Raw genomic sequence first — 94,945 nt, forward strand, 5'->3', positions numbered from 1 at the left:
GAACCGGAAGCCGTCTTCGGACAGATGAAATACAACATGCAGTACAAGCGCTTCCGTCACTTCGGCAAGGGCAAGGTCACCATGGACTTTGCCTTCTTCGCCATTGCCTTTGACATCAAGAAAATGGCTGCCGTGATGAGAAAACAGGCACAGAACGGTCTCTCAAAGGCTGTTTTTATACCAATATACCGACTATATAACGCAAAATGCGGCTTCGTGGGTGCTTGTGACAGATTTTACATCAAAAAAGCGGCATAGAAAGAATCTTTCCACGCCGTGCCTGTAAAAAAACAAATAAGAGGATGTGCCTATTTTGACACACCCTCTTATTTATGCCTAATGGCACGTTTACTAAACGTCTCTTGCTGCTCTGATTTTTTCAATCTCTGCTATTATCTCATCCTCTGTCATTTCAGATGGCGGTCTAAGAGTGTTTTCACCATCACTACACCACGCTTCAATGGTTTTACTTTCTGCATATCCTTGCTTCAACCATTTCAGCAACTCAATTTTCTTTTCACGGTCTAACTTAATTTTCATCGGCTTCTATTCCTTTTGTTAAGTTCTCAATAATCACATTCAACTGCTCATCTGTAAGCGTTGAAAAATCAATCTCTGCACTTACCGCCTGTTGCTTTGGTACAACATACTGCATCAGTTTTTCCAACATCAACAAGCGTTCTTTGGGTTCAAGTGATTTCAAATCACGTTCCATCTGGTGGCGGTTCTTATCCAATACAGATGAAAGCCACATCCTCATATCTTGTGTAATCTTATTGGGTGTGCCTTTTGGTCTGCCATTTGGGTTGTTTGTATAACCTTTCATTTTTGTTTTTTCTTGTTGTTTACAAAAAACTACATTTTTTATGTGTAAAATTTGTAAAAATGCTGTTTACAAAACACCAATTAAACATAAGCACCACAATTTTTAATCTCATCATCCAGCTCTCTCATCAACTCATCTGTTACGGTGATATTTGCTTTTGTAGCAATTTCCTGTATTTTCTTCTTTAAACGGCTGTAGTTTTTTCTGTCCTCAAACACACCAGCCTCTTTTAATTCATCAAGGAAACCGCTTATTTGGGTTTGGTCTGATTGACTTATCAATCTTGCCACAAACACATTAAAAGCGTCTGAAACAGTCTTTATTTCACTCATAATGTTTGTTTTGATATTGTTCTGTTTGGATATTGAAAAGTAACTATCTTGATAGCGTTTAACCATCATCTTGTAAAAGGGGGCTTGTGTTAATGTTGAGGCGGTAACCTCTGCCACTCTCAATTGTTGTGGCAGTCTGCCGTTTAGCCTCATCTCATATCTTAACATATTTGCCCCCTTCAAGTCCTCTGGAAAAGCCATGCCTTTAGTTGTCGCTTCAACCTTCTTATCATAGAAAGCATATACTTTGGGCTGTTGCTTGCCTGTTCCCTTATAATACAAGGTTGATGGCTCAAAGTGGTATCTGCTCAACCTTGGCATATTTCCCAACTTAACAAGATAATTTGGTACTTGGTGCTTCATTAGAAAGTTTGTACCAAACTCCACACCTGTAACAGATGCTTTCCCGATGGTAACGTGCAAAGCATCTTCCAACTTTTCAAATGCTTTAGCTGTTGTATGTCTATCCAAAGAATAAACATTGCTACCATACAGATATTTGGGCAAACTCCCCACCACATACAAGCCACCAGCAAAGACAGAAACTTTCAAGCCATTCAAGCTGCCAAATGTCTTAACCTCTCCTGTCTGATGGTTTATCTGGGTATTTGCATCATCCAGATAGTTTACAATAGTGGGGAAATGCTCCCCAACTATTGTCCTATCAATCCATAGTTTCACCTTATCATACATATGTATAATGTGTTACCAAATTTTGCCCACAAACTACATATTATTATAAGGCATTTACTTTCTTTGCTTGTTCTCTCAAAGCCTTCAAAGGCTCATCAAAGCCACCCAAAACAAGCTGCTTGCAATATGCACTTGAAAGAACCTTTGCACCGTCCAACACAATCAATTCAATAGAAATTGGTATTAGGTTTGTAGGGTCTTTTTCATCCCATTCTATCAAGAACAAAAAACAATCTTCTCTGTACTCATAGAAAGGGTTTGGCTTATTGTCCTTGCTGTATGTCTGTTTGTCAGAAGGATTGCCATAGGCAAAGCCGCTCAATTTTCCATCTTGGAAATATTCTTTTAGCCCTGTAAAGTTAAGGCTGTTTTTGCCCTGTAACTTCATTGATGGTGCATTGTCCTTGGTGCTGCCGCTGTCTTTGCTTGCCAAAAGGTAAAATGATATTGTCCCATTTTTCCCTCTTAAAGCATCCATTGGGGGATAAAATCCAGCTTGTGCAACAATAGTGTACTTGGGTGTTTTCTTGCCCTTCTGGGTAGTGTTTACCATCTTTGCATAATAGCTTATGTTCGGTGTATTCATAGTCTACCCCCTTTCTTCATGCAATAGGCTTGTGCCTGTTGTTCTATCTCATTGGCTGTTGCACATCTGTTGCTCTGCAACCAACTTTCAACCTCTTTACGGTTAAAATAGCACATTTTCCCCATTGGCTTGTAATGTGGTATCTGCTGTCTCATTGTAAGCTTATACAGATAACTCTTTGAGATACCCAAATACTTTGCAGTTTCATCACTTGTAAGCACTTCCTTAGTGCAAAATAGTGTGTTGGCTGTTATAAGGTCAGCCACCTTTTTTATTTCTTCTGCCATCTTTATTAGTTTTTAAGATGGTTTGGGCTACCGCTATAAGGTGCAAGGCTTATGCTTCTTTGCCCCAATTGCAATCATCTACCGCTTGCACTCTGGCATTTGATTACAATGGCAAAGTAACAAAAGAAAAACAGCACTATGAAAAAAAGAAAATTGTACTTAATTGTGGATTTTCTCCAAACAATTAAATACAATTTTATACAACCGTTTCACCTTATTAAGGCATCAACTTTTTTTAAAGATATTTTCCATCGATTCTTTTTCAGCATCAGTAAATGACATATCATTAAGATATCCTGTAAATCCCTGTTGTGTCCCAATATTCCCAAATTCATCAGCCACAGCTTTAAAAGTTGGTGTTGGTACTATCCAGCCGATTTTCATACAAGTCCATATTACCAAAGCTGCCTTCTTTCCTTTTCTACCATTCATTACAGAACGTATCTTTTCTAACTTTCTGCCATCTTCATCATTTACCATATAATCTTTAAACGTATACTTTGGTCTGCCTTTCCTTCTCGTTGTTTTACTTTGTTGAGGCTCTGGGTTGATGCTTTGAACATCCGTTGTTTGCACATCGCCTAATAACGGTTTAAAAACCTCTTTGGTTTTTCTATTTTTCACTTCGCCTGTATTACAATCCACATAATATTTCTTAATATCCTCATAAGGTATTTTACAAGCCTCTTCCAGATACCAATCACAAATGTCATTCAACACTCTTTCAACCTTTGGGAACTGAGAGAATACCGCCCTCTTTCTATCATCTGCCTTCCAATCATATTTTACATATATTAGTCCCCAAACACCTCTATTTATTTTTGAAAGTGTTGCAGCCATCTTAAAATCATAGTGATTTGTAATGTAATCACTTAACTTAACAGCCTTATTTGCAATATCATCAAAACAACTATACATATATGGAAAATGTGGTCTGTAAAATGATGATTCACAATTTTCCAAATTATCTAATCCCCGTATAGTTGAATGACTATTAGCCAATTCACAATCTTTCAAGTATCTTTCAATAATGTCTGTTCCGACCGACAAATCCTTTCTAAATTGTCTTACATCATTTTTAGTCAAATTCGTTCTATATTCCATGCCATTTTTCACATTTTCCTCTTCACTCTCTGTCAAAACAGACGGACATATGATTTTTTGTAGGTTTTCCAAACTCTCAGAAGCATTAAATTGAAATTCTACATTACCATATTCTTTAAGATAATTCAACCATATTTTTATACGTTCTGTTTTTTCAAACAAAAAAGCGGCTAAAAATAAAGCCTCAGCCTTATTTACATTACCACGCTTTCCCTTCATCTTTGCATAAAGATATTCAGCCCAATTTGGTACGTTCCAAATTAGCATATCTCTCGTTTTCTGATATTCAGATGATTTTCTGTACTCTTCCAATAAGGAAAAAGTCATTTCCCCAAAATCTCCTTTGTCCATTTTTTCTTTATGATACCATATATTAATCTTAATCAAGGGTAAGCACAGGCAAACTGTTTATTGCATCCTCTTTCAGCTTGTCAATTGCTCTTGTGTATTTCTCTGTATTCTTCAAATCGCTATGTCCCAACAGGCTTGCAACGGTCTTAATGTTTGCACCGTTGTTTAGAATGTTTACTGCAAAGCTGTGTCTTGCACAATGCCATGTAATATGCTTATTGATTTCTGCATGTTTCACCCAATGCTTTACAGCCTTTGAACAACTTGCATAAGTTGGCAATTTGAATATAAGTTCATCCCTGTTGTCAGTTTCTGGTGTGCCAATCAATTTTAAGATACCATCATTTAATGGAATAACAACACCGCTTGCTGCACTATGTCCCTTTGTCTTGTTCTGCTCAAACTTCAACAACTTGTTTGAGAAATCCACGTTTGCAAATGTGAGGTCTTTAACATCACAGTATCTTAGCCCACAATATAAGCAGAATATAAACGCTCTTCTTATTATTGGATTCTCGCCTGTATAGTGTGTTTCAATAAGCCTCTTCATTTCCTCTGGCGATAGCACATCTTTTCTTAGCAACTGCTCATCAATCTTTATTACAATGCCATTGCAAGGATTCTTCAACATCACATCATGCTCTACAGCATATTTTACAACCTTCTTGAAACGCTTATACACACTTTTTGCCCCTTCTCCAACACTCCTTGTCTGCAAATATTCTGTGAAAGCCTCAACCATATCTTTTGTAATATGCTCTGGCTTTAACACCTTTGCATACATTTGGTACTCACTTGTTGCATTTAGAAAATCAACAAACCTGTTGTATGCCATTTGCACAACCTTAATGTCTTTCTTTGTGTAATTGGCAATATAGCTTTGGAAAAAGTCCAGAAAATTTGCATTGTGATTTGTCTTTAGCCTATATCCTTCCATATTTTCAAGGATTTCTTGGCTTTTCTCAAACCTAATTTTCTTTGCAAGCTCCAATGTTTCCTTATTCTGTTGTCTTTCAAGCGGTGTTCTTGGTGCTTGCCACAAATAGAGTTTAAGGTATTCCCTCTTTCTGTATTTCTTTGAAACTTCCCTATCCAATGTTTCAGAATAAACCATTTGATAGCCTAAGTAATAGTCAAGAAACAGACTTTCTCTTCCATTACTCAAAATCTTAGCACCAATTTTAGGGTTATCGGTGCTGTCTTGACTTATTATATAAGTGTCATCGCTTCTTATATCTTTCTTTAAAGACATGTCATTTGTTGCTTTTAAATTCTTATGATTGCAAATATAAAAACTTTTTTATTTTGGGTAGCCAAAGGGTAGCCAAAAAAGCAAACACTTAGTCTTTTTTATGAAAACAAAAACAAGTATAAAATTTAGAACTTATTGATAATCTATCACTTAATTTCTTTTATTTTATACTTGTTTTCCTCAAATGTACCCCCGAGGGGAATCGAACCCCTATCTAAAGTTTAGGAAACTTCTATTCTATCCGTTGAACTACAAGGGCTTTTATAAGCCTCTTCTGCCGTTCGGGGGCAAAAGAGGCTTTATAGTGTTTATTATTCAGCTGCTGTCAAATCAGCCTCCTTAATGCGCTTACCCATTACGAGGTATGCAGTAGGAGCAGCGACGAACAATGATGAGCAAGTACCGATAACTACACCAAGAATCATTGCGAATGCAAAGCTTCTGATGCTCTCACCACCAAGGATGAAGATACAGAGCAATACAATCAATGTAGAAACAGATGTATTGATAGTACGTGCAAGAGTTGTGTTCAACGCGCTGTTAAACAGAATCTGACGGTCTTCTTTTGGATGCAAGCCGAAGCTCTCGCGGATACGGTCGAAGATAACCACCTTATCGTTGATTGAGTAACCGATCGCAGTAAGGATTGCGCCAATGAATGTCTGGTCAATCTCGAGAGAGAAAGGCATCCAGCCCCAGCACAATGAGTATGCACCGATGATAAGCAATGTATCAACAACAAGCGCGATTGTACAACCAATAGAGTATGACACGTTGCGGAAACGAAGCAGGATGTAAAGGAAGATTGCAAACAACGCATAGCCTACAGAAAGGATTGCACCGAAAGTGATATCCTCAGCGATAGAAGGACCAACCTTCTGTGAACTGATGATAGAACCACCCTTCTGATTATCGCGGTCGATGAATCTTGCCAAGTCAACATCGCTTGCCAAAAGGTTACCGCCCTTGAGTGCCTCGAATACCAATGCCTCGATTTCTGAATCGACAGTTGTAGAGTTGCTCTCAATCTTGTAGTTTGTAGAGATACGGATTGTCTTGTGGTCTGTACCAAGTGCGATACATGACACGTTAGCCTCACCGCTCTTTGCTGCTACAAGGCTGCGTACTGTTTCTGGCTCAACCTGCTTCTCGAAACGAACAACATAGTTGCGACCACCAGTAAAGTCGATAGACTTGCTAAGACCGCGAACAAAGAATGATGCTACACAAGCAACAAGAAGGATTCCGAATACAGTGAACGACTTCTTGTATGCTCCCATGAAATGGAAGTGTGTATTTGTCATCAGGTTCTTTGATAAACCAGTTGTAAATGTAAGGTTAGTCCACTTCTCCTTCTTCAAGAAGTGCTCGAATACCATACGAGTCAAGAACACTGCTGTGAAGAATGAGCAGACGATACCAATAATCAATGTAGTTGCGAAACCACGGATAGGACCTGTTCCGAAGTAGAACAAGATTACACCTGTGATGATTGATGTAAGGTTAGAGTCGAAGATTGCAGAGAATGCATTGCTGTAACCAGCAGAGATTGCATCAGCAACATGCTTGCCAGCCTTCATCTCTTCCTTAGTACGCTCGTAGATAAGCACGTTGGCATCAACCGCCATACCAAGCGAAAGAACCATACCAGCAATACCGCTCATTGTAAGTGCAGCCTGGAATGATGTCAATACACCGAGTGTGAAGAAGAAGTTGAGCACAAGAGCGCCGTTTGCAACCATACCCGGAGTGAAGCCGTACATTGCGCACATGTAAATCATAAGGATGATGAACGCAATTACGAACGATGTGATTCCCTGATTGATTGACTCCTGACCAAGTGACGGACCTACGATGTCTTCCTGCACGATGTGTGTAGGAGCAGGCATCTTACCTGACTTCAACACGTTAGCCAAGTCCTTTGTATCTTCTGGAGTAAAGTTACCTGTAATCTGTGAGTTACCACCGTTAATCTCGTTGTTTACGTTTGGAGCACTATATACCAAACCGTCAAGAACGATAGCAATAGCTCTACCTACGTTAGCCTTTGTAAGAGCAGCCCAACGACGTGCGCCGTCTGAGTTCATCTGCATGCTTACGCATGGGCGACCAGTTGTGTGGTCGAACTCGTCCTTAGCATCTGTAACGACATCACCCTCGAGTGGTGCTCTGCCATCGCGCTGAGTAACCTTGATTGCATACAACTCGAAGTATTCAGTCTTGTTCTTCTCGCCGAATGTAACGCCCTTAACACCCCACTTCAAAGAAAGGTCTGAAGGAAGAGTGTTCTTAGCCATAGCCAAGTACTTGTTGATATCGGCAGTATCGCGTGCAACTGCGTAACCTACAACACAACCATAGTTTGCAGGGTTAAGCTTTGACAAAAGAGGGTGCTCCTTGTCAACAACAGCAGAACTCTTCTTTGCAACATCGCTCTTGTTAGTCAACGCGCTAAGGGTCTCTGTAACGCTCTTAGCAGAAGACTGGGCAACGGCAGCTGTGTCGGCTGTTGCAGCCTTTGCTGTTGTGTCGGTGCCTGCAATAATATCGCGAACGTGCTCGTCTGCGCTTACAAGGAACGGATATACCTCGTTAGCATCGTAAGTCTCCCAAAACTCAAGGTTTGCAGAACCCTGCAACAACTTACGCACACGCTCCGGCTCCTTGATACCCGGCATCTCGACCATGATTCGGCCAGTCTGACCTTCGAGAGTCTGGATGTTTGGCTGAGCCACACCGAAACGGTCGATACGAGTACGAAGTACATTGTAAGAGTTATCTACAGCCGCCTTAACCTCCTCGCGCAATACGCTTTCAACTTCTGAGTCTGAACTTGATGTGCTTACTTTGCCCTTAAGCTGCTGAGTTGCGAAAATCTCAGCAAGACGAGAGTTTGGTGCTAATTTGTGATACTCTGAAACGAATAATGTGATGAAATCCTTCTGGCTCTGCTCTGCCTGTGCAGCAGCATTGGCAACAGCATCGTTGAAAGCCTTGTCAGTCTTGTGGTCAGCCAATGTCTTTACAACATCTGGCACAGAAACCTCAAGGATAACGTTCATACCGCCCTTCAAGTCAAGGCCAAGGCCGATTTCCATCTCGCGACATTCTTTTAGTGTATAGATATTCAGATACACCTTTTCCTTCATGACAGAGTCAAGGAAAGCCGCGCCTTCTTCCTTGCCCATTGCAGCCGCCTTACTTTCGTAGTGGCGAGTTACAAATGAGAAAGACAGGTAAAAGATGCAAATGAGTGTCAGCAACACCGCAAAAATCTTTACGAATCCTTTGTTTTGCATTTTTTTAGATTATAATTTATTTTTATTATTTCCTATCGCAAATGCAGTTGAACATTGCAAAAAACGTCCAATAAGCGCGCAAATATAATTATTTTTTATCTTTTTCGCGGCACTTCGCGCACTTTTTTATAAATATTTATGATAAAAAGTGTCTATTTCCGTCTCTGCAAGTACGCAAATATCGGATTATGGTCTGATTTCGAGATAGAATTATCCACTTTGCAGTACTTAACGTCCCACTTATCGTTTATCATTATATTGTCTATTCTGAAGAAGAATCCGCGTTGGTTGTAGGATATTCCGGGGCCTTTTCCGGCAGCCGTGTGACAATCTGTAAGATTCTCGCTTATACGATTATGCGTGTACGAGATTGGTGGGTCGTTGAAGTCGCCGCACACGATGAGCGGATATTTTGTTCTCAGCGTGTCTATCACCTCTGCTACGGCATCAACCTGCACGGCTCTTCGTGCCGAGGCATTCGACAGTTTGCCAATAATCATCTTCGAGTCGCCCGGCATAGTGTTCACATCATGTTCTTTTATGATATTCTTGTACGTTGTCTTCTCCTCGGGGGTTAGTCTATTGCTCTCGAAATGATTGTTCACAATAGCTACCGTATCGCCATCAATAAGAAGTTTATACACAAGAGTTCCGTTGCCCTCTGCCGGATATACCACCTTATTTATATATACAATTGGATATCTTGAAAAGCATGCAAGACCGTTTTTTATGTGAATCGTGTCGCCAACGAGCATCTCTGTCTGATACGGATATACGCCGAACTTCTTCTTAAGTTTTCCGAATTTGTTATCATCCTCGAGATTTGACTCTTGCAGACAGACGATGTCGGCATCGCTCGCAACGATATAGTCAATCACGGCATTTGTGCTGTCGTTGCCTTCGGGGTCGTTAAAGCCGCAGGTGTTGTAACTCAGAATTTTTATGTAATCCTTACGCTCTTCGGCAGTAGGCTCGCTCGACAAGTTGAGCGGCAAAACAGATTTTATCTGCTGAAAGCACACAACGAAGCAGAAGAGTTGCATTGTTGCATACATCGGCTTGAACAGAAGCGTTACGATGCCTGCAACGACCGTAAGCACAAGAAATATAGGAAACATCATGGGAACGCACGACACATATTTGAAATCTGCCGGTGAGATGTGTCCGCTATAAGCCGACAAGATACACAGCAACACTATGCCGGTGTTGGCCGTGAACAGACATTTAACAAGTAATCGTTTTATCCCGAAATTCATTTAATATCCATTAAACAGTTTTCTTTTTTCCTCGGTGGTGAGCGAATCGTAGCCCGACTCACGCACTTTTTTCAGAATTGCATCAATCTCAGGGTCGCGCTTAGGCCTTGCATGAGGCTGTTCTTTTCGTTCTGAATATGTTTTGTTTGTATGCACCTTGAAGTCTTTCTTTTCTCTGCCCGAGAAGATATTCTTTAGTTTGTAGAATATGTTACGCTCCTTCGGGCAATTCTCGTTTATCAGCGGTTCAAGTCCGAGAGGCAGTCTGTAATCGCCGTACTTTTTCCAGTAGAGTATTATCAGCAAACCGAACAACATTCCGCCGAGATGCGCAAAATGGGCTACATTGTCGCCTACCGCAGCCTTCATTCCTGTTACGAGTTCGAAGGCGGCATATCCGGCAACCATCCATTTTGCCTTCAAAGGGAACGGAATTGGAAAAACAAACATCTGCTCGTTTGGATAGAACATTCCGAAGGCAAGCAGGATTCCGAACACACAGCCAGATGCACCAACAGTCTGCATGAAATTAAGATAAGAATTTACAGGAATAGCCACGTTATCTATCATAACGGCATTGTATCTGTCAAGATGTTCAATCTGGAAATAATAAATATACTGAACAAGTTCTTGAGTTAGGGCGGCACCTATTCCACAAAAAACATAGAAGAAAAGAAACTTACGCGCTCCCCAAGTACGTTCCATTACCGGACCGAACCAGAACACGGCGAGCATGTTAAAAAATACATGCATAAAACTTCCGTGCATAAACTGATAAGTGATAAGTTGATACCAATGAAAATCGCTCGCAGCAAACATGTGCAACGCAAACATGCTATCAAAACTCATCCCCATTCTGTGCATCACCTCGAATGCAAGCCAGATAAGCACATTGATGATTATCAGGTTCTTCGATACAGGAGCTTTATTAAAATCCATATAGTATATTTTTCCTAATTGGGTGCAAAATTACTAATTTATTCAGTTATTCAAAATATTTTATGTAAGTTTGCACCTTAAAAGACAAAAACACTCCAAAATAAATGAAGATTGAAGACATATTGAGCCAGTCGGTTATCGATGGCGTTAAGGCACTCTACGGACAGGAAGTTCCTGCCAGCATGGTGCAGATTTCAAAGACAAAGAAAGAGTTTGAAGGGCATCTGACCCTTGTTGTGTTCCCATTCTTGAAAATGAGCAAGAAGAAACCAGAGGACACAGCACAGGAGATTGGCGAATACCTAAAGCAGAACTCAAGCCTCGTGGCATCGTTCAACGTGGTTAAGGGCTTCCTCAACATCGTCATCTCTTCAGAGTCATGGATTGAACTCCTCGACGAAATTCATCAGAACCCAAAATACGGATTTGTTCCGGTAACAGAACAGAGTCCGCTGGTGATGATTGAATACTCATCACCAAATACAAACAAGCCTCTTCACCTCGGTCATGTGCGCAACAACCTGCTGGGTTGGGCAATAGCACAGATTATGGAGGCTAACGGCAACAAGGTTGTAAAGACAAACATCGTTAACGACCGAGGCATACACATCTGCAAGAGCATGCTTGCATGGCTTAAATACGGCAACGGCGAGACTCCTGAATCATCGGGCAAGAAGGGCGACCATCTTATTGGCGACTACTACGTTGCATTCGACAAGCATTACAAGGAAGAATGTAAGGAATTGCAGGCTAAGTTCGTTGCCGAGGGCATGAACGAAGAAGAGGCTAAGGCTAAGGCAGAACAGGAAGCTCCGCTTATCAAGGAGGCTCACGACATGCTTGTTAAGTGGGAGAACAACGACCCTGAGGTTCGCGCCCTGTGGGAGAAGATGAACAACTGGGTTTATGCCGGATTCGACGAGACTTACAAGGCTCTTGGCGTTTCGTTTGACAAGATTTACTACGAATCAAATACATATCTTGAGGGTAAGGACAAGGTTATGGAAGGACTGGAGAAAGGATTCTTCTATCGCCGCGACGACAACTCTGTATGGGCTGACCTTACAAAAGAAGGTCTCGACGAGAAACTTCTTCTGCGTTCAGACGGCACATCTGTGTACATGACTCAGGATATCGGTACTGCAAAACTTCGTTTTCAGGACTTCCCTATCAACAAGATGATTTACGTTGTTGGAAACGAGCAGAACTATCACTTCCAAGTTCTTTCAATCCTTCTCGACAAACTTGGATTTGAGTGGGGAAAAGACCTCGTTCACTTCTCTTACGGAATGGTTGAACTTCCAAACGGAAAGATGAAGAGCCGCGAAGGAACGGTTGTCGATGCCGACGACTTGATTTCTGAGATGATTCGCAATGCCAAGGAGACATCAGAAGACAAGATAAACAAGATTCAGGACATCACTCCTGAAGAGGCTAACGAGATTGCACGCGTTGTAGGCTTGGGCGCACTCAAATACTTCATTCTGAAGGTAGATGCACGCAAGAACATGCTGTTCAACCCAGCCGAGAGCATCGACTTTAACGGAAACACAGGTCCGTTTATTCAGTACACCTACGCTCGTATCCGCAGCGTATTGCGCAAGGCAGCCGCCGAGGGCCTGAACATTCCGGAGCATCTCGACAAGTCGGTTGAGATTAACGAGAAGGAAATGAACCTTATCCAGAATATCTCAGACTTTGCCGCAACCGTTAAGCAGGCTGGCACAGACTACAACCCAAGTTGTATAGCAAACTACTGCTACGACTTGGTTAAGGAGTACAACCAGTTCTATCACGACTATAGCATTCTTCGCGAAGAGGACGAGAAGAAGAAGATTTTCCGTCTTGCACTCTCTGCCGAGGTAAGCAAGATTATCAAACTTGGAATGAGCCTTCTTGGCATCGAAGTTCCTGAAAGAATGTAATGGCTAAAGAAAAGTTTTATGTGGTTTGGCACGGAGTCGAACCCGGAATTTATACAAACTGGAAAGATTGCGAAAAACAAGTAAAGGGCTTTGACAAAGCCCTTTACAAGTCTTTCGGCACTAAGCAGGAAGCCGAAGAGGCTTTCTACTCGTCGCCCTACGACTATGTTGGAAGCAACGCTATGAAAGCCGCGCCAAAGAAGGCGGCTCTTTCCGACGTTCCGACATATCGCAGCGATACGGTTCTGCCGCTGCCTCTCGAGGTTACATCGAACGCCATTGCCGTAGATGCCGCCTGTAGCGGAAATCCTGGGGCGATGGAATATCGCGGCGTAGACCTGAAGACTGGTGCCCAGATTTTCCATTACGGTCCGGTTTTCGGCACAAACAACATAGGCGAGTTTCTTGCCATCGTTCACGGTCTTGCGCTACTTAAGCAGAAAGGCATCACAAACCTTTCAATCTACAGCGACAGCCGGAACGCCATGAGTTGGGTGGCGCAGAAGAAATGCAAGACGAAACTCGAACTCAACCCGAAGACTGAAGAGTTGTTCGACCTAATCCATAGGGCGGAAACTTGGCTCAAAAACAACCAGTACACCACGCCCATAATTAAGTGGGAAACCGAAAAGTGGGGCGAGATTCCGGCGGACTTCGGACGAAAATAACGCTCCGCATCTGATAGCAGAAGTCAATATTATTTACTTAATCAAAATAACATAGTGAAAGAGTTTTTCAACCTAATGAAGGAGTATCTTGCGCCTTACAAGAAATATCTTGTTTGGGCAGTGGTATTCAACCTTCTTTCAGCTGTGCTTAATATATTCTCGTTTGCATCGCTGATACCAATGCTGAACATGCTGTTCAACATCGACAACACATCGTATCAGTTTATGGAATGGGACAGCGACCACAGCATAAAGGATTTGTGCATAAATAACTTCTACTACTATACAAGCACGCTCATCAACACCTACGGTTCGTCGCTCACGCTTCTGTTTCTCGGTCTGTTCCTTGCCTTCACTACCTTGCTGAAGACGGGCGCATACTTCGGCTCGGCAGCCATAATGATTCCGCTGCGCACGGGCGTTGTAAGAGATATCCGCGTAAAAGTGTACAAAAAGGTGGTTAATCTTCCGCTGGCTTTCTTTTCTGAAGAGAAGAAGGGCGACATCATTGCCCGAATGAGCGGCGATGTTACGGAGATTGAAACATCAATCACGAGTTCTATCGAGATACTGATAAAGAACCCGATACTCATCATCATCTACTTCGCTACGCTTGTGTTCATAAGCTGGCAGCTTACGCTGTTTACCATAACCGTTCTTCCGCTTATGGGCTGGCTGATGGGCGCGATAGGCAAGAAACTGAAGCAGCAGTCGCTTACCGCACAAAACAAGTGGAGCGAGACGATGACTCAGATGGAAGAGACTCTGGGCGGTCTGCGCATCATCAAGGCGTTCATTGCCGAGCGCAAGATGATAAACCGATTTGAGCAATGCAGCAACGAGTTTCGCGATGCCTCTAACTTGGTGGCCATCCGTCAGTCGAGCGCGCATCCTGTAAGCGAGTTTTTGGGCACATGCCTCATCGTGCTGGTTCTGTGGTTTGGCGGAACGCTCATTTTCTCGAATCATTCGAGCATAGATGCCCCAACATTCATATTCTACATGGTTATACTATATAGTATAATCAACCCGTTAAAAGACTTATCAAAAGCAAGTTACAATATTCCAAAAGGTCTTGCTTCGATGGAGCGCATCAACAAGATTCTGAATGCCGAAAACAGCATCAGGGAGAAGAAAGATGCCATCGAATTCAAAGATTTGAAGGACAGCATCGAGCTGAAAAACGTATCGTTCAGCTACAATTCTGAACGCACAATTCTGAAAGACATCAACCTCACGATAAAGAAAGGTCAGACGATTGCGCTGGTCGGTCAGTCGGGCTCTGGAAAATCTACGCTCGTCGACCTCATTCCGCGCTATCACGACACCAACATAGGCGAAATTCTGATTGACGGCGTAAACATCAAGGATGCAACCCTGCACTCGTTGCGCTCTCTCATCGGCAACGTTAACCAGGAGGCTATACTGTTCAACGCGTCGTTCTTCGACAACATCGCCTTTGGAGTTGACAACGCAACGCTCGACGATGTTATCGCCGCCGCAAAAATTGCCAACGCGCACGACTTCATAATGGAGTCTGAAAACGGATACGACACCAACGTGGGCGACCGCGGATGCCGTCTGAGCGGCGGACAGCGACAGCGAGTAAGCATTGCCAGAGCAATCCTGAAGAATCCGCCGATTCTGATTCTCGACGAGGCTACATCGGCCCTCGACACCGAAAGCGAACGTCTGGTTCAGGATGCACTCGAGCACCTGATGAAGACGCGCACGACGATTGCCATCGCCCACCGTCTGAGCACGATACGCAACGCCGACAAGATTTACGTTCTTCACGAAGGAAAGATTGTTGAGCGCGGCACGCACGAGAGCCTCATCGCACTTGGCGGATACTACAAGAAACTGAACGACATGCAAAATCTGGGATAACGAGCGATGAAAGAGAGATTTCTGTATCTTTGTAAGTATTACATTTTGCTTCTGTGCATCTTCTGCATAGAGAAGCCGTTGTTTATGGCTATCGACAAGCCCGACGATGCCAGCCTGTCAGCAGGCGACTATCTGCAAGTTATGCTGAACGGTCTGAAACTCGACAGCACGGTGGCTGGATATCTCATCGTCATTCCGCTGATAGTTATCATAGTCTCAGCTTGGACAAGCCTCAGACTGCGCAGGATTCTGAAGTGGTACTACATTTTTACGGCGATAATAATGGCATCGGCATTCGCAGCCGACCTCGCGCTCTACCCTTTCTGGAACTTCAAACTCGATGCCACGATTTTCTTCTACATCGATTCTCCGAAGAATGCGGCGGCAAGCGTTTCTGTTCTGTTCATCATTGGCTACATAGCCGTTGCCGCTGCCTTGATTTGGGTATTCTGGCGTTTGCAATGCCTCGTTACACCCGAAGAGATAAAGCCTATCGGCACAACGAATAAGAAAATCGCATGTTTCTCGGCCGGAATACTTCTTATAGTTCCGCTGTTCATAACAATTCGCGGCGGAATAAGCGAATCGACATCAAATGTTGGGCGCGTTTATTTTTCGGAATACGAATATCTTAACCATTCAGCCGTTAACCCGATATTCAGTTTCCTTGCATCGCTGGGCAAGAACGAGGATTTTGCTTCGCAGTTCGATTTTCTGCCTGAAGATGAGAGAAAGCAGACATTCGACAGCCTCTTCGCCACCCTGCCAAGCGAGCAGGACACGGTTCTGACAACAAACCGACCAGATGTGATGATAATCATAATGGAGGGATTCGGCTCGTACATGGTCGACAAACTCGGCGGATTCGAGGGCGTTGCACCAAATCTGTGCCGTCTTGCCGACGAGGGCATCTGGTTCAGCAACTGCTATGCCAGCAGTTTCCGTACCGACCGCGGCGTCGTTGCCACGCTGAGCGGATATCTGGCTCAGCCCACAACATCGATAATGAAGATGCCCGAGAAATGCGGACATCTGCCGTCGATAGCCAAGTCGCTGAAGGCCGAGGGTTACTCTACACACTTCCTCTACGGCGGAGACATCAACTTTACAAACATGCAGGGCTATCTTCATTCTACGGGATACCAGAATATAACATCGGACAAGGATTTCAGTCTATCCGAACAGCACAGCAACGCTTGGGGAGTCCAAGACGAGTTTACATGCAATCGCGCTTTCGACGAGATTAACAAGCTGAAATCGCCTTGGCTATACACCTACCTCACGCTAAGCAGCCACGAGCCTTTCGAAGTGCCCTTCAAAGCCTTCGACAACAACGTTCTTAACTCGTTTGCATACACCGACCATTACCTTGGCAAGCTGATTGAAAGACTGAAACATACAAAGGCGTGGGACAACATGCTCGTCGTTCTGATTCCAGACCATAACATACGCTATTGGGGCGACAAGGGCAGCACGGACATGGGCGTTCCGGAATTCCATCACATTCCGATGATTTGGACCGGCGGAGCGGTTAAAAAGCACATTGCGATGGACAAGATAGTGGCACAGACCGACCTTGCCGCAACTATCCTTGCCCAGATGCACATCCGACACGACGATTTTGTATTCAGCCGTAACGTCTTCAGCAAAGGTTACAACAACGATTTTGCATTCGGTTCGTACAACAACGCCTTTGTGTTCAGAGACAGCACCGGCTGCACCATCTTCGACAACAATGCCAACAAAAGCATTTACGGAGCAGATGCCGACCGAGAGAAGAAAGGAAAAGCTATTCTACAAACGCTTTACGACGATTTGGCAGATAGATAACACAAAAGAATCCCCAAAGACTTCGGCTTGTCTTTGGGGATTCTTTCTATTTCGGTGTCATTGCTTTCAACTAAGATTTTTCAACTCACAATCAACCTTGAATCTATCTCGACTTTAAATCTACCTTGGCATGATTTTTCTACTCTCAATTTTCTCTTTCTAAAAAGCATTTTCAACTTTCAACTCTCAACTTAGAATCGCCCGTAGCTACCCCGTTCCTACCTCGTAACTTGAACGTAACTTGAACGTACCCTGAACGAACCCTCCGGCTTACCTGCCCGTACCTTACCCGTATCTCGAAGCTATGTTGAAGCAACCTTGACACTATTTTTCTGGTTTCTACAAGAAACACAGTCAACTGTCTCTGTTTCAACTCCCCCCATCTTCATTTTTGTCAAAAAAAGAAAATTCGCGGGCAAACGACTGCTTTTTCTGTTTTTTTTCAATTTTGTATAGTCATATTTTTTTATTTCTACGAAAAACATAACCATAAATACAATTCTTCAAAAAAAATTAGCGAAAATATTTGCTATTTCGGAATATATATATAAATTAGTCTCGATAGTTTTTCATAAACATCAGTTTTACAGACTTTTAAATCACATATTAAGAAAAAAAGTCCAGAGATGAAGGAGGGCATGACATAAGATTTTGAAGATTGCATTTTCAGCAGCTTAAAAACCTGAGTCAGAACCTAGATATAATAAGATGAAACCCACTTTTTATTAACATTTAAACATAAAGTATTATGGAAAAAAAGTTTAACGAGAAGAAATCTTCTGAGAAGACTGTTAAGTCGTACAAGAAACCGACTATGAGAGTTGTCAGACTGAAGCATGAAGCCCACTTGCTGGCAGCAAGCGGAGGCGTTGGCATTAACAATATGGATGCCCCAATTAGTTTGTAGTACAACACTTAATTTAACAGAAAAAGAACTATGAAGATCAAGAACTTGTTTTGGGCTGCACTGTCGGTAACAGCAGCCTTTACATTCGCCTCATGTAGCAGCGACAACGAAGTTACAGAGACAGAAGTACCAGTTGTTCAACAGACAAAACTGGAGATTCCTTATGCCATATCGGTTGGCACCAGTTCTACAACACGCGCCACAGTAGATGACGATAAGAGAACTTTGCGCTTTGCTGCCGGCGACAAACTTTACATCACCGGAAAGAACATCGAGGGCGTGCTCAGCTTCGACCCCGAAAGTAAGTACATTGGCGAGACTTTTGTTGAAAGCGACAACGTGTTCTCTGGCACACTTGAATACTCAGGTATGGGCTTCCCTGACGAAAACCTTGAGCTGACAGCTACACTTGTAAGCGCACAGCAGAACAAAGGAACAGAGATTAGCGTTGCTGCAGGAGCAGTAACCGTTAACTATCCTACAACACTCTGCACAAGCCTTAACGAGGCAGTACAGAAGTACAGCAAACTTACAGCAGCATTCCCACTCGGTGCTTATCCTGTAAACAGTAATCACACAATAATGCTGACACAGCAGACAGCCTTCCTCGACTTTGTAATTACTTTCGAGGACGGAACTACTTCAGGCACTACCCTTTCTGCAAAAGTTAAGAATGGCTCAAACAACTATACTGCCGACGTAACAACCACTACCGAAAACACTAAAGTGGTGGCAAAGTTTGTATTGCCTGTTGCTGATGGTACAGTATTGAGCGGTGCAACTGTTCAGATGGGCAGCAAGGATGCTTTTGACATAACCAATGCCACACTTGCAGGCAACAGAGTATATAACATTAAGAGAACTCAGCCTTCCCCTTACATTGCCATGCCGCTTACTGTAGAGGCAACTTCGGCTGGAATTATTAAGATTACAAGTCCAAAAGTGGGCATGAAGTACTCTAAGAACGGCGGTGAAAAAGTGTCTGCTACCACAAACGCTGATATCTCGATTTCAGTTGTTGCAGGCGACAAAATACAGTTCTACGGCGACGGAACAAATATCACATCATATAATGGTTCAAAATTCACGGGTGGCACTGCTACTTACAAGGTTTACGGCAATATTATGAGTTTGGTAGATGAAACTGGTTTTGCGACTAACGCCACATTACCATCTACATATACTTTCGCTCATTTATTCCAAAATAATACAAAGTTGACAGACGCGGGGAACTTAATTTTACCAGCTACAACATTGACACAGTATTGCTATTTGTACATGTTCAATGGCTGTACAAACTTGGAAACTGCACCAGTACTGCCAGCACCAACACTTGCTGTAGGTTGCTATAATAGAATGTTCTATAATTGTGTTAACTTAAACTCTGTAACTTGTCTGGCAACAACTATATCTTCAAATAACACTACTGACTGGCTCAGCGGCGTAGCAGCAACAGGTAAATTTACCAAAGCTGCCAGCATGACAAGTTGGAGTTCTGGTGCCAGCGGTATTCCTTCAGGCTGGACTGTTGCTGATTATGTAGCGCCTTAACCCTCTCGCAATTGCGAGAAACGAGTTACATACTCAAAAGTTATAGCAACAGAATATTACTGGTGTTATAATATAAAAATAACTCTCTGAAGTCCTTACAGGCAAAGGATTTCAGAGAGTTTTATTTTGTATCAGTCCCCCAAAAAAGTTTCTACTGCTTCAGCACCTTTTCATAAACCTGCATCAAGTCGGCAGCAAGTTTTTCGGCGGCAAAGTTGTACGCATATCTGTAGCCAGCCTCAACCATCTGCTGCTGCAACGATCTGTCGTCCCATATCCTTATCAGATTCTTTGCAAGGGCGCGGTCGTCATTGGGCGCAACATATACACACTTGCAGTTTTTTACGCCCACACAAAATAAAAACGTAAAGTGGCAGAAAACAAAATAACATTTCAGAATTCCATCACATACCGATGAGTAGTTGCTATAGATATTAGCATACTACCCCATTCTCTTTAATTGTCCTCTTCAGTCCTCTTTGGTTAAGGCTATCAATGAAATCCTTACGTGTTCTTTTCCATCTTCTGTGGCTCCATAACCAACTTGATGGATGTTCGTTTATAAAGGCTTCAAGATTCTTCATATACCTTCGAGTAATCTCAAATTTATCTATCTTCTTGCAATCATCTGTCAAAAGCGAAAGAACAAAGCGATAGCGACCTCGTTCTTCCTTTATAATATCGCCATAGCAGACCACGGCATCAAACTTATAAGCTATACGTTCTGTACCTGTAAAGACAGGTGTGTCTTGATGCATAAAATCGACAAATCCGCCGACAGATTGCCAGACTGGCACTTGGTCAGCAATAAAGCCAACAAAGAAAGGAGTTTTGTCTTTTTTGCACTTTACCAGTTCGCGCAATGTTTCCTTCATCGCAATGTTCTTTTGGCCAAAAACACTACGAATTTCAATAAACAGTTGGTCGAAAAAATCATTCTCCAACGGATGGTAAATCTGTCCCACCACAACATTCTTGTCTACATTCGACAATGCCAATTTCATTGACACAAGCCATTCCCAATTGAATGTATGCGAAAGATACAATACAACATTACGTCCGCTGTTCAAGGCATTCTCAACAATGTCTATATTTTCATACTGGATATGCTCAAGCATTTGCTTTCTGCTCATGTCCATAAGTTTTATGGTCTCGAAGAAATAGTCGCACAAATTGTGATAAAACTGCCGTTCTATTTCCTTCAATTCATAATCATTCTTTTCTGGAAATGAGTTTCTCAAATTTTTCTGAACGACCTTACGTCTGTAACCGACGCAATAATATGCTATGAAATATACAATATCTGCCAATATAAACAACAGTCTGAAAGGCAGAAAAGACAGCAGACGAGCAGTATAATACAAAAGCCTGTACAAAAACTTATTCATATTAATTTTTCTTTGGCTGCAAAATTAAACAAAACAATGATTTACCGAACTATGCTTGCATAAATATCTGCAAGTTGTCTTGCTAATTTTCCCAATTATATATAAAACTCAACAAACAAACTCCCCTCCTTTAAACATAATCCAAATAAAAAGTAGTTGAAATAAGTAAGACGGAATGGAAGATGCGAAATCAACTCAACAAAGCTATTAGATATGCCTCCGCGTGTCTGCACAAAAAAAGACTGATATTCGTACAATACTTTCATTTTTATTGCTAATTTTGCAGCAAAAGTACAAAAATATAATTCTCCACAGAAATGTTAAAGGTTAAACTGACACCATATCGTTCCAATCTGGGTAAGATATATCACAGACAGAGCAAAAACCATGAATGTTGCTCGCTCGACAGAAAATACAAATTCTATATAGGAGAAGATATTGAATCCCCCGATTTTTGGGTAATCCACGGCAAAGGTATCAGAAAGCCAGAAACATGCAATGTAGCTCCGGGAAACATAATTTTCCTGAATACAGAGCCACGTTCTGTAATCGAATATCCAGAAAGTTACCTTAAACAGTTTGCTGTCGTATCAACCAGCCAGTATCCTACAAAACACAAGGGTGTGATGTATGCACCGCCTGTTTTGCCATGGTTTGTAGGATACAAGACCAATGATAACGGCATATCAACCTACTCGATAGATTACGACGACTTTAAAAAGAATCCCTTTCCAAAGAAAGAGAAGCTCATATCGGTAATCACTAGTAATCTTGCCGTTTCGCGCGGACATTTGAACAGACTGAAATTCGTAAAAAAACTGAAAGAATATTACGGCAACGAGATTGACATATTCGGAAGAGGCTTTAACGGCTTTGACGACAAATGGGACATTCTGTCGAAATACAAATATCACATCTGCATAGAAAACTGTTCGGAAGACTATTACTGGACCGAAAAAATTTCTGACTGTTTTCTGGCTGGATGTTTCCCATTTTATTATGGTTGCAAGAATTTCAAGGATTATTTTCCTGAGAAATCTTTTATGCCAATAGACATTTGCGACTTCAACAAATCTGTTGAGATTATCGACAACACTATTAAAAACGACATGTTCGAGAAGTCGCAAGAATATCTTCAGATTTGCAAGAATCTTGTTCTAGACAAATACAATATGTTTGAATATGTCGCTTCCATCTGTGACAAACTGAATCCGAATGCTCCGAAAGTGCAAGTGACAATTCAGCCGTGTAACTCGTCAAAAAGCGTCCACAATCTTGTAAATTACTTAATACTGCGCAGTTATTACAAGACAGAAATGAAAATTTACGATATATTCCACTAAGGTAAAATAAAGGAAGAAGGATAAAAAACTAACTTTTTATCCTTCCAAATGTCTTGATACTGGTATATTTACGCCAAAGATTCAGTTTTCGTTTCTCTGGTACACCATGACGACGAATATAGTCTTCGGCCTCTTCCAGCATTCTTGCACAGCACTTACCGTCGAAATGCGGATCGTAGTTTTCTACAATCCAGCGACGCTTCATTATACTTTCACTGTTGTTCAGTGCGTTGTCGAAAGCCTGCAAGAGCATATTCTCATCAGTAATATTTTCCCAATAAATATCCTTTGCTATTGTACGAAGCGTAATAACAGGACGGTCTAACAGCAGAAACTCGTACACGGCCGATGATGTGTCACTTATCATCAGGTCACTCATCATCTGATATTCCGTAACGTTTTCCGAAGCCTCGACATAAATCGCATCATTACGATTCTTTGCCCATTCACGATACTCATCGGTCCATTGCGAAGCCGTAAGTGGATGGAACTTCATTATAAGCAGAACATCGTCTTCCTTTTCAAGCAACTTTTCCAGCGGCTGCTTCATATATGGCAACGAGGTAAGCTTTGGCGAGAATGTCGGCGCATAAATGACAATCCGCTTCTTGCCGTGTTTTGCAAGGAGTTCGGCCTTACGCAAATCAAAGTCGTGCAGATGTTCCTTTATCCAGTCTTGCTTAGTCCAACCAGTTTCACGCACTTCAAAATCGCCGTACTCCTTTGCCAGTATCTCGAAATGCGATGTAAAATACGGTCCTTGAGTGAAATATGTGTCGAAGTAGCGACGTATTATCCAATGGTCTTTCTTCTCGGCTGCATATCCGTGGAAGACCTGAATTTTTACACCCGACAGATAATACGGCACGATGTTTCCCGGTACGAATATTGCATCGGGCTTAAAATCATAGACTTTTTGAATGGAATCGGTCCATTTCACCTTGTCGTCCAGCGCAAAATCCTTGATTTTCTGGGTATGGACATACCACAGCGCAGTATGTTTGCCCTGACGGTCAATCTCGGTTTGTAAAGGCTGTAAGATGTCTATAGCATACCTATTTTCGCAAAAAAGAACAATCTTCATGTCTATCGGATAAGAGTGTTGATATCAAACTCCGCATAAGGCTTGGTTAAATCACAATAGTCGTGAAAATGCGATCTGCGCTGTTCCTCTGGTGGCAGTTCCATGTAGTTTTTACCATACAATACCGAAAGGAATCCATCGGGAACAGTAGGGGCATCGGCCTCAACGCCTTCAAATTCCACTCGAGTTGGCTCGCCGAAGACTTCCTTCTTGTAAGCTCTGAAACCGTCATCATGTGTCATAAGCAGATTACAGTTCTCATGGCCTTCATATTCCTTCAGAATATTCTGACACCATCTGTGGAGTTTTTGTTTTGTGAAGCACTTCTGTATCAGCAGAGGCCACCATGAGCGTGGTCCCTTGCCATGCTTGTAAGGGTCGCGGTACGCAAAATACAGCAACTTTCGCACAAAGTTGAACTTATAGAAATGTATTGCCCTGAGTATTTTATTGTCGGGAACGCTGTCGAGCGGAAAAATATCCATATAGATGCCGCCAGCATAGCCGAGATATACTCTTTCTACTATCGTCGTACTGGTATCCTCCAACTTTGCGAAATACTTAGGATAGTGTGCACAGTTCTCGTTGTTCACTATGGCGAATGGCTTTGGCACCCATTCCGAAGCATGCTGCATCAGCAGGTCATAGTCTTTGCGCAGGAGTGCAATGTCCTGATCGTCGTCCCACGGAATAAAGCCTTTGTGCCTTACAGCCCCAAGCAGCGTGCCAGCAATGATGTAATATTGTATTCCGTACTTCTTACAAACCTTGTCAATTGCCTCCAACAGACATACGCTTCGCAACTGAAACTCACGAATGTCGTATTGATACACTTTTTGTTTACGCAGAATCTTGTTTTCTCTGTAACTGTTATTTGGCATTGTCATTTTGTCTTACGTCAATATCGTTTGAAAAATGGTTGTCTGCCTTACGCTTCATCTGTTCGTAGTTCTCGTAGATTCTCTGCTTCAGATTAGTTGAGCTGACTCCTTTTCCGTATGGGAAATAAACAACAGTTACACCCTGTTCCTTCAGATAATCGTACTTTCCGGCCCAATCGTCACCCACAACAAAGATGTCGAAGTTGAGTTTCTTCACCTTGTCGGTATGGTCAAGCGAATGCTGAGGAATCACGATATCGGGATATTTCAGAGCCTTCATCAAAGCGATTCTTTCGTCAAACGGTATTATTGGCTGACTTTTGTAACTTTCAACAAGTTCGTCGGTATTTACTCCGACAATGAGAATATCTCCCAAGGCGCGAGCATATTCAAGCATTTTTATGTGGTTAGCATGCAGCATGTCAAATGTGCCGCTTGTATAGACCACGGTTTTTTTACCTATCATTATTATTTATAGTAATTTACGTTTTACCAAATCGTCGAACACTTCGACAAGACGATCAATTTCATCGTTTGTAATATTTCCGATATGTCCTACTCTGAACACCTTTTCGGCCATATCTCCCCCATTAGGACAAACCCAAATCTCATATTCGTCTTTAATTATCTCAAAGATTCTGTGCGCATTTACTCCGGCAGTCGTAGGCATAAGAGCAGTCACGCAGTTTGACGTACAGCCTTCGGCCGTAAACCTCTTGAACGGCAGATGCTTTATCTTGCCTCGGAAGTAGTCGGCACGTTCCTTTGCCATCTTATTCATTGCAGATATTCCGCCAACCCTCTCTATACGTTTAAGCTTTTCATTGAGCATTATCAGGGTTGCCACGGCAGGTGTGAAAGGAGTCTGACCGCGCTCTCCGTTTCTGAGGTAGTCGGAATAGTTAAAGTACATGCTCTTGACACGATTTTTCAAACAACGCTGTTGTGCCACAGAGTCAAGAACGGTAAAACTCATTGACGGAGGCAGCGACAATGCCTTCTGCGAACCTGTGATTGCTGCGTTAACGTTCATCTTTTTCATCGAGAACTCGTCGGCAAGGAAACCACTCACTGCATCAACAAACAGGAAGATATTATTTCGTTTACAGAATTCGCCCACAAGATTCATATCATACAAAACACCTGTTGATGTCTCGCACAACTGAAGCATCATGCCCGTATATTGTTTGCCGTCAAATTGTTGCAGTATTTCAGCAGTAAGCGGAGTTCCATATTCAAGTTTTATTTCGGTAAACGGAATCTCATGGATTTCACAAAGTTCAACAAAACGATGTCCGAAACTACCCCCGTTCACCACCAAAACTCTGTCATCATTAGTGAAGCAATTCATTACTCCGCCTTCCATGCTTGCCGTTCCTGAGCCTGTCATGAAGACGACCTTAGAATCACAAGGTGCATCAAAAAGGCGACACAGCATCTGTTCGTTTTCCTTCATCAACGCAGAAAACTCAGCTGTACGGAAATATGGAATCTGATGCTGCCCAATCTCAAGAGTCTCGGCATCCATCTGGACAGGACCAATCGTAAAATTTATCATTTTTGTGGTTTCTTATTTTATTTCCAAAATATCACTTTATATCAATCTGCAAAATTAGTTTTTTTTTAACAACAAGACAAGAATATCCAAGGATTTGTATCAAAAAATCCAAAATGTCAACATCTACACAGTTACGCACCAACAAACCAGCCAAAAACAAATGGTGCATATTTATTTGCATGACACTATTTTTTTATAACTTTGCAGAAACAAATTAAAACGTACAATGATTTCTGAAGACAAGACAACTGGATTTCTGAAAATCCAACTCATTTCAATCGTCTGGAATATACTTTTGATCTTTGCGGCATATTTTATCTGCGGACTTCTGTTCTATTTCGAGAACAGCGGCTCGTACACCAACGCTCTTAATCTCAGCCTTATGTTTCAGGGTTGGTGGAGGTTTACCCTATCGGCTACCCTATACACAAACATTCTGCTGGCGGTTATTTATCTCATTCCGCTGCACTACAAATATTGCAAGTTTGCCGATGTTCTTGGCAGAATCCTGTTCGTCACCGTCAATTCCATCGCCATAATCGTCAACCTGATGGATGCCGTCTATTTCAAATATACCGGTCGGAGAACAGACGCATCGGTATTCAAGGAATTCGGAAACGAAGACAACATCGGCGGAATCATCGGTCACGAACTTCTGATGCATTGGTACTTCGTCATTGCCGGAATCCTGATCTTTTACGCGCTCTACAAACTGTATCTTAGTCCGCTGAAAAGCAAGTACAAGCCATCGTCTCTCCCTATTTACTATGCGTTGCAGACAATCGTCCTCGGCGCGCTCGGCTTCGGCATAGTGTGCGGAATGCGCGGCGGAATTGGCAGACAAGTCCGTCCTATCGCCGTGGGCAACGCCAATCAGTATGTAAACAAGCCGATAGAAACGGCATTGGTTCTGAACACGCCTTTCTGCCTGATAAGAACCGTAGGAAAGAACGCATACAAGAATCCACAATATTTCAGCGACAGCGAGGCCGAACAGATTTTCTGTCCCATCCGCCAGAAGAACGATGCAGACACAACTGCGCTAAAAAAGATGAACGTGGTGGTGCTAATTGTTGAGAGTTTTGCAAAAGAACACATCGGCGCACTAAATAAGGAACTCGAAGACGGCAGATACGAGGGCTACACGCCGTTCGTAGACAGTCTTGTGAACGAGAGTCTTACGTTCAAATATTCATACGCCAACGGCAGAAAGAGCATCGACGGAATGCCGTCAATTCTTTCGAGCATCCCGATGTTTGTCGAGCCGTTCTTCGTCACTCCAGCCGCCCTCAATACCGTTTCGGGACTTGCCGGAGAACTGAAATCCATCGGCTACAAAACGGCCTTCTTCCACGGAGCATCGAACGGCTCTATGGGCTTCGAGGCTTTTGCCAAGGCTACCGGATTTAGCGAATATTACGGCAGAACAGAATTCGACAACGACCCAAATTACAAGGGCGAGAAGGAATTCGACGGCAACTGGGGCATCTGGGACGAACCTTTCATGCAGTTCTACTGCGACGAGATGAGCCGTTTCAAGCAGCCTTTCATGACCGCCATCTTCACCGTTTCGTCGCACCATCCGTTCAACATTCCCGAGAAGTACAAGAAAACTTTTCCTGAAGGAAAACTCGAGATTCACAAGTGCATAAGATACACCGACTATGCTCTGAGAAGATTCTTCGAGAGCGCGAGCAAGCAGAAATGGTTCAACAACACGATTTTCGTGCTTACCGCCGACCATACAAACCAGAAATACCATCCGGTTTACGAAACCGACCTCAATCTTTATTCCGTTCCTATTATCTTCTATGCTCCGGGACTGAAGTTGAAAGGCTACAACACCGAGAAGATTGCACAGCAGATTGACATCATGCCAACCGTGCTCCAGCTTCTTGGCTACGACAAACCATATCTCGCCTTCGGAAAGGACCTTATCAATACTCCTGCCGAAGAAACATCTGCCGTAAACTACAACAACGGCATCTATCAGTACATCAAAAACAATTACATGATGCAGTTCGACGGCACGCGAGTTACTGGAATGTACAAATTCAAGACAGACCTCTTTCTGAAACAGAATCTCGTCGGCAAAGTGCCAGAGCAGGCGCAGATGGAGAAAGAGCTAAAGGCTATCATTCAGCAATATATGATAACCATCAGCGAAGACCGTCTGACGTACAAAACGTACTCAAAAGCACGCAAATAACGCTTTTTATACAATAATAGTTTGGTATTAGTGAAAGAATAAGTATATTTGCCAACTAAAAAATAAAAAATCAATAGGAATGACTTTTACAGAGAAAAGTTGGTCTATCTTCAATCAGGCCATAAACGATTATCACAAAACGGATAACGTTGACACCCCTATCAGCAATCCCTATCAAGCAGGAACGATAGAAGCAGACCTGTATCTTAAAAATTGGATAGACACAGTGCAGTGGCACTTCGAAGACATTATACGCGATCCACAGATTGATCCGCAGGCGGCTCTGATTCTTAAGCGAAGAATAGACAAGAGCAATCAAGACCGTACCGACTTGGTTGAACGCATTGACAGTTACTTCTACACTAAATATCACAACGTAGCCACCCTCGACGGTGCTACTATCAACACCGAGAGTCCTGCATGGGCTATCGACCGTCTTAGCATTCTTGCACTAAAGATTTACCACATGAAAGAGCAGGTTGAGCGTACCGACGCATCAGCCCAGCACATTGCAACATGCCAGAGCAAACTCGATGTCCTGAACGAGCAGCACAACGACCTCGCATCAGCCATCGACCAACTTCTCGACGACATCGCTGCCGGCAAGAAATACATGAAGGTGTACAAGCAGATGAAAATGTACAACGACCCAGACACCAACCCTGTTCTTTACGGAGCATCTAAATAATAATAATGTGTAACAGAATCAAAAATCTTTTGATTATACGCTTCTCGGCTTTGGGCGACGTTGCCATGACAGTTCCGGTCATCGACTCACTGGCAAGGCAATACCCCGACATGCACATAACCGTGCTGAGCCGCCAGATGACAAAGCCTCTGTTCTCGTACATGCCGCCAAACGTAACATTCTGGGGCATCGACCTGAAGAACAGTTATAAAGGCATTGGCGGACTCAACACTTTATTCAGAGAGATAAAGGAAAAGAGATTTGACGCCGTGGCAGATTTCCACAACGTTCTCCGAACCATCTATCTCAGAACACGTTGCGTGCTCTCGGGCATCAGAGTTGCTCACATCAACAAAGGCAAGGCTGAGAAGAAAGAACTTGTGAAGAACGGACCTGCCAACAAAATCCTCGACAGTTCGTTCGTCCGCTATCAAAAGGTTTTGCAAGAACTCGGAATCGATGTTGACATCGATTTCAAGGCATGCTTCACCGGCGAGAAAGGCAAGAAATGGATTGGCATCGCCCCATTTGCCGCACACGAAGGCAAAATCTACCCTCTCGACAAGATGAAGCAGACCGCACAGATGCTCGCAGCCAAAGGCTACAAAGTCTACCTCTTCGGAGCCGGCGAAAAAGAAATCAGAATTCTCGAAAGTTGGGAAGGAGAAAACATAATTAACACCGCCGGAAAACTTGGCGGAATGGCTAAGGAGATGGAACTTATGAGCCAACTCGATGCCATGATTTCGATGGACTCTGCCAACATGCACATAGCATCGCTCGTAGGCACAAGAGTCGTCTCGGTGTGGGGAGCAACCCACCCTAATGCAGGCTTCCTCGGCTGGAAACAATCGATGGACGACGTAGTACAGGTTGATATGCCATGCCGTCCATGTTCAATTTATGGGGGAAAGCCATGCCGCTTGGAGGGTAGCAAGTACAACTGTATGAGGATGATAGAGCCCGAACGCATTATTGACAAAATTGTAAATTCGGAGTACATCAACAAAGACTAATGCACAAAAACAAAAAAAATGTGCACATTTTAGTTGTTTTTTTAACTAAATATTTGTTCAAGTAGAAAATTATAGTTTACTTTGCACCGCAAATAATTAAAATAATAATTAGATTTATTCACTAAAATTAAAAAATTATGTCTGAAATTGAATCAAGAGTAAAGGCTATCATCGTTGATAAGCTGGGCGTAGAGGAGTCTGAGGTTAAGGCTGAAGCAAGTTTCACTAACGATCTTGGCGCTGACTCTTTGGATACAGTAGAGTTGATCATGGAGTTCGAGAAGGAGTTCGGCATCTCTATTCCAGACGATCAGGCTGAGAAGATCAGTACTGTAGGCGACGCTATCGCTTATATCGAGGCTAACGCTAAATAATTTATTCCTATATCTTTTATATGGAATTAAAAAGAGTTGTAGTAACAGGTCTTGGTGCAATAACACCGCTGGGCAACAGTGTCAAGGAAACTTGGGACAATCTTGTCAATGGTGTTAGTGGAGCAGGACCTATTACTCATTTCGATTCAACAAACTTCAAGACTCACTTTGCTTGCGAAGTAAAGAACTTCAATGCTGCCGAATTCGGAATTGACCGCAAGGAGGCTCGCAAGATGGATCCGTTCACACAGTACGCCATCGCTGCCGCAAAACAGAGCATTGAAGATTCTGGCTTGGATACCGAGAAGGAGAATCTCGACCGCATCGGCGTCGTTATGGGCGTTGGTATAGGCGGTATGACTACATTCCAGGAAGAGGCCGGCAACTATGCTATAAACGGAGCCACTCAGGGTCCTAAGTACAATCCGTTCTTCATTCCTAAGATGATTGGTGATATCTCTGCTGGTCAAATTTCAATCATGTACGGTTTCCACGGTCCAAACTATGTTTGTACTTCAGCTTGTGCATCTTCATCAAACGCTATTGCCGATGCATTCAACCTTATTCGCTTGAACAAGGCTGATGTAATGGTAACAGGTGGTGCAGAGGCGGCAATCGTTGAATGCGGTGTAGGTGGCTTCAATGCCATGAAAGCACTTTCAACACGCAATGACGAACCTCAGAAAGCATCACGTCCATTCAGCGGCAGTCGCGACGGCTTTGTAATGGGTGAAGGTTCAGTTGTTCTTGTTCTTGAGGAACTTGAGCATGCTAAAGCCCGCGGAGCCAAGATTTATGCTGAGGTTGTCGGTGCAGGAATGTCGGCTGATGCCTACCATCTCACTGCCTCACACCCAGAAGGCGCAGGTGCAAAGCTTGTAATGCGAAATGCTCTTGAAGATGCTGGTCTGAAACCAGAAGATATTGACTATATCAATGTTCATGGCACATCTACTCATGTTGGTGACATCTCTGAGGCTAAGGCTATCAAAGAGGTGTTTGGTGAACATGCCTACAAGTTGAACATCAGTTCAACAAAATCTATGACCGGTCACCTTCTCGGTGCTGCCGGCGCAATAGAGGCTATGGTATGTACCCTCTCTGTTGTGAACGACATCGTTCCTCCAACCATCAATCATGAAGACGATGACAAGGATGAGGAGTTGGACTACAATCTTAACTTCACATTCAACAAAGCCCAGAAGCGCGAGGTGCGTGCTGCACTCAGCAACACATTCGGCTTCGGCGGTCATAACGCATGTCTTATCGTAAAAAAATACGCTGAATAATCGTGTTTTTAAATGTCATAGACAGAATAAGGCTCTTGTTCCATAAGGATAAAGAGTCTTATTCTAATTTTTACAGTATCCTCGGATTCTACCCTCATAACATTGAATTCTACGAGCATGCCCTGCTACACAAATCATCATCGAAGAAGGTAGGAAAAGGCAAGCCCATAAACAATGAAAGGCTGGAATTCCTTGGTGACGCAATTCTCGACGCAGTTGTCGGAGACATTGTGTTCAAGCACTTTCCGGGAAAGAAGGAAGGCTTTCTAACTAACACACGCAGCAAGCTTGTCCAACGCGATACACTGAACAAAATAGCAGTGAAGATTGGGTTAGACAAACTTGTAAAGTCGTCGACACACTCAATCTCACACAATAGTTATATGAACGGCAACGCCTTCGAGGCATTGATTGGAGCAATCTATCTTGACCGCGGATATGACTATTGCATGTGGTTCATGCAAAACAAGATTCTTAACGTTTACCTTAACATCGACAAGGTTGCGTACAAAGAGGTAAACTTTAAAAGCAAATTGCTTGAATGGAGTCAGAAGAATCGCGTCAACGTATCATTTGAATTGGTAAGCCAGAGCACAGATAGTGCCAACAGCCCTAAGTTCACATCAAGAATACTGATAGAAGGCCTTGAAAGCGGCGAAGGCGAAGGCTACTCAAAGAAAGAGAGCCAGCAGATTGCAGCCAAGGTTGCGCTTACTCGCCTAAAACAAGAGCCTCAGTTTATAGATGCTGTCTTTGCCGAGAAATCAAAGCGCACAGCCATGGAGGAAGAGCCTACAGAACTTGTTCCTGATACAGGAACCGATGCCGATGATTTCGCAGCCGACGAGCCTAAGGATACAAAGCCTGCCTCTAAGCAAAAGGCAAAGCAGACAAACAGCGTCGATGACGAAATGTCGCTCGACAATATTCATGTAAGTACAAAGGAGATGAGCAGAGAGGACATCATCGCGGCAGCAGAAGCCGCCGCCTTTGCCGACAATAAATAACGCTTTTATCCAAAGCAAAGCCCCATCTGCCGTCCTCTGATGAGCAGTTCATTATCTGGCATAACGAGTTTAAGCCGACCTGCAACTTCGCTAAGAGGTTGCGAGTCGGTTTTTCCGTCTTTAATGCACACCATACGACCGAATTCACCCTTCGAGATGAGTTCGGCTGCCTTTGCCCCGATGCGCGTGCTAAGGTTTCTGTCGTATGCCGTAGGACTTCCGCCGCGCTGAGTGTAGCCGAGTACCGTCAGACGGCTTTCAACGCCTGTATTCTGTTCTATCATACGCGTGATATACGTTCCGGCCGTCGCTCCATCGGGAACAGGAACGCCCTCGCCCACCACGATAATACTGTACTTTTTTCCTCGTTCAGCCCTCGCGGCTATTGCCTTGTAGACATTGTTCAGGTCGTAAGGAATCTCAGGCAGAAGAATCACGTCGCCACCGCTTGCCATGCCGCTATGCAAAGCGAGCCAGCCAGCCTTGTGCCCCATCACCTCGATAACCATGGCACGATTGTGCGAACTAGCAGTTGAATGAAGACGGTCAATCGCATCGGTAGCAATGCTAACAGCTGTGTCGAAGCCGAAAGTCTCTTCCGTGCCCCAGATATCATTGTCGATAGTCTTCGGCACGCCGATAACGTTCAAGCCATGCTTTGCCATCTTGTAAGCCGTCTTCTGCGTTCCGTTTCCGCCAATACAGACAACGGCATCAAGCCCCAGTTCGTGTATGCTTCGAGCCAGTTCGTCGGCACTGTTCGCACCCGTAACAGGATTCTTCTTGTACGGTTTGAATCGCGATGTTCCGAGAATCGTTCCGCCCATGCTCAAGAGTCCTGACATGGAATCGTCGGTAAGGATGTCTATGTCTCTGTTTATCAGTCCTTCAAAACCTCCCTTTATACCAACAACTTCCATTCCGTAACAATTAATAGCTGTTTTGCACGCACCTCTTATTGCCGCATTTATCCCGGGACAATCACCCCCCGCAGAAAGTATTCCAATACGCATAATTCGGTATTTTATTGTTCAACCTACTTTTTTCGTGGTAAAGATAGGAATTTTCAAATAAATCAACTAACTTTGCAAGGATTTTTGTAGAAACAATTCTTCACTTATAGATGAACAAAACAGATTTAATCAGGAAATTTTTCATACCAAGACAGAGAGCTTTGGAGAAACTTGATAAACATTCTATTGAATTGCAAAATCATGTAATTCAGTATCTTATCAAAAGAGGAGCCGACACTGAATGGGGAAAGAGATATAATTTCGATAAAATCAACAATTACGAAGATTTTTCTCGTCAGGTACCTGTGACGAATTATGAAGATTTGAAGGGGTACATTGACCGTATGCGTCATGGAGAAAAAAATATCTTGTGGCCGGGACAAGTGAAATGGTACGCAAAATCATCGGGCACAACAAACGATAAGAGCAAATTCATCCCTGTAAGCAAAGACGGCTTGCAGAGCATACACTATCTTGGTGGCAAAGACTGCATTTGCTACCATCTTAACCTGCACAAGAAGAGCAGAATTTTCGACGGCAAAAACCTTATCTTGGGCGGAAGCCATCAGCCAAACTACAACGTGGCAAACAGTCTTGTAGGCGATTTGAGCGCGATTCTTCTGGAGAATCTCAGTCCGATGATAAACGCTGTAAGAACGCCGAGCAAGAAGACTGCCCTTCTGGCTGATTTCGAGAAGAAGAGAGACCGCATTGCACACGAGAGCATAAAGCACAACGTTGTTACGCTTAGCGGCGTGCCTTCGTGGATGATGTCTGTTTTGAAGAGAGTTCTCGAAGTATCTGGAAAGAACGACATTCACGAGGTGTGGCCTGAACTCGAAGTGTTCTGGCACGGCGGAGTTGCCTTCACTCCATATCGCGAGCAGTATAAGCAACTCATTCCGAGCGATATAATGAACTACATGGAGACGTACAACGCCAGCGAGGGCTTCTTCGGAATTCAGAACGACCCTAACGACCCTTCGCTCATGCTGATGACAGACTACGGAATGTTCTACGAGTTCATTCCTGTCAGCGAGGTTGACAGCGAGAATCCTACTGTTGTACCGCTCGAGGGCGTTGAGGTTGGAAAGAACTACGCTATGGTTATCTCGAACGTATGCGGATTGTGGCGTTATCTTATTGGCGACACCGTGCGTTTCACGTCGAAAGAGCCATACAAGTTCGTCATCACCGGAAGAACAAAGCACTTTATCAACGCATTTGGCGAAGAGTTGATTGTTGACAATGCAGAGAAGGGTCTTGCCAAGGCTTGCGCCGAGACAAACGCTCTGGTTAAGGACTACACCGCTGCCCCAATCTTCATGGATCAGAACGCTCACTGCCGCCATCAGTGGCTCATAGAGTTCGAGCAGGAGCCTTCATCTCTCGAAGAATTCATCAACATTCTCGATTCTGAACTTCAGCATATCAATTCGGACTACGAGGCTAAGCGATACAAGGACATCACACTTCAGAAACTTGAGGTGATTGTTGCACGAAAAGGCTTGTTCGACGAGTGGCTGAAGGAGAAGGGAAAGCTTGGCGGTCAGCACAAGATTCCTCGTCTGAGCAACAACCGAGACTATATCGACGAAATGATTTCAATGAATAAGTAATAGGCGTGAAGAGGCTTTATTACAAATATCTGTCTGCTGTCTTCTGCATTGTGGCAATATTGCTGATACACAGTTGCGCAAGCATCAGCAGTCCCGACGGCGGTCCTTATGATGAAGAGCCGCCTAAGGTTGTTCGCTGCACTCCGAACGACAAGGCAACGAACACCTCGACAAAGAAAGTTACGATTGAGTTTGACGAGTTCATCAAGCTCGACGGGGCTTCTGAGAAGGTTGTAATATCGCCTCCGCAAGCCGAGCCTGCCGACATCAAGGCAAACGGCAAGAAAATCATCGTCACACTTTTCGATACTTTAAAGACCGATTACACCTATACCATCGATTTTGGCGACTGTATTCAGGACAATAACGAAGGCAACCCGATGGGAAACTATTCTTATTCGTTCTCTACAGGCGCAAGCATCGACACGATGGAGGTTTCAGGAACCGTGCTCGACGCAATGAATCTTGAACCGGTGAAAGGTGCATTGGTCGGATTATATTCAAACCTAAGCGATACGGTATTCACCACTGCACCGCTCGAACGTATTGCGCGCACAAACGCCAAAGGTCAGTTCGTGATAAAGGGCATTGCAAGCAATAAGCAATACAAAATCTATGCCCTGAACGATGCCGACCAAAACTATTTCTTCAATCAGAAAAGCGAAGGAATAGCGTTCAACGACAGCATCATCACTCCAAAATCAGAGCCGAGCACAAGAACTGACTCTATCTGGCACAAGAACGACCACAGCCGTCTCGACTCGGTTGTAACCGTTCCGTGCACAAGATTCATGCCCGATGATATCGTACTTACGCTTTTCACCGAAAAGCAGACGAACCAATATCTAACTAAGACAGAAAGACTTACACCGAATAAGTTTTCACTCTTCTTTACTGCCCCAGCAAACGAACCAGCAGCAATCGAAGGTCTGAACTTCAACACCGAAGATGCTTTCATAAAGGAATTTTCGGCAACCAACGATACGCTGCATTTCTGGATTAAGGATTCTCTCATCTACCAGAAAGACACGCTCGACATGGTAGTAAAATTCATGGGTACCGACACACTCGGCAATCTCGTTCCGACAACCGATACTCTCCATCTGGCTTCTAAAAAGACGATGGAGAAGATTCGTAAGGAGCAAAACAAGAAGTACGAAGACTGGCTCAAGGCACAGAAGAAGCAGCACAAAGGCAAGGATGAGCCTATCGACAGCATCATGCATGCCGACCCTCTCGAAATGAAGATGAGCGGCGGCTCGAAGATGGGCGCGAACGAGAATATCCACTTTTCATTTGGCGAGCCTATCGTGAACATCAACAATTCGGCATTCCATCTGAAGATTCAAAAGGACACACTTTGGGTTGACGAGCCGTTCGAAATTGAACAGGATTCTGCCAACATCAGAAGATATACGCTCATGGCCGAATGGCTGCCAGAGCGCAACTACGAACTGACGGTCGATTCAGCAGCCTTTACTGGATTGTACGGAAACGTGACGAAAGAGGCAAAGCAGAAGATTTCAATCTCGTCGCTCGACGAATTCAGTTCGCTTTACGTCAAGGTCAGCGGCGTTGACACATGCGCCATCGTGCAACTTTTGGACAAGGGCGACAAGGTTGTTACTCAGGCAAAACTCAACAAACAGTCTGAAGCCGATTTCTACTATATAAAGCCGGGCGTTTACTATATGCGTCTGTTCATCGACAAGAACAATAACGGCGTTTGGGATACAGGCGAATACGCTTCGCGCACACAGGCCGAAACGGTCTTCTACTATCCGAAGTCGCTCGAACTGAAAGCGCGCTGGGAGATTGAACAATCGTGGAATCCGCTCGACACGCCTCTGACGGAACAGAAGCCTCTGGAGATAACCAAGCAGAAGCCCGACCGCGAAAAGAGCATCAAAAACAGAAATGCCGAGCGAAAATTCAACAAGAAATAACTAAAAAGAACCATATTATGAGATGGACATTACTTATTGCCATGCTCATGCTTTCATTGAGTAGCACTGCGCAATGCGAACGAGAAAACGAAGCCTTTAAGCACGGCGAAGTCTTAAACTACGACCTATACTACAACTGGAAGTTTGTATGGGTAAAAGCAGGTTCTGCCCAGATGGATATCACACAGACGAGATACCACGGGAAATCGGCATTCAAAGCTAATCTTATAACACGCGGAAGCAAGCAGGCGGACAAGATTTTCATCTTCCGCGATACACTCGTTTCTTATTGCACCGACAAACTTGTGCCGCTCTATTACAAAAAGGCAGCACGCGAGGGCAAGCGATACTACATCGACGAGGTCTGGTACACATATCCCGAAGGGAAAAATGTAATTAACAATCGCCATGTCAGTTCAAAAGGCGTAGTCAGCAAGGAGCAACTAAACAGCAATTCTTGCATCTACGATATGGTTAGCATGCTTTTGCAAGCACGCTCGTTCGACGCAAGCAAATACAAGGTTGGCTACAAAATTAAGTTCCCGATGACCGAGGGCAGCAAAATCGTAAACGAAACGGTTATCTACCGAGGCAAAAAAGTTATCGAAGTTAACGACAAGAAGAAATACAACACACTTGTCTTCTCGTTCGTTGAATACGACAAAAAAAACAAGGAGAAAGAAGTCATCACATTCTACATAACCAACGACAAGAACCATATTCCAATCAGACTCGACATGTTTCTGAGTTTCGGTTCTGCAAAGGTTATCCTTAACCAAATTAAAGGCAACCGCCATCCTCTTACATCTATTGTCAAAGAAAAGAAGAAAAACTGATGACGAACAAGGATTTTGTAGAACTCACCAACGACCTTAGAGAGAACTACAAGCAATATCTTCTGCTCGAACGCTCGTACACGCAAAACACAGCAAATGCCTATCTTTCGGATATAGAAAAGCTTTTTGCATACCAGCAAATCGAAGGAATCAATCCACTCGAAACATCGTTAGACGAGTTAGAGAACTTCGCCGCCGGTCTTGCCGACGTCGGAATCCATCCGCGCTCACAAGCCAGAATCCTGTCGGGCGTGCGTTCCTTCTATCATTTTCTGCTTCTCGAAGGGAAAATAAGGCAAGACCCTACCGAACTGTTAGAATCGCCTAAAATCGGCCTTCATTTGCCCGACATACTGAGTTTAGAAGAGATTGATGCGCTGATAAATGCCATCGACATGAGCAAGGGCGAAGGACAGCGCAACAGAGCCATCATCGAAACTCTTTACAGCTGCGGATTGCGCGTAAGCGAACTGTGCAACCTACTTATTTCCGACCTTTATCTGGAACAAGGATTCATAAAGGTAACGGGCAAAGGCCGAAAGCAAAGGCTTGTCCCGATTTCCGAAAGAGCCGTAAGCGAATTGCAGGCTTGGTTTGCCGACCGAAACCAAATTGACATAAAGAAAGGCGAAGAAGACTACGTTTTCGTAAGCCTTACGCGCGGCAAGCACCTTACCAGAGTGATGATTTTTTACGTCATAAAACAGCTTATCGCCGTCACCGGAATAAAGAAACAAGTAAGTCCGCACACGTTCCGCCATTCATTCGCCACGCATCTGCTCGAAGGAGGTGCCAATCTGAGGGCAATACAGGCCATGCTAGGGCACGAAAGCATTGCGACGACTGAAATATACACTCACCTCGACAAAAGCCGTCTACGTGAGGAAATTCTGCTTCATCATCCGCGAAACAAAGTTTACAACAGCAAATAAATATATTTATGAACGAAAAAATAAAGTCACTGAAGGAGAATCAAAAACTCTTCGAATTCGTAAAATTCTGCATCGTAGGCGGAATATCAACAGGAATCGATGCCTGCATATTCTTCACGGTCAAACAGTTTACAATATACCAGATTGCACTCGTAAGCGGCTACGCAATATCATTCATAGCAAATTATTTCATGACAGTGCTGTGGACGTTCAAAAGCAAGCCGAACAAAAAGAACGCGATAGGCGTTCTGGCAGCACATCTAATAAACCTTTTCGTAGTCAGATTCGGACTTATGCACTTGTTCGTAGAGATCTGCAAAATAGACTCCAATATCGCCTACATACCTACACTGCTGATAAGCATCGTTGCAAGTTTCATTCTTGTAAGGCTGGCAGTTAAGAAACTATAAAAAAACAAAAAAGGGCGGCTGCAAAATGCAGTCGCCTTTTTTATTTCAGTTAAGATTGATTACTGACGCAATGTTGCTGAGTAATTGATCTTCAAAGCATAAGCCTTACGCAAAGCCTGCTTGATATCTGTTACAACACCCATCTTAGTATCTTGGTCAATCTTCAAAGATACAGTCATAAACGGCTGATCCTCTTCCTTCATATCCATACGAGCCTGAGTAGCATAGTCCTGCACATCAGCAGGCTCTGCATACTTGTCGTTCAACTGTACACGAGTCTCAGCACCGAACTTCTTCTGTAGTTCCTTGGTAGGAGCACCTACATAGATGAAAGTTACCAAAGACTTCTTTTCCAGTTTCTCCAACTCAGTACCCTGAGGAGCACGGAACTGAACCTTAAGAGTAACCTCACGCATAGTGGTTACCATCATGAAGAAGAACAACATTGAGAAAATCAAGTCAGGCAGTGATGAAGTGTTCATCGCTGGCATTGAGCGATTCGATTTTTTAAATCTACCCATAATTAATGTCCTCCGTAACTTTTTGGTTCAGCCTCAGAGATCTTCTGAGGGTAATATTCACGAATTGCTTTCTGCTCCTCCTTTGTACACTCAGCGTATGACTTTTTGTGGAACTGTGACTTAGCCAATTCATCACGCAACTCATTGTAAGCGCGTACTACTTCATTCTGTACTTCGAAGTAAGCTCTGTAACTTGAACCACGGTCATTCTGTACAGAAATTACGTGCTTTGAAGTTACCATAACCTCTCCGATGAGTGGAATGTTTGCAGGATGCTTCTCAGGCCAGTTAGGCTTATCGTCAACATTCTTGATAAATTCCTTAACCTTGTCCTTCAACTGAAGAACACTGATAAACTCATCACCACACATAAGGTAGTCCTGTGAGTTCATACGAATCTTAAGAACGTTACGCTCCTTAACCTTATTCTGATCGTCATCCGGCTTCTGGTTTGGATCTGGTGGAGGTGGCAACTGACGTGCCAAACCACGATCCGTAGCCATGGAAGTAGTGATCAAGAAGAAGATAAGCAACATAAAGGAAATATCGGCCGTTGAACTGGTGTTCAGTTCGGGCATTCCTTTTTTCGCCATATTTTCTTAGTTTTTTAATAATTCTACAATAAATGTTATTTTCTCTTCATGATGCCTGTCATGTTGAAAAACATAGCAACGAGAGCCACAATAGACAGAACATAGATTGAGCAGATGAAGTGATCAGCCAATGCAATAGCAGTAGTATCAGTAACTACATCACCATTTGCAACGATTGTCTCGCTTGGAGCAAAGAAGCCAACAAGCAAAGAAACAACCAAGATTGCAACAGATACTGCTGAAATTGTTCCACCAGGAACACCTGAAAGGTTCTCACCCTTAGGACCGCCCATGTTCTGAACGAAGCTCTTAACCAAACTCCAAACAATCAACAATGCAGTGATAGCAACCATAGCATACATAAGTATCATTACGCCATCAAGCATCAAAGGATCGTTGAACTTTGGATTTGCAACGTACTGGTTGTCATATCCATAAGTAAAGAATACACCAAAAAGAAGTATGATTACTGCGAATACAACATACAGTACAAGAGATGAAATTTTCTCTGTTTTCATGTTATTCGTCAGTTAATAATTACTTATTCTTAATGTTGTACTTTGTAATAAGGTCAAGAAGAGTAACTGAAGAGTTCTCCATCTCGCTTGTGATACCCTCGATCTTCATAAGGATGAAGTTGTAGAACAACTGAAGGATCAAAGCAACAACGATACCGAAGATAGTTGTAATCAAGGCAACCTTCATACCTCCTGCAACGACTGTTGGAGAGATATCACCTGCAGCCTGGATATCATCGAATGCCTGAACCATACCGATCACAGTACCAAGGAATCCGAGTGATGGAGCCATTGCGATGAACAATGTAATCCAAGAACAACCCTTCTCAAGGTAACCAGCCTGAACACCACCGTAAGCAGTAACTGTACGCTCTACTACATCAAGACCATCGTTAAGTCTCATAAGACCCTGATAGCAGATAGAAGCAACAGGACCACGAGTACCACGAGCAACTGCCTTAGCACCCTCTACGTCGTTAGCCTCAAGTTTCTCCTCGATTGAAGCAAGAAGCTTCTTAGTGTTAACCTCAGAAAGGCTTAGGTAAATGATACGCTCGATGCAGAATGCAAGACCGAATACCAAAGCTACGGCTACCAATGACATGAAGCCTGCATCACCTTCGATATACTTTGTCTTCAAGCTCTTGTGGAAAGACTCCTCGCCAGCTGCTACTGGAGCTGCTGCAGGAGCTGCTTCCTCTACCTTTTCAGATGCTGTAGAATCTGTAGCTGTTGCTGTAGAATCCTGAGCCATCATAGACTGAGAGAGACCAAAAGTCATCACTCCCATCACTGCAAGAATTGCAATAAACTTTTTCATTGTGTGTCTAAATTTTTTAAGATTAAATAAATTAATTATTACGATTTTATTTGTTTCTAAACCTTAAATCGGGTGCAAATTACAAAAAAAATGCGAAATACAAGGACTTTGCTTAGTAAAAATTACATTTTTATTAAAAAATATTTTTACATTTTTTCACATTTCAAAGAACTGAACACCAAATAAATCTCTGATACTGTTATTGATAATGCAAGAAACATGCTCGCAAGGCTTATCGTACACTTGCGACACCTTTTCGAGCACATGCTTTAAAAACGCGCTTTCGTTGCGTTTTCCGCGATGCGGAACTGGAGCCAGATACGGGCAGTCTGTTTCGAGCACAATTCGATCTATCGGCACATGCTGCAATGCCTCGGGCAAGGTGGATTTCTTGAACGTTACCACACCGCCAATACCTAATTTGAAGTTTGGATATTCGAGCAGTCTTTTTGCCTCTTCTGGCGTTCCGGTGAAACAGTGAAAAACGCCTTTGAACGTACTTTTGTCGTAATCGGCAAAGACCGTCAGCAACTCGTCCCAAGCATCACGACAATGAATCATCAGGGGTTTGTCGAACTTCAAAGCCCACTCCATCTGTGTGCGAAGGACTTCTTCCTGCTCTTTCTGGCGGCTTTTGTCCCAGTACAAGTCGAGTCCCACTTCGCCAACGGCTATGTACTTGTCGGGATTGGCTGATAGAAGTTGGTACATATTATATAATGTAGCCTTCCAATCGTCTCCCAACTCGGTTGGATGCAAACCAATCATCTGCGAGCAATAACCGGGATACTTAGCGCAAAGTTCGTCCATTCGCGGCAACGAAGATTCGTCGATACACGGCAGGAACAGATGCCCCACCCCGTTTTCCTTGGCACGTTTTATCGCCTCGTCCCTATCGTCATCAAACTCCTCTACATAAATGTGAGAATGAGTGTCAATAATCATCGACTTACGATTTTCTGTTCATCAACGAGTTTACGAACTGCTTCAACTCTTTCTTTTTGTCGGCAGAAACAGCAAGTGCATCGAACTTGGCGGTTGCCGACTCAAAATATGAATTTATCTTATTGTCGCACAACTCGCGAATGCCAATTTCGTTATACAACTTTGTTACGGCAGAAATCTTTGCCTGCGCATCGTACTCCTTTGCATCAACCCACTTTTGCAGTTCTTTCTTCTGCTCATCATTCGCTCTGTTGAAGGCATTGATAAGCATGTAGGTCTTTTTGTTGCAAAGAATATCGCCGCCAATCTTCTTTCCGAACACAGCAGGGTCGCCATAGACATCGAGATAATCATCCTGAAGTTGAAATGCAAGACCTATCTCCTGACCGTAATCGTACAATGTGTCGGCTTCCTCGTCTGATGCACCGCCGAGAATCGCGCCAATCTTCAGCGCACAAGCCAAAAGAACAGATGTCTTGAGGCGAATCATCTCGATATATTCGGCTTCGGTAACATCGTTGCGAGTCTCAAACTCCATGTCGTACTGCTGACCTTCGCCAATTTCGAGAGCCGTTACAGTGAACAAATCGAGCACCTTCTTCAGATTCTCGGAATCGAGCCCTGACAACATTCTCTGATAAGCGAGCACGAGCATCGAATCGCCCGAAAGAATCGCAGTATTATCGTTCCATTTCTTATGAACAGTAGGCTTGCCTCTTCTCACATCAGCCTTATCCATCAAATCGTCGTGAAGAAGGGTGTAATTATGATATGTTTCGAGTGCAATGGCCTGCATCATTATTTCATCAACATTTTCCTTGTACAGATTGTAAGCCATCAGCATCAAGACAGGGCGAATGCGCTTTCCACCAAGCGACAGGACATATTTCACAGGGTCGTAAAGTCCTGACGGCTTGCGTTCATAAGGCAACTGCTCAATAAACTGATTAACTTTTTCTATCAGTTGCGAAGATGTGTACATAATAAATTTTAGCGTGAGTAAAAAAGAAAAGGCTGCACAACGGCAGCCTTTATAACATATATAATAGGTATTACTGCAATCTGAATGTTACAGGGACAGTGTACTTTACACGTACTGGTTTACCTCTCTGCATACCTGGAGACCATTTAGGCATCATAGAGATCACACGAAGCGCCTCCTTATCCAAATATGGGTCTACTGAACGTACAACGACTGGGTCTACGATAGAACCGTCCTTGTTAACTACGAACTGTACGATAACCTTACCCTGAACACCGTTCTCCTGAGAGATTGTTGGGTACTTGATATTGTTTGACAAGAACTTCAAACAAGCAGCCATACCACCAGGGAACTCAGGCATCTTTTCTACAACCTGGAACACAGTCTGATCCTCAACCTCCTCTTCCTGTACTTTTGGAGCCTCAACTGGCTTCTGAACTACAGGGATGACAGCCTCACCAAGATCCTCGTTTGTCTGAATATCAGACTCCTCTACAGATGAGTTATCAACGATGTTCAACACATCAGATACAGTTGGTGCAGATGGTGGCGGTGGAGCCATTTCCTGCTTCTGCTCTGTTACTGGGATAACTTCCTCCTCGATTACGATATCGGCAAGACCAGTATCAATTACCTCAGCCTTTTCATAAGTTGTGAATTCGAAGGCTGCGAAAAGCAACGCAAAGACAAGAACAAAACCAATCAGATAACTGGTCGACTTCTTGTTCTCCAAGTCTGCGGCTTCTGTTTTCTTTATTTCCATAATTATTTTTTTATTTATTTGTTTTCATTTGTATTCCATTGTTGGCAAATGTAGCACTTTTTTTTATATTAAGCACGATTTTGATTTAACTTTTTTTTTACCAACAATTTTTTTTGCAGTTTTCCGCCATAAAACGGTTGTTTTCCCGTTCTGTTTACAGGGCTGAACCTCAAAAAATATATTTTGATACAAAAATACTTCAGTTTTTTTAAATTTGATGTATCTTTGGCAAGAATTTAAAAGATTGGATGAAAAAAATTCTCTACACCTTATTATACAGTTTGATTTGTGTCGGGGCAATGGCACAGAGATCGGACGCCGTATTCCAATTTCTGAAACTGCCGGTTTCAGCACACTCGGCGGCACTTGGTGGAGAAAACATTTCTATAATAGAAGACGACATATCGCTTGTATCAAGCAATCCTGCCCTTCTGAGTTCGGTGAGCGACCGCTCGGTTGGCGTTAGTTACATGACATATCTTGCCGGCTCTAAATGCGCAGGAGCATCATTCTGTAAGGAGCACGGCGAAAGGGGCTCGTGGGCTGTGAGCGCACGATATCTGGATTACGGCGACTTTAGGGAGACAAACGAGTATGACGAAACGCTCGGCACTTTCAGGTGCAAGGACATGGCTTTCGGGTTTACATACAGTTACTTCTTCTTTGACGAGCTGGTGGGCGGCGCAACCGGAAATATCATCTATTCGAACTACGACAAGAATTCGGCGATGGCTGTGGGTGTAGACTTGGGAATAAACTATTACAACGAGGACGACGGTCTGTCGGCTTCGTTCGCAATAAAGAACATTGGCGGACAGATTGTGGCATTTGAGGACACGCGCGAGAAACTTCCAGTTAATGTGCAGCTCGGCATCTCGCGAACCATGCCGCACGCGCCTTTCAGACTTTCGGCAACGCTGACAAATCTTAACCACTGGAGCAGCAGCTACTTCTGCCCTCTCGGAAACAAGGAACTGAACTTCGGGCAGAAATTCATCAGACATCTTGTCTTAGGAGCCGACATTCTGCTTTCAGACCAATTCTACGTTGCCGCCGGATATAACTTTGCAAGAGGCAAGGAACTGAAGGAAGAAGGCGGCAGCAACTGGACGGGAGCAACTGTTGGAGCAGGCTTGCAACTGACAAAAGTAAAAGTCGGCGTTTCGTATGCCAACTATCACGTTGGAGCATCGTCGGTTACGTTTAATTTTGGATTACAACTTTAATAATAGGATAATGAAGAAAATAGTAATAGCCATTGACGGATTCTCGTCATGCGGCAAGAGCACCATGGCAAAAAGCATTGCAAAATCAATTGGTTACATCTATATCGACAGCGGCGCAATGTACCGCGCAGTAACGCTTTATGCAATGGAACATGGTTTCTTCGGAGACAACGGCATTGACAAAGAAGGATTGCAGAAGGACATCAACAACATTCAGATAAGATTCAAACTGAACGAGCAGGGCGTTCCGGAGACATACCTGAACGGCGTGAACGTGGAGAAGAAAATACGCACGATGGAAGTTTCGTCGAGAGTAAGCCCTGTGGCTGCCCTTCCGTTTGTGAGAGAGGCTCTCGTTGCCCTTCAGCAGGAGATGGGAAAGGAAAAAGGCATCGTGATGGATGGCCGCGACATCGGCACAACCGTTTTTCCTGATGCCGAACTGAAACTTTTTGTAACTGCATCAGCCGAAGTACGCGCCCAGAGACGCTACGACGAACTGAAAGCCAAGGGCGAGAACAACAGTTACGAGGAGATTCTGAAGAATGTTGTTGAGCGCGACCGCATAGACACAACCCGCGAGGTTAGTCCGCTGAAGCAGGCCGAGGATGCCATCGTCTTCGACAACAGCAACATGACAATCGACGAGCAGAACGCTTATCTTCAGGAAATAATATCAAAAGCACTGGCATAAGAAATGATTGAAGTAGAAATAGACAACGGTTCTGGCTTTTGCTTTGGAGTAACAACCGCAATAAGCAAGGCTGAAGAGGAACTGCATGGCAGCAGTTCGCTCTACTGCCTTGGCGACATTGTTCACAACGGCACGGAATGCGAAAGGCTGAAAAAACTCGGTCTGATAACCATTGAGCACGACGATTTCGCAAAACTCAACAACGCAAAAGTGTTGCTGAGGGCGCACGGCGAGCCTCCGCAGACTTACCTTACGGCAAAGGAGAACAACATTCAACTCATAGATGCCACCTGCCCCGTTGTTCTGCGTCTACAGAAACGCATCAAGAAAGAATACGACACTCGGTCGGACAGACCGAAACAGATTGTAATATACGGCAAACGTGGTCATGCCGAAGTGCTCGGACTAATAGGACAGACCGAAGGCACAGCCATAGTTATCGAGAGTCTGGAAGAGGCAAAGCAACTGGACTATGCCAAAGACACCATTCTCTACTCGCAGACAACAAAGTCGCTTCAGGGCTTTCGCGAGATTGTGGCATACATCGAGAGCCACAAAACGCCCGAGACTGAGTTCAGATATTACGATACCATCTGCCGACAGGTGGCAAACCGCATCCCGAACATCAGGACATTCGCCGCAAAGCACGACTTGATTTTCTTTGTGTGCGGCAAGAAAAGTTCGAACGGAAAAATACTGTTCAACGAATGTAAATCGGTAAACACCAACAGTTATCTGATTGAAGATGCAAAAGAAATTGATTTCAAATTACTTGACGGCGTGAAGAGCGTTGGCATCTGTGGAGCAACATCTACACCAAAATGGTTGATGGAATCGTGCAAAGAGTGCATTTTGAATACAATTTTAGCATAATATGGACATATTGTAACATTTATCTCAATTTTGCATTTCAAAAAACGCATTCAAAATTTTTTTTCGATTATATTTGCAACTGGTATTATAATGTAGGTTAAAAGGTTTGATTTATGGGAACTATCAAATGTATTGGCATTCTGACATCGGGAGGCGACGCTCCGGGAATGAACTGTGCAATACGCGCGGTTACGAGAACTGCTATTTTCAATGGTTTTAAGGTAAAAGGAATCTACCATGGTTGGAAAGGACTAATCACTGGCGAGATTAAGGAATTTAAGACTGAAAACGTAAGCAACATCATACAGATGGGAGGAACAATCCTTCGCACCGCAAGATGCAAAGAGTTCAGAACTCCGGAAGGCAGAGCCAAAGCATACGAAACCATGCAGAAAGAGAATATCGATGCCCTCGTGGTTATTGGCGGAGACGGCTCGCTAACCGGCGCACGACTGTTTGCCCAAGAATATGATGTGCCTATAATCGGACTGCCGGGTACGATTGACAACGATCTCTACGGCACCGACACAACCATCGGCTACGACACGGCTCTTAACACTATCATGTCGGCAGTCGACAAGATTCGCGACACCGCAACATCTCACGAGCGTCTGTTCTTCATCGAGGTGATGGGACGCGACTGCGGCTTCCTTGCACTTAACGGCGCAATAGCAAGCGCGTGCGAGGCTGCCATCATTCCAGAGTTCAAGACAAAGGACGAACTTCTTTCAGACTACATTAAAGGCGGTTTCAACAAGAGCAAGAACAGCAGTATCGTGCTTGTGGCCGAAAGTCCTGAGACTGGCGGCGCAATGTACTATGCCGAGAAGACAAAGAACGAGAACCCTGAGTTCGATACGAGAGTGTCTATATTGGGACACCTTCAGAGAGGCGGAAAGCCTACGGCACACGACCGCATCATTGCCAGCCGAATGGGAGCAGCAGCAATACATGCTTTGCTCGAAGGTCAGCGCAATGTTATGATTGGCATCATAAACGACGAGATTGTATATGTTCCGATAAGCAAGGCGGTGAAACTCGACAAGCCTATCGACCATCAACTTATCAGAGTGCTTCAGCAATGTGCAATTTAACACACATTCAATATAACAGGAGAAGAGGCTGTTCTTTCGCGGAACAGCCTCTTCTTTTTAATGTTTCACCTTGATAGGAATTATCACCTTTGGTCTTTTTGGATCATTTGTAATCATAAGAACACTCGGACGTGTCTTTGCTTTTTTCAGATATTTCGCAACGATGCCGATTTTCATCTTCGCCGTCTCACTTGGCGCGAGAGTTCGGGTGCTCAGTTCAACGGTAACAGACGAGTTGAAGACCTGCAATGTTCTGATATCGAGCGTAGAACTTCCGTTATTTGTTATCGTGATAACCTCGCTCACCTGTTTTCTGTTGCCAAGAGAGCCGAAGTCGAGTTCGTTCTTTGACAGTTGAATTCGGGGTTGCTGTGCAATCTTCGACGACTTTGAGAAATCGGGAAGTAGAACGGCACTCAACACCACCTCGTTATCCTCGCCCACCTTGTCGCCCGGGAATCGAGCCAAGTATACCGAACTTTGTGTAAGTCCCATATTCATAAGGCTGGCAGAATTGAGAGTGAGTTTTATCACGCCCTCCTGCCCTGCTCCGAGCGATTCGGGAATTGCCTCGGCTGTGACATATTTTGGCAAGTGCATAAGGGTTGGCACGTATGCCTTCTTCGATGTGTTTACAACCTTCAGATAAGCCACCTTCTTCTCGCCCTTGTTGGCATCTTCGAACTCGACCGAATATCTGTCGAGCCTAACAGAGCCGATGCCGTAAGGATAATCCTTAGAATAGTCTACTACGCGCTTTACCACGTCGCCCTCAATCTTCAGAATCAGCGGACGGGTGTCGGCGTTGCAGTAAACGCTTATCCCTTTTGAGAAATGTCCCATCATCTTGGCATCGTATGTAACCACGACAGAGCCTTTCTTGCCTGCCGGAATTGGTTTCTCGGTCCACTCAACGGCAGTACAGCCGCACGTTGTGCTCACCTTTGCTATTACCAAAGGCTTGTTTCCTTTGTTTGTAACCGTAAATGTTGCGCTTGCCGGACGCTTCCACTGCACATTTCCCATATCTTCGACCTTCTTGTCGAAAATAGCCTTTGGTTGTGCCAAAGCAGCCACGGTGCAAGCAATCATCAAACCACAAGTTAAAAACAGTCTTTTCATCTTCTATTGTTTTTACGATATGCAAATATAATAAAATTTATCGTACTTGCAAAACAGCAGATGCTGTATGTGCGCCATAGGCTGAATCGTATGCGCATCGGACGGTTGCTACGCCGGTTGAATACGTACCCTTGCGGTCGATGAACATTGATGTGTTGATTGTATGGCGACCTTTTGGCAGATGAGCGATGAATATCTGGCTCTTAGTATCTTTTACAGACTCGTAGAAACCGATGCTTCCGCTCCATCTGTAGCCCGAATGTTTGTCGGACGGCTCGGCACAGGCGGCGCGAGGGACTTCTATCTGAATGTAGTCGAGGTCGGTCATTGCAACGAGATAGATATGCTGAACTATTCTGTCGCCAACCGCGAGCGTTGTGTTACGCAACGGAATGTTCTGAACCTTGCCGTTTACGTTGCGCTCAACAAAATATTCGCGTTCTATTCTGAGTTCCTCGCCTTTCCGCTTCACGTCTGAATCCTTGACTTTGTACTGGGCATAGACCGCTCCCCACGAAACTCCGTCGGTAGTCTTGTCGAGAGTGAGTTTTGCGTTTTCGGTACTCTCGGCAATCCATTTGTCGTTGCAGAAGCCTATGGCTGCGATTTCCGACTTCATATCAACCTCATGACCGCAGACGGTTAGTTTATTTCCGGTTGTTTCGGCCGAGAGGTCGGCATTTTCATTGCACATAAGGGCATAGACGGCATTCGCGCTCTCCATCGGATTGTCCCAGTCGTTCGTGCGCTTCTGGTTTAGAAGCCACACGCGCATCTGTGCCAGAGCCTCAACATAAGTTGTTCCGTCGGGAAGTGTTCGGGATGCTACCGAGGAATCGTTCTTAATCCACTCGCTCAGAGCCTCGATGACGTGTGCGTGGCAGTCCATCTTCATGTTGCTGCCCCAGAAGTTCATTCTGCCTTCGAAATATCGTCCGCTCTGCTTTCGGCTTACGGTATTTTCGAGGATTGAGACGCAGAGGTCCTCAGCGTCCTTCTTGCGGTTGTTTCGGATTAAGGCCGATGAAAGGGCGGCGCGTCCGTACATGGAGAGCAGTCTTGGGCCTTTGAGATAATCACCGAATCTGCCTTCGATTTTCTTGATTAAAGCCGAAGCCTCGCGGTCGCAGCCAACATGTTTTGAAAGCATTGTGCGAGCGTGATAATACTGGAGCATCATCTCGACAGAGCAATCTTTCTGCTTCAGTTCATCGGCGATTTCCTTGTCCATGTAGGCAAGGGCTTTCGAGATGATTTCTTTCTCGACTGGCGTTATCTTTTCTGAAGTCCTAAGCTGAAGCAGATGGGCAAACGACTCCATAATCTGCGATGTTACGAAATATGAACTGAGTCTGATGCCGTTGCACCACGCAAATCCGCCGTCGGGATTCTGGAATGTCTTGAGCTTGTCGATGGCGCGTTCGAGCGACAAGCCTGTCTTGTTCTCGTCGAACAATTCAGATATTTGCTGCTTGCGGACTGTCTCGCTGTTGGCGGCATCTTCCCAGAGGGATTCTTCGAGAGGGATTTCTTTTAAATCGGCATTCATCTTGAGCGCGCTGACGAGCGACTGCCCGGTCTTGTCCTGCTTCCACACATCTACAACCGACTTTATCTTTGGATTGCTGTTGGCGATGTGCCTTGCAAGCGACGATGAATAATATCCGAGCATCGCACCGAATGATGTGTGACTGTCGGCATTGGTCAAAGATGGCAGAGCCTGAACCGCATACCAGACTGGATTTGCCGAGTAGTGAACCGTCATGGCGTACTTGCCGTTTACCGACTTCTGACCGCAGAAAAGGCTGTCGAGCGACTCTTCGTGCGTGCCTTTGTCCTTCCACATGAATGGCAGGCTCTCGGTAAGCAGAGTCTCGTCGGAAAGTACTGGCAGATATTGCTGTTCGCCGTCGCTGCCGAGGCTTGTCTCGACAATCATCTTGCAGGCATAGATTTTATCCTCGACTGGTGCATCGAAGGCAAATGTTACGGCAGACGAGCCGTTTGCCTTCAGACTTACGGCTTGCTTTTTGCTTACTACGACAGCCTCGGTTAGAGGGTCGAAGATGGTGATGAATGCCGTTCCGCCGACTGACTTGCCGTTCTTGTTGTATAGCATGGCAGTAATCTGAGCCTTGTCGCCCTTGCGGAGGAAACGCGGCATCTGCGGCTTAATCATAATCATCTTCTGCGCCACCACGTCGCTGCTTATCGTTCCGTTTTCGAGTTGGCGGGTATGAGCCACCGCCTTGAACTTCCATGTGGTGAGTCCTTCGGGCAGAGTGAACGAGATTGTGGCTATGCCATCCTTGTCGGTCTGCAATGCCGGATAGAAGAATGCCGTTTCGGAAAGGTTGGTGCGAGGAGCGATTGTGCTTGAAGCGTTATTTGTCACATTTTCTGTCACACCTTCAGCAGAATACGCCATTCTTGTTTTCATTTTTATAGCCGAATTAGCCTTTACAGGAATCGATTCATATTCAACTTCATCCGAAGAATTGTCTACAATGCACAAGACATCAGACACTACTGGATTAGAAAAAGGACATCGCCACATCGGTATGTCATACCCATATTCTTTTACATAACAGCTTCCCTTTATCTTGAAATCACGTATTATCCACATGGTGTAATCACCTTTATAATAATGCCATAAGCCATAAGGAAGATTCCAATCGTTAGAATATTCAAAATACAATGAATGAGGGCGCAACAAATCTAATGCACCATCATACATGGTTGCAACAACCTGTGCTTCAGCAGGAGTTCCGTCAGGCTTACTTACACTAAGTTTCCAAGTTTCCTTTTGTCCCGGTACAAGTCTGTCTCTGAAAGTATGCCATTTCAGATTCAATTTTCTATCAGGTTTAGGCACGCGAATTCTAACCTCACTATCATAAGATTTGCCATTCTTTACAACAACAAAGTTTACGACAATTCCGTCACCATATTCAGGAAGATATTTGAATGTTATGTTTTCGTTTGAATTATCGCATTTTACAATTCTGCTTTCTACAAGTTTGCTTGCGGAATGAACATCAGCAAAAATCCAAGCATCCTTAAAACTTGTGCCTACTTGTATGTCTACAGAATTGTCGGCATCAAAATACAGGGGAGCATAAGCCCATAGTTCGGAATCTTCTACAGGTCGTTCATCATCAAGGGAGAACAGTATAAACTGCTTCTCAACCTTTATTGTGTCATAACATATAGCCTCGATTGTATATCTGCCTGATTCCAAATTATAAATATCCATAGGCTGAAAGCCGATATTACTCTGGAAAGTTCCGCTTAACAGAGCTTCACCGTACTTGACTTGTACCCTGTCTTTCTTTTTAGCCTTATAAACGTTATATTTTACTTGAATATCTTGATTTATGCCCATACTGTTACAGGCACAAAACTTCAACTCTTCCGAAGCATCATTTAGAACCACATCGGGGAATGAAACGCTAATATTTACAGGCAGATTGCTTATACGAATTCTCATCTTTCCTGATTCGGTTTCCCCTGATTCGGATGTAACAACCGCGCTGAAAGTATAATCGTTCTGGATATATCTGTAATAAATCCGTTCTTTCTGTTCTGGCAACTTAAACTTTAAGGAAAAACAGCCAGCTTCATCAGTCCACAAAGTATCAGTTTGATTGTAGTCGTCGAAAGTAGCACGAACCTTGGCATTCACAACAGGCATTCCTGAGAATGTAACAGCTTTTCCCGAAAATACAATACTGTCGCCCCATGTATAATGTTCCTTCACCGAATCAATCTCGACTCTGAATTCTGGCAATTTATATTCTTCTACGGTCACTTTTTTTACAACCAAACGCTTAGTTTTTTCGCCTACATTATCGACAATCAATACAACATTATTCCCTGTCAAAGATACCGGCAATGTGAAATCTGCACTATAGCCACCAAACGAATCTGTCTTTACACTTATTTTCTGCAAGACTTTTGAGCCGTCTTTCATTATTACATTCAGATTCTCGTTTTCGGCAACATTGACAGTATCTCCTTGTTCGCGATAAACGAAACCTCCTACATGTACAGTCTGAGAAGGGCGATATATAGACCTGTCTGTAAACAAAGACGCACTCAACTTGTTTTTTGCAAATCTTTCTGTTGAATAAAAGGGTGTGGAAATACAAGAAAAAGGCATATACTTATCGTCATCCTTTACAGCGCGGAAGGGTTCACCCTTGCCGTTCAAAGCAACAAAAGCTCCATCTTCTTCGTGCACCGCACGCAAAGAATCACTTTTAAATACAATTTTTGCATCTTCTGCAATATGCCCTGTCTTTGAATCAAGAACATAAAATCTACACTTCTTGGGGGCTATTTCATCAGCCAAAACCGACAAGGAAGAAACAAACGCAATATTTGTGTTCTGATCTTCTGAAATATAATCATCTGTATTTTCAAAAGGCACACTTTCAACAAAATATATTCCACATTCTGGAACTTTACAATATATTACAGAATCACTTGTCTTCAGCTCGCTTTTTTTCTTGAATTTAAATGTTTCTGTTTTACATAATTTTGCCCTCTTTTTTGCAGCAGCAATTTTTTTCTCATATTCATTTGATTTATCCCCATACCTATCACTCTCGCTTGCCAACAATGCCATCAAATCATCATTGGAGATATTTTCTGTATCAACCTTATACCAGTTTAGTTTAAAGCCGTCAAGGTTCTTCCATTCCACACGAATTTTTCCTTCATTATCGTTTGGATACAAAACATTACCGTTTAATGCCATTCTTAATTCAGGGAACAGAATATCTCGTTTTTTGCCAAGGAATTCCTTATATCGGCTGTAGTTGGCAAATCTGCCGATAGCCTCATCGCACAATGCCAAAGCACGCTTTGGGTTATCATTCATCAGATTTGATATCAGCTCAAGGTAAATCTCGGGATAGAGTTTGGCACGCTTGTACTTTTCATTTAGCATGGCATTCTCAAGAATGGATATGTTTTCGGCAGAACCCTTTGTTGCTGCATATTTTAACAGCGACCATATTTCGGCATCGACGAACTTGTTGTTTTTGCCGTATTCATCAAGCATAAACTTATAAACACGCGATTCGCATCTTTCGGCAAAAGAAAGGCATATAGTGCTCAGAATATCATGATTAAAAGGCACATCTTCTTTTTGGACATATATCAAATCCTTATAATTTTTGTTACTTACACCTGCGTATTTACCAACATTGTCAAGAATCTCGTCCAAGACCTTATTTCGTTCAATAAAGAACATATAATTTGTCCATTTATCATACTGCCACGAAAAATCTATTACTTCGTTAGGATCTCTATATACTGTCTCATCAGCAAAATCGTCACACATATCGAAATAACAAGTAAGAGCAAACAGTCTCAATGTATCGTTTCTGGTATTGTCAACCAGAGACTTCATCTGAGTTATGTACGAATATGCAGAATCAGGATTTATATATCCGTTATTTTTTTCAACAATAGCTTTAAACATCTGCACCTCATTACCTTTTTTGTGGGCAATGCTGTAAATTTTGTTTATATTGGCAATGGCTGATGCCGTGCGGTCTTTCTTCTGTAGGTTATAGACCTTTTTCCACATAGACTCATAATTCTGCGCCACGGTAGGCACAAAGGCAAGCACTAAAAGGATGCTTAAGATAGCTGATTTTATTTTTTTCATAATTAAAGTTTTATAGCAGTACAAAACTATCAAAATAATTGATAAACAACAAGGATTATCTTTTTACTTTTGTTTTACTAAACAAAAAAAAGCGGCATCTCCCGAAGGAGACACCGCCATTGCTTATCTAATTCAAGTGATTGAATCGTGATTTGATTACAACTTTGGACCAGCAGCAACAAGAGCCTTACCAGCCTCATTGGTGGTGTACTTCTCAAAGTTCTTGATGAAGCGACCAGCGAGATCCTTAGCCTTCTCCTCCCACTTAGAACGATCCTGGTAGGTATCGCGTGGATCAAGAATACCCCAAGCAACGCCGTTAAGCTGAGTTGGAACCTCGAAGTCGAAGTAAGGGATCTTCTTTGTAGGAGCCTTCAAGATAGAACCATCGAGGATAGCGTCGATGATACCACGAGTATCAGGAATAGAGATACGCTTGCCTGTACCGTTCCAACCAGTGTTAACCAAGTATGCCTTAGCACCGCTCTTCTGCATCTTCTTAACCAACTCAGCAGCATACTTTGTTGGGTGAAGCTCCAAGAATGCCTGACCGAAGCAAGCAGAGAATGTTGGAGTAGGCTCTGTGATACCACGCTCTGTACCAGCCAACTTAGCAGTGAAACCGCTCAAGAAGTAGTACTGAGTCTGCTCTGGAGTAAGGATAGATACTGGAGGAAGAACACCGAATGCATCAGCAGAAAGGAAGATAACGTTCTTAGCAGCTGGTGCAGATGAACCTGGCTGGATGTTCTTGATGTGGTTGATTGGGTAAGAAACACGAGTGTTCTCAGTTACGCTCTTATCAGCGAAGTCGATCTTACCGTTAGCATCAACTGTAACATTCTCAAGAAGTGCGTTACGCTTGATAGCGCCGTAGATATCTGGCTCGTTCTCCTTAGAAAGGTTGATAACCTTAGCATAGCAACCACCCTCGAGGTTGAATACGCCCTCATCGTCCCATCCGTGCTCATCGTCACCGATAAGCTTACGCTTAGGGTCTGTAGAAAGAGTTGTCTTACCTGTACCAGAAAGACCGAAGAAGATAGCTGTGTTCTCGCCGTTCATATCGCAGTTAGCAGAGCAGTGCATTGAAGCGATGCCCTGAAGTGGCAAGTAGTAGTTCTGCATAGAGAACATACCCTTCTTCATCTCACCACCGTACCAAGTGTTGATGATAACCTGCTCGCGTGAAGTTGTGTTGAATGCAACACAAGTCTCAGAGTTCAAGCCAAGCTCCTTGTAGTTCTCAACCTTAGCCTTAGAAGCGTTGTAGATAACAAAGTTAGGCTCGAAGTTAGCAAGCTCCTCAGCTGTTGGCTGGATGAACATGTTAGTTACGAAGTGAGCCTGCCAAGCAACCTCAACGATGAAACGTACTGCAAGACGAGTAGCCTTGTTTGCGCCGCAGAATGCATCAACTACATAAAGGTTCTTGTTAGAAAGCTCCTTCTTTGCGATGTCCTTAACCTTAGCCCAAACCTCCTCAGACATTGGGTGGTTATCGTTCTTGTAAGCGTCTGAAGTCCACCATACGTTATCGTGAGAGTTAGCATCATCAACGATGTACTTATCCTTAGGTGAACGACCAGTGAAGATACCAGTCATTACGTTAACTGCGCCAAGTTCAGTAACCTGACCAACCTCGTAACCTTCAAGACCTGCCTTAGTCTCCTCCTCGAACAACTTCTCGTAAGAAGGATTGTGGGCAATAACAGTAGCACCAGTGATGCCGTACTTAGTCAAATCCAAATTTGCCATCTTTTTATACTAATTTTATATTAAAAAAAATTTGTTTCGCACTTTAAGGCATTAAGGAAAAATAAGATACCTTAATCGCACGCAAATTTAGCAAAAAGTTTATTTTACAACCTATTTTTTTGCATTTATTTTTTTTAATTGTCTTAGAAATAGTGTCCAAAAGCATGTTTTGCAAAACGTAGGTTACAAACTGACGCACCTTTTGCAAACTGCACCTTACTTTTATTGTACTTGATACATTATCGTTTAATGTGTTCAAAAAATATCGAATACGATATATTCTCTTTGTCCTGTCGCATATTTTTATTATGTTTGCCACGGGAATATTAAAAACAACGATAAAATGGACAAGATTACAAACAAGGTATTCGGCGGAGAGCGTCCGCTGTTCGAGTCGCACAACCTTGAGCTCGACCACGTTAGGATAACTTTCGGAGAGTCAGGCATAAAAGAATGCAGCAACATTGTATGCCGCAACTGCTATTTCGAGGGGAAATATCCGCTGTGGCACGTAAAGGGCTCGGAGATTACTAACTGCTACTTTGCACCGGGCTCGCGCTCGGCTATATGGTATTCTGACGACATGAAGATGACCGACTGCGTGATAAACGGCCCTAAATTCTTCCGCGAGATGAAGAATCTGGAACTGAACAACGTAACCATAAACGATGCCGACGAAACGTTCTGGGGCATCGACGGACTGACACTTAACAACGTCGTTCTGCACGAGGGTACTTATCCGATAATGCACAGCCGCAACATAAAAGTAAACGGTCTGGAATGCGACAGCAAGTATGTTTTTCAGTATTGCAAGAACATTGAGATTCACAACGCCAAGATTGACACCAAAGACTCGTTTTGGGAGGTTGAGGACGTTACGATTTACGATTCTGAGATTAACGGCGAATATCTTGGCTGGCACTCTAAGAACCTGCGTTTGGTTAACTGCCACATCGGCGGCGAACAGCCTTTGTGCTATGCCCAAAATCTGGTTCTGGAGAATTGTACGTTCGACAAGGAGTGCGACCGCGCCTTTGAGTATTCAACCGTTCAGACCGACATTCGCGGATATATAAAAAGCATCAAAAATCCGACATCGGGCACAATCGTTGCCGATGAGATTGGCGAAATTATCCTCGACGGAAACGCCAAGGCTCCAGCCGACTGCAAGATTCAGACTCGCAAGTAGTTTTTTACGAACATAGCGAAGGCTTTCTTTTTCGGGAGAAAGCCTTTGTTCTTTTATCGTCTTTCTGATTTTCCAACCTTATGCCAGCTCGGTATTAAAATTGAAAGGTTTTATGAGAAAAGAGAATAGCAGAAAGTTCCTCATCATATCCTTGCTATCCCCTTGCTATCTCCTTACTACCCCCTTGCTATCCCCTTGCTATCCCCTCACTTGGACAATTACAAATTCAGCCTTATACCTAACCCTAGTTTGCCTTAAATCATTTAACACGTTTCCTTTTACGGTAAAATCTTACAACAAGATACAACACGATGCAAAACAACAAGATGTATACGAAATTACCAAATACAAAACGAAGAAAACAAAGCAATAATAAATACGGAAGTTCCAGGAATGGAGTATTTTTCAACACACCACAAAAACTATTATCTGACATTACATAACATACATTACCATCGTAATAACTGAGTGATTCAAGGGATTCGTCAACCCTTACAGAATCAGAACAACGAATTACTTCTTTATACTCGTCATTATCTGACGCCACCTTTTTCCAAGAAATAACAACATACGGTTTCTTGTAGTGATAATGTCCGTACACATTATCGCTGAAACGTCCTACAAAATCAGCAGAACAAATATTCGCAACAACTTCAGTATTCGATTAGAAACTCAGATTCATATATTGGCATGAGTTGTAATAGCCACGAAATTCCCTTCCGCACAATTCATTTTTGTTGTAATACTTGCAAAAATAAACGCATGCAGCAATCAATACCAAGGCGGAAACGAATACTATTTTCTTCATATCAGATACTCTATTTATAAATCCATGGCAAAAGTAAGGATTTTTAAGAAAGACCATGCTATATCAAACATAAAAAAACGCCTTGAATGTCTACCGACAGCCAAGGCGCATAGAGAACTGTTCAACAGTTAAAACTGAGATTTGTCTCACTTTTGTTTTTATCGATTTTTCAACATTATGTTTGACGGTGGTCGCTGTGCATCGAGTTCCGCCTTCATGAAATCCATGTCGGCTGCAACATGCTCGAAGAACTTGCGGTAGCCGGCACAGAGATAGTTGTGCCCCAGCTCGCCGTAGACATCACGTACAAAACGATTCTTTGGGCACTCGCCGTGGCAGGCAAACAAGAATCGGCACTCACGGCATTGGCGCGTAAGAGTTCCGGTTTTCAGTTTTCCGAAGTTGCGCTGACGGTCGCTGTACATCAAGCCCGTGAGCGTTTGCTGGCGTATGTTGCCCAAACGATATTCGGGATAGACAAAGTGGTCGCACGAATAGACATCGCCGTTAAACTCCATCACGGCGGCATGGCCACATTCGCCTGACATTGAGCAAACGCCAGGAGGCACACCTGCCCAGTTTGCCAAAGTTGCATCGAACAACTGTATGAAAATCTCGCCAACATCCTGCTTAACCCATTCGTCATAGAGCGTACACAGGAAATTGCCCCACTGCTCAGGCGTAACGGAGAAATCGGTCACCTCGCCGCCCTCCTGCATTCCGGGAGCAAGCGTAAGTCCGTCGGCACGTTTTACAATACGTTCGACCACTGGTGTAAACTGAATGTAGCGGCATCCCAAATCCTTGAAGAAATGATAGAACTCCTTCGGATAATCGGCATTGAAATCGTTTATCACCGCCAGAGCGTTCCACTCCACTCCGTGTTTCTGCAAAAGGCGGATGCCCTTCATCACCTCGTGCCACGAAGGCTTTCCGGAGCGCGTGCGGCGATATTCGTCGTGAAACTCTTGCGGACCGTCAATAGATACACCGACCAAGAAATTATTCTCCTTGAAGAACTCGCACCATTCATCGGTCAGCATCGTACCGTTAGTTTGGATACAGTTGTCAATCTGCCGTCCGTAGGCATAGCGTTTCTGCAATTCGAGCGCATGCTTGTAGAATGAGATGGGGCGCATGAGCGTTTCGCCGCCGTGCCATGTAAAGAGAACCTGCGGCATGGTCTGAGCCTCGATATACTGTTTGATGAACTCCTCAAGAAGTGCATCGCTGATAACCTTCGACTTGTCGAGCGGATAAAGCTTCTGCTTTTCGAGATAGTAACAATATTTGCAGGCGAGGTTGCAGAGGCTGCCCGCAGGTTTCAACATTACATAGAGCGGTTTACTAAATGGGGCTATCGTACTCATTATTCTATTTTTTGTGTTTCTTGCCAGACCTGGCAGGTTTGTCAAATTCTCCCGGCAGCGGATAGTTGGCTGAAGGCTTGTGCATTTTACGCATCACCTCGTCAAACTGTTTCACCAACTTTGGATTCTCGCTTGCGAGATTGTGCTGCTCATAAGGATCTTCCGTAATATTATAAAGTTCGAGCGGCGCATCACTCTTCACCGTCACACATTTCCACTTGCCATATCGTAGAGCGCGCTGCTTGCCGGGGAACTCCCAGTACAGATATCTGCTGTCTGTATCGATATTTTCTCCGAAGAACAAAGGCGAAATGTCGATGCCGTCGGTATCGTGAATCACGGCATCGCTACTTCCCGTCAAGGCCGCCAGCGTAGGCATGAAGTCTGGGAAATAAACCAGATTGTTAATCTGTCTGGCAGGAACTCGTCCCGGCTGATTAACAATGAGAGGCACCCTGATGCCACCCTCGTATAGTTGTCCCTTGCGTCCCTTCAGTCCAGCACCGCAGTTCAGGTCCTTCAGCGGAGCCATCACAGCCGCACCATTGTCGGAGGCAAAGATAATCAGAGTATTCTCACGCAGTCCAAGATTATCGAGCGTACCAAGAAGGCGGCCTATATTATAGTCCATGTGCGTAACCAAGGCTGCATAGCGTTTGGTGTTCACCGACCACTCGCCATGCTCATCGTACCACGACGTGTCGTCTATGTTATACGGTTCGTGAGGTGCATCGTAGCCAAGGAAAAGGAAGAACGGATTGTCTTTGTTGCGGTGAATGAAGGCTATGGCATCATCGGTAGAAATTTCACTATTGTGCCGCACATGCGCATCGTGTTCATTCTCGCGGATATTTATCAGACTGTCGCCATGAAAACGGTAATACGGATAATAATAAGGAGAATTGCTATGCACCGTGGCAATGGTCCAACCGTAGAATTCGTCGAAGCCGCGATGATTTGGAGACGAGCCCGGGTCGTAGCCGTCGAGATGCCACTTGTTTACCAGACACGTTCTGTAGCCTGCCGTGCCGATTACCGTGGCGATGGTAGTATCTTCGGGCAGAAGATTTGCACGATGCACAATAATTGTATCGCCACGCGGATTTATCTTCAGTCCCTCGATGCCGCCGGCATAGCAGAAGTTGTCTCTGATGCGAGTGCTTCCGCTGTTCTTGCCTGTCATCAGCGAACAGCGCGACGGCGAACTGATGCCACTACCGGCATAGGCCTGCGTGAAACTGGTGCCCGTGCGTGCCAGCCTGTCGATATTTGGAGTCTGAATATATTCGTTGCCATAGCATGCAAGATCGCCGTAGCCCATGTCATCGGCCAAGATGAAGATGATGTTCGGGCGCTCTGGCGTAGCATTCTGCTTTTGTTTGTCTGCGGTCTTTGCATCGACCGACTGCGACATCAACGCACTCGCAGTCAGCAACAGATTTCTAAACCGATTTGAAAGTATCATATCTGTTTTTAAGTCAATATACTATTTGAGCGGCAAAGGTATGAAAAACTTTGCCGCTCATCAATACCACATCTATGGTATTACTTGTTTTTTAATACAAATCGTTCTGCTGCCAGTTTGGATTCAACTGAATCTGGCTGTAAGGAATCGGGAAGAGTACGGCAGTCTGCTGACCGCTCCACTTCCATTTGACGGGAGTGCCGCTGACACTCTGCTCGTTCTCCACGGTCAGACCGTTGTCAGAGACCTGCAGCGTAGCCGACAAACCCTGTGTACGGTGGGCAAAGTGCGCCTCCATTACCGATGTTATGCGGCCTGTGCGAACCAAGTCGAACCATCGGTGTCCTTCGAAATTAAGTTCAAGCAATCGCTCGTTCTCTATTGCCAGAGCCAACTGTTCTGTGCCGGCAACATCTGCCACACCTGCTCTGCGGCGCACCTGATTAAGATATGCGAGAGCCTCATCGGCACGACCTGTCGAATTCAAGACTTCGGCATACTCAAGCAAGACATCAGCATAGCGGAAGATGATGTTGTCATTGCTGCTTCGGTCTGTCGTCAGCCCCTGATTGGCAAAATCGTAATACTTCAGCGTGATGGGCATATAGGCATAGCCTTCGGGAGTGGTATCGACCTCGTCAGTCTGGCGTGAGAGAGAGCCGTTGTCGTAGATGCCGTTGTAACTCAGTTGCTGATAACGTTTGTCGGCCTTGTCGGCACGCAGGGCATTGAAAAGTTCCCATGTCATCAGCAAAGTGCTGTTGCCAACCGATGTCTTGATGGTAGAAGCCGTTCCGTCGGGATAGACATAACTTGGCTGACTCTGTGGCACTCCGGCCGGAATGGTTGCCTTCATCAGCGGATTGTTTATCACCGTTGAACCGTTATTGAACTGTGCGGCAAAAATCACTTCCTTGCCTATCGCATTGTCCGATGCGTAGATTTGCGAAGGGTCGTCCTCCAATCCTAGCAAATCAGGATTAGCCTGAGAAAAGTCTATGATGCGTTTCAGAGCCGACTCGGCACCGCTATATTCGCCTTGCGTTAGCAGAGCCTTGCCTTGGAGAGCCAATGCTGCTATGCTTGTTGCACGTCCGGTTTCCGAAGCATTCTTTATCTGCTGCGGCAACAGTTCCACAGCCCTCGCCACATCGGCATCAATCTGTGCATAGACCTTATCTACCGGACTGCGGTCGTAATCGTAGAGCGACGCGTAGTTGGTCACAACCGATGTGGTAAGCGGCACGGCACCGAAGAGTCTTACCAGATTAAAGTAGGCATAGGCTCTGAAGAAGAGAGCCTCGCCCTCGTATCGGCTGCGGTTCTGCTCGCTCACCTGACTGAGATGCTCCAGCACATTGTTTGAGCGGTTTATTATCTTGTAACTGTCGCTCCACACTTCATCCGTAAGACCAAGCGTTGCATTCCATGTCGAAAGATTAAGCGATATGTGGTCGTTCGAATTGTTCTTCTGCCAGTCGTATGCCTCGTCGGTGGCCAGACTATTGATGTAAATGAGATTCTGGCTCACTGTGCGCAAGTAATAATAGTTGTCGAGAAGTACGTTCTGCACCTCCTCATCGTTTGTAAGATAAGTCTCAATCTGCATCGAATCTGTCGGAAACAGATTGAAGTTGTCGTTTCCGCACGATGCCGCCATTAAGCCTGTGGCTACGGCAATGGATGCGCAGAGCGATTTATTTATTATCCTGTTCATATATATTTGTCCTCCTTTGTTTAAAAGTTTAGATTAAGTCCGAAAGTGATGACGCGCGATGGCGGATAACTTCCGAAGTCAACACCGTTGTTTGTGGCTGAGTTGCCCTTATAGTTGGCCTCGACAGAATAGCCCGAATAGTTGTCGAATGTCCAAAGATTCTGCACGTTTACACTTGCTCTCAAACTGTTGATGCCGATGAAACCGCTCCACTTCCGAGGCAGAGTATAGCCCAGCGACAGGCTGCGGATGCGCAGGAAACTTGCAGAATAGAGGTAGCGGGTACTTGGACCGATATTTGTGCCAAGGTTGTTTGTTCCGGCAACATGCGACAGACCGTTTCCCGGATTATCGGCCGAACGCCAGCGGTTCAGACCAGACTCTGCCAGCACATTATCGTCCCAGCGGTTCAGGGTATAGGCGCGTGCTGCTGCATTGATAACTTTTCCGCCTACCTGTCCGTCTATGGTCAGAGACAAATCTATGTTCTTATACTGCACGTTGTTACTCCATCCATAAGTAAAATCAGGCTGATAGTTTCCAACAAGTTGATAGTCGTCGGTATTGATGACGCCGTCATCGTTCACATCCTCAAAAATCAAGTCGCCGATGCCCTGAGAGCCATTCTTTGCATAAGTGTTGAGGTCTTCCTCGGTATTGAAAGTTCCGATAACCTTCAGCATGTACATATCGCCCATCGGACGGCCTACATAGTTACGAATCACATTTGCCCACTTGGTTCCGGCCTTCTCGCTGCTCAACTGCTTCTGATTATCGGCCAGCGACAGAATTTTGTTGTTGTTCTTCGACCAGTTTATCTGTGTATGCCACTTCCAGTCCTTGCTGTCGATAATCTTCACGCCAAGCGAAATTTCCGCTCCTTTATTCTCAACCTCGCCGGCATTCATATTTATGCTGCCAGAGATTCCGTTGAAATTAGGAATCGCAGCCTTCATCACTACATCGCTACGGCGCTGATACCAGTCGAACGTAAGCGTTACGCGCTTCAGCACTTCAAAGTCGAGGCCTAAGTCTGCCTGTCGGTTTTTCTCCCAGCCCAGTTGAGTGTTCGAATATCCGGCAGGATAGTACGACGGCAAGGTTGTTGTGCCAAACACCACCTGATGGTTTGAGGCAAGCGATGAAATCCACGCATAATTATTGCCAATCTGGTCATTACCCGTCACGCCATAACTTGCGCGCACTTTCAGGGCATTGAGCCATTCAACATCTTTCAGAAAGCGTTCCTGCTTGGCGTTCCATGCACCCGAAACGGAGTAGAACCAGCCTGCCCTCTTGTCAGGACCGAACTTGCTTGAACGGTCGCGGCGGATAGATGCCGACAGATTGTAACGGCCGTCATAGTCGTAAATAAGACGGCTGAAAATGGCATCGAACGAATATTCTGAATTTGAAGACGAGCCTGTCCAAAGAGTTGCGCCGTTCACATTGGTTATATTGGTATTGCCGTATGCCACCGGATTGCTCGAATCGGTACGGTCGTCCTGACGCACGCTGAAGCCGCTGTTGTGCTCCAAGTCGTATCCGGCCACCACGTTGAAGTGATGCTTGCCGTCAATCTGGAAGTTATAGTTTGCCGTTGTCGACCAGTAGATGTTGTATCCATAGCCGGCAATACGGTAGGCATCAATTGAGTTAAGATCGGGAGTTGACTTGTTGCCTATCAGATTGCTGCCCAAGAGATAAGCCGACTGATAATAGTCGTGTCGCGAAGAATTGGTTGTAAGGTTTACCGTTGAGCGCACCGACAATCCCTCCAATGGCTCAACCTGCAGATATGCGCTGGTAAGCGTGCGGAATCCTTTCGTGTCATCGTTGTTCTCCAGAAGATTTGACACAGGATTGTATATCTTGTTGTTCAATCCATAGTCTGGCTGACCATCTTTGCCGCTATAGTGCTGAGCCACCTGCGTATAATCGCCGTTAGGCTGATATACAGGCAATATCGGCGCGTATGTGAGAGCCTCGGCAATGATTCCCGAAACGTTCTCGGTATTTCCGCCCGAAGGCTGCTGCGAGCGACGGCTTGTATAACTTGACGAGAAAGACGCACCTATCTTGACATAGTTGCTAAGACGGGCCTCGAAGCCTCCCTTCAGATTAACACGCTTATAGAAAGAATTAAGCAGAATACCGTCCTCATCCTGATAATTGGCCGAGAAATTGTACTTCACAACCTCCGTGCCACCGCTAACCGAGGCATTGACTCTGAAATTAGAGGCATTGCGGAAAATTGCCTTCTGCCAGTCGGTATCGGGATAGTTGCCACTATCGCGCAGTTTTATCAAATCGGGATAGTTGCCGATGGTTCCGTTGTTGGTACGCGCCTCAATAACCATATCGAGAAATTCAGAGGCATTAAGCACATCGACATAGCGTTCTACCTGACTGATACCAAACTGAGTAGAAAGTTGTACGCGTGGCTTGCCCAGTCTGCCCTGCTTTGTAGTAACGATTATGACACCGTTTCCTGCCTTCGAACCATATATGGCCGACGAAGCAGCATCCTTCAAAATCTGGATATTCTCGATATCGTTCTGATTCAGGCTGTTGAACAATTCGCTGTCGGTGGTAGGATAGCCATCAATAACATATAGCGGATCATTGCCGCTGTTGATAGAGCCTGCTCCACGAATACGGATGGCAGGTGCAGTTCCGGGGGCACCGCTAACCTGTTGCAGCGAGATGCCCGATGACAATCCGGCAAGAGCCTGCGTAAGGGTTGAGGTTGGCAGACTTACAATCTGGTCGCCGTTAACAGAACTGATGGCTGTAGAAATGTCACCGCGACGCTGTGTGCCATAGCCTATCACCACCACCTCGTCGGTGAAATGGCTTATTTCTTCCAAACGTACTTCTACCGACTCTGCATTGTCGTAGACTTCAACATCGAGGTCACGATAGCCCACGTAATCGAAATGAAGCGTCAATGGAAAATTCTTCTGTACCGACAGACTGAACTTTCCGTCAAGATCGGTTGCTGCTCCCTGCGTATCATTCTTAACGGTGACCGAAGCACCAATCAGCGGGTCGCCCGTTATGGCATCGACCACGCGACCTTTTATTTCCTTTTGGGCATAGGCCGCGACTGTTGTAAGCAAAAGGGCTGCCTGCAACAATAAATGTTTCAATAAAATCCTCATAAAAAAACAATCTTTTTAAAATAATTCAATTTATTAGTTTGTACAATTCTTTTTGTTTGTAATATTGTGTAGTTAATGCTTGCTTTACGCTTATCAAATAGGGGGAGATTTGTGTTATCCAGAATGATCGGTCCCTGCTCGACTTTCACTCAAGAAGCAAGACGGAACTGATCATAACTGGAAATACACATTACAGACAATAAAGTCGAATAACAACGAGACTGAAAAGGACTTTATCAGCCTCGTTGTTACTATAAAACATATAGACGGAGTTTCTTGTTTTTTACCATCTGAAATGTGGCCACTCCGAAGGATAAGGGTTCTTTACGTTGTTCTTCTTTGCCCAGTCTTCGAACTTCTTCTTGAGCGATGCCACAATTTCGGGATGCTCGGCAGCCACGTTGTAGTTTTCGGCGCGGTCGTTCTCTATGTCGTACAGTTCGTCGCCAAGTTTAGGGTCGGCATGAACATACTTCCACTTGCCTTCGCGCACCGCCTGATTGCCTGCCCACTCCCAGAAGAGAGGCGCACCGCGGTTTACAACATCGGACTTTCCTGTAAGAACAGACACAAGGCTCTTTCCTGCCAGCGGAAGAATGGCGTTTCCGTTCTGCTTCTTCGGATATTTAGCCTTTGCAAGTTCGTAGAATGTTGGGGCTACGTCGATGATGTGACCAATGCCATCGACAATTCTGCCGCCCTTAATCTGCGAAGGATACCAAGCAATGAACGGTGCAGAGATTCCGCCCTCGTAAGGCGTTGACTTATAGTTGCGGAATGGCGAATCGCCAGCCTGCGACCAGTTACTGTTCTGTGTATGATAAGAACCCGGAGTTCCAACCTCGCCAGTTGCTATCTGACCGCCCAGACCGCGTTCTGCGCCACCCTGCGCTCCATTGTCGGAAATAAAGAAGATGATTGTGTTCTGGTCGCGACCAACCTCCTTTAGTTTTGCAAGCACACGACCGATTTCTTGGTCTACTCTATCCACCATCGCTGCATAAACTTCCTGACGCTTTGCCCAGAATGCCTTTTCGATGACAGACAGTTTATTCCACGGATTTACGAGGTCGTCGTGCTTTGTAAGTTCCTGATTTGCACTAACAACGCCTATTTTCTTGGCATTCTCGTAACGAAGGGTACGGAGCGAATCCCATCCGCCATCATAAACGCCTTTGTACTTTGCGATATCCTCTGGCAAAGCCTGAAGTGGCCAATGAGGAGCATTGAACGCCAGATAGAGGAAGAACGGATTGTCGCTCTTGGCTGCATCGCCAATGAACTCTACGGCATGATTGCCTATTTCCTGAGTAAGATACTTGCCCTGCTCAAGTTTGTAAGGCTGCCCGTCCTTGAAGAGTTTAACATCGCGGAAGCCTCTGCTGCGCTCGTTCTTATCGGTTTTAGCACCCTGCGGAGGAGCATAATAAAGGCTCGCACCGCCAAGGAATCCGAAGAAATGGTCGAAACCGCGCTCCCACGGGCGCTGACCTTCGTGCGCTCCTACATGCCACTTGCCCGAAAGCAATGTTGTGTAGCCGGCATTGTGAAGAACCTCGCCAAAGGTTGCCACGTCGCTGCGCAAGTGATCGCCGTAATGAGGGTCGCCCAAATCGCGCTCAAAGAAACCCATTCCGGCATTATGCTGAAACTGACCTGTGATGAGCGATGCACGCGTTGGCGCACTTATCGAGTTGTTGTAAAACTGACGGAAGCGGACACCCTCGCTCGCAAGTCTGTCGAGGTTAGGAGTCTGAATATCCGATGCTCCGTAACAACCAAGGTCTGAAAATCCAAGGTCGTCGACCATGATGAATATAATGTTTGGACGGGTGTCCTTCTGTGCTGCGGCCTGAGCATTGGCAACGCTTTGCGAAGCCAGAGGAAACATACTAGCCGCAAAAGTTGCAAATTTGGCGGTTTGGACATTTATAACTTTTCCCATTTTGTATTGATTTTTTAGGGTTCGATAATATTAAATCCATAATTAGCTTGCTCCAGCAATGAAAGCAGAGTTTTAATTGCAGTATCATCACCTGTCAGGCTGATTTTACCATTATTCTGCAAATCGTCCAGCGTAGTCAGCTTAGAGAAAAGGTCGTAAAGTGATTTTTTATCGGTCTTTATCGTTCCCTGAGCTTTTTTCAACTGATAGTCAGGACGGTTTGTAAGAGCTCCGTTCTTTAGGATAAGAGCAATTTTTTCGTCTGTATCTGTAATCTCTATGTTGAGATTGATATCCTGACTGTCATTCTTATATCCGTTGATACGTGTGGCTATTACATCGAAAAACAAAGTTGGAGTAATCGTAAGATTGCTTCGTCCCCCTCTACCACCAAACTGCAGACTATTCTTTTCTGATTTTTCAAGCAACTCTTTAGCTCCTGTCAGATAGAAATTACGATAAGGCGCACTCTCTGCCTGATATGCTAACTGTGAATATGTTTTGGCAAGGAGCTGTCGCGCCTCCTTATTTGTCGGCTCGGCAAACACCAGCTTGTTGAGCAGCGATGCGGCCCATCGATAATTACCATTCTTATATGCCTTATTGGCTATCTTCAGAACTGCACCGGCACCGCCAATGGCCTCAACATAGTTTTTACCCTCAACTTCAGGCTCCAGCGGGTCAAGGTTTACCGGATTGCCATCATAGAAGCCGAAATAGAGTTCATACTGCGAACGAGCGTTGAAGGATGCAGAACCATAATATTCGCGGTCGGCCGTATAGTTACTGATTGCCAAAGGAAGTTTGATACGGTTAGAAATCTCGTTTGGAGTGAATCCCTGATTTGCAAGATAGAGCGTGTGGTCGTGGATGAAACGGTACAGGTCGCGCTGTTTTTCCCACAGCTCAATCACCTTGTCATTACCCCAGACTGGCCAGTGATGCGAGCCGAGAGATACATCCACTTTATCACCATACTCCAACAACACATTATCTATGTATTTGCTCCAGGCCAAACCATTACGGATTTTAGCACCTCGTGGTGTCAGCAAGTTGTGAAGAGTATGGTTTATATCCTCGGCTTGCTGCAATGCCTTGTACTGTGGTATGTATATCAACATCTCTGACGGAGCCTCAGAATTAAGAGCCAAATGGAATTCCAGCTGAAGTCCGTCTATAGTCAATGTCTCATGGTCTTTTGTAACCTCATACGTTGCAGGCAACAAAGCAGAGCCTGCAGCATTGATATGAAGTCCGTTTCCCAGTCCGGCTCCCACAGTTCCTCGTTCATCTCTCTTCAATGATCCTCCGAACATATAGCTTGCGCGGCGGCCCATAGGAATACCAGCAAGTACATTCTCCTGAACAGAGTTAATAAAGAAGTCTTTAGGCGCAATGATAGGTATACTGTCGCCTTTGTTGACTACATGTTTCAGTATTCCGTTAATACCACCGTAGTGGTCACCATGTGAATGAGTGATTATAATGGCACGGACAGGAAAGTCACCGACATGCTTCTTAACCAGTTCAAAACCGGCAGCAGTGCCATGTTCGTTTGTTCCGGCATCTATTACAATATAGCCGTTATCCGTACGTACAAATGTGACATTGGCTAAATCATAGCCCCTCACCTGCCAAATCTTGCCGGGAACCACCTCAAAAAGGCCATGAATACTATTCAGCTGCGACTGTCGCCAAAGAGCGGGATTGACTGTAGCTGGCGCTTCCTTGTTGAGAAAATCCCATGAATCGAGAGTAATAAGGTCGCGACCATTTACTTTCGGATTTGTCTTTTCATCATAGCGGGCGATGAAACCGCGGTTGGCATTCTCGAAATCTTCACGGCCGAAAGTGGCTACCACCTTGGCTATCGAATCGTTGAAAGCACGAGTGTAGCTAGATGCCTCGGTCTGCGAGCTAAACGGCTGGGATTTTAATTGTTGCGCCGTGGCCTGTAGCGAAGCGGCTATTGCAATAGATAAGATTATATTTTTTTTCATGTAAGTGCACATTTAAATAATTTTACTTTTAGTAATTCTCCCAATCAGGATTCTGCTTGAGATTTGGATTCAAATCCAATTCACGCTGTGGTATAGGGAGATGTATGTGACGTGGAGCTGCAGCACTCTTGCCTGCGGCCTGTACTTTCTGAACGAAATATTCGGCCCCACGGCGTGAAAGATCGAACCAACGGTTATATTCGTAGGCAAACTCCTTGCGACGCTCTTCAAACACAAATTCACGAAATTCATCTTTCGTTGCATTTGGAGCTTCATCCTGCAAAAGAGTTATTCCGGCACGGCTGCGCACACGATCGATGGCGGCGTATGCCTCGGTGGTCGGACCGTTAAGTTCGTTCAGAGCCTCGGCATAGATCAACAACACCTCAGAAAAACGAATAACAGGGATATTGCGAGATGAGTTATTCTGGCTACCGACACTACTTGGATCGTAATATTTATTCAAGTGCGGTTCTGACAGTTTGTACAGTTGGCCATTTGTCGGGCTAACCATTTCGGTGACGAAGGTAACAGGCAGGCGCTTGTCATTTTTTGCAAAACTCTCATAGAGATTACTGTTTACATTGTAAGCATCGTAATGCTGTCCGTTGACACCAGGCACCTCAAATGTAGCTTCAGATGTTGCCAACATATGGTTCAGTCCAGTAGAATACCCCTTGAACTGGATTGAGAAAATATGTTCCTTACCATTTTTGGTAGCGGCATCAAAAACATCATTATAGTCTTCGAAGAGTTCATACCATTGAGAGTCGATGATTTCTTTCGCCTTATCAGCAGCCAGTTGCCACTGATTTCGCGTTAGATATACTTTTGCCAAAATTGCCTTCGCAGAACCTGCAGTAGCACGGCCAGCCTCACTTGATGCATAATCTGATGGCTTTGGCAGATTTTCTGCATCCTTCAAGTCTTTGATTATCTGTTCATACACCTCATCTTCTGAAGCCTGACTGACGTTGAGTGTCTCAGAGTTCAGAGTTGTTGTCTCATGCAACTGCAAAGGAACGTACTTGAACCATCTCACTAAGTTAAAATAAGCAAGAGCACGGAGAAACTTCGCTTCGTTAATATATTGTTCGCGCTTAGCAGGAGCTATGTTTCCATCAGGAATCAGGGCGATACGGTCAATAGCGATGTTTGCATAGTTAATTAACTGGTAGTGATCCTGCCAAATGGACTGCATACGGTCGTTTGAAGCATCGTGTGCCAAGCGCGACAAAGCCTGAACATTGGCATTGAAGGCACGAGGACCTGCAATAAAGTCATCGGTCGTGGTTTCGGTGGCCAATTGTATGCCGCGGTTATACATTGACTGTCCGTCATTTCCGCGCACCAGTCCTGCGTATATAGCATAAACCGCAGTCTGGGCATCGCTTTCGTTTTTGTAGAACTGGTCAGAGACCTGGGTTGATTGCGGATCTTCCTCAAGTGATGTGCAGGATGATGCCAAGAGCAAGGCAGCAGCAACAAAGATATATTTGAACTGAAAATTTGTCTTCATCTTGTCTACAGTTTAAAAATTAATGTTTACACCAAAGTTGAATGTTTTTGCCGAAGGATATGCACCAGAATCTGTGCCGGCCGTAATAGAGTTGCCGACTGAAGTAACCTCTGGATCATAGCCAGAATATCCTGTTAAAGTGAGCAGATTGCTAGCTGTTGCATATAGGCGCAGACCTGAAATGCCAATTTTGTTGACAATGGCATTAGGGAAGGTATAGCCAAGGGTAATATTCTTCAGACGCACATAGGTGCCATCTTCAACAAACTCAGTAGAGAATACTGCAGCCGGATCAGAATATTTTGCTCGTGAAACAGTCTGACTTGGATTGCCTTCTGTCCAGCGGTCTGCAGCATCCTTAATGGCATTCTGAGCACCAGTAAAGAGCGACAGTCTTACCTTATTTATATTGGCAATATCATTACCTACAGATCCGTTAATGAAGAAGCTCAAATCGAAGTTCTTGTAAGTAAACTTATTGTTAAGTCCAAAACTAAAATCTGGCTCAGCATTACCGATTGAAGCCCTGTCTTCGGCATTGGTGAATTTTCCGTCCTCATTGATATCACGGTAAATACGGTCACCAGGGATGGCCGACTGATTGTAAGTATAAGCACCTTTCGTTGACTCCTCACCAGATTGGAGTACTCCATCGTAAATAGCACCATAGAATGTTCCGAGAGGCTCTCCTTCCTTTATAATATAGCTGCTATAATAATCGCCGGTGATGTAGGCAGAAGAACTTCCACCGAGATTTACCACCTTGTTGCGATTGAGCGAGAGATTACCTGAAGCATCCCACTTCAGTTTGCCATCAAGGATGCGGGCATTAACCGCAAACTCAAAACCTTGGTTAAGCACAGAACCAAAGTTCTGCAATGAGGTGCTGTAACCAGATGTGTACGGAATAGACACTTGGAGAAGCAAATCCTTTGTTTTCTTGTGATAATAGTCAAGTGTAACATTCAGGCGATTGTTAAAGAATCCGAAATCCAAACCGGCATCAAACTGATATGTGGTTTCCCATCCTAGTTCATCATTGGCGATGCTGGTTGGGTAGAATCCAACCACTACCTGATCGGCAAATGTATAATAGCGTGTTGACAACGTTGAGAGTGACTGATAATTACCTATTTCCTGATTACCGGTAACACCATAGCTGAGACGCGCCTTCAAGTCGCTGACAATCTTTGTGTATGGTTTGAAGAACTTCTCATTGCCAACATTCCAAGAATAGCCTACAGATGGGAATGTTCCCCACTTACGGTTCTTTCCAAAACGTGAACTGCCATCGCGACGTAAACTTAAAGTCAAACCGTGGCGGTCAGCATAGTTGTAGTTTACGCGTCCGATATAAGAGATTAACGAATGGCTTGCCGCATTTGATGATGGCTGAGAAGTGACAGAGCCACTGCCCAAATTATTATATGTCAAAGCATCTGTTACGAAATCTCTGGCACCAGCGCTAAACGATTCGGTATTAGTCTCTTGCTGAGTCAAACCAATGAGAAAATCCAAGTGATGCACTTTCTTCAGCGAAACCGCATAAGTTAGTGTATTCTCGTTAAGCCATGAACTTATATCCGTCTGTCGAAGGCTGGCTGTACCATTGCTTCCTACACCTTCGTAAAGATATGAAGGAATATAGCTATACGACTTGCTGGCTGTTACGTCTGTTCCAGCCAATACCTTCAGCTTTAGATTTTTAATAAACTCGTATTCCCCAAAAGCCGTACCGAGCAATCGATAGTTGCGCTGCTTGTTTGTTTGTTCATTAATTGAGGCTATCGGATTTGAAAGCGACAAGTTGAACGGATTCTGGAACGTATAGTTTCCATTCTCATCATATATAGTAGCTGTGGCAGGTGTCTGAATCAATGCAAATGTTGCATCTGATGGGCCCGACTTAGTATTGGTCTTACTTGCTGTAACATTAAGACCGACATTAAGTTTTTTCGAAATTTTGCTATCCCAATTGAAACGTCCACTAAAACGGTCGAAACCTGTATTAATAAGGATACCGTCCTGTTTGTAAAAGTTTCCAGAAACAACATAGCGTGTTTTCTCAGAACCACCGGAAACAGAAACTTGGTGATTGGTTATCAATGCACTTCTATAACCGGCATCCTGCCAGTCTGTGCCTTCGCCGATGGCATCAATTTCTTCTTGTGAAAGATACTGGTACTTGCCACCCTCAGGCTTGCCGTCGTAGAGAGCCTCGTTATACAATTCTGCAAATTCGCGGCCGTTAAGCACATCATATTTTTTGCGCAAAGTCTGCCAACCAATGCTTCCGTCATAAGAAACTTTTGTTTTTTCGTTAGTCTTTGCTCGCTTTGTCTTGATGATGATAACACCGTTAGCACCGCGCGATCCGTAAATGGCTGTAGCTGATGCATCTTTCAACACTGTGATTGATTCGATATCGCCAGGATTGATGGCAGAAAGCGGGTCGTTAGTTCCAGAAAGACGGTCATTGTAGATTGGGAAGTCATCAATGACATAAAGCGGTTCATTCCCACCTTCCACCGAACTTCCTCCACGGATTCGAAGACTGACGCCTGCACCTGGCTGTCCACTGGTTGGCGTAGCCTGAAGACCTGGGGTTGAGCCATCGAGCAAGCTGTTGAATGATGCTCCTGTTCCCTTAGTAATTTCTGAAACATTGACAGATGTTACAGATCCGGATAGAGAACTACGCTTCTGTTGTCCGTATCCCACAACCACGACTTCGTCAATCAGACGGAAGTTTTCGCGAAGCTGGATATCTATCGGATCGGAATTATCGTACACATCCACGTCAAGACCGCGGTATCCCACAAACTCGATGTGCAGCGCAAGCGGAAATTCTTTTTTTGTAGATAATGTGAACTTGCCTTCAAGATCGGTAGATGCGCCCTCTGCCTCCTTGTCGGTCTTTACTATAACGTATGCTCCAATGAGCGGGTCGCCCGATACGGCATCGGTTACGCGACCGGTAATAACATTCTGTGCTGTAGCCGATGCTACGGTTACAAGCATAAAAAGGGCTTGCAACAGTATTTGCTGCAGTGTTTTCTTCATATAAACAATCTTTAAAAACTTATTCTATCCGTAAAAATCTTCTGGAAAAAATTCTCTCTTACAGAACTTTATTTCTGTGCAGTAAGAAGTTTCTTAGTTAGTTTGCCCGTTTCGGCAGCGAGTTGCTTGTCGTCTATGTTAAGAAATCCGAACTCGTGGTTGTAATCCTTTCCAACGGTTACAACCCATGTAAGAAAGCCGTTCAGAATCTCATCGTCGGTGGTACCTACACTCAAGCCGATAGACTGTACAGGTATTCCGTCAACACTCTCGCTTTCGAGCAAGGCAATGAGTCCGTCAACGGTTGTCTCGTCGTTAAGAATCTGTGCCTGCTGCTTCTTTACGTCGAGCGGAATAATTGAGACATCGCTCTTTAGTTTGCGGCTACCAAGGTCGTAGAGGTTGTAGAGGGCATTGAACGAGATGCCTTCCTTGTCGCGGTTGATGGCTGTGGTTAGAAATACGTCATCGCCCGAAATCTTCTTGCCGTTGAGGTTGGCAACGCTCTGCCCGAAATAAGAAGCAAAGGCGTTTGAAAGGCAATGGGCATGGCTGCACGAGTAGGCAACGAGTCCGTGTTTGTGCTTCTCTTCCAGACTCTCCTCAATATCGTCTGAGACGAAGAACAGTTCGCGCAACTTCTTCTTTGAAAGTTTATGATGTGCGAAATACTGAGCCGCCTCGCCCTGACGTGCCGTAACTGGCAGAATGGCATACTGGCCGAACCAGATGGTGTGGTCGTCGTTATCGTCTTTGAAAACGGAGAAGTTTATATCAGCCTTTGTGCCCGGAGCAGCAACAACAATATGCATTCGTGAATCTACCTTGTTATATTCTGTAATCCACTTCTCTACCAGCCCCTTTGCAAAGCGCGGAGCCCTGATAGAATATATGCCTTCGCTTACCTGTTGCGCCCACACGCTTGTTGTTGTCAGCAGTATTAGTGCCACAAGGGTTAATAGATTTGAATTCTTCATCATATTACACTGTATTTATTAAACTTTAAATCACAGTGCAAAAGTACGGTGTTTGTGCAAGTCTCACAATCTCATTATGTTGGCATTTTAAATACCATGAATGTGGTATGTTTTTCGGCTTTTCGTAATATGATTTGGCTATCTGCTGCCCAAACGAGACACGAATCCGAATATAAATTCAGAATTTATAGATAATTCAGAATTCATAATGAAGATGGAAGAAAACGGTTATGACGAAATTTGCCACACCATTCAACCGATTTAACCGCTCGAACTTTGTTCGCTTGCTACCGAATGGACGCAAGAATTCCCACCGCTGAAAAAATCCGTAACGCACAAGTACCGCATCCTTACATAACATCTTGTCGCTGAGCGACAATGCGAGTTGCAAACTCGCGTTTATTGATGCTGCCGAATTGCAAATTCGGCAGAACCAAGGAGGGGGCTTGTTGCTAATCTTTTACATCCTCGAAGATGTGAAGTCTGTCGCCATTGTCGTGAACACAGATATACCCTGTATCAAAGAACTGTACGGCATAATGGTTTGTAATGCCATATCCTTTGCTTCTTTCTTTTGGGGTGAACATTCTGGTTGAAAACTCTATTTGTTTCGTCTCCGTATTGAATATAAAGAAACATGTTGGAGTGTCGTCTTCTTCCATAATACATAAATATATCAAATATTTAGCATACGGATTATTTGCCAAAAGATAATGAACTTTTTCGTCTATATCTTTTTCAAATATTTCCTTTGGATAATATTTGTCTACTATATTTAATGTTCCAGAATCAATTACCGAAACACAACCATACACATTCATAACCTGTCCGTTTTCCTGATTCAAGAAAACTTCATTTACATGCAAAACGCAATGCTCGTGGTTGGTATCTTCCTTAGACTTTGAAAATGCCTTGAGAAGTTCGCCTGTGTTTACATCAATGGCAAGGAGGATATCATGCCAATCGACACTTGATTTTACCCAAAGTTTACCACCACAGACACCTTCAAGTACAAAGCCAAGATCTATAGTTACATTAAAGTCTGGCTCGTAGTTATGCTGCCACAAAATGCTGCCGTCCCAGTCGTAGCGTGTAATGATATTGTCTCCGTTTGAGAAAATCATATCATTGAATACAAAACGAAGACCAAGATAATCTTCTTTAAAAATCACCTTGCCTGTTTCTATATCTACAAGATTATTATAGTCATTGTAGTTCACCCCATCACGCATGTATGTGTTCAAATAACGTTTGTTTGTATTGCCGGTCATAGACAATGTTTTCTTCACTATATTAAGAAGTTCACCATCTTTTGTATACAACATAGCATCATACAAGCTAGCACCATCATCAACCTGAACGACAACTTTGTCGTCATAACTTCGAATATAACCAGCCCTCCTTATCGGAATTTCCTTGCCACTGATATAGAGAATAGAATTATCGTCCTTATCGGTAGTGGCATACACTCCATATCTGGCATCAAAACTGTAAAAATGCCTTACGGTTTTTACAACTTTCGTTTCTTTCCACATAGTCTTATCTTTAATCTGTTGTCTCGTCAAAGCACTCAAAATTCAAAAAGAATCGACAATAGACACAGCAATTTTGAATTTATCATAGTTAATTTCCGTTTGCAAAAATATGGATTATTTGTCAATTATGAATTGTTAATTCCGGATTTGTCAACTCCCATTGATAAAATTCCATCCTCTTCAACTCTTGGATTTTCAACTTTCCCATAACCTACATTGGACGAACCTTTCGTCTTGCTATCCCCTTACTATCCCCTTACTATCCCCTTACTATCCCCTTGCTACCCCCTTACTACCCCCTTACTATCGACTTACTTCACTTCACCATAACTACCCATCACCTAATCTGACTATACCCTACATATAGATAACATATAGCTAACATATAGATGACATACAGATAACATATAGATGACATACAGATAACATATAGCTTACATATACCCTACATATACCTTCCCTATACCTTGCATATACTCTGCATATACCTTGGACGTACCTTGCTACTAGCATATACTAAACGGACAATTTCTGGCGAAATTGTCCGTTATAAATCCTTAGCAGTGAATTATGAATTCTGAATTTTGAATTATTCATTGTCAATTGTCAACTGTGAATTGTCAATTCTGAATTCCAGCCTTTTTCAATTTTCTCTAAGTTTCAACTCTCTTTTTCTAATTCACAGCGCGAAAAAAAGCGAGGCAAACAAATCACTTTGTCCGCCTCGCAAAATCAAGTATAAGTTATTTCAATTTTCAGAGTCTTACCTCAGGAACCACCTGTCCGTCGAGTAGACTGATGGTGCGCTGTGCATATCCGGCATCGCGCTCAGAGTGCGTAACCATAACGATGGTTGTTCCCTCTTGGTTAAGTTCGGTAAGGAGCTGCATAACCTCCAGTCCGTTCTTTGAGTCGAGGTTACCCGTTGGCTCATCGGCAAGAATCAGTTTTGGGTTCATAACCACTGCACGGGCAATGGCAACGCGTTGCTGCTGTCCGCCCGACAGTTGCTGCGGAAAATGATGTGCACGGTGACTTATAGCCATTCGGCGCAACACCTCGTCGACACGCTGCTTGCGCTCTTTCTTTGGAACGCCGAGATAAGTGAGCGGAAGCTCCACGTTCTCCTCAACGTTAAGTTCGTCTATAAGATTGAAGCTCTGGAAGATGAAGCCTATCTGACCTTTTCTGACCTTGGTGCGCTGGCTCTCTTTTAGCGAGCCTACCTCCTGACCGTCGAGCAGATACTGTCCGCTGGTAGGATTGTCGAGCAACCCGAGGATATTAAGCAATGTTGACTTTCCACAGCCCGAAGGCCCCATGATTGCAACAAACTCGCCTTTCTTAACTTCGAGCGATACGCCGCCCAACGCTACGGTTTCCACCTCTTCTGTGCGGAAAACCTTCTGAATGTTTTCTAACTGTATCATAAGATTATTCGATTATTTTACAAATTATTATTTCACTATTTATTCGTTCTTGAGATAATCAACAGGATTGCCAACTGCCACACGATAGCAGCCTATGCAAACCACCGAGAGGATAACCGCCACTACTGCCAGAGCGCAGAGCACGAAGAGTATTGGCGACAGAACAGCCTTCTCGCAGAACTGCTCTAACCATAAGCACGACACATACCAGCCACCAACGGCACCGACAACAACAGCCGGCAAAGCCAAGCGCAGAATATCGCGGATAAAGAGCCGCAGCACGTCGACGATTTGGGCACCATTCACCTTGCGGACGGCAATCTCCTTCTGTCGGCGTGCCATCTCGCCAGCAAGATAACCAACAAGTCCAATAAGGGCGATAATCAACGCCACCAGCCCACCTATCATCACGGTACTGCGGAAACGCTGCGCATCGGTGTAGAGCTGCGTCATCAGCATGGTATATGGACGTATGGTTATATCGGGATTATCGGGAATGAGTTCGTGCAAGCGTTTGTTGGCGGCATCGAGCGCATCCATATCGTTGAAACGTACGGTGATATGGTGGGCGTGCTTCATACTACGGTCGTAGAAGCAGATGCTTGGACGAGTATCGGGATTAGTGATACTGCCTATGCGCGGATCGTCGAACACTCCAACGATGGTGTAAGGTCCGCTGTAAGACGTGCAGATGACCTGCTTGCCAACAGCCTGATCCCAGCCAGCCAGTTGCTTCATCTTCTCCTCAAACTTACGACTAACCATCGCCTCGCGCATGGTGTCGGTCTGCTCGGTAAACGTGCGACCGGCAATCACGGGGATGCCCATCACGTCGAAGTAGCCGTCGCCCACATCAAACAGGTCGGCAACATTCATGTACTCTTTGACATCGCCGGGCAGGAGGATATTATCGCCACTCTGTCTCTCGGGCAAGTAGGCATAAGATGTTGTAATTCCTTTAACACCCGACATTTTCTTGAGTTCGGAAACAACAAGTCGTGTCTGCGGCAGCGAGAGCTCACGGGTATCTAAATCTGCCAAGGTAGAATAGTCGTAACCGGGATTATCGTTCACCATAAGCTGATACTGGCGACCTACCACCAGCAACAGAACGAAAAGAAAAGTTGCCGAAGCAAACTGCAAGCCTAACAACATCATCTTCCACGAACGGTGAGAATGATTGTAATGCTTAAAGGCAGCGGTCATAGGAATGTGGGTGTAAGCCCAGCCCGGAATCACTCCTGTGATAATAAACACCACCAAACAGGTAAGGGCGATGAACCATATATTATTGCCTGTAGTAAGAATAACCAAGAGAGGCATACCTGTGAGTTCATTGATGGTATCTTGGAAGATGAACAGCAATATGCCTGCCAGCACCAATGACAGCAGCAGATGAACAACACTCTCGACCATCACGCGACCGTAGATGTTATGAGCCTCAGCGCCATAGCAACGGTGCACAGCCATCTCGCGAGCCCTTAGACTGATGCCACCAACCACCAGCAACAGATAGTTCATAACGGCACAGCCAATAAGCACCACAGCCAGCAACGATACAATCCATATCATACGGCGTGTAGCATCGTCATGGGTGTGATCGTCTGCCAACGGGCGCAGAGAGTAGTCAAAATCAATACCTGCCTTTTTCAGTTCTTCTACAGGCAGATTGTCGTGTTTCATCTTCTGAATCTGCTGTTTCAGGTCGTCGGGGGTGATGCCTTTGGCAAGACGCACATAGCCCAAATAGCGGTCGTTACCCACCCAGTTTTCGCGACCATCCCAATTTACCTGCGGAAGTGTTGACATTGATACCAGTACCTCCAAGTCGTGAAGTCGGCTGTTAAGCGGAATATCCTCGTAGATGCCGCCTATTGTCAATGCCAAATTGCCACGTTTGTTGTAATAAACCTTCTTACCAACCACATCGCCACCCATTTTCTCTGCCATAGACTGAGGAATCATGCAGTAGTTAGACTGACTGAGTACCTTCTTTGGATTGCCTGCCAGAATACGGAAGGGAAACACATCGAAGAAGCAACTGTCGGCAAAGAAGAAATTGGTGCGAATGCGCTTGTCGTCTTCGGTAACCAGTGGCAAGTCCCAGCCAAAGCCCGTGTAACGCGTGGCTGCCTCAATCTGCGGGCAGTAGCGTTTCATACCGTGGGCAACAGCACCCGATACCTGTGCGAAATGCTGATACTCGCCATCGCGAATCACATCTTCGTAAACCACATAGATGCGGTTGCTCGTATCAAAGTACTTATCCCACGACTGCTCAAAACCAGCCTTTCCTATCAATACAATACCGGTAGCCAGACCAACTGCCAGACAAAGAATCTTTATCCAATTGTGCTGACCACGCTGATTGAGAGATTTTAATACGTTCATATTCGAAACTTTCTGTTAATCGTTTTTTATCAGTACCCCCACGGAAAGGAGTACCATGACGAATGGTGAGGCGCAGGCTGCCGCAAGCATCCACGGATTCAGCGGAATGCGACAACGTAGGTAATGCTGATATTCGCCATCGCTAACCACCTTCTCGTAAAGCACACAGACATGGTTGCTCGTACCAAGGAACTTATCCAACGATTGCTCAAAGCCTGTCTTGCCTATCCATGCAATACCAATAGCCAGACCTACCGCCAGACAAAGAATATTAATCCAGTTGTGCCGACCACGCTGATTGAGAGATTGTAACGCCTTCATAATTTGATATGTTTTTATTTATGCTGCAAGAATACGGTTATTTACCTATATCTGCAAACTTTTTGCATGAGCCTGAGGCTGTATGTCTAAACTTTATACAATTCTGTGTATGATTTTTTTACACTCGCCGTCTGTTACTCTGTCTTTATGCTCTCTACAGGGTTAGTGCGCACGGCTTTTACAATCTGTATTCCTACGGAGAGAACAGCCACTACGAGGGCGAACGTGCAGGTTGCCGCAAACATCCACGGACTAAGCGCAATGCGATAACTGAAGTTTGACAGCCAATCGTTCATGATGTACCACGACAGCGGAACGGCGATGACAAACGAGACAAGCAGCGGCGCGCAGAACGTGCGCAGCATAAGCAGCATTACCTCGTGCGATGTGCCGCCCATAATCTTGCGGATAGCAATCTCCTTCTGTCGCTGACGGATGAAGAAGAGCGACATGCCGATATAACCCAGGATAGAAATCACGATGGCGATGATGGTGAAGAGCGAGATGATCTTCAACGTGTTACGTTGGTCAGAGAAGGTCTCGGCCACACTCTCCTCGAGCGACTGCACATTCCACTCAAGATCAGCCTCAGGCACCCCTTGTTCCCTCATCATGTTGAGGAAAGCCGCCTTGGCTTGCTTGTCGCCATTGGTCTTCACCAAGTACGAAGGATAGTTGAACGAATCCTTGAATTGGATGACAAAAGGTTCTACACCGTTCAACACATTGGTACGATGAATATCGAAAAGCACACCTGCGATAGGCTTATTCCAGACAGTCTGTGTGGTGGTGTCCGTATATTCCATTTGGCGCATAGCTTCTTCCGTCAGATAGTAGCCGTCGCTGGTCTGTCCATAGTCTTTCTTTTTCTTAAGCCCATAAAGGTCGCAGGCCGTTTTGTCAAGGTCTAACAAGAAGAGGGTGATGGATTTATCGTTGCGCGTCACACTTGTCATGCTACAGCTACCAATAGGCAACGTGGTATTCTCGAACCTACCTATCTTCTCTACAAAAGGCATCTTCTCCAAAAGATTTCTCACAGTTTGATGTTTGCCATCGGGAGCGTTGATAACAAACAGATTCTCTGTGTTGTAGCCCAGCGGCGCATGAACGAGATGATTCAGTTGCAACCAGATGACAAGTGCCGATGTAAGCATCACCACGGTTACCACATTCTGCAGAATGATAAAAATCTTGCCCAACACCATCTTGGAGCGATAACGGAAACTGCCCTTGACAATGTCGATAGGTTGGAAGCGCGAGAGCTGCCACGAAGGCATGATGCCTGAGATGACGCCCACCAACAGGATGAAAGCGATGCAGACACTGACGGTACCCAGACTGATGTCACCATAGAGGTCGATCTTGCCCTTGAACAATTCTACAGCATCATCCTGGAAGACGAAAGCCAGCGCCAGACCGACGACAAACGAGATGGCTACCATCAGGGTTGATTCGGCAATCAGTTTCAGTGAGATATCGTTCTGACTGCTACCAAAGAGTTTGCGGGTGGCCATCTCCTTGGCACGGAAGCCTGTGTTGGCAACCGTCAGGTTGATGTAGTTGCTGATGGCAAAGAAGAGGATGGCCAGCACGGCAGCCAACAGGATGCGAAGTCGCGACTTATCACCCTTCTGCATGCCCACTCCATCATTCTGTGGTGCAAACATAATGTCTTTGAGTGTCGTGAAAGTCAGTTTTTTAGCCTCCCACTTACCATAGTAATTCTTATCCAGATAATCGGCAATAACAGACTTCTTGCTATCGAGATTGGTGCCTGGGTGCAGCATGAAGAATACCTTACTAGCACCATTGGGACCATAGGTCGCTGTGTAATTCTCGAGCAGATAGCCCATCACCTGCGGATAGCGCTGCATGCTCACGATAATCTGCGTCTCGTTAGGCAGTACGGTATGATCAAAGTCCTTTGCAATCGCACTAACGGTATAGACCAGCGTACTGTCGTAAGGGTCGTCGTGCCCGATACGCACGTGGCGCTCACCAGTAATCAGAATTGATTCACCCATAGGGTTCTTATCGCCAAACAAGCGCTTGGCCAGTCGCTCGGTGATGACACACTTATCGGGCTTGTCAAGCGCTGTACGCCTGTTGCCCTGCACGAGTTCATAGTCGAAGAAATGAAAGAAAGTGGAGTCAACCATCATAATGGTGCTCTTGTCGTCGCCATCCTCCACCACGCGGTCGCCATTTTTGATTTTTCCACTCTGACTCATCACACAGCAAGTCTGCTCCACCTCAGGGCACATCGCCTTGATATCGGCGGCAGCCTGAGGCCACATAAAGAAGAGCACCTCGCTACCAATCAGGCAGATGCGGTCGGCATTCTTGTGCCAACGGTCAATGCTGTACTGCCGCCAAGCATAGTCGCCCATCAGAATAATGAACATTAGCGAAACCACAAGCCCCGCAACGTTTATGAGCGTGTAAAGTTTGTTTCTCGACAGAAATCTTAAATAACTTTTCATATTCTTTTATTCGTTTTTAATATATTCAACAGGATTTTCGTTGGCAGCGCGCCAGCCTTGATAAGCTGCGGTAAACAGATTAACGGCGAGCACTATGACAAGAGAAAGCAGCAACGGCATGAACTCCATAGTTATTGCAAGTCCTGAAATACTGCCAACCATTGGAGCCAACCAATACGAAAGCGGAATGGCAATTACTATGGCGAATACTGATTGAACGACTACGGTAAAGAGCAAACGCAGGGTGATGCCACTAATCTCTGCCCCAAAGACGCGGCGAATGGCAATCTCGCGCCGGCGCTGACCTACAAAATAACTGTTCATTGCCATCAGACCGAGCACGGCAATAAGCAGGGCAACCGCCGTAAAGACGGTTAGCACGCTGAGGAATCGCTCGTATTCTTCGTACCACTCACGGTGTTTCTGGTTCAGCAGGTTTGTCTCGGTTGTTGCAGAGCCTGTCAGTTCCTTCAGCAGACAGGCCATCGCCTCCTCAACCTTCTTGCGGTCGCCATGATATTTCACAAGAGCCATTCGAGGCCGTCCGTAGTTATTGCTAACATAATCATCGGCATTGTCACGGAATTCATCCGACTTCATAAATAAGTAAGGCGTTGGATGCTCCGCTTCTTCCATTACATTCTGATATACCAAATCGGGATAAACGGCCGACACTTTAATATTCATATTTCCTCTTGAAATTAAAATTTCCCGTTCGTCATCGCGCTTGCCGAATTGCCGTAGCAACTGGTGATTTACACCCACTCCACCGTCTGCATAGGTCCTCTCCGGATGGATATTCAGGATGTTAAAGAAGCAACTGTCGCCTATCAGATACCGTATGCTGACAACCGTTCCGTCATCGGCAGTAGTCGTATTATTCTCAAGGCCATCAACAGGCGTGCCATAGCCAAAGCCGACAGCATCAACCTCTGGCATGGCAAGCAATTTGCTGCGGAATGTAAGACGCTGACTCTCGTTAAGCCCAGCAATATCGTATGTTTCAAGAATGTTGTCGATGTCGTAGCCCAACGGCTGGCTCATCCTCTCGCGTATGCCGCTGTTTAGCAGAAGCGTAACCGTAAGCATAACGATGGCAAAGACTGCCTGCAACACCATCAGCACATGACTCCAGCGCTGGCGCACACGGCGACGGAACGTTCCGCGAACGATGTCGATAGGCTGATAGCCGCTGAGTATCGTGGCAGGCACGAAACCAGCCAGCGAGCCTACAAAAATGATACCGAGCAGAATGGCAGCGATGGTAACAATGCCCGTATCCTTCAGCTAATCGAGCGAACAATTAGACATCTCTATTGCCTTGTCTTGCATGGCAAGCGCAATAAGATAGGCTATAACGAAATCAATAGCTGTAAAGAGGATGCTTTCGCCAATCAGTTTGGCAAATACTTGCAACCGCGACAGCCCCAGCAGCCGTCGTGTGGCCATCTCCTTAGAACGCTCCGTGGTGAGCGACACACTAAGATTAACATAGTTGAAGATGGCAAACACCAGGACCAACAGGGCTATTACCACATAGAGATGAGCCATCTCGCGGCTGCCGTGATTAAGGTCGTCGCCCTCAAACGAGCAATCTTTGGCATCATAATAGAGTGTAGAGAGCGGAGTGAGCGTAAGTTTCTTCACGGCATCTATCTGATAGAGCCAGAAAAATGACTTCAGATAGTCGCGCATTTCGGTGATTTTACTTCGCAGGTCGCAGCCCTCACGCTCCATCAGAAACAGCACGCAACTGGCAGCATTATTCATGCTCTCGACGTATGCCGAAGAATGAAGTTGGCGCAGATTCTCGAGGTTTACCACACATTCATACGTTTCGGGGATGACAGAACGGTCAAAATCGTCCATCACCCCGCTGACGGTATAGGTGATATGCTTATCGGCATCCTTTTCATCGTCTAAAGCCAAGACAACCTCTTTGCCTATCGCCTCACCTTCAGGCCAGTAACGCTGGGCAAACTTCTTGCTTACCACCATCTGATTAGGCGCGCTGAGCACCTTCTGCTTATCGCCCGTTAGCAGCTTGTAGTCGAAGAACTCGAAGAAGTTAGGGGCAGTGAGGAGCATCTTAGTGTTAACCTCCTGCCCTTTTATGGTGAATGACATCTCCAAGCCGGAAACGGAGCACCAGTCTTCTATTTCAGGAAAACGGTCCTGCAACTTCTGCCCCACCCGGAAGTTTGACATCATAAATTCCTCGTTGCCAACGACAAAGGTGCGGTCTGCACGCGTCTGGTAGTTCTCTACGGATGTCTGTCGGTAGATGAGGTCGCCCAACAGCAGCAAGAAAGCCATCGACAGACACAGACCCACGATATTTATCAAGGTAAACAGCCTGTGGCGTTGCAGAAATTTCAGATAACTTCTCATCTTCTTATTCGTTCTTTATGCTATTGATAGGATTATCGTTGGCAACGCGCCAGCTCTGAACAACCACCGTGCCGATGGTTACGAGGGCAATGCGCAGCAGAGCCACAAGGAATATCCACCAGTATATCGGAGTTCGTTCGGCAAAGTCCTGAAGCCACTCGTTGCCTATGTACCACGCCAGCGGTGCGGCAACAACGAAACTGCCCAGCAGCAGCCACACATAGCGGCGGCACAGCATTACGAGAATCTGTAAGGTTGATGAGCCCATTACCTTGCGAATGCCAATCTCCTTTCGGCGGTATTCGGTCTCGAACATAGTCATGCAGAACACGCCGATAAGGGTTATTACCATGCAGATGAACGAGAATACAAGCACCTGCGAAGAAAACCTAAGTTCGGCATTGTATGTGAGTTCAAGTTCTTGGTCGAGGAACTTGACCTCGGTTCCCTCCGGAGCACCAAAGCGGATAAGGATGTCACGAATTTTGTTGCGCATCTCAATCTTGTCGATGCCGGCTGCTACGCGCACGTTAAGAGTTCCCAGATTTCTTTCCCAGCCCTTATACGCGTCGCCCATAATCAGAAATGCCATTGGCATATTGTTATTGTCTACACGCGTTGACATGAATCTGACGTTTTTGCACACTCCTATCACCGGCAAATCGTTTTCCAGAAGAGGCTTGTCCATTTCTATCCAGTCCCACTGCTTGCGCGCCGCCTCGTTTATGATGTACACATCCTTGTCGTTTTCGTTGAAATCGTGTCCTTCAATCACCTCTATGCCCATTGTCCGCAAATAGTGCCAGTCAACCGGCATACAAGTAAAGTTTACATGATGGTCTTTGTCGCCACGTCCCCAGCCCATGTACTGGTCTCCGGTGCCCAGTTTAAACTGCGAGTAGCTCACATTCTTCACGCCAGTAAGCCGCATCAGTTCAGAGCGCAAGGCATCGCTCTTGTCTATCACATCCCACACGTTTGCTTGCAGAATCTCGTCTTTGCTGAATCCGTAGTCTGAATGGAATATGTAATGAATCTGCTGCTGAAGAATTCCGATGTAGACCATCATTACCGATGTGATAACGAATTGCAGACAGAGCAGCGCAGTTCTCAGTTTACGTCCCTTCGGGGTGAGTCCGAAAGAGCCTTTCAGCACCAAGGCCGGTTGGAACGATGTGACATAATAGGCTGGATACATTCCGGCAACGATGCCTACAACAACCGACACGACAGCCATAGCAAGCAGAAGCAGAATGTTGCCGCCAAGCGAGATGTCGCCCGAAAGAAGTCCGTGAGCCACCGGTGACTGCGAGAGCAGATAAACAAGCACAGCAGCAAACACGAATGCCAAGAATGATGTAACCACCGTTTCGCCAACCAAGCCCATTCGCAACACCGATTTGCTGTTGCCTAGCACCATGCACGTGTTTACGCTCTTTATGCGCATCGGACTTTCTGCCAGCGTAAAGTTAAGGAAGTTGATGGATGCAATGATGATTACCAGCAGGCACGCCAGTTGCAGAATCCAGTCTACCGTGCGGTTGCCCTTATCTAGCACAAGGTCGAGTCCCGAGAACCACGTTTTGCCAACAGGCGTAAGCCGGATTTTCAATTCTCTGTTCTGTCCGTCGGAGTCTGACATTCCTTGTCCGCCAAGAGCCTTCATTTTCTCGTCAATCTTCGCGGTTACGGCCTTGCCAAGAGTTGCGTTGAGTCCTACGGTATCAACATTTTCCTTCAATTTAATGTAGCACGTATAGTTCCAGTTGTTGACGTTGTCTTTGTTCTCATCGCCAAGATTGCGATAGATGCAATTACTTAAAGAACAGTTTTCGGGCATATCCTCGTAAACGCCGATTACGGGGATGCTGTCCTTCAGATCGCGCATACAACGCCCTGCAACCCGAATAGAGCCGAAATAATTCAATGCAACCGAAGCCGGAATAATCAGGCCTTTCGTGTCGCCTTCCTTCCAGTTCAGCCTGCCGTCAATAAGCCGCGGAGCAAGAATAGAGATGGCATCGTTGCTTACATTGCATATTCCGAACTTTACATCGGTTTCATTATTCTTGAATCTCCACTCGCTGAACCAACACTGAAGCAACGCCATGCCCTCTACCTGTGGCAACGTAGCCAGTTCGTCGGCAACCATTCGGGAGGTGTGTGCCTCCCATCGGCCTTCCTCGAAGATGTCGCGGAACTCAACGCGATAAAGGCGTTCCGAATCCTTCAAACACTTGTTGTACGAGTGATTGTATATCACTTGCGTAAGGAACAGGTAGCAGGCAGAAAATGCCACCGTGAGCCCTATGAAATTGAGCGCGGTTGCCATCTTGAAACGACGCGCCATATAAATCAGACTTCTAAAAATATTCATGGTATTATCTTCTATTTTATTACTAAAACTTCGTTGTCTTTGAATGCCTCGTAACCGCTTGTAACCACGCGCTCGCCCGGCTCCAGTCCCTCAAGAATCTCGTAGAACTGCGGATTCTGACGACCTACGCGAATCTGTCGGCGATAGGCTTTTGCTCCGCCCTTGTCGAGCACGAAAATCCACTGTCCGCCGGTGCTCTGGAAGAATGTTCCGCGAGGAATGATGACTGCTTGCTCGGGCTGACCGAGTTCGAGGTCGATGTAGTATGTCTGACCGGTGCGGATGTTCTCGGGACGCTCGCCCTTGAACACGAAGTCGCAGCGGAACTTGCCATCGCGCACCTCGGGATAAACCTTGCGCACAACAAGCTGGAATGTCTTGTCGCCACGGCTGAATGTTGCCGTCAAGCCCTGACGCACACGGTCGATGTAATGCTCGTCAATCATAGCCTCAACCTTATAGGCTGAGAGGTCGTTGAGCTGACCAATCTTCTGCCCCGGCTGGATGCTCTGACCAAGTTCAACATCGAGCAGACCAAGTTCGCCGTCGATGGCAGAGCGTATCTCGAGTTTGTCCTTGCGCTGGCGAACCATCACAACGTTTCGGCGCATATTCTGAAGGTTGTCTTCCATCTGGTCCATCTGAACGCTGCGGTATATGCTGTCCTGCTTCAGTCGCTTGCTTATGAGCGAGTGCTTCTTTGTAGAAAGCTGATAGTCTTCCTGCGACTGGACGTAAGTCTCGCGGCTTATCAGTTTCTCGGCAAAGAGGCGTTTGTTCTGCTCGTAGGCGCGCTTCTTGCGCTGAGTGTCCATGTCAAGTTGTGCCTTCTCCGTCTGGTTGTTCAGCCGGTCTTGCTGCATGGCAACCTGAGTGTTTCGCAAAAGATTCTGCTTCTCGGCAAGCTCAGCCTCGGCATTCAGAATCTGGAGGTCGAGGTTCGAGTTGCTAAGGCGCACAATTACATCGCCTTTCTTAACCATTGCGCCTTCCTCAACCACCTTTTCGAGTACGATGCCGCCTTCTTCGGGCGAAATCTGAACTACCTGAATTGGCAATACCTGTCCGTTGGTGCGAACGTAGTCCTTAAACTCGTCGCGGCGCACCTCACTGATTGTCAGTTCGTTTCTGTCAACCTTCAGCGTAGAGGCATGATTGCCGAAGATAAGCCAGTCCACAATTGCAAGCAGCACTGCGCCGCCAGCAGCATAAGGCCAATATCTTAGTATTCGCTGTTTCTTAGTTTTCTCTATTGCTCTGTCCATATTGTTTCTCCTCTATAATATTTAACTAATTGTTCCTTAACCATAGTCATAAGTCGGCATTGCAGAAGCGTTGCCTTCGACTTCAGCAGTTCTGCCGATGTTGTGTGAAGGTCGATGGCGGTGCTCAGTCCTTCCTCAAACTGCCGGCGCGTAAGTTGATATGCCAGACTGTCGGCCTCGACTTTCTTCTCCATCTGCGCCGTCTGCTTTATGTAGCCTTGCCAGTCTTGCCAAGCCTCCCTACTCAGTTTTTCGAGTTCCAGATGCTTCTGCTCGTATGCCTCGCAAGCCATCTTGTAGTTGTTCTTTGCGCGGCGGATGCCCATTGCCGACTGCAACCGGCTGAAGAGAGGTATGCTGAGCGTAAAGCCTACATACTCGCCCATATTGTTCTTAAACTGACTGCTGAAAGCGGCTGTGTTGGCAGCGTGAAGTGTTTTGTAGAATGTTGTTCCGATGCCTGCACCTACCGACAGCGTTGGCATGAGCGATGCGCGAGCCTGCCGCCATTCGTGCTTCGATGCCGTAATCTTGTATCGTGCCTGCTGAAGGGCAGCATGTTCCTCATCGTTTAGCATGATGCCCGAAAGAACAGCCTCATCGGTCTTTGTTGTCTGCACATCGAGCAAGAGCGAATCGGCAACGGGGAAGGCCATCTCTTTCTTCAGTTCGAGAAGAGCCGATTCGTAGAGGCTTTGCTGACGGGTTAGTTCGTAGTCGGCCTCGGCTTTCTGCGATTCTACCAGTGCGACATCGGTATGGCTCTTGCGTCCCACTTCTTCAAGAATCTGCGTCTGCTTCAGCAGGAGTTCGGTTTCAGCAACCTTTTCGGCAGCCATCTTAACCAGTCCTTCGTAATATGCCACACTCGTGAAGGCTTGCAGAACGCTCAGCGCGGTCTCGTTCTGTTGCTGACGCAAAGCCTGATGTCCCATCAGCCTGCTTGCCTCGGCAGCCTTTAGCGCATGCAGACGGCTGAATCCGTCGAACACCGGAAGCGATGCGTACAGCGAATATTCGTTATAGAAGGTGCTCACATCGGTATAGCCGTTTGTCTCGGGATTGATGGCGCGGCCAAAGTTGTACTGCGCCCCCACGCTCGCCCCAACCGAAGGCAGGAAGTTGCCGATGGCTGCGGTCTTGTCTGCCTTGCGGTTGTCGAGTTCGAGTTCCGTGCGCCTTACTTCGTGATTGTGCTTTACGGCATATTGCATGCACTGCTGCATTGTCCACGGAGTCTGTCCGGCAGACTTACCAACGTGTGCAGCGGCAAAAGCAAGTAATATAATCAAGGTTCGTTTCATACTTTTTTTGTTTTTCTGACACAAAGTTAGAGGCTAAACGGCTTCGTGCCAAGCATTTTAACACGCCCAGAGGCAGAACGTCTAAATTTTAGACACTCGCCCGTATGATTTTTTTACAAATCTTAGTAATTTTACAGCCATGAACAAGTACGGAACTATTTTGATTGTCGATGACAACACAGCAATCCTGACAGCCATGCGCTATCTTCTGGATTCAACCTTCGAGCTGATACTAACAACCACTCAGCCCGATGACATTCTTAAACTAATGGCACAGCAACCCATCGATCTTGTTGTGCTCGACATGAACTTCACGCTTGGCGTAAACAACGGCAACGAGGGCCTGTTCTGGCTCAGAGCCATCAGGAAGCAGCACCCCGAAACGCCCGTCGTTCTGCTCACCGCCTATGCTGATGTAAATCTGGCTGTAAAGGGTCTGAAGAACGGTGCGTCGGACTTCATAACCAAGCCGTGGGACAACGACGAACTTATCCACAAACTAAAAGATGTGCTCGACATGAAGAACGAAATCGTAAGCCTCGACGAGATGGAGAAGGAGCACATTCGCCGCACCATCGACCACTGCCACGGCAACCTCACTCAGGCGGCCGAACTTCTGGGCATCACGCGCCAGACTCTCTACAACAAAATGAAAAGACTATGACGTGGCAATACATCTCTATCGCAATAATCCTCGTTGCGCTGTTCGCGGCGTTCTTCATGCACCAGCGTATGCTTAAACTGCGCGCGCACCTTATGCAGGAGGCAATTCGCAACCGCGACTTCACCTTCAGGATGCCTACAAGCGGAATGTTCTCGGGAGAACGCGCCATGCAAGAGGCTCTGAACCATCTGGGCGAAACCATCCGCCAGCAGATAAACCAGAACGAGGTTGAATCGTGGGAACGCCTTACAAGGGTTCTGACGCACGAGATGATGAACGCCACGGCTCCCATCACCAGCATAAGCCAGTCGCTCATGAGCCGCCCCGACGTTAAGGGCACGCCGCTCGAAGACGGCATAACGGCCATTTACGAAACATCGCGCCACCTTAGCGAGTTTGTTACCAACTACCGCAAGATGTCGGAACTCGAAAAGCCCGTTCTCGCCGTGGTTGAACTTAACAAGATTGCCGACGACCTAAGCAAGGCTTATCCGCAACTGCAATGGGAAATAAATCTGCCCCACGGTCTGAAGGTTCGCGCCGATGCTGGAATGTTGCGCCAAGTGCTTATGAATCTGGCAAAGAACGCTGCCGAGGCTGATGCCACAAAGATTGTTCTTGAAGAAATTCCTGATGCCAAGCAGAGCAGCCGCATAAGTCTGTTTATGGGCAACGACGGACTGCCAATACCTGCCGAGAACCGCCAGTCGCTCTTCGTCCCATTCTTCACCACCAAGCGCAGCGGCAGCGGAATAGGCTTGTCGCTGAGCCGCCGCATGATGATTCAGCAAGGCGGAATGCTCGACCTTGCCGAAACGCCCCGACAAGGCTGCCACGCGGCTTTCATACTAACAGTTGAGAAGGATTGACAATGGGCAATTTCTTTAGTTGAGAATTGAAAGTTGAAAATTGAAAATTCTTTTCCCGAATTGTGCTTTGTCAATTATGAATTGTTAATTGTATTATCCAAGTAAGCCGATAGTAAGGGGGTAGCAAGCCGATAACAAGTCAATAACGAGCCAATGACAAGCCGGAAGGTACGGGGAATTGCAGAAAAAGATGACGCCATTTTTTCTACAATTCCCCAATCCGCGCAGTTGACACGACTTTTCATATTTCGAGTTTCAACTGTACTGATAAAGATGGGCTATGTTAAAATCTTAGTCCCGCGGATATATATATGAAATGATTGTCGGGGATATATGAATTTTTGTAATCGCAGATTCTGAAGCCAACTGCGCTTGAAACGCCGACGACTTTAAAACATTTTGAATATCCTATCGAAACATCGTAATTAGTATTCTTCATCTCACTACTACTTGTAGTTTTCCCGGTTTTAAACTTCAAATGCAGTTCGTCATTTTCTTTGTTTATAACACTGCTGTCCAAAGAAAATTTCTTAGACATGATTTAAATTAGTCATTTTCAATGAGTTACGCGAATATTATTTTTTTTCGAGATTTGATTTTGTACTTTTGCAAATCGTATTGCAAGAGGCAGAAATCATGAATCAAGGAAAGACCGTATTCGCTCAGATCATGTCGCTCATACCAAGATATGAGTTCGATAAGTGCGTAAAGAGATACAATGGCAATAGACATGCCATCGGGTTCAAATGCAGAGACCAGTTTATGGTGATGAGCTTTGCTCAGTTCACAGACCAGATTAGTCTCCACAGCATTGATGCAACGTTGGTGGCCCTCTCTTCCAAGCTCTATTCGAGCGGAATAAGATATATCCAACGTTCTACTTTGGCTCATATCAATGAGACCAAGGATTGGCATATATACCATGATTTCGGGCAGATTCTGATTGCCAGGGCAAGAGAACTTTACCAAAGTGAGCCATCCAGACTTGATGTGGACGGTATCGTATATGCCTTTGACAGCAGCACTATCAAGCTGTGCCTCTAGCTCTGTCCGTGGGCTCGTCTGCACCATGACAAGGGTGGTGTAAAGATGCACACACTGTTGGATTTGCGTGGATCTATACCTACATTCATATATCTGACAGAGGCTGCCGTTCATGACTCCAAGGCTATGAGTTTGATTCCCGTAGAGCCAGGAAGCTATTATCTCATGGACAAGGGCTACGTTGACTTCAAGCAACTGTTTAACCACTTTCATCGCCAGCAAGCTTTCTTTGTGACAAGAGCCAAAGACAACATGAAGTATGTAGTGCTGGAGAAACGAACTGTAGACAAGCAGACTGGAGTTATAAGCGATGCTATCATAAGGCTTACCGGACCGCTGACCTCCAAATGGTATCCCGACACACTCCGCATGGTTGTTTATGAGGATTATGCTACAGGCAACGTCTATAGATTCTTGACAAACGATTTCACTCACTCCTACCTGACCATTGCAGAGCTCTATAGAGAACGCTGGCAGGTGGAATGTTTCTTCAAATGGATTAAGCAGCGACTGCACATCAAGTCGTTCTACGGAACGAGTAAGAATGCAGTATTCTCGCAGATTTGGATTGCCATCTGCGACTATCTGCTGCTTGCCATTGCTAAGAAAGTGTATCATGTTGATCAAGATTTTTATATTTTATCTGCTGCCATCGGGAAAGTACTCTTTGAGAGGAAGCCCTTAGGCGAGCTATTTGTTAAACCCAAACGTCTTCAGAATGACTCCGATGATGGTCAGCTAACCTTATGGGAAAATTTCTTTGGACAGTAGTG

At 45.0% G+C, this 94,945-nt stretch carries 74 protein-coding genes and 1 tRNA gene; 28 read left to right on the forward strand and 47 right to left on the reverse strand.

All coding sequences use genetic code 11. The features are described from left to right. Positions 1–258, forward strand: a 258-nt coding sequence (locus tag T538_RS18830; protein ID WP_034538923.1) for a transposase, incomplete at its 5' end; no start/stop codon positions are given. Positions 259–351: 93 nt separating this feature from the next. On the opposite strand, the gene T538_RS0106130 is transcribed toward T538_RS18830, so the two are convergent. From T538_RS0106130 to T538_RS0106180, 11 genes are all read right to left on the reverse strand, one after another. Further along, positions 352–540, reverse strand: a complete 189-nt coding sequence (locus T538_RS0106130) for a hypothetical protein (RefSeq protein ID WP_031532759.1) — start codon at positions 538–540, stop codon at positions 352–354. Continuing rightward, positions 530–826: a hypothetical protein gene (locus tag T538_RS0106135; protein WP_031532758.1), complete on the reverse strand. Its 297-nt coding sequence runs from the start codon at positions 824–826 to the stop codon at positions 530–532. Before T538_RS0106135 ends, T538_RS0106130 begins: the two co-directional genes overlap by 11 nt. Before the next feature lie 80 nt (positions 827–906). Further along, complete coding sequence (locus T538_RS0106140) at positions 907–1,839, reverse strand: phage/plasmid replication domain-containing protein (RefSeq protein WP_231497069.1); 933 nt, start codon at positions 1,837–1,839, stop codon at positions 907–909. 55 nt (positions 1,840–1,894) lie between these two features. Further along, positions 1,895–2,437, reverse strand: a complete 543-nt coding sequence (locus tag T538_RS0106145) for a hypothetical protein (RefSeq protein ID WP_031532756.1) — start codon at positions 2,435–2,437, stop codon at positions 1,895–1,897. Continuing rightward, positions 2,434–2,724 carry a helix-turn-helix domain-containing protein gene (locus T538_RS0106150; protein WP_031532755.1) on the reverse strand — a complete coding sequence of 97 codons (291 nt, stop codon included), beginning with the start codon at positions 2,722–2,724 and terminating at the stop codon, positions 2,434–2,436. The genes T538_RS0106145 and T538_RS0106150 overlap by 4 nt, the downstream gene beginning before the upstream one ends. A 225-nt stretch (positions 2,725–2,949) precedes the next feature. Then, entirely contained in the window at positions 2,950–4,179 is a 1,230-nt protein-coding gene (locus T538_RS0106155) for a hypothetical protein (RefSeq protein ID WP_155993031.1), read from the reverse strand. Between the two features lie 28 nt (positions 4,180–4,207). Continuing rightward, positions 4,208–5,431 (reverse strand): site-specific integrase, encoded by a 1,224-nt coding sequence (locus T538_RS0106160; protein WP_051655916.1) that lies wholly within the window; start codon positions 5,429–5,431, stop codon positions 4,208–4,210. A 187-nt stretch (positions 5,432–5,618) separates the two neighbouring features. Next, positions 5,619–5,690, reverse strand: a tRNA-Arg gene (locus T538_RS0106165). A gap of 52 nt (positions 5,691–5,742) precedes the next feature. Next, entirely contained in the window at positions 5,743–8,730 is a 2,988-nt protein-coding gene (gene secDF, locus T538_RS0106170) for a protein translocase subunit SecDF (protein WP_031532752.1), read from the reverse strand. Positions 8,731–8,882: 152 nt separating this feature from the next. After that, positions 8,883–9,986, reverse strand: a complete 1,104-nt coding sequence (locus tag T538_RS0106175; protein ID WP_051655917.1) for an endonuclease/exonuclease/phosphatase family protein — start codon at positions 9,984–9,986, stop codon at positions 8,883–8,885. Continuing rightward, complete coding sequence (locus tag T538_RS0106180; protein ID WP_031532750.1) at positions 9,987–10,925, reverse strand: rhomboid family intramembrane serine protease; 939 nt, start codon at positions 10,923–10,925, stop codon at positions 9,987–9,989. A gap of 104 nt (positions 10,926–11,029) precedes the next feature. Between T538_RS0106180 and argS the strand changes: the two genes are divergently transcribed. The 6 genes from argS to T538_RS0106215 all read left to right on the forward strand — a co-directional run bounded on the left by argS (position 11,030) and on the right by T538_RS0106215 (position 19,696). Further along, positions 11,030–12,850, forward strand: a complete 1,821-nt coding sequence (argS, locus tag T538_RS0106185; protein WP_031532749.1) for an arginine--tRNA ligase — start codon at positions 11,030–11,032, stop codon at positions 12,848–12,850. After that, a complete protein-coding gene (locus T538_RS0106190; protein WP_031532748.1) occupies positions 12,850–13,518 on the forward strand; it encodes a ribonuclease H1 domain-containing protein in 669 nt (222 codons plus the stop codon). The genes argS and T538_RS0106190 overlap by 1 nt, the downstream gene beginning before the upstream one ends. Before the next feature lie 54 nt (positions 13,519–13,572). Then, entirely contained in the window at positions 13,573–15,408 is a 1,836-nt protein-coding gene (locus tag T538_RS0106195) for an ABC transporter ATP-binding protein (RefSeq protein WP_031532747.1), read from the forward strand. A 6-nt stretch (positions 15,409–15,414) separates the two neighbouring features. Further along, entirely contained in the window at positions 15,415–17,238 is a 1,824-nt protein-coding gene (locus tag T538_RS0106200; protein WP_031532746.1) for an LTA synthase family protein, read from the forward strand. A gap of 748 nt (positions 17,239–17,986) precedes the next feature. Then, positions 17,987–18,145 (forward strand): hypothetical protein, encoded by a 159-nt coding sequence (locus T538_RS18355; protein ID WP_155993033.1) that lies wholly within the window; start codon positions 17,987–17,989, stop codon positions 18,143–18,145. A 30-nt stretch (positions 18,146–18,175) separates the two neighbouring features. Further along, on the forward strand, positions 18,176–19,696 hold the full coding sequence (locus tag T538_RS0106215) for a hypothetical protein (RefSeq protein ID WP_031532744.1): 1,521 nt from the start codon (positions 18,176–18,178) through the stop codon (positions 19,694–19,696). 151 nt (positions 19,697–19,847) lie between these two features. Here T538_RS0106215 and T538_RS0106220 read toward each other — a convergent pair whose 3' ends face one another. Both T538_RS0106220 and T538_RS0106225 read right to left on the reverse strand, forming a co-directional pair. Continuing rightward, a complete protein-coding gene (locus T538_RS0106220; RefSeq protein ID WP_031532743.1) occupies positions 19,848–20,048 on the reverse strand; it encodes a glycosyltransferase in 201 nt (66 codons plus the stop codon). 82 nt (positions 20,049–20,130) lie between these two features. Beyond that, complete coding sequence (locus T538_RS0106225) at positions 20,131–21,084, reverse strand: lysophospholipid acyltransferase family protein (protein WP_051655918.1); 954 nt, start codon at positions 21,082–21,084, stop codon at positions 20,131–20,133. A 317-nt stretch (positions 21,085–21,401) separates the two neighbouring features. On the opposite strand from T538_RS0106225, the gene T538_RS17645 reads away from it, so the two are divergent. After that, positions 21,402–22,427 carry a glycosyltransferase family 10 domain-containing protein gene (locus tag T538_RS17645; RefSeq protein ID WP_051655919.1) on the forward strand — a complete coding sequence of 342 codons (1,026 nt, stop codon included), beginning with the start codon at positions 21,402–21,404 and terminating at the stop codon, positions 22,425–22,427. 28 nt (positions 22,428–22,455) lie between these two features. On the opposite strand, the gene T538_RS0106235 is transcribed toward T538_RS17645, so the two are convergent. From T538_RS0106235 to T538_RS0106250, 4 genes are read right to left on the reverse strand one after another with little or no spacing between them, the layout of a single operon-like run. Then, entirely contained in the window at positions 22,456–23,511 is a 1,056-nt protein-coding gene (locus T538_RS0106235; protein ID WP_031532740.1) for a CDP-glycerol glycerophosphotransferase family protein, read from the reverse strand. A 2-nt stretch (positions 23,512–23,513) separates the two neighbouring features. Further along, positions 23,514–24,392, reverse strand: coding sequence for a LicD family protein (locus tag T538_RS0106240; protein ID WP_081834887.1), 879 nt, complete (start codon positions 24,390–24,392; stop codon positions 23,514–23,516). Beyond that, positions 24,382–24,858, reverse strand: coding sequence for an FAD synthase family protein (locus T538_RS0106245; protein WP_031532738.1), 477 nt, complete (start codon positions 24,856–24,858; stop codon positions 24,382–24,384). Before T538_RS0106245 ends, T538_RS0106240 begins: the two co-directional genes overlap by 11 nt. 6 nt (positions 24,859–24,864) lie before the next feature. Next, a complete protein-coding gene (locus T538_RS0106250) occupies positions 24,865–25,950 on the reverse strand; it encodes a pyridoxal-phosphate-dependent aminotransferase family protein (protein ID WP_031532737.1) in 1,086 nt (361 codons plus the stop codon). 226 nt (positions 25,951–26,176) lie between these two features. Between T538_RS0106250 and T538_RS0106260 the strand changes: the two genes are divergently transcribed. From T538_RS0106260 to rnc, 6 genes are all read left to right on the forward strand, one after another. Further along, positions 26,177–28,159, forward strand: coding sequence for an LTA synthase family protein (locus T538_RS0106260; RefSeq protein WP_051655920.1), 1,983 nt, complete (start codon positions 26,177–26,179; stop codon positions 28,157–28,159). Positions 28,160–28,238: 79 nt separating this feature from the next. Beyond that, a complete protein-coding gene (locus T538_RS0106265) occupies positions 28,239–28,847 on the forward strand; it encodes a DUF4254 domain-containing protein (protein WP_031532735.1) in 609 nt (202 codons plus the stop codon). Positions 28,848–28,864: 17 nt separating this feature from the next. Then, positions 28,865–29,863 carry a glycosyltransferase family 9 protein gene (locus tag T538_RS0106270; protein WP_155993035.1) on the forward strand — a complete coding sequence of 333 codons (999 nt, stop codon included), beginning with the start codon at positions 28,865–28,867 and terminating at the stop codon, positions 29,861–29,863. A 137-nt stretch (positions 29,864–30,000) separates the two neighbouring features. Beyond that, positions 30,001–30,237, forward strand: coding sequence for an acyl carrier protein (locus tag T538_RS0106275; protein WP_031532733.1), 237 nt, complete (start codon positions 30,001–30,003; stop codon positions 30,235–30,237). 20 nt (positions 30,238–30,257) lie between these two features. After that, complete coding sequence (gene fabF, locus T538_RS0106280; protein WP_031532732.1) at positions 30,258–31,526, forward strand: beta-ketoacyl-ACP synthase II; 1,269 nt, start codon at positions 30,258–30,260, stop codon at positions 31,524–31,526. 2 nt (positions 31,527–31,528) lie between these two features. Beyond that, on the forward strand, positions 31,529–32,533 hold the full coding sequence (gene rnc / locus T538_RS0106285; RefSeq protein ID WP_090681859.1) for a ribonuclease III: 1,005 nt from the start codon (positions 31,529–31,531) through the stop codon (positions 32,531–32,533). A 5-nt stretch (positions 32,534–32,538) separates the two neighbouring features. Here rnc and T538_RS0106290 read toward each other — a convergent pair whose 3' ends face one another. Beyond that, positions 32,539–33,546 (reverse strand): ATP-dependent 6-phosphofructokinase, encoded by a 1,008-nt coding sequence (locus T538_RS0106290; RefSeq protein ID WP_031532730.1) that lies wholly within the window; start codon positions 33,544–33,546, stop codon positions 32,539–32,541. Positions 33,547–33,656: 110 nt separating this feature from the next. Between T538_RS0106290 and T538_RS0106295 the strand changes: the two genes are divergently transcribed. Genes T538_RS0106295 through T538_RS0106315 form a run of 5 tightly spaced genes read left to right on the forward strand, consistent with a single transcriptional unit; the run spans position 33,657 to position 39,289 of the window. Next, positions 33,657–35,165 carry a GH3 auxin-responsive promoter family protein gene (locus tag T538_RS0106295; RefSeq protein ID WP_031532729.1) on the forward strand — a complete coding sequence of 503 codons (1,509 nt, stop codon included), beginning with the start codon at positions 33,657–33,659 and terminating at the stop codon, positions 35,163–35,165. A 5-nt stretch (positions 35,166–35,170) separates the two neighbouring features. Continuing rightward, complete coding sequence (locus T538_RS0106300) at positions 35,171–37,111, forward strand: Ig-like domain-containing protein (protein WP_031532728.1); 1,941 nt, start codon at positions 35,171–35,173, stop codon at positions 37,109–37,111. A 17-nt stretch (positions 37,112–37,128) separates the two neighbouring features. Continuing rightward, complete coding sequence (locus T538_RS0106305; RefSeq protein ID WP_034538924.1) at positions 37,129–37,947, forward strand: DUF3108 domain-containing protein; 819 nt, start codon at positions 37,129–37,131, stop codon at positions 37,945–37,947. Continuing rightward, positions 37,947–38,879, forward strand: coding sequence for a site-specific tyrosine recombinase/integron integrase (gene xerA, locus T538_RS0106310; RefSeq protein WP_031532726.1), 933 nt, complete (start codon positions 37,947–37,949; stop codon positions 38,877–38,879). The genes T538_RS0106305 and xerA overlap by 1 nt, the downstream gene beginning before the upstream one ends. Before the next feature lie 8 nt (positions 38,880–38,887). Then, positions 38,888–39,289, forward strand: coding sequence for a GtrA family protein (locus tag T538_RS0106315; protein WP_031532725.1), 402 nt, complete (start codon positions 38,888–38,890; stop codon positions 39,287–39,289). A gap of 59 nt (positions 39,290–39,348) precedes the next feature. Here T538_RS0106315 and T538_RS0106320 read toward each other — a convergent pair whose 3' ends face one another. The 7 genes from T538_RS0106320 to T538_RS0106350 form a co-directional block, all read right to left on the reverse strand. Beyond that, positions 39,349–39,810 carry an ExbD/TolR family protein gene (locus T538_RS0106320; RefSeq protein WP_031532724.1) on the reverse strand — a complete coding sequence of 154 codons (462 nt, stop codon included), beginning with the start codon at positions 39,808–39,810 and terminating at the stop codon, positions 39,349–39,351. Positions 39,811–39,812: 2 nt separating this feature from the next. After that, on the reverse strand, positions 39,813–40,403 hold the full coding sequence (locus T538_RS0106325; RefSeq protein ID WP_031532723.1) for an ExbD/TolR family protein: 591 nt from the start codon (positions 40,401–40,403) through the stop codon (positions 39,813–39,815). Between the two features lie 35 nt (positions 40,404–40,438). Next, a complete protein-coding gene (locus tag T538_RS0106330; RefSeq protein ID WP_031532722.1) occupies positions 40,439–40,921 on the reverse strand; it encodes a hypothetical protein in 483 nt (160 codons plus the stop codon). 19 nt (positions 40,922–40,940) lie between these two features. Continuing rightward, positions 40,941–41,741, reverse strand: a complete 801-nt coding sequence (locus T538_RS0106335; RefSeq protein ID WP_031532721.1) for a MotA/TolQ/ExbB proton channel family protein — start codon at positions 41,739–41,741, stop codon at positions 40,941–40,943. A gap of 156 nt (positions 41,742–41,897) precedes the next feature. Further along, on the reverse strand, positions 41,898–42,686 hold the full coding sequence (locus tag T538_RS0106340; RefSeq protein WP_031532720.1) for a TatD family hydrolase: 789 nt from the start codon (positions 42,684–42,686) through the stop codon (positions 41,898–41,900). Between the two features lie 4 nt (positions 42,687–42,690). After that, positions 42,691–43,668 (reverse strand): polyprenyl synthetase family protein, encoded by a 978-nt coding sequence (locus T538_RS0106345; protein ID WP_031532719.1) that lies wholly within the window; start codon positions 43,666–43,668, stop codon positions 42,691–42,693. A gap of 70 nt (positions 43,669–43,738) precedes the next feature. Beyond that, positions 43,739–44,431, reverse strand: coding sequence for an energy transducer TonB (locus tag T538_RS0106350; RefSeq protein WP_031532718.1), 693 nt, complete (start codon positions 44,429–44,431; stop codon positions 43,739–43,741). 299 nt (positions 44,432–44,730) lie between these two features. On the opposite strand from T538_RS0106350, the gene porQ reads away from it, so the two are divergent. From porQ to pfkA, 4 genes are all read left to right on the forward strand, one after another. After that, positions 44,731–45,657, forward strand: a complete 927-nt coding sequence (gene porQ, locus T538_RS0106355; RefSeq protein ID WP_231497070.1) for a type IX secretion system protein PorQ — start codon at positions 44,731–44,733, stop codon at positions 45,655–45,657. Positions 45,658–45,667: 10 nt separating this feature from the next. Next, positions 45,668–46,351 (forward strand): (d)CMP kinase, encoded by a 684-nt coding sequence (gene cmk / locus T538_RS0106360; protein WP_031532716.1) that lies wholly within the window; start codon positions 45,668–45,670, stop codon positions 46,349–46,351. A 3-nt stretch (positions 46,352–46,354) separates the two neighbouring features. After that, positions 46,355–47,224, forward strand: coding sequence for a 4-hydroxy-3-methylbut-2-enyl diphosphate reductase (locus T538_RS0106365; protein ID WP_031532715.1), 870 nt, complete (start codon positions 46,355–46,357; stop codon positions 47,222–47,224). Positions 47,225–47,337: 113 nt separating this feature from the next. Further along, positions 47,338–48,318, forward strand: coding sequence for a 6-phosphofructokinase (gene pfkA, locus T538_RS0106370; protein WP_031532714.1), 981 nt, complete (start codon positions 47,338–47,340; stop codon positions 48,316–48,318). A gap of 57 nt (positions 48,319–48,375) precedes the next feature. Here the strand turns inward: pfkA and T538_RS0106375 are convergent, their stop codons facing one another. The 3 genes from T538_RS0106375 to pckA all read right to left on the reverse strand — a co-directional run bounded on the left by T538_RS0106375 (position 48,376) and on the right by pckA (position 56,878). Then, positions 48,376–49,440 carry a DUF1573 domain-containing protein gene (locus tag T538_RS0106375; protein ID WP_031532713.1) on the reverse strand — a complete coding sequence of 355 codons (1,065 nt, stop codon included), beginning with the start codon at positions 49,438–49,440 and terminating at the stop codon, positions 48,376–48,378. Positions 49,441–49,477: 37 nt separating this feature from the next. Then, positions 49,478–55,120 (reverse strand): alpha-2-macroglobulin family protein, encoded by a 5,643-nt coding sequence (locus T538_RS0106380; RefSeq protein WP_031540919.1) that lies wholly within the window; start codon positions 55,118–55,120, stop codon positions 49,478–49,480. A gap of 156 nt (positions 55,121–55,276) precedes the next feature. Next, the gene (gene pckA / locus T538_RS0106385; protein ID WP_031532711.1) at positions 55,277–56,878 is read right to left on the reverse strand and encodes a phosphoenolpyruvate carboxykinase (ATP); all 1,602 of its coding nucleotides are present in this window, start codon (positions 56,876–56,878) and stop codon (positions 55,277–55,279) included. A 343-nt stretch (positions 56,879–57,221) separates the two neighbouring features. On the opposite strand from pckA, the gene T538_RS0106390 reads away from it, so the two are divergent. Further along, entirely contained in the window at positions 57,222–58,067 is an 846-nt protein-coding gene (locus tag T538_RS0106390) for a DUF3737 family protein (protein ID WP_031532710.1), read from the forward strand. Between the two features lie 966 nt (positions 58,068–59,033). On the opposite strand, the gene T538_RS0106395 is transcribed toward T538_RS0106390, so the two are convergent. The 19 genes from T538_RS0106395 to T538_RS0106485 all read right to left on the reverse strand — a co-directional run bounded on the left by T538_RS0106395 (position 59,034) and on the right by T538_RS0106485 (position 91,595). Continuing rightward, a complete protein-coding gene (locus T538_RS0106395; RefSeq protein WP_031532709.1) occupies positions 59,034–60,245 on the reverse strand; it encodes an anaerobic sulfatase-maturation protein in 1,212 nt (403 codons plus the stop codon). 4 nt (positions 60,246–60,249) lie between these two features. Then, complete coding sequence (locus tag T538_RS0106400; RefSeq protein WP_369794977.1) at positions 60,250–61,707, reverse strand: sulfatase-like hydrolase/transferase; 1,458 nt, start codon at positions 61,705–61,707, stop codon at positions 60,250–60,252. A 94-nt stretch (positions 61,708–61,801) separates the two neighbouring features. Beyond that, positions 61,802–63,427 carry a RagB/SusD family nutrient uptake outer membrane protein gene (locus T538_RS0106405; protein WP_031532707.1) on the reverse strand — a complete coding sequence of 542 codons (1,626 nt, stop codon included), beginning with the start codon at positions 63,425–63,427 and terminating at the stop codon, positions 61,802–61,804. Between the two features lie 20 nt (positions 63,428–63,447). Then, a complete protein-coding gene (locus T538_RS17070; protein ID WP_081834886.1) occupies positions 63,448–66,591 on the reverse strand; it encodes a SusC/RagA family TonB-linked outer membrane protein in 3,144 nt (1,047 codons plus the stop codon). 283 nt (positions 66,592–66,874) lie between these two features. Beyond that, positions 66,875–68,536 (reverse strand): arylsulfatase, encoded by a 1,662-nt coding sequence (locus tag T538_RS0106415; protein WP_051655923.1) that lies wholly within the window; start codon positions 68,534–68,536, stop codon positions 66,875–66,877. Positions 68,537–68,550: 14 nt separating this feature from the next. Beyond that, the gene (locus T538_RS0106420; RefSeq protein ID WP_031532705.1) at positions 68,551–70,536 is read right to left on the reverse strand and encodes an alkyl/aryl-sulfatase; all 1,986 of its coding nucleotides are present in this window, start codon (positions 70,534–70,536) and stop codon (positions 68,551–68,553) included. Between the two features lie 28 nt (positions 70,537–70,564). Continuing rightward, positions 70,565–72,055, reverse strand: a complete 1,491-nt coding sequence (locus T538_RS0106425) for a RagB/SusD family nutrient uptake outer membrane protein (RefSeq protein ID WP_031532704.1) — start codon at positions 72,053–72,055, stop codon at positions 70,565–70,567. A gap of 12 nt (positions 72,056–72,067) precedes the next feature. Beyond that, a complete protein-coding gene (locus tag T538_RS0106430; RefSeq protein WP_051655924.1) occupies positions 72,068–75,118 on the reverse strand; it encodes a SusC/RagA family TonB-linked outer membrane protein in 3,051 nt (1,016 codons plus the stop codon). 68 nt (positions 75,119–75,186) lie between these two features. Continuing rightward, positions 75,187–76,098, reverse strand: coding sequence for a hypothetical protein (locus T538_RS0106435; protein WP_031540923.1), 912 nt, complete (start codon positions 76,096–76,098; stop codon positions 75,187–75,189). A gap of 449 nt (positions 76,099–76,547) precedes the next feature. Beyond that, positions 76,548–77,630 (reverse strand): hypothetical protein, encoded by a 1,083-nt coding sequence (locus tag T538_RS0106440; protein ID WP_031532701.1) that lies wholly within the window; start codon positions 77,628–77,630, stop codon positions 76,548–76,550. Positions 77,631–78,385: 755 nt separating this feature from the next. Continuing rightward, positions 78,386–79,060 carry an ABC transporter ATP-binding protein gene (locus tag T538_RS0106445; RefSeq protein WP_031532700.1) on the reverse strand — a complete coding sequence of 225 codons (675 nt, stop codon included), beginning with the start codon at positions 79,058–79,060 and terminating at the stop codon, positions 78,386–78,388. Between the two features lie 39 nt (positions 79,061–79,099). Further along, entirely contained in the window at positions 79,100–81,451 is a 2,352-nt protein-coding gene (locus T538_RS0106450) for an ABC transporter permease (RefSeq protein WP_031532699.1), read from the reverse strand. A gap of 15 nt (positions 81,452–81,466) precedes the next feature. After that, a complete protein-coding gene (locus T538_RS0106455) occupies positions 81,467–81,772 on the reverse strand; it encodes a hypothetical protein (RefSeq protein WP_031532698.1) in 306 nt (101 codons plus the stop codon). A gap of 134 nt (positions 81,773–81,906) precedes the next feature. Then, positions 81,907–84,258, reverse strand: coding sequence for an ABC transporter permease (locus T538_RS0106460; RefSeq protein ID WP_031532697.1), 2,352 nt, complete (start codon positions 84,256–84,258; stop codon positions 81,907–81,909). A gap of 6 nt (positions 84,259–84,264) precedes the next feature. Then, positions 84,265–85,470, reverse strand: coding sequence for an ABC transporter permease (locus tag T538_RS0106465; protein ID WP_031532696.1), 1,206 nt, complete (start codon positions 85,468–85,470; stop codon positions 84,265–84,267). Positions 85,471–85,545: 75 nt separating this feature from the next. Beyond that, positions 85,546–86,649: an ABC transporter permease gene (locus tag T538_RS0106470; protein WP_081834885.1), complete on the reverse strand. Its 1,104-nt coding sequence runs from the start codon at positions 86,647–86,649 to the stop codon at positions 85,546–85,548. A gap of 4 nt (positions 86,650–86,653) precedes the next feature. Beyond that, positions 86,654–89,026, reverse strand: coding sequence for an ABC transporter permease (locus tag T538_RS0106475; protein WP_031532694.1), 2,373 nt, complete (start codon positions 89,024–89,026; stop codon positions 86,654–86,656). Positions 89,027–89,037: 11 nt separating this feature from the next. Further along, positions 89,038–90,291, reverse strand: a complete 1,254-nt coding sequence (locus T538_RS0106480; protein WP_031532693.1) for an efflux RND transporter periplasmic adaptor subunit — start codon at positions 90,289–90,291, stop codon at positions 89,038–89,040. Continuing rightward, positions 90,276–91,595 (reverse strand): TolC family protein, encoded by a 1,320-nt coding sequence (locus tag T538_RS0106485; protein ID WP_031532692.1) that lies wholly within the window; start codon positions 91,593–91,595, stop codon positions 90,276–90,278. The genes T538_RS0106480 and T538_RS0106485 overlap by 16 nt, the downstream gene beginning before the upstream one ends. A 139-nt stretch (positions 91,596–91,734) precedes the next feature. Here T538_RS0106485 and T538_RS0106490 point away from each other — a divergent pair, with 139 nt between their 5' ends. From T538_RS0106490 to T538_RS18840, 4 genes are all read left to right on the forward strand, one after another. Beyond that, complete coding sequence (locus tag T538_RS0106490; protein ID WP_031532691.1) at positions 91,735–92,259, forward strand: response regulator; 525 nt, start codon at positions 91,735–91,737, stop codon at positions 92,257–92,259. Further along, positions 92,256–93,128 (forward strand): sensor histidine kinase, encoded by an 873-nt coding sequence (locus T538_RS0106495; RefSeq protein WP_031532690.1) that lies wholly within the window; start codon positions 92,256–92,258, stop codon positions 93,126–93,128. The genes T538_RS0106490 and T538_RS0106495 overlap by 4 nt, the downstream gene beginning before the upstream one ends. Before the next feature lie 669 nt (positions 93,129–93,797). Then, the gene (locus T538_RS18835) at positions 93,798–94,172 is read left to right on the forward strand and encodes a DUF4372 domain-containing protein (RefSeq protein ID WP_231497072.1); all 375 of its coding nucleotides are present in this window, start codon (positions 93,798–93,800) and stop codon (positions 94,170–94,172) included. Between the two features lie 45 nt (positions 94,173–94,217). Then, positions 94,218–94,943 carry an IS4 family transposase gene (locus T538_RS18840; RefSeq protein WP_231497071.1) on the forward strand — a complete coding sequence of 242 codons (726 nt, stop codon included), beginning with the start codon at positions 94,218–94,220 and terminating at the stop codon, positions 94,941–94,943. Positions 94,944–94,945 lie beyond the last annotated feature (2 nt).

Source organism: Bacteroides sp. Ga6A2 (assembly GCF_000702225.1).
In the GTDB taxonomy this organism is placed as follows: Bacteria; Bacteroidota; Bacteroidia; order Bacteroidales; family Bacteroidaceae; genus Ga6A1.

Bases quoted from the DNA above. Each gene is read 5' to 3' on its own strand.
- T538_RS0106130 (WP_031532759.1), bottom strand. From the start codon at position 540: ATGAAAATTAAGTTAGACCGTGAAAAGAAAATTGAGTTGCTGAAATGG.
- T538_RS0106135 (WP_031532758.1), bottom strand. From the start codon at position 826: ATGAAAGGTTATACAAACAACCCAAATGGCAGACCAAAAGGCACACCC.
- T538_RS0106145 (WP_031532756.1), bottom strand. From the start codon at position 2,437: ATGAATACACCGAACATAAGCTATTATGCAAAGATGGTAAACACTACC.
- T538_RS0106150 (WP_031532755.1), bottom strand. From the start codon at position 2,724: ATGGCAGAAGAAATAAAAAAGGTGGCTGACCTTATAACAGCCAACACA.
- T538_RS0106155 (WP_155993031.1), bottom strand. From the start codon at position 4,179: ATGGACAAAGGAGATTTTGGGGAAATGACTTTTTCCTTATTGGAAGAG.
- T538_RS0106160 (WP_051655916.1), bottom strand. From the start codon at position 5,431: ATGTCTTTAAAGAAAGATATAAGAAGCGATGACACTTATATAATAAGT.
- secDF (WP_031532752.1), bottom strand. From the start codon at position 8,730: ATGCAAAACAAAGGATTCGTAAAGATTTTTGCGGTGTTGCTGACACTC.
- T538_RS0106175 (WP_051655917.1), bottom strand. From the start codon at position 9,986: ATGAATTTCGGGATAAAACGATTACTTGTTAAATGTCTGTTCACGGCC.
- T538_RS0106180 (WP_031532750.1), bottom strand. From the start codon at position 10,925: ATGGATTTTAATAAAGCTCCTGTATCGAAGAACCTGATAATCATCAAT.
- argS (WP_031532749.1), top strand. From the start codon at position 11,030: ATGAAGATTGAAGACATATTGAGCCAGTCGGTTATCGATGGCGTTAAG.
- T538_RS0106190 (WP_031532748.1), top strand. From the start codon at position 12,850: ATGGCTAAAGAAAAGTTTTATGTGGTTTGGCACGGAGTCGAACCCGGA.
- T538_RS0106200 (WP_031532746.1), top strand. From the start codon at position 15,415: ATGAAAGAGAGATTTCTGTATCTTTGTAAGTATTACATTTTGCTTCTG.
- T538_RS18355 (WP_155993033.1), top strand. From the start codon at position 17,987: ATGGAAAAAAAGTTTAACGAGAAGAAATCTTCTGAGAAGACTGTTAAG.
- T538_RS0106215 (WP_031532744.1), top strand. From the start codon at position 18,176: ATGAAGATCAAGAACTTGTTTTGGGCTGCACTGTCGGTAACAGCAGCC.
- T538_RS0106225 (WP_051655918.1), bottom strand. From the start codon at position 21,084: ATGAATAAGTTTTTGTACAGGCTTTTGTATTATACTGCTCGTCTGCTG.
- T538_RS17645 (WP_051655919.1), top strand. From the start codon at position 21,402: ATGTTAAAGGTTAAACTGACACCATATCGTTCCAATCTGGGTAAGATA.
- T538_RS0106235 (WP_031532740.1), bottom strand. From the start codon at position 23,511: ATGAAGATTGTTCTTTTTTGCGAAAATAGGTATGCTATAGACATCTTA.
- T538_RS0106240 (WP_081834887.1), bottom strand. From the start codon at position 24,392: ATGCCAAATAACAGTTACAGAGAAAACAAGATTCTGCGTAAACAAAAA.
- T538_RS0106245 (WP_031532738.1), bottom strand. From the start codon at position 24,858: ATGATAGGTAAAAAAACCGTGGTCTATACAAGCGGCACATTTGACATG.
- T538_RS0106250 (WP_031532737.1), bottom strand. From the start codon at position 25,950: ATGATAAATTTTACGATTGGTCCTGTCCAGATGGATGCCGAGACTCTT.
- T538_RS0106260 (WP_051655920.1), top strand. From the start codon at position 26,177: ATGATTTCTGAAGACAAGACAACTGGATTTCTGAAAATCCAACTCATT.
- T538_RS0106265 (WP_031532735.1), top strand. From the start codon at position 28,239: ATGACTTTTACAGAGAAAAGTTGGTCTATCTTCAATCAGGCCATAAAC.
- T538_RS0106275 (WP_031532733.1), top strand. From the start codon at position 30,001: ATGTCTGAAATTGAATCAAGAGTAAAGGCTATCATCGTTGATAAGCTG.
- fabF (WP_031532732.1), top strand. From the start codon at position 30,258: ATGGAATTAAAAAGAGTTGTAGTAACAGGTCTTGGTGCAATAACACCG.
- T538_RS0106290 (WP_031532730.1), bottom strand. From the start codon at position 33,546: ATGCGTATTGGAATACTTTCTGCGGGGGGTGATTGTCCCGGGATAAAT.
- T538_RS0106295 (WP_031532729.1), top strand. From the start codon at position 33,657: ATGAACAAAACAGATTTAATCAGGAAATTTTTCATACCAAGACAGAGA.
- T538_RS0106305 (WP_034538924.1), top strand. From the start codon at position 37,129: ATGAGATGGACATTACTTATTGCCATGCTCATGCTTTCATTGAGTAGC.
- xerA (WP_031532726.1), top strand. From the start codon at position 37,947: ATGACGAACAAGGATTTTGTAGAACTCACCAACGACCTTAGAGAGAAC.
- T538_RS0106315 (WP_031532725.1), top strand. From the start codon at position 38,888: ATGAACGAAAAAATAAAGTCACTGAAGGAGAATCAAAAACTCTTCGAA.
- T538_RS0106320 (WP_031532724.1), bottom strand. From the start codon at position 39,810: ATGGGTAGATTTAAAAAATCGAATCGCTCAATGCCAGCGATGAACACT.
- T538_RS0106325 (WP_031532723.1), bottom strand. From the start codon at position 40,403: ATGGCGAAAAAAGGAATGCCCGAACTGAACACCAGTTCAACGGCCGAT.
- T538_RS0106330 (WP_031532722.1), bottom strand. From the start codon at position 40,921: ATGAAAACAGAGAAAATTTCATCTCTTGTACTGTATGTTGTATTCGCA.
- T538_RS0106335 (WP_031532721.1), bottom strand. From the start codon at position 41,741: ATGAAAAAGTTTATTGCAATTCTTGCAGTGATGGGAGTGATGACTTTT.
- T538_RS0106340 (WP_031532720.1), bottom strand. From the start codon at position 42,686: ATGATTATTGACACTCATTCTCACATTTATGTAGAGGAGTTTGATGAC.
- T538_RS0106345 (WP_031532719.1), bottom strand. From the start codon at position 43,668: ATGTACACATCTTCGCAACTGATAGAAAAAGTTAATCAGTTTATTGAG.
- T538_RS0106350 (WP_031532718.1), bottom strand. From the start codon at position 44,431: ATGGAAATAAAGAAAACAGAAGCCGCAGACTTGGAGAACAAGAAGTCG.
- porQ (WP_231497070.1), top strand. From the start codon at position 44,731: ATGGCACAGAGATCGGACGCCGTATTCCAATTTCTGAAACTGCCGGTT.
- cmk (WP_031532716.1), top strand. From the start codon at position 45,668: ATGAAGAAAATAGTAATAGCCATTGACGGATTCTCGTCATGCGGCAAG.
- T538_RS0106365 (WP_031532715.1), top strand. From the start codon at position 46,355: ATGATTGAAGTAGAAATAGACAACGGTTCTGGCTTTTGCTTTGGAGTA.
- pfkA (WP_031532714.1), top strand. From the start codon at position 47,338: ATGGGAACTATCAAATGTATTGGCATTCTGACATCGGGAGGCGACGCT.
- T538_RS0106375 (WP_031532713.1), bottom strand. From the start codon at position 49,440: ATGAAAAGACTGTTTTTAACTTGTGGTTTGATGATTGCTTGCACCGTG.
- T538_RS0106380 (WP_031540919.1), bottom strand. From the start codon at position 55,120: ATGAAAAAAATAAAATCAGCTATCTTAAGCATCCTTTTAGTGCTTGCC.
- pckA (WP_031532711.1), bottom strand. From the start codon at position 56,878: ATGGCAAATTTGGATTTGACTAAGTACGGCATCACTGGTGCTACTGTT.
- T538_RS0106390 (WP_031532710.1), top strand. From the start codon at position 57,222: ATGGACAAGATTACAAACAAGGTATTCGGCGGAGAGCGTCCGCTGTTC.
- T538_RS0106395 (WP_031532709.1), bottom strand. From the start codon at position 60,245: ATGAGTACGATAGCCCCATTTAGTAAACCGCTCTATGTAATGTTGAAA.
- T538_RS0106405 (WP_031532707.1), bottom strand. From the start codon at position 63,427: ATGAACAGGATAATAAATAAATCGCTCTGCGCATCCATTGCCGTAGCC.
- T538_RS17070 (WP_081834886.1), bottom strand. From the start codon at position 66,591: ATGAGGATTTTATTGAAACATTTATTGTTGCAGGCAGCCCTTTTGCTT.
- T538_RS0106415 (WP_051655923.1), bottom strand. From the start codon at position 68,536: ATGGGAAAAGTTATAAATGTCCAAACCGCCAAATTTGCAACTTTTGCG.
- T538_RS0106420 (WP_031532705.1), bottom strand. From the start codon at position 70,536: ATGAAAAAAAATATAATCTTATCTATTGCAATAGCCGCTTCGCTACAG.
- T538_RS0106425 (WP_031532704.1), bottom strand. From the start codon at position 72,055: ATGAAGACAAATTTTCAGTTCAAATATATCTTTGTTGCTGCTGCCTTG.
- T538_RS0106430 (WP_051655924.1), bottom strand. From the start codon at position 75,118: ATGAAGAAAACACTGCAGCAAATACTGTTGCAAGCCCTTTTTATGCTT.
- T538_RS0106435 (WP_031540923.1), bottom strand. From the start codon at position 76,098: ATGATGAAGAATTCAAATCTATTAACCCTTGTGGCACTAATACTGCTG.
- T538_RS0106440 (WP_031532701.1), bottom strand. From the start codon at position 77,630: ATGTGGAAAGAAACGAAAGTTGTAAAAACCGTAAGGCATTTTTACAGT.
- T538_RS0106445 (WP_031532700.1), bottom strand. From the start codon at position 79,060: ATGATACAGTTAGAAAACATTCAGAAGGTTTTCCGCACAGAAGAGGTG.
- T538_RS0106450 (WP_031532699.1), bottom strand. From the start codon at position 81,451: ATGAACGTATTAAAATCTCTCAATCAGCGTGGTCAGCACAATTGGATA.
- T538_RS0106455 (WP_031532698.1), bottom strand. From the start codon at position 81,772: ATGAAGGCGTTACAATCTCTCAATCAGCGTGGTCGGCACAACTGGATT.
- T538_RS0106460 (WP_031532697.1), bottom strand. From the start codon at position 84,258: ATGAAAAGTTATTTAAGATTTCTGTCGAGAAACAAACTTTACACGCTC.
- T538_RS0106470 (WP_081834885.1), bottom strand. From the start codon at position 86,649: ATGAGAAGTTATCTGAAATTTCTGCAACGCCACAGGCTGTTTACCTTG.
- T538_RS0106475 (WP_031532694.1), bottom strand. From the start codon at position 89,026: ATGAATATTTTTAGAAGTCTGATTTATATGGCGCGTCGTTTCAAGATG.
- T538_RS0106480 (WP_031532693.1), bottom strand. From the start codon at position 90,291: ATGGACAGAGCAATAGAGAAAACTAAGAAACAGCGAATACTAAGATAT.
- T538_RS0106485 (WP_031532692.1), bottom strand. From the start codon at position 91,595: ATGAAACGAACCTTGATTATATTACTTGCTTTTGCCGCTGCACACGTT.
- T538_RS0106490 (WP_031532691.1), top strand. From the start codon at position 91,735: ATGAACAAGTACGGAACTATTTTGATTGTCGATGACAACACAGCAATC.
- T538_RS0106495 (WP_031532690.1), top strand. From the start codon at position 92,256: ATGACGTGGCAATACATCTCTATCGCAATAATCCTCGTTGCGCTGTTC.
- T538_RS18835 (WP_231497072.1), top strand. From the start codon at position 93,798: ATGTCGCTCATACCAAGATATGAGTTCGATAAGTGCGTAAAGAGATAC.
- T538_RS18840 (WP_231497071.1), top strand. From the start codon at position 94,218: ATGCACACACTGTTGGATTTGCGTGGATCTATACCTACATTCATATAT.